The sequence below is a fragment of the Escherichia sp. UTM R2 genome (assembly GCF_048593455.1).
GTDB lineage: Bacteria > Pseudomonadota > Gammaproteobacteria > Enterobacterales > Enterobacteriaceae > Escherichia > Escherichia coli.
This window is the reverse complement of the sequence record NZ_JBFWDY010000002.1, coordinates 1,727,680-1,843,022: the sequence shown is the minus strand read 5'-3', so window position 1 is coordinate 1,843,022 and position 115,343 is coordinate 1,727,680. Positions and strand designations below refer to the sequence as shown.

At 47.5% G+C, this 115,343-nt stretch carries 95 protein-coding genes, 5 tRNA genes, 18 pseudogenes and 1 other annotated feature (2 of these 119 only partly in view); of the genes and pseudogenes, 41 read left to right on the top strand and 77 right to left on the bottom strand.

Annotated features, from left to right (window positions below; translation table 11 throughout):
• A protein-coding gene (locus AB4H76_RS09665; protein ID WP_000491496.1) for a mannosyl-3-phosphoglycerate phosphatase-related protein crosses the window boundary here: on the top strand, positions 1-710 show its 3' portion. 106 nt of this gene lie to the left of the window's left edge; only the last 710 of its 816 coding nucleotides appear in the window; the start codon falls outside the window, past its left edge; its stop codon occupies positions 708-710.
• On the opposite strand, the gene dgcQ is transcribed toward AB4H76_RS09665, so the two are convergent.
• The 3 genes from dgcQ to AB4H76_RS09650 form a co-directional block, all read right to left on the bottom strand.
• Positions 707-2,401, bottom strand: coding sequence for a cellulose biosynthesis regulator diguanylate cyclase DgcQ (dgcQ, locus tag AB4H76_RS09660; RefSeq protein ID WP_077249978.1), 1,695 nt, complete (start codon positions 2,399-2,401; stop codon positions 707-709). The two genes, AB4H76_RS09665 and dgcQ, sit on opposite strands and share 4 nt — an antisense overlap.
• A gap of 170 nt (positions 2,402-2,571) precedes the next feature.
• Positions 2,572-2,754, bottom strand: coding sequence for a YodC family protein (locus AB4H76_RS09655; RefSeq protein WP_000009307.1), 183 nt, complete (start codon positions 2,752-2,754; stop codon positions 2,572-2,574).
• Between the two features lie 78 nt (positions 2,755-2,832).
• The gene (locus AB4H76_RS09650; RefSeq protein ID WP_000922682.1) at positions 2,833-3,750 is read right to left on the bottom strand and encodes a DUF808 domain-containing protein; all 918 of its coding nucleotides are present in this window, start codon (positions 3,748-3,750) and stop codon (positions 2,833-2,835) included.
• Between the two features lie 172 nt (positions 3,751-3,922).
• On the opposite strand from AB4H76_RS09650, the gene yedA reads away from it, so the two are divergent.
• A complete protein-coding gene (gene yedA, locus AB4H76_RS09645) occupies positions 3,923-4,843 on the top strand; it encodes a drug/metabolite exporter YedA (protein ID WP_001212226.1) in 921 nt (306 codons plus the stop codon).
• On the opposite strand, the gene vsr is transcribed toward yedA, so the two are convergent.
• The 4 genes from vsr to drpB all read right to left on the bottom strand — a co-directional run bounded on the left by vsr (position 4,832) and on the right by drpB (position 7,784).
• Complete coding sequence (gene vsr, locus AB4H76_RS09640; protein WP_000786008.1) at positions 4,832-5,302, bottom strand: VSPR family DNA mismatch endonuclease; 471 nt, start codon at positions 5,300-5,302, stop codon at positions 4,832-4,834. The two genes, yedA and vsr, sit on opposite strands and share 12 nt — an antisense overlap.
• Positions 5,283-6,701, bottom strand: coding sequence for a DNA-cytosine methyltransferase (dcm, locus tag AB4H76_RS09635; protein WP_001157239.1), 1,419 nt, complete (start codon positions 6,699-6,701; stop codon positions 5,283-5,285). The genes vsr and dcm overlap by 20 nt, the downstream gene beginning before the upstream one ends.
• Positions 6,702-6,767: 66 nt before the next feature.
• On the bottom strand, positions 6,768-7,463 hold the full coding sequence (locus tag AB4H76_RS09630) for a phosphohydrolase (protein WP_000365561.1): 696 nt from the start codon (positions 7,461-7,463) through the stop codon (positions 6,768-6,770).
• A 39-nt stretch (positions 7,464-7,502) separates the two neighbouring features.
• Positions 7,503-7,784, bottom strand: a complete 282-nt coding sequence (gene drpB / locus AB4H76_RS09625; protein ID WP_001372217.1) for a cell division protein DrpB — start codon at positions 7,782-7,784, stop codon at positions 7,503-7,505.
• Positions 7,785-8,433: 649 nt separating this feature from the next.
• Between drpB and AB4H76_RS09620 the strand changes: the two genes are divergently transcribed.
• Together AB4H76_RS09620 and hchA are read left to right on the top strand one after the other, a co-directional pair.
• The gene (locus AB4H76_RS09620; RefSeq protein ID WP_032256236.1) at positions 8,434-9,507 is read left to right on the top strand and encodes a porin; all 1,074 of its coding nucleotides are present in this window, start codon (positions 8,434-8,436) and stop codon (positions 9,505-9,507) included.
• A gap of 592 nt (positions 9,508-10,099) precedes the next feature.
• On the top strand, positions 10,100-10,951 hold the full coding sequence (hchA, locus tag AB4H76_RS09615) for a glyoxalase III HchA (RefSeq protein ID WP_088568504.1): 852 nt from the start codon (positions 10,100-10,102) through the stop codon (positions 10,949-10,951).
• Positions 10,952-11,058: 107 nt separating this feature from the next.
• Here the strand turns inward: hchA and hprS are convergent, their stop codons facing one another.
• Together hprS and hprR are read right to left on the bottom strand one after the other, a co-directional pair.
• Entirely contained in the window at positions 11,059-12,417 is a 1,359-nt protein-coding gene (gene hprS, locus AB4H76_RS09610; protein ID WP_000826755.1) for a two-component system sensor histidine kinase HprS, read from the bottom strand.
• Complete coding sequence (gene hprR / locus AB4H76_RS09605; RefSeq protein WP_001339045.1) at positions 12,417-13,088, bottom strand: response regulator transcription factor HprR; 672 nt, start codon at positions 13,086-13,088, stop codon at positions 12,417-12,419. Before hprR ends, hprS begins: the two co-directional genes overlap by 1 nt.
• A gap of 132 nt (positions 13,089-13,220) precedes the next feature.
• Here hprR and hiuH point away from each other — a divergent pair, with 132 nt between their 5' ends.
• The 5 genes from hiuH (at position 13,221) to AB4H76_RS09580 (ending at position 17,163) form a co-directional block, all read left to right on the top strand.
• Positions 13,221-13,634, top strand: a complete 414-nt coding sequence (gene hiuH / locus AB4H76_RS09600) for a hydroxyisourate hydrolase (protein ID WP_000920127.1) — start codon at positions 13,221-13,223, stop codon at positions 13,632-13,634.
• Positions 13,635-13,742: 108 nt separating this feature from the next.
• Positions 13,743-14,747: a protein-methionine-sulfoxide reductase catalytic subunit MsrP gene (gene msrP, locus AB4H76_RS09595; protein ID WP_000740100.1), complete on the top strand. Its 1,005-nt coding sequence runs from the start codon at positions 13,743-13,745 to the stop codon at positions 14,745-14,747.
• A complete protein-coding gene (gene msrQ / locus AB4H76_RS09590) occupies positions 14,748-15,383 on the top strand; it encodes a protein-methionine-sulfoxide reductase heme-binding subunit MsrQ (protein ID WP_001240105.1) in 636 nt (211 codons plus the stop codon).
• Positions 15,384-15,639: 256 nt separating this feature from the next.
• Entirely contained in the window at positions 15,640-16,290 is a 651-nt protein-coding gene (gene zinT / locus AB4H76_RS09585) for a metal-binding protein ZinT (protein ID WP_001007759.1), read from the top strand.
• Positions 16,291-16,632: 342 nt separating this feature from the next.
• A complete protein-coding gene (locus AB4H76_RS09580) occupies positions 16,633-17,163 on the top strand; it encodes a cytochrome b (RefSeq protein ID WP_001079074.1) in 531 nt (176 codons plus the stop codon).
• 569 nt (positions 17,164-17,732) lie between these two features.
• Here the strand turns inward: AB4H76_RS09580 and AB4H76_RS09575 are convergent.
• Positions 17,733-17,822, bottom strand: a tRNA-Ser gene (locus tag AB4H76_RS09575).
• Between the two features lie 93 nt (positions 17,823-17,915).
• On the opposite strand from AB4H76_RS09575, the gene mtfA reads away from it, so the two are divergent.
• The 3 genes from mtfA to yeeJ all read left to right on the top strand — a co-directional run bounded on the left by mtfA (position 17,916) and on the right by yeeJ (position 26,279).
• Positions 17,916-18,713: a DgsA anti-repressor MtfA gene (gene mtfA, locus AB4H76_RS09570; protein WP_001302302.1), complete on the top strand. Its 798-nt coding sequence runs from the start codon at positions 17,916-17,918 to the stop codon at positions 18,711-18,713.
• Positions 18,714-18,813: 100 nt separating this feature from the next.
• Positions 18,814-18,889, top strand: a tRNA-Asn gene (locus tag AB4H76_RS09565).
• Positions 18,890-19,202: 313 nt separating this feature from the next.
• Complete coding sequence (gene yeeJ, locus AB4H76_RS09560; RefSeq protein ID WP_124061940.1) at positions 19,203-26,279, top strand: inverse autotransporter adhesin YeeJ; 7,077 nt, start codon at positions 19,203-19,205, stop codon at positions 26,277-26,279.
• 261 nt (positions 26,280-26,540) lie between these two features.
• Here the strand turns inward: yeeJ and AB4H76_RS09555 are convergent.
• A pseudogene (locus AB4H76_RS09555) lies at positions 26,541-27,593 on the bottom strand (glycosyltransferase family 9 protein).
• Positions 27,594-27,907: 314 nt separating this feature from the next.
• Between AB4H76_RS09555 and shiA the strand changes: the two are divergent.
• From shiA to AB4H76_RS09540, 3 genes are all read left to right on the top strand, one after another.
• Positions 27,908-29,224, top strand: coding sequence for a shikimate transporter (gene shiA / locus AB4H76_RS09550; RefSeq protein ID WP_000378575.1), 1,317 nt, complete (start codon positions 27,908-27,910; stop codon positions 29,222-29,224).
• A gap of 101 nt (positions 29,225-29,325) precedes the next feature.
• Positions 29,326-30,780, top strand: coding sequence for an AMP nucleosidase (gene amn, locus AB4H76_RS09545; RefSeq protein ID WP_001060244.1), 1,455 nt, complete (start codon positions 29,326-29,328; stop codon positions 30,778-30,780).
• A gap of 342 nt (positions 30,781-31,122) precedes the next feature.
• Positions 31,123-31,839 carry a YebC/PmpR family DNA-binding transcriptional regulator gene (locus AB4H76_RS09540; RefSeq protein ID WP_000532923.1) on the top strand — a complete coding sequence of 239 codons (717 nt, stop codon included), beginning with the start codon at positions 31,123-31,125 and terminating at the stop codon, positions 31,837-31,839.
• 452 nt (positions 31,840-32,291) lie between these two features.
• Here AB4H76_RS09540 and AB4H76_RS09535 read toward each other — a convergent pair.
• Both AB4H76_RS09535 and yeeO read right to left on the bottom strand, forming a co-directional pair.
• A tRNA-Asn gene (locus tag AB4H76_RS09535) sits at positions 32,292-32,367 on the bottom strand.
• A gap of 100 nt (positions 32,368-32,467) precedes the next feature.
• Positions 32,468-33,956, bottom strand: a pseudogene (gene yeeO / locus AB4H76_RS09530) (toxic metabolite efflux MATE transporter YeeO).
• Positions 33,957-34,116: 160 nt separating this feature from the next.
• On the opposite strand from yeeO, the gene AB4H76_RS09525 reads away from it, so the two are divergent.
• Positions 34,117-34,192, top strand: a tRNA-Asn gene (locus AB4H76_RS09525).
• A 37-nt stretch (positions 34,193-34,229) separates the two neighbouring features.
• On the opposite strand, the gene cbl is transcribed toward AB4H76_RS09525, so the two are convergent.
• Together cbl and nac are read right to left on the bottom strand one after the other, a co-directional pair.
• On the bottom strand, positions 34,230-35,180 hold the full coding sequence (gene cbl / locus AB4H76_RS09520; RefSeq protein WP_001011008.1) for an HTH-type transcriptional regulator Cbl: 951 nt from the start codon (positions 35,178-35,180) through the stop codon (positions 34,230-34,232).
• 101 nt (positions 35,181-35,281) lie between these two features.
• Complete coding sequence (gene nac / locus AB4H76_RS09515) at positions 35,282-36,199, bottom strand: nitrogen assimilation transcriptional regulator NAC (protein ID WP_001011462.1); 918 nt, start codon at positions 36,197-36,199, stop codon at positions 35,282-35,284.
• Between the two features lie 326 nt (positions 36,200-36,525).
• Here nac and AB4H76_RS09510 point away from each other — a divergent pair.
• Positions 36,526-36,601: transfer RNA gene (locus AB4H76_RS09510), tRNA-Asn, on the top strand.
• Between the two features lie 54 nt (positions 36,602-36,655).
• Here AB4H76_RS09510 and ldtA read toward each other — a convergent pair.
• The 6 genes and pseudogenes from ldtA to AB4H76_RS09480 all read right to left on the bottom strand — a co-directional run.
• Complete coding sequence (ldtA, locus tag AB4H76_RS09505) at positions 36,656-37,591, bottom strand: L,D-transpeptidase (protein ID WP_000986321.1); 936 nt, start codon at positions 37,589-37,591, stop codon at positions 36,656-36,658.
• A gap of 61 nt (positions 37,592-37,652) precedes the next feature.
• On the bottom strand, positions 37,653-38,732 hold the full coding sequence (gene cobT / locus AB4H76_RS09500) for a nicotinate-nucleotide--dimethylbenzimidazole phosphoribosyltransferase (RefSeq protein ID WP_001166160.1): 1,080 nt from the start codon (positions 38,730-38,732) through the stop codon (positions 37,653-37,655).
• Between the two features lie 11 nt (positions 38,733-38,743).
• The gene (gene cobS, locus AB4H76_RS09495) at positions 38,744-39,487 is read right to left on the bottom strand and encodes an adenosylcobinamide-GDP ribazoletransferase (RefSeq protein ID WP_001326708.1); all 744 of its coding nucleotides are present in this window, start codon (positions 39,485-39,487) and stop codon (positions 38,744-38,746) included.
• The gene (gene cobU / locus AB4H76_RS09490; protein WP_000973176.1) at positions 39,484-40,029 is read right to left on the bottom strand and encodes a bifunctional adenosylcobinamide kinase/adenosylcobinamide-phosphate guanylyltransferase; all 546 of its coding nucleotides are present in this window, start codon (positions 40,027-40,029) and stop codon (positions 39,484-39,486) included. Before cobU ends, cobS begins: the two co-directional genes overlap by 4 nt.
• Before the next feature lie 151 nt (positions 40,030-40,180).
• Positions 40,181-40,324 (bottom strand): annotated as a pseudogene (locus tag AB4H76_RS09485) (cobalamin biosynthesis protein); the annotation flags it as partial.
• An 8-nt stretch (positions 40,325-40,332) separates the two neighbouring features.
• A pseudogene (locus AB4H76_RS09480) lies at positions 40,333-40,521 on the bottom strand (IS4 family transposase); the annotation flags it as partial.
• 1,179 nt (positions 40,522-41,700) lie between these two features.
• Here AB4H76_RS09480 and AB4H76_RS09475 point away from each other — a divergent pair.
• A pseudogene (locus tag AB4H76_RS09475) lies at positions 41,701-42,201 on the top strand (TonB-dependent receptor plug domain-containing protein); the annotation flags it as partial.
• Between the two features lie 187 nt (positions 42,202-42,388).
• Here AB4H76_RS09475 and AB4H76_RS09470 read toward each other — a convergent pair.
• Positions 42,389-43,079 (bottom strand): annotated as a pseudogene (locus AB4H76_RS09470) (transposase); the annotation flags it as partial.
• Between the two features lie 61 nt (positions 43,080-43,140).
• Here AB4H76_RS09470 and AB4H76_RS09465 point away from each other — a divergent pair.
• The 5 genes and pseudogenes from AB4H76_RS09465 to AB4H76_RS09445 all read left to right on the top strand — a co-directional run.
• A pseudogene (locus AB4H76_RS09465) lies at positions 43,141-43,501 on the top strand (IS66 family transposase); the annotation flags it as partial.
• Between the two features lie 195 nt (positions 43,502-43,696).
• Positions 43,697-44,911: pseudogene (locus AB4H76_RS09460) on the top strand (PfkB family carbohydrate kinase).
• 13 nt (positions 44,912-44,924) lie between these two features.
• Positions 44,925-45,683: pseudogene (locus AB4H76_RS09455) on the top strand (glutamine amidotransferase).
• A 56-nt stretch (positions 45,684-45,739) separates the two neighbouring features.
• Positions 45,740-46,705, top strand: a complete 966-nt coding sequence (locus tag AB4H76_RS09450; protein ID WP_000739825.1) for a DMT family transporter — start codon at positions 45,740-45,742, stop codon at positions 46,703-46,705.
• 2 nt (positions 46,706-46,707) lie between these two features.
• On the top strand, positions 46,708-47,742 hold the full coding sequence (locus AB4H76_RS09445; RefSeq protein WP_000656344.1) for a phosphotriesterase-related protein: 1,035 nt from the start codon (positions 46,708-46,710) through the stop codon (positions 47,740-47,742).
• Positions 47,743-47,781: 39 nt separating this feature from the next.
• Here AB4H76_RS09445 and AB4H76_RS09440 read toward each other — a convergent pair.
• The 4 genes and pseudogenes from AB4H76_RS09440 to AB4H76_RS09425 form a co-directional block, all read right to left on the bottom strand.
• Positions 47,782-48,074, bottom strand: a pseudogene (locus tag AB4H76_RS09440) (gamma-glutamyltransferase); the annotation flags it as partial.
• A gap of 79 nt (positions 48,075-48,153) precedes the next feature.
• Positions 48,154-49,773: pseudogene (locus tag AB4H76_RS09435) on the bottom strand (ISL3 family transposase).
• 306 nt (positions 49,774-50,079) lie between these two features.
• A pseudogene (locus tag AB4H76_RS09430) lies at positions 50,080-50,463 on the bottom strand (zinc-ribbon domain-containing protein); the annotation flags it as partial.
• The gene (locus AB4H76_RS09425) at positions 50,451-50,852 is read right to left on the bottom strand and encodes a putative zinc ribbon protein (protein WP_000270974.1); all 402 of its coding nucleotides are present in this window, start codon (positions 50,850-50,852) and stop codon (positions 50,451-50,453) included. The gene AB4H76_RS09425 and the pseudogene AB4H76_RS09430, both read right to left, overlap by 13 nt.
• 240 nt (positions 50,853-51,092) lie before the next feature.
• Here AB4H76_RS09425 and AB4H76_RS09420 point away from each other — a divergent pair.
• The 5 genes and pseudogenes from AB4H76_RS09420 to AB4H76_RS09400 all read left to right on the top strand — a co-directional run.
• Positions 51,093-51,179: pseudogene (locus AB4H76_RS09420) on the top strand (DUF987 family protein); the annotation flags it as partial.
• 73 nt (positions 51,180-51,252) lie between these two features.
• The gene (gene cbeA, locus AB4H76_RS09415; RefSeq protein WP_001285585.1) at positions 51,253-51,621 is read left to right on the top strand and encodes a type IV toxin-antitoxin system cytoskeleton bundling-enhancing antitoxin CbeA; all 369 of its coding nucleotides are present in this window, start codon (positions 51,253-51,255) and stop codon (positions 51,619-51,621) included.
• A gap of 88 nt (positions 51,622-51,709) precedes the next feature.
• Positions 51,710-52,083, top strand: a pseudogene (cbtA, locus tag AB4H76_RS09410) (type IV toxin-antitoxin system cytoskeleton-binding toxin CbtA).
• The gene (locus AB4H76_RS09405; RefSeq protein ID WP_000988599.1) at positions 52,080-52,274 is read left to right on the top strand and encodes a DUF5983 family protein; all 195 of its coding nucleotides are present in this window, start codon (positions 52,080-52,082) and stop codon (positions 52,272-52,274) included. The pseudogene cbtA and the gene AB4H76_RS09405 overlap by 4 nt, the downstream one beginning before the upstream one ends.
• A gap of 33 nt (positions 52,275-52,307) precedes the next feature.
• A pseudogene (locus tag AB4H76_RS09400) lies at positions 52,308-52,400 on the top strand (DUF957 domain-containing protein); the annotation flags it as partial.
• Positions 52,401-52,688: 288 nt separating this feature from the next.
• Here AB4H76_RS09400 and AB4H76_RS09395 read toward each other — a convergent pair.
• Positions 52,689-52,826: pseudogene (locus AB4H76_RS09395) on the bottom strand (transposase domain-containing protein); the annotation flags it as partial.
• Between the two features lie 59 nt (positions 52,827-52,885).
• Between AB4H76_RS09395 and AB4H76_RS09390 the strand changes: the two are divergent.
• Positions 52,886-53,071, top strand: a pseudogene (locus AB4H76_RS09390) (EutP/PduV family microcompartment system protein); the annotation flags it as partial.
• 100 nt (positions 53,072-53,171) lie between these two features.
• Here AB4H76_RS09390 and AB4H76_RS09385 read toward each other — a convergent pair.
• The 4 genes and pseudogenes from AB4H76_RS09385 to dacD form a co-directional block, all read right to left on the bottom strand.
• Complete coding sequence (locus AB4H76_RS09385) at positions 53,172-53,501, bottom strand: DUF496 family protein (RefSeq protein WP_000450409.1); 330 nt, start codon at positions 53,499-53,501, stop codon at positions 53,172-53,174.
• Positions 53,502-53,672: 171 nt separating this feature from the next.
• A complete protein-coding gene (locus AB4H76_RS09380; RefSeq protein WP_001200891.1) occupies positions 53,673-54,731 on the bottom strand; it encodes an FUSC family protein in 1,059 nt (352 codons plus the stop codon).
• Between the two features lie 198 nt (positions 54,732-54,929).
• On the bottom strand, positions 54,930-55,403 hold the full coding sequence (gene sbmC, locus AB4H76_RS09375; protein ID WP_001105414.1) for a DNA gyrase inhibitor SbmC: 474 nt from the start codon (positions 55,401-55,403) through the stop codon (positions 54,930-54,932).
• 118 nt (positions 55,404-55,521) lie between these two features.
• Positions 55,522-56,687, bottom strand: a pseudogene (gene dacD / locus AB4H76_RS09370) (serine-type D-Ala-D-Ala carboxypeptidase DacD).
• Between the two features lie 208 nt (positions 56,688-56,895).
• Between dacD and sbcB the strand changes: the two are divergent.
• A complete protein-coding gene (gene sbcB, locus AB4H76_RS09365) occupies positions 56,896-58,323 on the top strand; it encodes an exodeoxyribonuclease I (protein ID WP_072165052.1) in 1,428 nt (475 codons plus the stop codon).
• Between the two features lie 42 nt (positions 58,324-58,365).
• Here sbcB and tsuB read toward each other — a convergent pair whose 3' ends face one another.
• The 8 genes from tsuB to yefM form a co-directional block, all read right to left on the bottom strand.
• Positions 58,366-58,593, bottom strand: a complete 228-nt coding sequence (gene tsuB, locus AB4H76_RS09360) for a thiosulfate utilization sulfurtransferase TsuB/YeeD (protein ID WP_000985273.1) — start codon at positions 58,591-58,593, stop codon at positions 58,366-58,368.
• Positions 58,594-58,606: 13 nt separating this feature from the next.
• Positions 58,607-59,665: a thiosulfate utilization transporter TsuA/YeeE gene (tsuA, locus tag AB4H76_RS09355; RefSeq protein ID WP_088537866.1), complete on the bottom strand. Its 1,059-nt coding sequence runs from the start codon at positions 59,663-59,665 to the stop codon at positions 58,607-58,609.
• 178 nt (positions 59,666-59,843) lie between these two features.
• Positions 59,844-61,202, bottom strand: coding sequence for a putrescine/proton symporter PlaP (gene plaP, locus AB4H76_RS09350; protein WP_000019197.1), 1,359 nt, complete (start codon positions 61,200-61,202; stop codon positions 59,844-59,846).
• Entirely contained in the window at positions 61,192-61,254 is a 63-nt protein-coding gene (gene yoeI / locus AB4H76_RS09345) for a membrane protein YoeI (RefSeq protein WP_010723108.1), read from the bottom strand. Before yoeI ends, plaP begins: the two co-directional genes overlap by 11 nt.
• Before the next feature lie 214 nt (positions 61,255-61,468).
• Positions 61,469-62,398, bottom strand: a complete 930-nt coding sequence (locus AB4H76_RS09340) for a LysR substrate-binding domain-containing protein (RefSeq protein WP_000803351.1) — start codon at positions 62,396-62,398, stop codon at positions 61,469-61,471.
• 45 nt (positions 62,399-62,443) lie between these two features.
• A complete protein-coding gene (locus AB4H76_RS09335) occupies positions 62,444-63,268 on the bottom strand; it encodes an SDR family oxidoreductase (protein WP_000754758.1) in 825 nt (274 codons plus the stop codon).
• Positions 63,269-63,350: 82 nt separating this feature from the next.
• Positions 63,351-63,605 carry a type II toxin-antitoxin system mRNA interferase toxin YoeB gene (yoeB, locus tag AB4H76_RS09330; RefSeq protein WP_000767829.1) on the bottom strand — a complete coding sequence of 85 codons (255 nt, stop codon included), beginning with the start codon at positions 63,603-63,605 and terminating at the stop codon, positions 63,351-63,353.
• Positions 63,602-63,853: a YoeB-YefM toxin-antitoxin system antitoxin YefM gene (gene yefM / locus AB4H76_RS09325; protein ID WP_001259255.1), complete on the bottom strand. Its 252-nt coding sequence runs from the start codon at positions 63,851-63,853 to the stop codon at positions 63,602-63,604. Before yefM ends, yoeB begins: the two co-directional genes overlap by 4 nt.
• Positions 63,854-64,135: 282 nt before the next feature.
• Here yefM and hisL point away from each other — a divergent pair, with 282 nt between their 5' ends.
• The 9 genes from hisL to hisIE all read left to right on the top strand — a co-directional run bounded on the left by hisL (position 64,136) and on the right by hisIE (position 71,365).
• Positions 64,136-64,186: a his operon leader peptide gene (gene hisL / locus AB4H76_RS09320; RefSeq protein WP_001364200.1), complete on the top strand. Its 51-nt coding sequence runs from the start codon at positions 64,136-64,138 to the stop codon at positions 64,184-64,186.
• Positions 64,162-64,285: a sequence feature (His leader region), on the top strand. (Overlaps the previous gene by 25 nt.)
• Positions 64,286-64,331: 46 nt before the next feature.
• Entirely contained in the window at positions 64,332-65,231 is a 900-nt protein-coding gene (hisG, locus tag AB4H76_RS09315) for an ATP phosphoribosyltransferase (protein ID WP_000131756.1), read from the top strand.
• 5 nt (positions 65,232-65,236) lie between these two features.
• Complete coding sequence (hisD, locus tag AB4H76_RS09310) at positions 65,237-66,541, top strand: histidinol dehydrogenase (protein WP_004991367.1); 1,305 nt, start codon at positions 65,237-65,239, stop codon at positions 66,539-66,541.
• Positions 66,538-67,608: a histidinol-phosphate transaminase gene (gene hisC, locus AB4H76_RS09305; RefSeq protein ID WP_000108941.1), complete on the top strand. Its 1,071-nt coding sequence runs from the start codon at positions 66,538-66,540 to the stop codon at positions 67,606-67,608. Before hisD ends, hisC begins: the two co-directional genes overlap by 4 nt.
• The gene (gene hisB / locus AB4H76_RS09300; RefSeq protein WP_000080085.1) at positions 67,608-68,675 is read left to right on the top strand and encodes a bifunctional histidinol-phosphatase/imidazoleglycerol-phosphate dehydratase HisB; all 1,068 of its coding nucleotides are present in this window, start codon (positions 67,608-67,610) and stop codon (positions 68,673-68,675) included. The genes hisC and hisB overlap by 1 nt, the downstream gene beginning before the upstream one ends.
• Positions 68,675-69,265: an imidazole glycerol phosphate synthase subunit HisH gene (hisH, locus tag AB4H76_RS09295; RefSeq protein WP_032265790.1), complete on the top strand. Its 591-nt coding sequence runs from the start codon at positions 68,675-68,677 to the stop codon at positions 69,263-69,265. The genes hisB and hisH overlap by 1 nt, the downstream gene beginning before the upstream one ends.
• Positions 69,265-70,002, top strand: a complete 738-nt coding sequence (hisA, locus tag AB4H76_RS09290) for a 1-(5-phosphoribosyl)-5-[(5-phosphoribosylamino)methylideneamino]imidazole-4-carboxamide isomerase (protein WP_088537865.1) — start codon at positions 69,265-69,267, stop codon at positions 70,000-70,002. Before hisH ends, hisA begins: the two co-directional genes overlap by 1 nt.
• Entirely contained in the window at positions 69,984-70,760 is a 777-nt protein-coding gene (gene hisF, locus AB4H76_RS09285; protein ID WP_000880182.1) for an imidazole glycerol phosphate synthase subunit HisF, read from the top strand. Before hisA ends, hisF begins: the two co-directional genes overlap by 19 nt.
• Positions 70,754-71,365, top strand: a complete 612-nt coding sequence (hisIE, locus tag AB4H76_RS09280) for a bifunctional phosphoribosyl-AMP cyclohydrolase/phosphoribosyl-ATP diphosphatase HisIE (RefSeq protein ID WP_088537864.1) — start codon at positions 70,754-70,756, stop codon at positions 71,363-71,365. The genes hisF and hisIE overlap by 7 nt, the downstream gene beginning before the upstream one ends.
• 96 nt (positions 71,366-71,461) lie before the next feature.
• Here hisIE and wzzB read toward each other — a convergent pair whose 3' ends face one another.
• The 37 genes from wzzB to wza all read right to left on the bottom strand — a co-directional run bounded on the left by wzzB (position 71,462) and on the right by wza (position 112,270).
• Positions 71,462-72,439: an LPS O-antigen chain length determinant protein WzzB gene (gene wzzB, locus AB4H76_RS09275; protein ID WP_001358505.1), complete on the bottom strand. Its 978-nt coding sequence runs from the start codon at positions 72,437-72,439 to the stop codon at positions 71,462-71,464.
• Positions 72,440-72,585: 146 nt separating this feature from the next.
• A complete protein-coding gene (ugd, locus tag AB4H76_RS09270) occupies positions 72,586-73,752 on the bottom strand; it encodes a UDP-glucose 6-dehydrogenase (protein ID WP_000704798.1) in 1,167 nt (388 codons plus the stop codon).
• 248 nt (positions 73,753-74,000) lie between these two features.
• Entirely contained in the window at positions 74,001-75,407 is a 1,407-nt protein-coding gene (gndA, locus tag AB4H76_RS09265; RefSeq protein WP_088537862.1) for an NADP-dependent phosphogluconate dehydrogenase, read from the bottom strand.
• Between the two features lie 196 nt (positions 75,408-75,603).
• Complete coding sequence (locus AB4H76_RS09260) at positions 75,604-77,028, bottom strand: phosphomannomutase (protein WP_088537861.1); 1,425 nt, start codon at positions 77,026-77,028, stop codon at positions 75,604-75,606.
• A 5-nt stretch (positions 77,029-77,033) separates the two neighbouring features.
• On the bottom strand, positions 77,034-77,780 hold the full coding sequence (locus AB4H76_RS09255; protein ID WP_088537860.1) for a glycosyltransferase family 2 protein: 747 nt from the start codon (positions 77,778-77,780) through the stop codon (positions 77,034-77,036).
• A complete protein-coding gene (locus AB4H76_RS09250) occupies positions 77,780-79,186 on the bottom strand; it encodes a mannose-1-phosphate guanylyltransferase/mannose-6-phosphate isomerase (RefSeq protein WP_088537859.1) in 1,407 nt (468 codons plus the stop codon). Before AB4H76_RS09250 ends, AB4H76_RS09255 begins: the two co-directional genes overlap by 1 nt.
• Positions 79,187-79,191: 5 nt before the next feature.
• Entirely contained in the window at positions 79,192-79,653 is a 462-nt protein-coding gene (locus tag AB4H76_RS09245; RefSeq protein WP_029392106.1) for a GDP-mannose mannosyl hydrolase, read from the bottom strand.
• A gap of 2 nt (positions 79,654-79,655) precedes the next feature.
• Positions 79,656-80,621, bottom strand: coding sequence for a GDP-L-fucose synthase (gene fcl / locus AB4H76_RS09240; RefSeq protein WP_088537858.1), 966 nt, complete (start codon positions 80,619-80,621; stop codon positions 79,656-79,658).
• A 3-nt stretch (positions 80,622-80,624) separates the two neighbouring features.
• Positions 80,625-81,743, bottom strand: a complete 1,119-nt coding sequence (gene gmd / locus AB4H76_RS09235; protein ID WP_088537857.1) for a GDP-mannose 4,6-dehydratase — start codon at positions 81,741-81,743, stop codon at positions 80,625-80,627.
• A gap of 10 nt (positions 81,744-81,753) precedes the next feature.
• Positions 81,754-82,305, bottom strand: a complete 552-nt coding sequence (locus tag AB4H76_RS09230; protein WP_021565305.1) for a CatB-related O-acetyltransferase — start codon at positions 82,303-82,305, stop codon at positions 81,754-81,756.
• Entirely contained in the window at positions 82,295-83,431 is a 1,137-nt protein-coding gene (locus AB4H76_RS09225; protein WP_021565306.1) for a glycosyltransferase family 4 protein, read from the bottom strand. Before AB4H76_RS09225 ends, AB4H76_RS09230 begins: the two co-directional genes overlap by 11 nt.
• A gap of 9 nt (positions 83,432-83,440) precedes the next feature.
• Positions 83,441-84,325 (bottom strand): hypothetical protein, encoded by an 885-nt coding sequence (locus AB4H76_RS09220; protein ID WP_021565307.1) that lies wholly within the window; start codon positions 84,323-84,325, stop codon positions 83,441-83,443.
• A gap of 9 nt (positions 84,326-84,334) precedes the next feature.
• Positions 84,335-85,072 carry a glycosyltransferase gene (locus AB4H76_RS09215; protein WP_021565308.1) on the bottom strand — a complete coding sequence of 246 codons (738 nt, stop codon included), beginning with the start codon at positions 85,070-85,072 and terminating at the stop codon, positions 84,335-84,337.
• Complete coding sequence (locus tag AB4H76_RS09210) at positions 85,050-86,237, bottom strand: O-antigen ligase family protein (RefSeq protein ID WP_021565309.1); 1,188 nt, start codon at positions 86,235-86,237, stop codon at positions 85,050-85,052. The genes AB4H76_RS09215 and AB4H76_RS09210 overlap by 23 nt, the downstream gene beginning before the upstream one ends.
• Positions 86,230-87,450 carry a hypothetical protein gene (locus AB4H76_RS09205; protein WP_021565310.1) on the bottom strand — a complete coding sequence of 407 codons (1,221 nt, stop codon included), beginning with the start codon at positions 87,448-87,450 and terminating at the stop codon, positions 86,230-86,232. Before AB4H76_RS09205 ends, AB4H76_RS09210 begins: the two co-directional genes overlap by 8 nt.
• Positions 87,443-88,045: a CatB-related O-acetyltransferase gene (locus tag AB4H76_RS09200; protein ID WP_088537856.1), complete on the bottom strand. Its 603-nt coding sequence runs from the start codon at positions 88,043-88,045 to the stop codon at positions 87,443-87,445. Before AB4H76_RS09200 ends, AB4H76_RS09205 begins: the two co-directional genes overlap by 8 nt.
• A 327-nt stretch (positions 88,046-88,372) precedes the next feature.
• Positions 88,373-89,266, bottom strand: coding sequence for a UTP--glucose-1-phosphate uridylyltransferase GalF (galF, locus tag AB4H76_RS09195; RefSeq protein WP_000183060.1), 894 nt, complete (start codon positions 89,264-89,266; stop codon positions 88,373-88,375).
• Positions 89,267-89,440: 174 nt separating this feature from the next.
• Positions 89,441-90,835: a colanic acid biosynthesis protein WcaM gene (wcaM, locus tag AB4H76_RS09190; RefSeq protein WP_088537855.1), complete on the bottom strand. Its 1,395-nt coding sequence runs from the start codon at positions 90,833-90,835 to the stop codon at positions 89,441-89,443.
• A gap of 10 nt (positions 90,836-90,845) precedes the next feature.
• On the bottom strand, positions 90,846-92,066 hold the full coding sequence (wcaL, locus tag AB4H76_RS09185) for a colanic acid biosynthesis glycosyltransferase WcaL (protein WP_088537854.1): 1,221 nt from the start codon (positions 92,064-92,066) through the stop codon (positions 90,846-90,848).
• Positions 92,063-93,343, bottom strand: coding sequence for a colanic acid biosynthesis pyruvyl transferase WcaK (gene wcaK, locus AB4H76_RS09180; protein WP_088537944.1), 1,281 nt, complete (start codon positions 93,341-93,343; stop codon positions 92,063-92,065). The genes wcaL and wcaK overlap by 4 nt, the downstream gene beginning before the upstream one ends.
• 274 nt (positions 93,344-93,617) lie before the next feature.
• The gene (gene wzxC / locus AB4H76_RS09175) at positions 93,618-95,096 is read right to left on the bottom strand and encodes a colanic acid undecaprenyl disphosphate flippase WzxC (protein WP_088537853.1); all 1,479 of its coding nucleotides are present in this window, start codon (positions 95,094-95,096) and stop codon (positions 93,618-93,620) included.
• A 1-nt stretch (position 95,097) separates the two neighbouring features.
• Positions 95,098-96,492 carry an undecaprenyl-phosphate glucose phosphotransferase gene (gene wcaJ / locus AB4H76_RS09170; RefSeq protein ID WP_032171526.1) on the bottom strand — a complete coding sequence of 465 codons (1,395 nt, stop codon included), beginning with the start codon at positions 96,490-96,492 and terminating at the stop codon, positions 95,098-95,100.
• Between the two features lie 54 nt (positions 96,493-96,546).
• Positions 96,547-97,917 carry a colanic acid biosynthesis phosphomannomutase CpsG gene (cpsG, locus tag AB4H76_RS09165; RefSeq protein WP_088537852.1) on the bottom strand — a complete coding sequence of 457 codons (1,371 nt, stop codon included), beginning with the start codon at positions 97,915-97,917 and terminating at the stop codon, positions 96,547-96,549.
• A gap of 192 nt (positions 97,918-98,109) precedes the next feature.
• Positions 98,110-99,546 carry a mannose-1-phosphate guanyltransferase gene (gene cpsB / locus AB4H76_RS09160; RefSeq protein ID WP_032195612.1) on the bottom strand — a complete coding sequence of 479 codons (1,437 nt, stop codon included), beginning with the start codon at positions 99,544-99,546 and terminating at the stop codon, positions 98,110-98,112.
• Between the two features lie 2 nt (positions 99,547-99,548).
• Complete coding sequence (gene wcaI, locus AB4H76_RS09155) at positions 99,549-100,772, bottom strand: colanic acid biosynthesis fucosyltransferase WcaI (RefSeq protein ID WP_088537851.1); 1,224 nt, start codon at positions 100,770-100,772, stop codon at positions 99,549-99,551.
• Entirely contained in the window at positions 100,769-101,248 is a 480-nt protein-coding gene (gene gmm / locus AB4H76_RS09150) for a GDP-mannose mannosyl hydrolase (protein ID WP_000479841.1), read from the bottom strand. The genes wcaI and gmm overlap by 4 nt, the downstream gene beginning before the upstream one ends.
• 2 nt (positions 101,249-101,250) lie before the next feature.
• Positions 101,251-102,216 (bottom strand): GDP-L-fucose synthase, encoded by a 966-nt coding sequence (fcl, locus tag AB4H76_RS09145; RefSeq protein WP_000043615.1) that lies wholly within the window; start codon positions 102,214-102,216, stop codon positions 101,251-101,253.
• 2 nt (positions 102,217-102,218) lie between these two features.
• Complete coding sequence (gene gmd / locus AB4H76_RS09140; protein WP_000048190.1) at positions 102,219-103,340, bottom strand: GDP-mannose 4,6-dehydratase; 1,122 nt, start codon at positions 103,338-103,340, stop codon at positions 102,219-102,221.
• Between the two features lie 26 nt (positions 103,341-103,366).
• Positions 103,367-103,915, bottom strand: a complete 549-nt coding sequence (wcaF, locus tag AB4H76_RS09135; RefSeq protein ID WP_001153550.1) for a colanic acid biosynthesis acetyltransferase WcaF — start codon at positions 103,913-103,915, stop codon at positions 103,367-103,369.
• A gap of 15 nt (positions 103,916-103,930) precedes the next feature.
• Positions 103,931-104,677 carry a colanic acid biosynthesis glycosyltransferase WcaE gene (gene wcaE, locus AB4H76_RS09130; RefSeq protein ID WP_021562645.1) on the bottom strand — a complete coding sequence of 249 codons (747 nt, stop codon included), beginning with the start codon at positions 104,675-104,677 and terminating at the stop codon, positions 103,931-103,933.
• A 10-nt stretch (positions 104,678-104,687) separates the two neighbouring features.
• Positions 104,688-105,905, bottom strand: a complete 1,218-nt coding sequence (gene wcaD, locus AB4H76_RS09125) for a colanic acid polymerase WcaD (RefSeq protein WP_000107816.1) — start codon at positions 105,903-105,905, stop codon at positions 104,688-104,690.
• Positions 105,880-107,097 carry a colanic acid biosynthesis glycosyltransferase WcaC gene (gene wcaC, locus AB4H76_RS09120; RefSeq protein WP_023565418.1) on the bottom strand — a complete coding sequence of 406 codons (1,218 nt, stop codon included), beginning with the start codon at positions 107,095-107,097 and terminating at the stop codon, positions 105,880-105,882. Before wcaC ends, wcaD begins: the two co-directional genes overlap by 26 nt.
• On the bottom strand, positions 107,094-107,582 hold the full coding sequence (gene wcaB, locus AB4H76_RS09115; protein WP_000888740.1) for a colanic acid biosynthesis acetyltransferase WcaB: 489 nt from the start codon (positions 107,580-107,582) through the stop codon (positions 107,094-107,096). Before wcaB ends, wcaC begins: the two co-directional genes overlap by 4 nt.
• A 2-nt stretch (positions 107,583-107,584) precedes the next feature.
• Complete coding sequence (gene wcaA / locus AB4H76_RS09110) at positions 107,585-108,424, bottom strand: colanic acid biosynthesis glycosyltransferase WcaA (protein WP_000654494.1); 840 nt, start codon at positions 108,422-108,424, stop codon at positions 107,585-107,587.
• Positions 108,425-108,516: 92 nt separating this feature from the next.
• Positions 108,517-110,679 carry a tyrosine-protein kinase Wzc gene (wzc, locus tag AB4H76_RS09105; protein ID WP_420062588.1) on the bottom strand — a complete coding sequence of 721 codons (2,163 nt, stop codon included), beginning with the start codon at positions 110,677-110,679 and terminating at the stop codon, positions 108,517-108,519.
• Positions 110,680-110,681: 2 nt separating this feature from the next.
• On the bottom strand, positions 110,682-111,125 hold the full coding sequence (wzb, locus tag AB4H76_RS09100) for a low molecular weight protein-tyrosine-phosphatase Wzb (protein WP_000482901.1): 444 nt from the start codon (positions 111,123-111,125) through the stop codon (positions 110,682-110,684).
• A gap of 5 nt (positions 111,126-111,130) precedes the next feature.
• Positions 111,131-112,270, bottom strand: coding sequence for a polysaccharide export protein Wza (gene wza / locus AB4H76_RS09095; protein ID WP_000978094.1), 1,140 nt, complete (start codon positions 112,268-112,270; stop codon positions 111,131-111,133).
• Positions 112,271-112,578: 308 nt separating this feature from the next.
• On the opposite strand from wza, the gene AB4H76_RS09090 reads away from it, so the two are divergent.
• Together AB4H76_RS09090 and AB4H76_RS09085 are read left to right on the top strand one after the other, a co-directional pair.
• Positions 112,579-112,728, top strand: coding sequence for a hypothetical protein (locus AB4H76_RS09090; RefSeq protein ID WP_162829205.1), 150 nt, complete (start codon positions 112,579-112,581; stop codon positions 112,726-112,728).
• 200 nt (positions 112,729-112,928) lie between these two features.
• The gene (locus tag AB4H76_RS09085; protein WP_001300971.1) at positions 112,929-114,512 is read left to right on the top strand and encodes a TerC family protein; all 1,584 of its coding nucleotides are present in this window, start codon (positions 112,929-112,931) and stop codon (positions 114,510-114,512) included.
• Between the two features lie 273 nt (positions 114,513-114,785).
• Here the strand turns inward: AB4H76_RS09085 and asmA are convergent, their stop codons facing one another.
• A protein-coding gene (gene asmA / locus AB4H76_RS09080) for an outer membrane assembly protein AsmA (protein ID WP_001252331.1) crosses the window boundary here: on the bottom strand, positions 114,786-115,343 show its final stretch. The gene runs 1,296 nt beyond the window's last position; only the last 558 of its 1,854 coding nucleotides appear in the window; its start codon lies off the right edge, out of view; the stop codon is at positions 114,786-114,788.

Here is a 115,343-nt window from a genome sequence, read left to right as displayed (position 1 = left end):
TACGCGAAGCGAATGTTCCCGTCATTCTCTGTAGCAGTAAAACTTCAGCGGAAATGCTGTACTTGCAAAAAACGTTGGGGCTACAAGGGTTACCGCTGATTGCCGAAAATGGCGCAGTGATCCAGCTTGCTGAACAATGGCAGGATATAGACGGTTTTCCACGCATCATCTCAGGTATTAGCCATGGCGAAATCAGCCAGGTTTTAAATACGCTACGCGAGAAAGAACATTTTAAATTCACAACTTTTGATGATGTCGACGATGCAACCATCGCCGAATGGACGGGATTAAGCCGTAGCCAGGCGGCGCTGACGCAGCTGCATGAGGCGTCGGTAACGCTAATCTGGCGCGACAGTGACGAGCGTATGGCACAATTTACCGCTCGTCTGAACGAACTGGGCTTACAGTTTATGCAGGGTGCGCGCTTCTGGCACGTCCTGGATGCCTCTGCCGGAAAAGATCAGGCTGCCAACTGGATTATCGCGACCTATCAACAATTGTCAGGCAAACGCCCAACCACACTTGGCCTGGGCGATGGGCCAAACGATGCGCCCTTACTGGAGGTAATGGATTACGCGGTGATTGTGAAAGGGCTAAACCGTGAAGGGGGGCATCTGCATGATGAGGATCCGGCCCACGTCTGGCGAACGCAGCGTGAAGGACCGGAAGGATGGCGTGAAGGGCTGGACCATTTTTTCTCCGCCCGTTAAGCGTTATCGCTCGCGAATACCCGATTACGCCCAGCCTGTTTAGCGAGATAAAGCCGACGGTCGGCCAGTGACTGGAGTTGTTCAAAATCATAATCACCGGTTTCCTCGCTGCTACTTACCCCCAACGAGGCACTGATGCGTATCGTCGTACTCTTGGCAATCAACATCTCTTTTTCATTTAACTTCAGGCGAATACGTTCTGCGACTTCCGCAGCCTCCGTCAGACTCGCGCCTGGCAGAATCACACAAAACTCCTCACCACCGACCCGCCCGGCAACGTCCTGCGCACGCAAGGAACTGCTAATTAATCCGGCAGCATGAGAAAGAACACGGTCGCCCGCCTGATGACCAAAGCGGTCATTAATCGCTTTAAAATGGTCAAGATCGACCTGAATGACAGAAAAAGGATATTGGTGCGTCTGACACAATTTAGCGAGCGGACGGGCTTTTTCGAACAGTGCGCCACGATTATATAAACGGGTTAAGGTGTCGTGCCACGCCTGCCACTGCAACGAGCTTTGCAGAACATACATGTTGCTGACCATCCGGCGAATCACATACCAGGAGATGAGTAACATGGTGGTAAAGAGCGCCCACAGCAGGGTTAATGCAATGCTGATACTGCCGAAATCGCCGCGCACGCCTTCGCTTAACGTATGGACGCGCACCAGCACACCGTCGAAATGGTTCAGACGTTCCCAGCTAACATAGCGACTGTCCATACGAATGCCGCCCCGCGTGTCATGTTCCATTGCCTGCGCCAGCAAGGCCAGTTCACGAGGGTCAAAAATATTCCCTGTTGGATGGTCAGGATTGGAAGAGGTCAAAAATCTCAGCTTACTGTCATAGAGCTGATACTCACCATCGAGGTTTTTATCGATGGCGTTTCTTAAAAATTGCTGCATGGTACGCACGGGAATACTCATCCCCAGCACGCCATACCAGTAGTTATTACTGTCTACCGGAACACTGACGGTAACCTGCGGTTCAGTATTGCTGGCGTGTTCCGGTTGCGAAGTGAACCAGCGTACCGCGCGGTGACGATTTTCTCGTTGCGAATGGCCGATAAACCAGGGTTGGGTGACATAGCCGTAATAACGCGTTGGTACATTGCGCGTAAACAAGGTCGGCTGCGTCGAAACGTAAAATCCGGCACGCGAGACATACATCGCCTGTTCAACCATCGACGAGGTGTTGTGCGCCAGTCGCAGCAAGTAACCAACTTCCAGTGCAGCGGTAATTTCATTGTCGAGGCTTTCATTTTCGCGAGACAGGAGATTCCCCTCGCTGACTAATGCATCCGATACGCCATTGACTGACAGGGTGCGTCGTCGGTTGAGTTCGATTTGCCAGGCGTGCTCGTCGCGATGCTGTTCGAACTCGGTTACAGCATCACGCAGAGAGGTGAAATCCAGTGGCGCTACGAGAGCTTCGCGCATGCCATTACGCAAAAAGATCAGTTTGTCGACGTTATACTGCAAATGCTTATCGAGCGCGTTGGCTACGTTTTCCAGATGATTACGCTGGCTGGAGATATAGGCATCTTCCAGCACTACCACTTCACGCCAGGTCAGCAAGGTGGAAAAAAGCAATACCACGATAAAGCAGAGATTAACGACATGACCAGGCCCCAGGCGGCGTGCGAGTTTTTTCAACCAGCTCTGGTTTTCCATTTTTGTCTCGTGCTGCACCCTGACGACTCCCAACCTGCTTTTTTATGATTCTGGCATAACCTGGCGATAGCGTACCGCAAAACAGCGATAATTTTATAATGGTGGCATGATAAGACGCGACTATCATTCATTGCAGGCATTGGCACACCAGGCCGGATGTGATCCGGCCTGGTGTTAATGATACCCTTTCAAACTTCTTCCGCAGAACGACTCCCCTCCCCCGGAACAAGCTCGGTTTCATGAAAAGCTTCCCGCTTGACCCCGTAACCGTCATACCAACGACACTCAACCATACCGCTGGAGTATCCAGTGACAATCATCCGCGGGCCGCCCTCTTTAACCGTAACTTCCTCACTAACCATAAAGCTCATACTCGCCTCCTTTTTTCGAGTGAAACTTGTTCACCTTAGTTGAAGATGGCGAATTTTGCATAATAGCCTGTGCGAGTATTAATGTGCCTGACCGCGTATTTTCGCTACGGCTTTCACTCCCAGCACCACGATGCCGCCGATGATAAATCCAAGAATCAGATTTAAAACAGTCGGTAATATCATCGCCACCACTGCACTTTGCTGCCCGGCGAAATGTTCAATGGCGTGATGCAGCGGCGCAATACCATGTACCACAATCCCGCCGCCGACGAGGAACATCGCCAGCGTGCCGACAATCGATAATGCTTTCATCAACCAGGGCGCAATGATCAATAACCCTTTACCTAATGCCTGCATCAGCGCGCTGGATTTTTCCGCCAGCCAATACCCCAGGTCATCAATCTTAACGATAACCCCTACCAGACCGTAGACGCCCACGGTCACTACCAGCGCGATGCCTGAAAGCACCAGCACCTGATTAAGCAACGGCGCTTCGGCCACAATCCCCAGCGTGATGGCGACGATTTCCGCAGACAATATAAAATCGGTACGAATCGCCCCTTTTATTTTGTCCTTTTCAAACTTCAGCGGATCCTGCGCCGCCAGCTTCTCCAGACGCTGCTGGCTCTGCGCCGGATCTTCTTTATGTTTACGCGCCTCCAGCATATGCAGCACTTTCTCTACTCCTTCAAAGCAGAGAAACGCGCCACCAATCATCAACAGAGGCGTAATCGCCCACGGGATAAACGCACTGATGATCAGCGCCAGCGGCACCAGAATCACTTTATTAATCAGCGATCCTTTCGCCACGCCCCAGACCACGGGAAGTTCCCGGTTGGCCCGCACGCCTGAAACTTGTTGCGCATTGAGCGATAAGTCATCCCCTAATACACCGGCGGTTTTCTTCGCCGCCAGTTTGCCCATCACGGAGATATCGTCCAGCAGTGTGGCGATATCATCGAGCAACGTCAGTAAACTACTCCCGGCCAAAAGCATTCCCTCTCATTTTTATTGTTGAAGGGTGTAAGTATGAAGCAAAAACGGCAGCTCTGATACTTGCTTCACAGGTCAACATTTTTTTAACAATCAAGTGCAATTATATCTCTCGCCAGCAGAATGATTTTCACGTTTACTATGACCCACCTTTTTATTTCCACCGTGAGGGATTATGCGTTTCCGCCAGTTGTTACCGCTTTTTGGCGCGCTGTTTGCGTTGTATATCATTTGGGGCTCAACCTATTTTGTCATTCGGATTGGCGTGGAAAGCTGGCCTCCGTTAATGATGGCAGGCGTGCGATTCCTGGCAGCCGGTATTTTATTGCTGGCATTTTTGCTACTGCGCGGACACAAACTCCCCCCGCTACGTCCGCTGCTTAATGCCGCGCTGATTGGCCTCTTATTGCTGGCTGTCGGTAATGGCATGGTGACGGTTGCCGAACATCAAAATGTTCCTTCCGGCATCGCCGCCGTAGTGGTTGCAACCGTGCCCCTCTTTACCCTGTGCTTCAGCCGCCTGTTTGGCATTAAAACGCGCAAACTGGAATGGGTGGGTATTGCCATTGGGCTTGCCGGAATCATCATGCTCAATAGCGGTGGAAATTTAAGCGGCAATCCGTGGGGCGCGATTCTGATTTTAATCGGCTCGATTAGCTGGGCGTTTGGCTCGGTTTATGGCTCGCGCATTACCTTACCTGTAGGGATGATGGCGGGTGCGATTGAGATGCTGGCGGCAGGCGTGGTGTTAATGATCGCGTCGATGATTGCAGGTGAAAAACTGACGGCGCTCCCTTCCCTTTCAGGCTTCCTTGCGGTCGGCTATCTGGCGCTGTTTGGTTCGATTATCGCCATCAACGCTTATATGTATTTAATCCGTAATGTCAGTCCGGCTCTCGCCACCAGCTACGCCTACGTTAACCCGGTGGTCGCGGTCTTGCTGGGTACGGGACTGGGCGGAGAGACGCTGTCGAAGATTGAATGGCTGGCGCTCGGCGTAATTGTCTTCGCGGTGGTACTGGTCACGTTGGGAAAATATCTCTTCCCGGCAAAACCCGTAGTTGCGCCAGTTATTCAGGACGCATCAAGCGAGTAAATGAATCCCCTGCGTGTCGATCTGCGCGCTGGCACCTTCGCCGCAGATCCACTCTTCCAGACGCTCGGTAAGCGCTTCATCCGTCAGCTTCTCGCGCCCACGTAATGCACACTCCCAGACAATCAGTACGCGCCAGCCGAGTTCCTGCAAACGACTGATATCGCGGCGATCGCGTTCAACATTTTTACCTATCTTCTCCAGCCAGAACTCGGTTCGAGTCGCAGGCACTTTAAACAGATAGCAGTGATGATGATGCCAGAAGCAGCCATGGGTAAATATCACGCAGCGATATTCATCAACGACAAAATCCGGGCTTCCGGGCAGACTGGCGTCCTGAACGCGAAACGCCAGGCCCTGCCCGGTTAACAGACTGGCGAGGCGCTTCTCAATCGCCGTATCACGCGTGGCAATCGCGCGCATATTTTTGCTGCGAGTGGCCTTATCGTGAACGTCGGCCATGTTGTGCCTCTTGCTGACGCAACGCCACCGCCTGTTTGATTTTTGGCTCAAGCAGTTTTGCCACCGCGGCAAAGACCGGCACGACCACCGAGTTACCGAACTGGCGATAGGCCTGAGTGTCCGAAACCGGAATGCGGAATTTCGCTTCTCCCGGCGCTTCAAAACCCATTAAGCGCGCGCATTCCCGAGGCGTTAACCGACGTGGACGATGTTGCTGATTCAGCGGATCGTCAAAATCTTTCTCACCCGTGGCCATATCCCAGCCGCGATCGATTAAAATTTCCGCGCCATCTTTGTAATAACGCGCAGACAGCGTACGCGTGACGCTTTGCGGATTGTTCGGATAAACCATTCCATAACCGAAGCCGTTACCGCGCGCCTGATGTTTTTTCGCATATCGATAGAGGTACTTCCACAGCACCGGCGTCAGGATATATTTCGCCTCGACCATCGGGTCCAACAGCTGCGCCAGCGTCACTCGCTGTGCAGGGAAACATTCGCTGATATCACGCAGAGTAAAATCGGCTTTCAGATTAAGATCGCGACGAAAACCCACCAGCACGATGCGTTCACGGTGCTGCGGCAGAAAATGTTTACCATCGATGATTTTCGGATCGTCCGGCCCGTTATCTTCTGCATCAGCCACGTCATAGCCCAGTTCGTCCAGCGTCTGCATGATGATGCGGAACGTTTTACCCTGGTCGTGACTTTTCAGGTTTTTGACGTTTTCGAGCACAAACATCGCCGGACGACGCGCGTCGATAATGCGTACCACATCAAAAAACAGCGTGCCCTGGGTATCGCAGGCAAAACCGTGCGCCCGCCCGAGCGAGTTCTTTTTCGATACGCCAGCCAGCGAAAATGGCTGACAAGGGAAACCGGCCAGTAAAACATCGTGTTCAGGAATGTGTTGACGAATATGTTCCGCCGCCGCCTCATCACTCACGCCTTCTTTATGGCTGAGGGTGATATCGCGGATATCTTCATTAAAATGATGCGTCGCCGGATCGCAATAATGGTTGGCTTTATAAGTGCGTACCGCATGTTTGTTCCATTCGCTGGTAAACACGCATTGTCCGCCAATCGATTCAAAACCGCGACGGATGCCGCCAATTCCGGCAAATAGATCGATAAAGCGAAACGCATAATGCGGATGATGTGCCGGTGGTTTGGGTAACAACGTTTGCAGATGGGCGAACTCTTTCTCACTTAAACGGTGCCATGCCGAGTCATTCGCCAGCGCACGTTTTAAAATTGCCGCGCTCCAGTGATTCTCACCCACACCATTAAGCTGCGCCACCAGCGTTTTAACATCATAAATTTGCAGCAGTTTCTCCAGCATTGCCTGTGCGGCATTCCCGGTGCTGTATGAATCGGTTACTGATATATTTTCCTGCATAGATTTAACCGGCCATCTGAGATGGCCGACAGGTTAACATAATTACAGCCATTTAGGGCCACGCGCTTATCCCGCGGGTGAAAACGCATCTATCACCTTGTGATCGACACCTTCATTCTCCCCCGCCAGTTCGGCACTGAGCTTCGCCATAAACTCGACTAAAAAATGCGCGTTGTGCTGCGCCAGCTGCTTGCCTCTTGCGGTTTGCATGGTTTGCGGTAGCTTCAGCAACTTAGTCTGGAAATGATCCAGCGCGTAGCGTTTATCATCAAGCGGGCGATGCTGTGCGAACGGATCTTCACCATCAAACAGCGCCACGCCCAATGCCCCTGAAACGGCAAACACGCGCGCCAGGCCAATCGCCCCCAGGGCTTCCAGCCGATCCGCATCCTGGACGATTTTAGCTTCCGTTGTTAAGGGGGCGATTTGCGCGCTGAAACTGTGAGCGGCAATGGCATGACAAACGGCCTCGATTTTCTCCGCCGGAAATTGCTCGAACTCTTCACGGAGCAGGCGACGCGTCTCTTCTGCCGCCAGGATTGAAGAACGCTGCCTTTGCGGATGATTTTTCGCCAGGCTCACAATATCGTGAAAATAACAGGCGGTTAAAATCACCAGCATATCGACATCGTCATCTGCCGCCAGCTTCTGTGCCGTAGCCCAGACGCGGCGAAAATGACACACGTCATGGGCCGCGTCCTGGTGCTGATGATGGTTTTTCAACCAGTTTTCGAACTGTGCCTGCCAGTGTTGTAAGTCCATACGCGCTCCGTTGCCAAAGAGTCGCCACCTTAGCAGTTTTTATTCATAGCGTCTGCTACGTGCGGGACGAGGTCGGGTGTACCAGGCAATGCTGCCTAACAATGCCCCGACCAGAGCCATAAATAAAAATCCGACCAGTGCCCCTAACCACTTTCCCGCGGTAGAGCCTAAATCGCTTTCAAATCCCGACACGGGGGCATCGGGGATCCGGCTCATCACCCAGATGTAACGCGCCATTGCCCAGACGAAATAGCCACACCATGTATAGAAAGCCCACAAAGCCGGTTTGCCGCCAGGGCTGCGAGAGAGTCTCTCTTCCATCTTTGTCGAACCGTATTCCATTTTGAGATAACCCGGAAAATTCAGACTTAGTACTATTATGTGATAAAAGTCACATTTTTCCACATTGGATGAGCCAGTCAAGACTCAATCATTTTTTGAACAAATAGATAAATTTTGCGCAACGGCAGTGAATACAGGAAAAATCGTTTTGAGCGATTTTATTTATCTTTGATATCGGCTTTATTAATTCATTTAATCAATATATTAGCACTGATTACAATTATACCTTTTTATTATTCTGTGTCATGATGCTTCCGTTATTAGCCTTTTATCGTCTTGTTTATATTTTTTGGGCCGGCATGATGCCGGCTTTTTTTTATGCCTTCATTAATGTGCGCCAGATCACACCAGCCGTTTGGCGCAACAATCATTGATACCCCCTATGTTTCCGCTCAACTCATAACATATTGATATACATTTATAATTTCATGAATATTTATATTTAGAATTCATAATTCTGAATTATATTAAATAGATTAGAAACATTTTGAAATCTTTTAAATACATTTGTTGCATGTAATCCTTAAAATAAAATGAACTTCATAGAATAGTATCCAAATGTGCTTTTTTTTGGATAACGGCACTTATTGATATATTCATGAAGATTATAATCACAAGGGAATACATAATGAAAAGAAAAGTTCTGGCAATGCTGGTCCCGGCGTTATTAGTTGCTGGCGCAGCAAATGCGGCTGAAATTTACAATAAAGATGGCAATAAAGTTGATTTCTACGGCAAGATGGTTGGCGAATGCATCTGGTCAAATACTGATGATAATAACAGCGAAAACGAAGATACCTCCTATGCTCGTTTCGGTGTTAAAGGTGAAACCCAAATCACCAGCGAACTGACTGGTTTTGGTCAGTTTGAATACAACCTCGACGCCAGCAAGCCCGAAGGCTCTAATCAGGAAAAAACCCGTTTAACCTTCGCAGGTTTGAAATATAACGAGTTAGGATCTTTCGACTATGGTCGTAACTACGGTGTTGCTTATGATGCCGCAGCTTATACCGATATGTTAGTTGAATGGGGTGGTGATTCCTGGGCTTCCGCTGACAACCTCATGAACGGTCGTACCAACGGTGTTGCAACCTACCGTAACTCTGATTTCTTTGGTCTGGTTGATGGTCTGAATTTTGCTGTGCAATATCAAGGTAAGAACAGCAATCGTGGCGTTACTAAACAAAACGGTGATGGCTATGCGTTGTCTGTAGACTACAACATCGAAGGTTTTGGTTTTGTAGGTGCATATAGCAAATCTGATCGTACTAATGAACAAGCTGGTGACGGCTACGGTGATAACGCTGAAGTGTGGTCATTAGCAGCCAAGTATGATGCAAATAATATCTATGCAGCAATGATGTACGGTGAAACCCGCAACATGACTGTTTTGGCTAATGATCATTTTGCAAATAAAACCCAAAACTTTGAAGCTGTTGTACAGTATCAGTTCGACTTCGGTTTACGTCCGTCTTTAGGCTACGTATATTCCAAAGGCAAAGATCTTTATGCTCGTGATGGACATAAAGGTGTTGATGCTGACCGCGTAAATTATATCGAAGTTGGTACCTGGTACTACTTCAATAAGAACATGAACGTCTACACAGCATACAAATTTAACCTGCTGGATAAAGACGATGCAGCGATTACCGATGCCGCAACTGATGACCAGTTTGCAGTTGGTATCGTCTACCAGTTCTAATCAGCCAACGCGCCGCGGCGTGTTACTGTAAAACATAACACTAGCCTGAGTTCGTCCCTCATCGAACTCAGGCTTTTTTATTGGCATTTCATCTCCATCTGCGGCACACGCAATTGCCAAAGCATATCGATACAGCACCTTACCCTGCCCCTCCTGCCACAATAACATCTACCAGCGACTCTTCCAGCCAACACCCCAAATGCACATTCTGATGAATTACCCCGTAACAAACACGCTTCCCAAATAGAAATCTTTGCAAAAATAGTGCATGAAATAAGCTTTTTCTCTACCAATCCGCGATATAAATATTTATCAGCACCACAATATTCCACATCACTAAATCTCTCCCCACCGCCCCGCATCTCTGATAATGGTCTAAAATCATTGAGGCCACTTGCGACGACGTTGCTCAATAAGGAAAATTTGGCGTGAATAATATTCAACACCAGTGCAGCATCATCATTACATACTTACACCCGCCGACTACCGCTTTCGATATATTGACTCAATTTTCCAGCCTGGTTAAAAATAGCGACCAGCTCAGTCGCAAATATAGTGACTACCCTAACTAAGCAACAATAAGGAATACACTATGACTGTTCAAACAAGTAAAAATCCGCAGGTCGATATTGCTGAAGATAATGCGTTCTTCCCTTCAGAATATTCGCTTAGCCAATATACCAGTCCCGTCTCTGATCTTGATGGCGTGGACTATCCAAAACCGTATCGCGGTAAGCATAAAATTCTGGTGATCGCCGCGGACGAACGTTATTTGCCAACCGATAACGGAAAACTGTTCTCGACCGGTAACCATCCGATTGAAACGTTGCTGCCGTTGTATCATCTCCATGCTGCAGGTTTCGAATTCGAAGTGGCGACCATTTCCGGTCTGATGACCAAGTTTGAATACTGGGCTATGCCGCACAAAGATGAAAAAGTAATGCCATTCTTTGAGCAGCATAAATCGTTGTTCCGCAATCCGAAGAAACTCGCGGATGTTGTCGCCAGCCTCAACGCTGATAGCGAATATGCAGCAATCTTTGTTCCTGGTGGTCATGGCGTACTTATTGGTTTACCTGAAAGCCAGGACGTAGCTGCCGCTTTACAGTGGGCAATCAAAAATGACCGTTTTGTTATCTCCCTTTGCCACGGCCCGGCGGCTTTTCTGGCGCTTCGCCACGGCGATAACCCACTGAATGGTTATTCCATTTGCGCATTCCCAGACGCCGCAGACAAACAAACGCCAGATATTGGCTATATGCCAGGTCATCTCACCTGGTACTTCGGCGAAGAGCTGAAGAAAATGGGCATGAACATCATTAATGACGACATCACCGGGCGAGTACATAAGGACCGTAAACTTCTCACCGGCGACAGTCCTTTCGCAGCGAATGCGTTGGGTAAACTGGCGGCGCAGGAAATGCTGGCAGCTTACGCGGGTTAATCCCTGTTACGTTTGAATGTAAGCGCATAATTAATCGCAGCCGCGTTAGTACTCACGACGTGGCTGCGTTTTTTCACGGTTAATTTATGGCGTACTGAAGCCCTATGTTAATTTCTTTGCGGTAACGTAATTCGGAACACATTATGCTTATTGAGATAGTGATATGAAGCACTTCCCCCATGCAATTCGGCAATCGCTTTGACTAAAGAAAGACCAAGTCCCTGACCTACGGAATGACGCGAATTATCTCCCCGCCAAAATCTACGGAAGAGTTTTTCAGGCTCATGTATTTTCGTTCCAGGACTGGCGATATCAATATTAAGATAGCCGTTGGTATCAAGAAAACTGGTTATATGAATACGCGATTTTTCTGGTGAATATCTAATGGCATTAACAATAAGATTCGATAACATTCGTTGCAGTAAAATTTTATCCGCAAAGATTTGCTGATTGCACTCGACCTTAAAGCAAATCTCTTTCTCGTCTGAAAGATATTCAAGATAATCCAACAAATTTTCGACTTCCTTATTGAGAGAAAGCGAGTCCAGTTTCACCAAAACATTGTTTTTATCTGCCCGGGCAAGAAACAGTATGTTCTCTGTTAACCGCGAAATATTTTCCAACTCTTCAATGTTACCGGCAATTGTTTTTTGATATTCAGCGATACTTCTGGTTTGACTGAGCGTAACCTGATTCTGACCCAGTAATGCATTAATGGGCGTTCTAAGTTCATGAGCGAGATCGTCAGCAAATTGACTTAGGCGTTCAAAATCTTTGACTAAGGCTTGATGCATTTTATTCAACGCCTGCCCAAGAGGTTTTAGTTCTCTCGGTAATGCGCTAACCTCAACAGGCTCTCGGCTATAGTTATAATTCAGCGCTTCCGTTACACCACTCAACTTTTTGATCTCTCGTAATCCCGTTCTGATTAACAGCGGACTTAATACTGAGCAAAGTACAATGGCGACAATGCAAATTATAATGCTATTAATTTTATACTGTTCAAGCATGTTATGTCTGGCTGAAGCCAATTTAGCCACAGTAACCGTTAATGATGGCGAAACTTCATCAATATTAATTCGTAAAGCATCAATCTCAGTATCATTAATAATGCTTCTGTAAATGCCAGCTGCGCTGATTGTCTCACTAGCAGGTATGTTATTTAACATGTCATCACTGACATTTGTCCGGTTAACAATTTTATTGATGCCATCACCATGAATGATCAAGATATCCTGACTAACATCCATCATCCGGTTAAAGTATACAGGTAACGTATCTGGATTTACCCCATCAATTAACAACTGCTTGATCTGTGCTGTCCGGTTAATGAGTGTTGTATCATCGCGCCATTTCAACTCACTTGCCAGGCCATTATAGAGAGTCCAGACAATTCCAGCGCCAGCAACAGACAGCAGCAATATAAAAAGCAAGGTTAAACGGACGGTTATAGACAATCTTTTCATTATTTTTTTACCGCTACGAATGAATAGCCCATCCCCCGGATTGTGGCGATTAGCTTTTCAGGAAAAGGATCATCAACTTTTGCGCGGAGCCTGCGAATGGCGACATCCACCGTATTGGTATCACTATCAAAGTTGATTCCCCAAATTTCACTCGCAATAACCGTTCTGGGTATAATTTCGCCAGCTCTGGAGGCCAGTAGCCAAAGTAACTGAAACTCCTTGCGCGTCAGTGTAATACTGATATTGTCCCTGCTCACACTTTGACTTACAGAGTCCATTCTTAAGCCACTGATTTCTAATGTTGAATTCAAAGCGTGATGTTGCCTTAATTGTGCCCGAACCCTTGCCAGCAACTCAGAAAATGAAAAAGGTTTTACCAGATAATCATTTGCTCCACTGTCCAGCCCTCTGACTCTGTCATCGACAGAATCCCTTGCAGTAAGGCAAATAACAGGGGTTTGCTTTGCTGTTCTTAACGTTTGTAAGATCTGCCAGCCATCCATACCCGGAAGCATAATATCCAGAATTATCAATGCATAATCATCCTTCAGCGCAAGATAAAGCCCATCTCTGCCATCAGAAACGGCATCAATGACATAACCCGCTTCGGAAAGCCCCTGCGTTACCCACTCCTGGGTCCTTTGATTATCTTCAATAAGTAAAATCTTCATGAAAATAATATGCCATAAATCATATGTTATAGAAACAGCCTGGTTCATTACAAAATTGTAATGCTGCTGTAAGGTTACCCTGGCCGCTTTTTCGCTATCCTCAAAACTCATTCACATGACAAGGATATAAACATGTTAAAGCGTTATTTAGTACTCTCGGTAGCAACGGCAGCATTTTCATTACCTTCTTTGGTTTATGCCGCACAACAAAACATTCTTAGCGTGCACATTTTGAACCAGCAAACCGGAAAACCCGCTGCTGACGTGACAGTCACTCTTGAAAAGAAGGCGGATAACGGCTGGTTACAACTTAATACCGCCAAAACAGATAAGGATGGACGAATTAAGGCACTGTGGCCCGAGCAAACTGCAACTACGGGCGATTACCGTGTCGTATTTAAAACCGGGGACTATTTCAAGAAACAAAATCTTGAAAGTTTCTTCCCTGAGATCCCCGTTGAATTTCATATTAATAAAGTGAACGAGCATTATCATGTGCCTTTATTACTTAGCCAATATGGGTATTCAACCTATCGTGGCAGTTAATGCATAAATATGTAAAAGCAGATCTCTGCTACTGTTAGGGAGGACACTCCCTGACAGATTAACAGTAAACGGCTCTTGCTGGCTAACGACAAAAAAGTGTGATGGCTTATGAAAAAGAATCAATTTTTAAAAGAATCAGATGTTACGGCCGAGTCGGTATTCTTTATGAAGCGTCGGCAGGTGTTAAAAGCACTGGGCATCAGTGCAGCTGCACTTTCTTTGCCTCACGCTGCGCATGCCGATCTGCTTAGCTGGTTTAAAGGGAACGATCGCCCGCCCGCCCCCGCCGGAAAACCGCTGGAGTTCAGCAAGCCTGCCGCCTGGCAAAATAACCTGCCACTGACGCCAGTAGATAAAGTCTCCGGTTATAACAACTTCTATGAATTCGGGCTGGATAAAGCCGATCCCGCCGCTAATGCTGGTAGCCTGAAAACCGATCCATGGACACTGAAAATCAGCGGCGAAGTGGCAAAACCATTGACCCTCGATCACGATGATTTAACCCGTCGCTTCCCGCTGGAAGAGCGTATTTATCGTATGCGCTGCGTGGAGGCATGGTCGATGGTGGTGCCGTGGATTGGTTTTCCGCTGCACAAATTGCTGGCGCTTGCCGAACCCACCAGCAATGCGAAGTATGTCGCTTTCGAAACAATTTATGCACCGGAACAAATGCCAGGCCAGCAGGACCGCTTTATCGGCGGCGGGCTGAAATATCCTTATGTCGAAGGATTGCGTCTCGACGAAGCAATGCATCCGCTCACACTGATGACCGTGGGTGTTTATGGCAAGGCGTTACCGCCACAAAATGGCGCGCCGGTACGACTGATTGTGCCGTGGAAATATGGCTTTAAAGGGATTAAATCGATAGTCAGTATTAAGCTGACCCGCGAGCGTCCGCCAACCACCTGGAATCTGGCAGCGCCTGACGAATACGGTTTTTACGCCAACGTTAATCCGCATGTTGATCACCCGCGCTGGTCACAGGCTACCGAACGATTTATTGGTTCAGGCGGCATCCTCGATGTTCAGCGCCAGCCAACGCTACTGTTTAATGGTTACGCCGACCAGGTGGCATCGCTGTATCGTGGCCTGGATTTGCGGGAGAATTTCTGAATGCGTCTGACAGCAAAACAGGTGACATGGCTGAAAGTTAGCCTGCATCTTGCCGGATTGTTGCCGTTTCTCTGGCTGGTCTGGGCGATCAATCACGGTGGACTGGGTGCCGATCCGGTGAAAGATATTCAGCATTTTACCGGTCGCACTGCACTGAAATTTTTGCTGGCGACCTTGTTAATCACACCTCTGGCACGCTACGCAAAACAGCCGTTATTGATACGCACTCGCCGCCTGTTAGGCTTATGGTGCTTTGCCTGGGCGACACTGCATTTAACCAGTTACGCATTGCTGGAGCTGGGCGTGAATAATCTGGCGTTATTAGGCAAGGAGTTAATTACCCGGCCTTATTTAACGTTAGGAATTATCAGCTGGGTTATTTTGCTTGCTTTAGCGTTTACTTCAACCCAGGCGATGCAGCGAAAACTCGGCAAGCACTGGCAACAGTTGCATAATTTCGTCTATCTTGTCGCGATCCTGGCCCCAATACATTATCTGTGGTCAGTGAAGATTATTTCACCGCAGCCGCTCATCTACGCTGGGCTGGCTGTACTGCTTTTAGCCTTACGGTATAAGAAGTTGCGTTCCCTTTTTAACCGGTTACGCAAGCAGGTTCACAACAAATTATCTGTATAACTTCATATTGCCGACAAAGTACGCGTTATCCCTGCCGGATGCGGCGCGAGCGCCCTATCCGGCCTACGCAGATCACATCAGATTATGTTTCGTTTGTCATCAACCTCAAATTATCAATATAATTCATTTTATTTCAATAAGATAGATAAGTACACCTGAGAAAACTATGCTCTCATCTCCTAAGAGTTGTTGCATTTTGCCATATGTTACAATATAACATTACACATCATATACAATGACTCTGGAGGAAACTGTTTTGGCGATTCGTCTTCACAAACTGGCTGTTGCTTTAGGTGTCTTTATTGTTAGCGCTCCTGCCTTTTCGCATGGTCATCACTCACACGGCAAACCCTTAACAGAGGTCGAACAAAAAGCTGCTAATGGTGTTTTTGATGATGCCAATGTACAAAACCGAACGCTCAGTGACTGGGATGGAGTCTGGCAATCCGTTTATCCTTTACTGCAAAGTGGCAAACTTGACCCCGTCTTTCAGAAGAAAGCGGATGCAGATAAAACTAAAACATTTGCTGAAATTAAAGATTATTATCACAAAGGTTATGCAACAGATATCGAGATGATTGGCATTGAGGACGGCATTGTTGAATTCCATAGAAATAATGAAACAACATCCTGTAAATATGATTACGATGGATACAAAATACTCACCTATAAATCAGGCAAGAAAGGCGTTCGTTACTTATTCGAATGTAAAGATCCTGAAAGCAAAGCCCCTAAATATATACAATTTAGCGATCATATAATTGCACCACGAAAATCATCTCATTTTCACATTTTTATGGGTAATGATTCACAGCAATCTTTATTAAATGAAATGGAAAACTGGCCAACGTATTATCCATATCAGTTGAGTAGCGAAGAAGTGGTCGAGGAAATGATGTCTCATTGAGTATTCTCATGATAACGCCTCGATGCCGCTTTAGTAAGTCATCATAACTGCCACTGGTCCATCCACAAACGCCACTGAACGCAAGCTAGCTACAGACACGCTCATCACTATGACGTGTCTGTATATTAATAAGCTAACCCGCATTGAGTTAACCAATAACGGATTCCATACACAATACGGCCAACAGAGAAAGATACCTGTGCTCACGCCATTGCTTATATTGGCTGGTTACAATGTGCACTATCAATTTTTTAAATAACAAATTCTTAAAACCACATCTGTATAAGGAATTTTTAAGGTTCGTGGGATAGCTTGACTGTAAAAATTACAGGAGCTACAAAAATGAACCGATTCTCAAAAACTCAAATTTATTTACATTGGATAACGCTGCTTTTCGTTGCAATAACCTATGCCGCGATGGAACTCCGTGGCTGGTTTCCTAAAGGTAGTAGTACTTATCTGCTGATGCGAGAAACACATTACAATGCGGGTATATTCGTTTGGGTGTTAATGTTTTCACGCCTGATTATAAAACACCGTTATAGTGATCCTTCTATTGTGCCACCGCCACCTGCCTGGCAAATGAAAGCGGCTTCGCTAATGCACATCATGCTTTATATAACCTTCCTTGCACTTCCTCTGCTGGGGATTGCTTTGATGGCTTACAGTGGAAAATCGTGGAGTTTCCTTGGTTTCAATGTGTCTCCCTTTGTTACCCCAAACAGCGAAATTAAAGCACTGATAAAAAATATTCACGAAACCTGGGCAAATATAGGTTACTTTTTAATCGCAGCTCACGCTGGCGCAGCACTCTTTCATCACTACATTCAGAAAGATAATACTCTGTTACGAATGATGCCTCGCCGCAAATAAGTCGATCCCCTGACAAGGAAATGTGAACCATGGACATCAACGCGTCATAAATGTTTACGCAAGTGCACAATGCACCCTTTCCACTATCAACAAGGAGGAGCAGAAACTGTGTAAATCGTACAATGGTAAGACTTATCAAAAATACAGGTTAATTTTGGTATTTAAACCTTTTTTACTTGTTAGTATGATACAAAGGCTTTCAAAAAAGCTGGGAAATTCAACAACTCTTGGAAATTATGGACTTTGTCCCGCGGCTTTAATCTGACGGCCGCGTTCCTTTTTTGACTCAATTATTGAACCCTTCTCTACGCAACTTCAGTTCCCACCACCAACTTTGCGGCAGTTTCATAGGATGAATATCTAAAAGAATAATGGTGAGCGATAAGAAAACGACTGAATAACTGCACATTTTCGCTCGAAAGCTTCCTGTCAGATCCATAGCGAATCAAGTGCTGAATGTCACAGTATCGAACAGAAAACAGTGACGATCTAACCCTTCAAGAATATTCTACGATTGTTCTGTTTAGGAAAAGCAAGGCGGGAAGTCGGGAGATAAGTCATTGATAAAGTGGCGGAGAGAGGGGGATTTGAACCCCCGGTAGAGTTGCCCCTACTCCGGTTTTCGAGACCGGTCCGTTCAGCCGCTCCGGCATCTCTCCGTTCAGATGGTTGCCATGATGCCAGGAAATTTGGCATTTTAACAGTCCCTGTCCGTGCAATTTTGTTCAAGTGACGAGTTTGCGAGCAAAACGATGATTAAGTGGCCCTGGAAAGTACAAGAATCAGCACATCAAACTGCCCTTCCCTGGCAGGAAGCACTATCGATCCCCCTTTTAACGTGTCTGACGGAACAGGAACAAAGCAAATTAGTCACTCTTGCCGAACGTTTTTTACAGCAAAAGCGGCTTGTTCCTTTACAGGGCTTTGAACTGGATTCATTAAGAAGCTGCCGGATAGCACTTCTATTTTGCCTACCCGTTCTGGAGTTAGGACTGGAATGGCTGGATGGTTTTCATGAAGTCTTAATTTATCCTGCGCCATTTGTGGTCGATGATGAATGGGAAGACGATATCGGTCTGGTGCATAACCAACGTATTGTTCAGTCAGGTCAGAGCTGGCAGCAAGGGCCTATCGTTTTGAACTGGTTGGATATACAAGATTCTTTTGATGCTTCTGGTTTTAACCTGATTATTCATGAAGTCGCTCATAAGCTGGACACCCGTAACGGCGATCGCGCCAGCGGAGTTCCCTTTATTCCGTTGCGTGAGGTTGCTGGCTGGGAACACGATCTTCATGCTGCAATGAACAACATTCAGGAAGAAATCGAATTGGTTGGCGAGAATGCGGCGAGCATTGATGCTTATGCAGCCAGCGATCCTGCTGAATGTTTTGCCGTACTTTCTGAATATTTCTTTAGCGCCCCAGAACTTTTTGCTCCTCGTTTCCCTTCATTGTGGCAACGTTTCTGCCAATTTTATCAACAAGATCCTTTGCAGAGACTGCATCACGCTAATGATACAGACTCGTTTTCGGCGACGAATGTTCATTAATTAACAACTTTGCAGATTAATTAACCAATTGAAATGACTTATGAAATTTAGTGTTGACAGACAAGGTACCGCTAAGTAATATTCGCCCCGTTCACACGATTCCTCTGTAGTTCAGTCGGTAGAACGGCGGACTGTTAATCCGTATGTCACTGGTTCGAGTCCAGTCAGAGGAGCCAAATTCTAAAAATTCGCTTTTTTAGCGCAATGTCACTGACCTTAGTTGAACATTGTTTTTTAACGGATAGCGGGTTTTTAACATCTTAAGCGCCCTCGACCTTTATGGTTGAGGGCGTTTTGCTATGAACGCCATCACCATTTTCCCCTCGATTATAAAACTTGAGTTATTCAGTAGTCTCCCCTCTTGCAACTCACACCCAAAACTGCCTAACGAAAAGTTATTAATTTTCAATCATATTGCTATCAGTATTTACATTTTTTCGCTGTGCTAGAAAGGGCGCATTTATGTTAGCTCGTTCAGGGAAGGTAAGCATGGCTACGAAGAAGAGAAGTGGAGAAGAAATAAATGACCGACAAATATTATGCGGGATGGGAATTAAACTACGCCGCTTAACTGCGGGTATCTGTCTGATAACTCAACTTGCGTTCCCTATGGCTGCGGCAGCACAAGGTGTGGTAAACGCCGCAACCCAACAACCAGTTCCTGCACAAATTGCCATTGCAAATGCCAATACGGTGCCCTACACCCTTGGAGCGTTGGAATCGGCCCAAAGCGTTGCCGAACGTTTCGGTATTTCGGTGGCTGAGTTACGCAAACTCAACCAGTTTCGTACGTTTGCTCGAGGTTTTGATAATGTCCGCCAGGGTGATGAACTGGATGTCCCGGCACAAGTTAGTGAAAAAAAATTAACCCCGCCGCCGGGTAATAGCAGTGACAACCTCGAGCAACAGATAGCCAGTACTTCACAGCAAATCGGGTCTCTGCTCGCCGAAGATATGAACAGCGAGCAAGCGGCAAATATGGCGCGTGGATGGGCCTCTTCTCAGGCTTCAGGCGCAATGACAGACTGGTTAAGCCGCTTCGGTACCGCAAGAATCACGCTGGGCGTGGATGAAGATTTTAGCCTGAAGAACTCCCAGTTCGATTTTCTCCATCCGTGGTATAAAACGCCTGATAATCTCTTTTTCAGTCAGCATACTCTCCATCGTACTGACGAGCGTACGCAGATTAACAACGGCTTAGGTTGGCGTCATTTCACTCCCACATGGATGTCGGGCATCAACTTCTTTTTCGACCACGATCTTAGCCGTTACCACTCCCGCGCCGGCATTGGCGCGGAGTACTGGCGCGACTATCTAAAATTAAGCAGTAACGGCTATTTGCGACTGACCAACTGGCGCAGCGCACCTGAACTGGACAACGATTATGAAGCACGCCCGGCCAATGGCTGGGATGTACGCGCAGAAAGCTGGCTACCCGCCTGGCCGCACCTTGGCGGTAAACTGGTCTATGAACAGTATTATGGCGATGAAGTGGCCCTGTTCGATAAAGACGATCGGCAAAGTAATCCTCATGCCATAACCGCTGGACTTAACTATACCCCCTTCCCGCTGATGACCTTCAGCGCGGAGCAACGCCAGGGTAAACAGGGCGAAAATGACACCCGTTTTGCCGTCGATTTTACCTGGCAACCTGGCAGCGCAATGCAGAAACAGCTTGACCCGAATGAAGTCGCTGCACGGCGTAGCCTTGCAGGCAGCCGTTATGATCTGGTGGATCGCAACAACAATATCGTTCTGGAATATCGCAAAAAAGAACTGGTTCGCCTGACCCTGACAGACCCCGTGACAGGGAAGTCAGGAGAAGTGAAATCACTGGTTTCGTCGCTACAAACCAAATATGCCCTGAAAGGCTATAACGTCGAAGCCACCGCACTGGAAGCTGCCGGTGGCAAAGTGGTCACAACGGGTAAAGATATTCTGGTTACCCTGCCGGCTTACCGGTTCACCAGTACGCCAGAAACCGATAACACCTGGCCGATTGAAGTCACCGCCGAAGATGTCAAAGGCAATTTGTCGAATCGTGAACAGAGCATGGTGGTCGTTCAGGCACCTACGCTAAGCCAGAAAGATTCCTCGGTATCGTTAAGTACCCAAACATTGAACGCGGATTCCCATTCAACCGCCACACTGACTTTTATTGCGCATGATGCAGCAGGTAATCCTGTTGTCGGGCTGGTGCTCTCGACGCGTCACGAAGGTGTTCAGGACATCACCCTTTCTGACTGGAAAGATAATGGTGACGGAAGCTATACCCAGATCCTGACCACAGGAGCGATGTCTGGCACGCTGACGCTGATGCCACAGCTGAATGGTGTGGATGCGGCTAAAGCCCCCGCCGTGGTGAATATCATTTCTGTTTCGTCATCCCGAACTCACTCGTCAATTAAGATTGATAAGGACCGTTATCTCTCCGGCAATCCTATCGAGGTGACGGTAGAACTGAGAGATGAAAATGACAAACCTGTTAAGGAACAAAAACAGCAACTGAATAACGCAGTCAGCATCGACAACGTGAAACCAGGAGTCACTACAGACTGGAAAGAAACCGCAGATGGCGTCTATAAGGCGACCTATACCGCCTATACCAAAGGCAGTGGACTTACTGCGAAGCTATTAATGCAAAACTGGAATGAAGATTTGCATACCGCTGGATTTATCATCGACGCCAACCCGCAGTCAGCGAAAATTGCGACATTATCTGCCAGCAATAATGGTGTGCTCGCCAATGAGAATGCAGCAAACACCGTCTCGGTCAATGTCGCTGATGAAGGAAGCAACCCAATCAATGATCATACCGTCACGTTTGCGGTATTAAGCGGATCGGCAACTTCCTTCAACAATCAAAACACCGCAAAAACGGATGTTAATGGTCTGGCGACTTTTGATCTGAAAAGTAGTAAGCAGGAAGACAACACGGTTGAAGTCACCCTTGAAAATGGCGTGAAACAAACGTTAATCGTCAGTTTTGTCGGCGACTCGAGTACCGCGCAGGTTGATCTGCAGAAGTCGAAAAATGAAGTGGTTGCTGACGGCAATGACAGCGTCACAATGACCGCGACCGTCCGGGATGCAAAAGGCAACCTGCTCAATGACGTCATGGTCACTTTCAATGTTAATTCAGCAGAGGCGAAACTGAGCCAAACCGAAGTGAATAGCCACGACGGGATCGCCACAGCTACGCTGACCAGTTTGAAAAATGGTGATTATAGGGTTACGGCCTCTGTGAGCTCTGGTTCCCAGGCTAATCAACAGGTGAATTTTATCGGTGATCAAAGTACTGCTGCCCTGACCCTCAGTGTGCCTTCAGGTGATATCACCGTCACCAACACAGCTCCGCAATATATGACTGCAACCTTGCAGGATAAAAATGGCAACCCACTAAAAGATAAAGAAATCACCTTCTCTGTGCCAAACGACGTCGCAAGTAAGTTCTCGATTAGCAACGGAGGAAAAGGCATGACGGATAGTAACGGGGTTGCAATCGCCTCCCTGACCGGCACGTTAGCGGGCACGCATATGATCATGGCTCGTCTGGCTAACAGCAATGTCAGCGATGCACAGCCAATGACGTTTGTGGCGGATAAAGACAGAGCGGTTGTCGTTTTGCAAACATCGAAAGCGGAAATCATTGGGAATGGCGTGGATGAGACAACTCTGACAGCAACAGTGAAAGATCCGTCGAATCATCCGGTGGCGGGGATAACGGTAAACTTCACCATGCCACAGGACGTTGCGGCAAACTTTACCCTTGAAAATAACGGTATTGCCATCACTCAGGCCAATGGGGAAGCGCATGTCACGCTGAAAGGTAAAAAAGCGGGCACGCATACGGTTACCGCAACGCTGGGTAATAACAATACCAGTGATTCGCAGCCGGTAACATTTGTGGCGGACAAAGCCTCGGCTCAGGTTGTCCTGCAGATATCAAAAGATGAGATCACAGGTAATGGCGTCGATAGCGCAACGCTAACTGCAACGGTTAAAGATCAGTTCGACAATGAGGTGAATAATCTTCCGGTAACATTCAGCTCAGCCTCTTCAGGACTCACCCTGACCCCGGGAGTAAGTAATACCAACGAGTCTGGCATCGCGCAGGCCACTCTCGCAGGCGTTGCCTTTGGTGAGAAGACGGTTACTGCATCACTGGCTAATAATGGTGCCAGCGACAACAAAACTGTGCATTTTATTGGCGACACAGCGGCGGCAAAAATTATCGAGTTGACGCCTGTCCCAGACAGCATAATCGCCGGTACCCCGCAGAACAGCTCCGGCAGCGTCATCACCGCCACAGTCGTTGATAATAATGGCTTTCCGGTGAAAGGTGTGACTGTGAACTTCACCAGCAACGCAGCGACAGCCGAAATGACGAACGGCGGTCAAGCCGTGACGAACGAACAGGGTAAGACTACCGTCACTTATACCAATACCCGCTCCTCGATAGAATCAGGAGCGAGACCGGATACCGTTGAGGCCAGTCTGGAAAATGGTAGCTCCACGCTTAGCACATCAATTAATGTCAACGCTGATGCGTCTACGGCACATCTCACCTTGCTACAGGCACTTTTTGATACAGTCTCCGCAGGCGAGACAACCAGTCTGTATATTGAGGTGAAGGATAATTACGGCAACGGTGTCCCCCAGCAGGAGGTAACCCTCAGCGTTTCACCAAGTGAAGGCGTGACCCCCAGTAATAACGCTATATATACTACCAACCACGACGGCAATTTTTACGCAAGCTTTACCGCTACAAAAGCCGGGGTTTATCAATTGACGGCAACCCTCGAAAATGGCTATTCGATGCAACAAACAGTGACCTATGTGCCGAACGTCGCGAATGCTGAAATCACGCTGGCAGCCTCGAAGGATCCGGTGATTGCCGACAATAACGATCTCACGACACTAACAGCAACAGTCGCTGATACAGAGGGCAATGCGATAGCCAACACTGAGGTAACATTTACTCTGCCGGAAGATGTGAAGGCGAACTTCACGCTGAGCGATGGCGGTAAAGTGATTACTGATGCTGAAGGCAAAGCGAAAGTCACGCTGAAAGGTACAAAAGCAGGCGCTCATACTGTTACAGCATCGATGACTGGCGGTAAGAGTGAGCAGTTGGTGGTGAACTTTATTGCGGATACGCTCACTGCGCAGGTTAATCTTAACGTTACCGAGGACAATTTTATCGCTAATAACGTCGGGATGACCAGGCTGCAGGCAACAGTGACTGATGGAAACGGCAACCCGTTAGCCAATGAGGCGGTGACATTCACGCTACCGGCAGATGTGAGCGCAAGCTTTACTCTCGGACAAGGCGGTTCCGCCATTACTGATATCAACGGCAAGGCTGAAGTTACACTGAGCGGTACAAAATCCGGCACCTACCCCGTGACAGTTAGCGTGAACAATTATGGTGTCAGTGATACGAAACAGGTGACTTTGATTGCCGATGCTGGTACCGCAAAACTAGCCTCCTTAACCTCTGTATACTCATTCGTCGTCAGCACGACCGAGGGCGCAACCATGACGGCAAGCGTCACTGACGCTAACGGCAACCCGGTAGAAGGCATAAAAGTTAATTTCCGCGGAACCTCCGTCACGCTAAGCAGCACCAGCGTTGAAACGGATGATCGGGGTTTCGCTGAAATTCTTGTGACAAGCACCGAGGTCGGACTGAAAACAGTTTCAGCCTCTCTGGCAGATAAACCTACTGAAGTCATCTCGCGATTACTGAATGCCAGTGCAGATGTTAATTCTGCGACGATTACCAGTCTGGAGATACCGGAAGGTCAGGTAATGGTCGCACAAGACGTAGCAGTTAAAGCTCACGTTAACGACCAGTTTGGCAACCCGGTTGCGCATCAACCCGTGACATTCAGTGCAGAGCCATCCTCGCAAATGATCATCAGCCAGAATACGGTCTCTACTAATACGCAGGGTGTAGCCGAGGTCACCATGACGCCCGAAAGAAACGGTTCGTATATGGTGAAAGCATCCCTGCCGAATGGAGCCTCACTTGAGAAACAACTGGAGGCTATTGATGAAAAACTGACACTCACGGCGTCCAGTCCGCTTATCGGTGTCTATGCCCCTACAGGCGCTACTCTGACGGCAACGCTAACCTCTGCAAATGGCACTCCAGTGGAGGGTCAGGTCATCAACTTTAGCGTAACGCCAGAAGGGGCGACGTTAAGTGGCGGAAAAGTGAGAACTAACTCTTCAGGTCAGGCTCCAGTCGTTTTGACCAGCAATAAAGTCGGTACATATACGGTGACTGCATCTTTCCATAACGGCGTAACAATACAGACACAGACAACCGTGAAAGTCACTGGCAACTCAAGCACCGCCCATGTTGCTAGCTTTATCGCTGATCCATCGACTATCGCCGCCACCAACACTGATTTAAGTACCTTAAAGGCAACGGTTGAGGATGGCAGTGGTAACCTGATCGAAGGTCTCACTGTGTACTTCGCCTTAAAAAGCGGCTCTGCCACATTAACGTCATTAACAGCGGTGACCGATCAAAACGGAATCGCGACAACAAGCGTGAAAGGAGCGATGACAGGTAGCGTCACGGTAAGCGCAGTCACGACCGCTGGTGGAATGCAAACAGTAGATATAACGCTGGTGGCTGGCCCGGCAGACACCTCGCAGTCCGTCCTTAAGAGCAATCGGTCATCACTGAAAGGGGACTATACCGATAGTGCTGAATTACGTCTTGTTCTGCACGATATATCAGGCAATCCGATCAAAGTTTCTGAAGGGATGGAATTTGTGCAATCAGGTACTAACGTGCCCTATATAAAAATTAGCGCAATTGATTACAGTCTAAATATCAACGGTGATTACAAAGCCACTGTTACAGGAGGCGGAGAGGGTATCGCAACGCTGATCCCTGTATTGAATGGTGTTCATCAAGCTGGTCTGAGTACCACAATACAATTCACTCGCGCAGAAGACAAAATAATGAGCGGTACAGTATCAGTCAATGGTACTGACCTACCGACAACTACATTCCCTTCGCAGGGGTTCACCGGGGCGTATTATCAGTTGAATAATGACAACTTTGCCCCAGGAAAAACGGCGGCTGATTATGAGTTTTCAAGCTCTGCCTCCTGGGTCGATGTTGATGCTACCGGTAAAGTGACATTTAAAAATGTCGGCAGCAATTCGGAAAGGATTACGGCGACGCCAAAATCAGGAGGCCCTAGCTATGTATACGAAATCCGTGTGAAGAGTTGGTGGGTGAACGCCGGCGAGGCTTTCATGATATACAGCCTTGCTGAAAATTTTTGCAGCAGCAATGGCTACACGCTCCCCAGAGCAAACTATTTAAACCACTGTAGTTCCCGAGGCATCGGGTCACTGTACAGTGAATGGGGAGATATGGGGCATTACACGACTGACGCTGGTTTTCAATCAAATATGTATTGGTCATCTAGTCCCGCAAACTCAAGCGAACAATACGTAGTTTCCCTGGCAACAGGTGATCAAAGCGTATTTGAAAAGCTTGGGTTTTCTTATGCGACATGTTATAAAAACCTGTGATTTTCCGTTATAATTTCTTAAAGAGTGTTCCATTCGGGGCACTCTTTTTTACATTCCCTCTACAGAACTAGCCCTTCTCTCACAGAAAATGAATAAATAAAAATGCGGCACCGCCAGAATCGCGTTCGATGTGACTATGATCATTTTCGGTGAGTACTGCTTTGATCTAAAGGCTGGTTTTCTGTGATGATTGACCAGCCTCAGAGTATTGATGACACCACCGTTCATAACAGATCGGCATTACTATGCATAAGTACTGTCTCATATTCTCGCCAAAACACTTTTTAATGCCTTTGCGAATTCATCCAGACTTATATTGTCAATTTTTTGCCCAACGACGACTGACTCCGAGACATCGGCCATTGCGGGCCATCGCGTTTTGTAATCAGCATAAATTGCAACAACAGGGGTATTATAGGCACTTGCCATATGTAATATTGAGGTGTCAGGAGTTATTGCGATATAAGCATCTTTTATGATTGCTGCTGAACGTTTAATCGAGGGTGGTAAGGATAAACGGTAGACATTATTATAACAATCCACTAATGCCCTGGCTTTATCTTCACCTTTGGGTCCATGAACGATCACTATTGGTATATCTGTTTCACTTTAAATTTTTGCTATTAGATTTTCTGCAATCGATAATGAAAATGTACGTTCCTGCGAGCTACCTTCTAAATTGAACGCAATGTAAGATCCTAACGATCGCATTTCCTCGCGCATCTCATCGAGTACATCCTCACTTAGTGGCAATTCATATATTGGCCTGACTGCTGGAAAACCCGCCTCACGCATCATAAATGCCCATGTCATAGGTACGGGAGCCCGGAGTTTCTGATCCATACGGGACGCGTTCTTGCACAAAGGGGAGAAGCAATTCATGGTTATACCAACAACCTGAAAATTCGTTTTTGCTTTCAACTGACTGATAAATAACATCGTTTTCAGGTTCTTTTTACGCATCCCCTCAATGCAAAGATCCGGCGTACCGTATTGCTGTGTTATGTTCTTTGCTAAATCTTTTATTTCTTTTAATGTTGCGTGATCCTGCATAGTCATTGTGACTAATGTTAATTTAGTCTGTTCAAGTTTAAGCGCATTAAAGACTTCTAAATTAATTGTCGACGTTACAATTAAAAGATGCTTAATTTTATGCAATTCAAGCGCCCGAATAACAGGAAAGATGGCCATAGCATCGCCAATCTGATCGGGAATATGGATGACAACAAAGTCTGTTTTTTCAATATTGAAATTATAAGCTTTATAATCGTAGTAACTAAATGCAATACGTCTCAACAATGATGCTAAAAACATACCTAACCTCGCCTCCCTACTGGTTATAATGCAATGCAGTCTATCAGACTCATCAGGGTGCCATTTTGTGCATATGCGGACTTTTATGTTTCATATCTCTAACCTGTGGGTCCTCTGCTTAATCCTTAAACAACACCAGCAACTCCTGCGCTTTCATCTTCCATCGAATTTTTCATGTTGCCGCTAATCAGCCATAAAATCATTTGCAGATGCGCTCTGTCGAGGTAGTCTCATAAGGTTCGTTTATAGATCGACGGCAATGTGAGTTACCTTTTCCATACTAATTATAAAAAGACAGTACAAACAGGATCATTATGGACTCCACGCTCATCTCCACTCGTCCCGATGAAGGGACGCTTTCGTTAAGTCGCGCCCGACGAGCTGCGTTAGGCAGCTTCGCTGGTGCCGTCGTCGACTGGTATGATTTTTTACTCTATGGCATCACCGCCGCACTGGTGTTTAATCGCGAGTTTTTCCCGCAAGTAAGCCCGGCGATGGGAACGCTCGCCGCATTTGCTACCTTTGGCGTCGGATTTCTTTTCCGTCCGCTCGGCGGTGTCATTTTCGGTCACTTTGGCGACCGACTGGGACGTAAGCGCATGTTAATGCTGACCGTCTGGATGATGGGCATCGCGACAGCCTTGATTGGTATTCTTCCTTCATTCTCGACCATTGGGTGGTGGGCACCTATTTTGCTGGTGACACTGCGTGCCATTCAGGGATTTGCAGTCGGCGGCGAATGGGGAGGCGCGGCGTTGCTTTCCGTTGAAAGTGCACCGAAAAATAAAAAAGCCTTTTACAGTAGCGGTGTACAAGTTGGCTACGGTGTAGGTTTACTGCTTTCAACCGGACTGGTTTCATTGATCAGTATGATGACGACTGACGAACAGTTTTTAAGCTGGGGCTGGCGCATTCCTTTCCTGTTTAGCATCGTACTGGTACTGGGAGCATTGTGGGTGCGCAATGGCATGGAGGAGTCCGCGGAATTTGAACAACAGCAACATTATCAAGCTGCCGCGAAAAAACGCATCCCGGTTATCGAAGCGCTGTTACGACATCCCGGTGCTTTCCTGAAGATTATTGCGCTACGACTGTGCGAATTGCTGACGATGTACATCGTTACTGCCTTTGCACTTAATTATTCAACCCAGAATATGGGGCTACCGCGCGAACTTTTCCTTAATATTGGTTTGCTGGTAGGTGGATTAAGCTGCCTGACAATTCCCTGTTTTGCCTGGCTTGCCGATCGTTTTGGTCGCCGTAGGGTTTATATCACAGGTACGTTAATCGGAACGTTGAGCGCATTTCCTTTCTTTATGGCGCTTGAAGCACAATCTATTTTCTGGATAGTTTTCTTCTCCATAATGCTGGCAAACATTGCGCATGACATGGTGGTGTGTGTGCAACAACCGATGTTTACCGAAATGTTTGGTGCCAGTTATCGCTATAGTGGCGCTGGAGTCGGTTATCAGGTTGCCAGTGTGGTTGGCGGTGGATTTACACCTTTTATTGCCGCTGCACTCATCACTTACTTTGCCGGGAACTGGCATAGCGTCGCCATTTATTTGCTGGCTGGATGCCTGATTTCCGCAATGACCGCTTTGTTGATGAAAGACAGTCAACGCGCTTGATAGCCTGGCGAAGATCATCCGATCTTCGCCTTACACTTTTGTTTCACATTTCTGTGACATACTATCGGATGTGCGGTAATTGTATGGAACAGGAGACACACATGAATAATAAGGGCTCCGGTCTGACCCCAGCTCAGGCACTGGATAAACTCGACGCGCTGTATGAGCAATCTGTAGTCGCATTACGCAACGCCATTGGCAACTATATTACAAGTGGCGAATTACCTGATGAAAACGCCCGCAAACAAGGTCTTTTTGTCTATCCATCACTGACCGTAACCTGGGACGGTAGCACAACCAATCCCCCCAAAACGCGCGCATTTGGTCGCTTTACCCACGCAGGCAGCTACACCACCACGATTACTCGCCCTACTCTCTTTCGTTCGTATCTTAATGAACAACTTACGTTGCTGTATCAGGATTATGGTGCGCATATCTCAGTGCAACCCTCGCAGCATGAAATCCCTTATCCTTATGTCATCGATGGCTCTGAATTGACACTTGATCGCTCAATGAGCGCTGGGTTAACTCGCTACTTCCCGACAACAGAACTGGCGCAAATTGGCGATGAAACTGCAGACGGCATTTATCATCCAACTGAATTCTCCCCGCTATCGCATTTTGATGCGCGCCGCGTCGATTTTTCCCTCGCACGGTTGCGCCATTATACCGGTACGCCAGTTGAACATTTTCAGCCGTTCGTCTTGTTTACCAACTACACACGTTATGTGGATGAATTCGTTCGTTGGGGATGCAGCCAGATCCTCGATCCTGATAGTCCCTACATTGCCCTTTCTTGTGCTGGCGGGAACTGGATCACCGCCGAAACCGAAGCGCCAGAAGAAGCCATTTCCGACCTTGCATGGAAAAAACATCAGATGCCAGCATGGCATTTAATTACCGCCGATGGTCAGGGTATTACTCTGGTGAATATTGGCGTGGGACCGTCAAATGCTAAAACCATCTGCGATCATCTGGCAGTGCTACGCCCGGATGTCTGGTTGATGATTGGTCACTGTGGCGGATTACGTGAAAGTCAGGCCATTGGCGATTATGTACTTGCACACGCTTATTTACGCGATGACCACGTTCTTGATGCGGTTCTGCCGCCCGATATTCCTATTCCGAGCATTGCTGAAGTGCAACGTGCGCTTTATGACGCCACCAAGCTGGTGAGCGGCAGGCCCGGTGAGGAAGTCAAACAGCGGCTACGTACTGGTACTGTGGTAACCACAGATGACAGGAACTGGGAATTACGTTACTCAGCTTCTGCACTTCGTTTTAACTTAAGCCGGGCCGTAGCAATTGATATGGAAAGTGCAACCATTGCCGCGCAAGGATATCGTTTCCGCGTGCCATACGGGACACTACTGTGTGTTTCAGATAAACCGTTGCATGGCGAGATTAAACTTCCCGGCCAGGCTAACCGTTTTTATGAAGGCGCTATTTCCGAACATCTGCAAATTGGCATTCGGGCGATCGATTTGCTGCGCGCAGAAGGCGACCGACTGCATTCGCGTAAATTACGAACCTTTAATGAGCCGCCGTTCCGATAATAAGTTCTGAACCTTCTTATCAGAAATAGATGTGAAGGAGTAAGTAAGACACCTGGCAAATAGCCTGCAATAATCGTGGGCTGTTTGCTTCCTTGGGCGGATACGAGTTTTATTATCGTCTTAATGATTTCCACATATTAAAAGCAAGTATGCTTTCAAAACACAATTATAAAAAATCCCGCCAACAATATAAGTTTTTATAAAATTAAATATAAGATTATGGCTTTAGAATATTTTTATTTCTAATAGACGAGATTTTTCCTGTTATGATATAATATGCTGAATTAACACATGTTAACGATTTACCAGTAATGTAAATAAATTTTCGAGGAGATCATTCCAGTGGGACGTAAATGGGCCAATATTGTTGCTAAAAAAACGGCTAAAGACGGTGCAACGTCTAAAATTTATGCAAAATTCGGTGTAGAAATCTATGCTGCTGCTAAACAAGGTGAACCCGATCCAGAATTAAACACATCTTTAAAATTCGTTATTGAACGTGCAAAGCAGGCACAAGTTCCAAAGCACGTTATTGATAAAGCAATTGATAAAGCCAAAGGCGGCGGAGATGAAACGTTCGTGCAGGGACGTTATGAAGGCTTTGGTCCTAATGGCTCAATGATTATCGCCGAGACATTGACTTCAAATGTTAACCGTACGATTGCTAACGTTCGCACAATTTTCAATAAAAAAGGCGGCAATATCGGAGCGGCAGGTTCTGTCAGCTATATGTTTGACAATACGGGTGTGATTGTATTTAAAGGGACAGACCCTGACCATATTTTTGAAATTTTACTTGAAGCTGAAGTTGATGTTCGTGATGTGACTGAAGAAGAAGGTAACATTGTTATTTATACTGAACCTACTGACCTTCATAAAGGAATCGCGGCTCTAAAAGCAGCTGGAATCACTGAGTTCTCAACAACAGAATTAGAAATGATTGCTCAATCTGAAGTTGAGCTTTCCCCAGAAGATTTAGAAATCTTTGAAGGGCTTGTTGATGCCCTTGAAGATGACGACGATGTACAAAAAGTTTATCATAACGTCGCAAATCTCTAATTATCTTTTAAAGAAATCTGTCTTTACGGCAGATTTCTTTAATCTCATATAATTCTTATAAAAAATATAATATTCAACTCGTCATATTGATTATACCCCCCCGTTCCCAGAGAAATAATATTTATTAAAATTCCAGTTCTTCTTTTTCTGATTACAGAAGGCAAAGTGGCAATTACGCATAGTTTCCCGATAAAGACGCGATAGCGACATCCCGCATAAGGCATTTTTCTCTTTATCTTTGTACGGTACTTCATGGAACAGAGTTTTTGACCTTGCGAATCGTGATGTCTGTTGGGGAGGGACAATTTGCTCACTGAAGCGTGAGACTCGATTAAGCACACGAAACACAGAAATCAAAAAACCCGGTCACTTTTTTACAAGGTAACCGGGTAAAAATAATTTTTATTTTTTAACTGTTTTGAGACTCATAGAGATGTCTCAAAACTAAAATTTGGCTCCTCTGACTGGACTCGAACCAGTGACATACGGATTAACAGTCCGCCGTTCTACCGACTGAACTACAGAGGAATCGTGAGAACGAGGCGAATATTAGCGATGCCCACCCACAATGTCAAAGCCTGTTTTTTAAATTTGAAATCGTTTGCTGAAATAATCTGCATTTTGTCGTTTATTCCGACACAACTGGCTTTTTTTCACACTTTTGCGGCTCGGGTCGAGGGTATTTCCATAGCCAACGTCCAGTAACCATTCGCCAGTAAAACAGCACGGCCCGCACAGCCCAGTCGGCAAACATTCCCATCCAGACACCAACCACACCCCAGCCAAGCATGATTCCCAGCACATAACCGACTACAACCCGACAACCCCACATGCTCAACATCGAAACCCACATGGCGTAACGGGCATCACGAGCACCTTTAAATCCAGCGGGTAGCACCCATGAGGCGGACCAAATAGGCATAAATAAAGCATTTAGCCGAAATCAGAATCACAACGACATGTTTAACCTGTGGATCCTGGGTGTAAAACGATGCCATAACCCCGGCAAAGGGAGCCGTTAGCCAGGCGATGGCCGTTAATCCAAGAGTGGAAAGCCAGAACACATGCCGCAACTGAATCTCTGCTTGCGCTATCTGCCCTACCCCCAACCTTCGGCCTGTAATGATCGTAGAAGCAGAGCCGAGCGCACTTCCGGGTAAGTTGATAAGAGCCGCAATTGAAAACGCGATAAAATTTCCGGCAATAACACTGGTCCCCATCCCGGCAACGAACATTTGGGTTAATAACCGACCACTGGTAAATAACACTGATTCGACACTCGCGGGAATACCAATCCCCATGACTTCCCAGATAATGCTAAAATTCAGCGGTTTAAAATAGCTCTTTAACGAAATCCTTAGCGCAGGATTAAAACCAATCGCCAGCACCCACAAAATTGCAACTGCGCCAATATAACGAGAAATGGTTAAACCCAGCCCTGCCCCGACAAATCCCAGTCCCGGCCAGGAGAAAAGGCCGTAAATCAATATGCCGCTAATAATAATATTAAGAATATTCAGGCTACCGTTAATCAATAGCGGTATTTTCGTATTCCCTGCACCACGAAGTGCCCCGCTACCAATAAGAGTGATGGCAGCTGCTGGATAACTGAGTACCGTCAGCTCCAGATAAGTCAACGCCAGTGCTTTAACTTCTGTCGTGGCATCACCCGCGACGAAATCAATAATTTGTTCGCCAAAATGATGAATAAGCGTTGCCAACAGTACGGCAAACAACGTCATGATCACCAATGACTGCCGCGTCGCCACCCTCGCTCGTCGTCGATCCCGCTTACCGAGACTAAATGCCACAACGACAGTAGTACCAAGATCGATAGCAGCAAAAAAAGCCATAATGACCATATTGAAGCTGTCCGCCAATCCCACGCCGGCCATCGCATCTTTTCCCAGCCAGCTGACCAGAAAAGTGCTCAGAACCCCCATCAACAGGACACAGGCATTCTCCATGAAGATAGGAACAGCAAGCGGGGTTATCTCGCGCCAGAACAACACTTTGTAGCTCTTGCGTTTAGCGTGCCAGCGAGTGCCGTGAACAACCTGGCGTAAAGCAGAGGAGATATTCAAAGCCGACCTTAATTGCAGAAAGTGAAACCACATTTCAAATAATGAGGGAGAATCAGCAAAGCTGCAAAGATTTTCGCCAACAAATTGTCTGCAAATGCAACAAACTGTTGATAGAAACGGCAAACAGTTGGGGAATTTAAAAATCGGGTTTGACAAAAGATTTTTCGCCGTTAAGATGTGCCTCAACAACGATTCCTCTGTAGTTCAGTCGGTAGAACGGCGGACTGTTAATCCGTATGTCACTGGTTCGAGTCCAGTCAGAGGAGCCAAATTCCTGAAAAGCCCGCTTTTATAGCGGGATTTTTGCTATATCTGATAATCAATTTCCTCTTCACTGCTTTCCATCACCTGCCGCTTGATATCCTCAACTGACAGTCCTGCATTACAAAGTTCCAGAAAGCGCCAGACATAGTTACGCTGAAGTTGTCCTCGCTTCAGTCCCAACCAGACAGTATTAGCATCAAAAAGATGCCGCGTATCCAGGCGGATTAAATTCTCTTCCTCTTGTTCGCCACTGGATTGCTCGGCAACTAATCCGATCCCAAGCCCAAGAGCAACATAGGTTTTAATGACATCAGAATCCTGCGCACTTAATACAATATCTGCCAGCAAACCTTTGCGGGCAAATGCGTCATCAATACGTGAGCGCCCCGTAATCCCCTGTCGGTAAGTGATTAACGGCCACTTCGCTATTGATTCCAGCGTCAATGGTGAAATTTGCGTCAAGGGATGATCGTGTGGAACAAGCAAACTATGGTGCCAACGAAACCACGGGAAGGCGACGAGCTGCGGGTCATTACTCAAACGCTCGCTGGCGATACCAATATCAGCTTCGCCATTTTGCAACAATGTCGCAATTTCCTGTGGCGTCCCCTGGATTAGCTCGAGCCGAACCTCCGGGAAAAGTTCGCGAAAAGCTTTAATGACCTCTGGCAAGCTATAACGTGCCTGAGTATGCGTCGTTGCAATAGTGAGAACGCCAGACGTATCGTTGGTAAACAGGTCTGCAAGCCGACGAACATTACTGGCTTCATTCAGAATACGTTCTGCAATGACCAGTAATGCTTTGCCCGGTTCAGTCATGCCCAGCAGTCGCTTACCTCGTCGAACAAATATTTCGATGCCAAGTTCATCCTCCAGTTCCCGAATATGACGGCTGACGCCTGACTGTGAGGTAAAAAGCATATTCGCAACCTCTGTCAGGTTGTAATCCTGACGTGCAGCCTCGCGGATTATCTTTAGTTGTTGGAAATTCACGGTAAACTCCGGGCAGTTCAGATTTCCCGTTATTGTTAAAGTCTAATGCCCGGCATAACAAATAATAAAAACCCGCATCTTATTCCATCCCGATATAACACTTAGCTCACCAATTGCCACTGCCTTTTTTCCATCACTGGAGAACTAATCACTGACATTAACAACTCTTTCACTGCCTGTGCCTGTGGCGATAAGTTCGCTCTGGCGGGTAAATTTAATGACAAAGAGAGACTCATGGAAGGAGTGGTAATGCGTGACATCCACCCATTTACTGCGCCACATAACGAACGCGCGGCCGATTCGGGTAATACTGCAACGCCCATGCCGCTGGCAATCGCTGCGGTAAGCGTGGCAATAGACTCAATTTCACCAATAACTTTTGCCGTGAGTCGCCGTAGGGAAAAAGCCTCATCAACACGAAGTCTAATAGCACTGTAATCACTGGGGAGAAAGAGGTTCATTTGCGCAATAGCATTCACATCAACGCTTTGCCCCGGGCAATCTTGAGTTCCTACCAGAAAAAGATCTTCTTTCAGCAAAGCCTGACTGGATACACCAGCCACAGGGGAATGCTCATAAATCACCGCCATATCGAGTTGGTGATTTATCAATTTTTCGTTAAGCACTGCACCACTATTTTCATGAAGATAGATAACGATCTCCGGAAATTCAGCGCGAACCGCCTGTAATAAGGGCATGGTGATGGATGACGCAGCGGTTCCTGGTGCAAAGCCAATCGAGACTTGCCCCGATAATGCCTGACCAACGTTATGCACCGCCAGTTGGGCCTGTTCACACTGACGTAAAATGGCCCGCGCATGGGTATAGAGAATTTTTCCGGCGTCTGTTGGTGTAACGCCCCGCTTTGTACGGATCAAAAGTTGTTGATTTAACTCACCTTCCAGTGTGGCAACCTGCTGGCTGAGCGCTGGTTGTGCGATATGCAATACTTCAGCAGCCTGGGTCAGGCTACCAATATCTACAATTTTTACGAAGTATTTCAGGCGTCTGAAGTTCATGTTGCCTCCGGTTTTTAAGAATCGGCCCAAGTGCCGCCATTACTTACAACCAGATTGCAAGATGCTTGCCAGTTTTATTTTGGTGTTGATGTACAAGCTAACCAACTGTCAAATAAGAGATTATGATAGATTCGTCATTTGCTCCTTTAATCAGCTGTCGCGTTCCCCTGCCCTATAAAAGGAGGGTATGCACCACGATGGTTCATTACCCAATAAGATTGAAAGCTCACCACTTTGTTGAAATTGACAGCAAACAAACAAAAAAATGCATTTCACCCTTTGACATCACCATGCACTGCCATTAATATGCGCCCCGTTCACACGATTCCTCTGTAGTTCAGTCGGTAGAACGGCGGACTGTTAATCCGTATGTCACTGGTTCGAGTCCAGTCAGAGGAGCCAAATTCAAAAAGCCTGCTTTCTAGCAGGCTTTTTGCTTTCTAATTACCAACGCTCTTAAAACATCTGTCTTGAACCAGAACTAATTTGCACAGGCATTCCCGATCGACGTTGCAACGCAGCATTTGCGCGATTTACATCAACTTCTTGCCCGTTGATAAACGCCCGCAAAGATGGGGTTACCGGCAATGGCACTTTTCGGTCAGACTCATATTCTGCACGATTGCGCGACAACGGCTCATGAACTTCCAGCCAGTTCGAGCCATCTGGTTCAGTGGTGTATTTTACTGGCTGGTCGATAATTTGCACACGCGTCCCAACAGGAACATTATCAAACAGATATTTGATATCGTCATTGCGCAGACGAATACAGCCCTGACTTACCCGGAGCCCAATACCAAAATTGGCATTGGTACCATGGATGGCATACAACCTGCCAATATAAATCGCGTACAGCCCCATGGGATTATCGGGGCCCGCAGGAACAAATGCGGGCAAACTCTCCCCTCGTTTCGCATATTCGCGCCGAGTGTTCGGCGTTGGCGTCCAGGTTGGAGCTTCTTGTTTACGTTCAACGGTAGTCACCCAGTTACGCGGGGTTTCTCGCCCAGCCTGGCCGATACCAATAGGAAAGACTTCCACAGTATTACTGTCTGGTGGGTAGTAATAAAGACGCATCTCAGCGACGTTAACAACAATCCCTTTACGAACAGTGTCGGGCAAAATCAGTTGCTGCGGAATGGTGAGTTGCGAGCCAGACTTCGGCAAAAAAACATCAGCGCCCGGGTTCGCTTCCAGCATGTTACTTAACCCTTGCCCGTATTGTGCGGCAAAAGTCTCCAGCGGCTGGGTATTGTGATCAGGAACAGTTACAGTAAACGACTGCCCCACTAAACGGCTACCCTCTGGAGGTAATGGATAAGTTACCGCCAGGCTAGTATGGCTGGCAAAAAGCAGAGCAAATGAGCAAAGAATATTTACACGACGCATCATGTCCCTTTCCTATGTCGCGAAAGCTATCCGTTAAGTATAGCTTTTATCAGACTTTTCGTTTTTAACTGTTCAAATCAGAAGTCGTATTCCCCGGTAGAACAATATTACTGGCAGCAAGTTCGCCCATGTTGTTGTATATCGCACAGGCAGCTTCGATGATGGGCATCGCCAGAGCTGCGCCACTCCCCTCACCTAAACGCATCTCCATATTGAGATAAGGCTCCAGCCCCAAATGCGAGAGCGCTATACGCGCGCCTTTTTCTGCCGACAGGTGAGAAGGAATGAGATACGGTTTGATCGCAGGAGACATCTGGCAGGCTGCGAGCGCAGCAGCATAAGAAAGAAATCCATCCAGCAACACGGGTAAACCGCAGGAAGCAGCACCTAACATCACTCCAGCTATTCCGACCAAATCAAATCCACCCACTTTTGCCAGGACATCAACACCATCCTGAGGATTTGGTTGATTCAACGTAATCGCCCGACGCACAACATCAATTTTATTAGCCAGTTTATCTGTCGGCAGGTTTGCGCCAATCCCAACCACTTCTTCAGGATCCCGGCCAGTGATTGTGCTGACTATTGCTGCTGCCGGTGTCGTGTTTGCCATCCCCAGTTCACCTACACCAAACAGCGTGACACCGTTTTTTGCCAGCTCCTGCGTATAACATATGACGTCCAAAAGCAACTTTTCAGCCTGACGGCGACTCATTGCCGGAGCTGAAGCAATATTGCCGCTACCTCGTGCGACACGCATGTTGATAAGCCCGGGGATAGGCTCAGCAGTATCAATACCAACATCAATTACGTGGACGTTAGCGCCCGCTTGTTCTGCCAGCACACACACGCCGGTTGTTCCACGGGTCATATTTTCAGCCTGTATGGCTGTCACTTCTTTTGGAGAAATAGCGACCCCTTCCTCCCAGACGCCGTGATCGGCACACATAACCAGTACCGCTTTTTTGCCCACATGCGGTATGCCATTCAACCCCGGCATTCCTGCCAGTTGTATGGCAAGCACCTCCAGCTTTCCCAGGCTACCAACAGGTTTGAGTAACCCGTCAATATGCCGTTGTGCACGCGACATAGCGGTAGAATCGATGGCTGGGATCGTATTCAGTAAATCGGCAAGTATTTGCATCTCACGTCTCTTTATAGCAGTGCCAGCAGGAAGACCAGTTCACCAAGCTCTATGGCTGCTCCCAGCGTATCGCCCGTTTGCCCGCCCAGCGTACGTTTGAGAAGCTGACCGAGGATGAAAATCGCCACCATCGTCACCACCATAGCAGCCACACCATGCATACCCGGCAATAATACGGCAGCAAAAATAGCGGCTAAGCCGAGTGTGACGCAGGTTTGTCGCCCATCAATTTTGCCAATGAACACATTGCCAAGCCCTTCTTCCCGCGCATAACGATGACGATACATCAATAATGCGGCAGTCCCGCGGCTGACCGCACATGCTGCCGCCAGCGATGCAAGGATCGATTCGCCACGCAGAGCCAACTCGCTTAACACCAGAATCTTTGCCAGTACCACAAAAATCAATGCCAGACCGCCGTGGGTGCCTAAACGGCTATCACGCATGATTTCCAACATGCGATCGCGGCTACGTGCAGAAAATACGCCATCACAGGTATCAGCGAGGCCGTCCAGATGGAATCCCCCGGTCATCAGCACCAGCACAAGTACGCTAAACAGTGCCGCCAGTGGTGCGCCACACCATGCCTGCAGCACCATGAAGACCAGCCCGCTAATCGCGCCAAGCAATAATCCAATCAAAGGAAAAGTAATAATACCGCGAGAATAATGCTCGAAATCCAGTCCCTGGGACCAGCGACGCGGTACAGGCAGACGCGTAATAAATGAGAGCATCGCCCAAAATAATTTACTCATTTGATTTTTACTCCAATACCCGAAACCACCAGCCATACTTCATTTGCCGCAGCGGCCAACTGCTGATTTACCCGCCCGGCAATATCACGAAAATGTCGTGCCAGACGACTCTCCGGCACAATCCCCATTCCCACTTCGTTAGTCACTAATACAACCTTTGCGGGGCAACGTTGGCAGGCAGCAATCAACGACTGAATCTCAGCATTAATCGCCTGTTCCATCGCCTGATAATCCCATTCATCAGGGTCTTTATCGCCGCCATAATCAAACAACAGATTAGTCACCATTGTGGTAACGCATTCAAGCAACACAACCTCATTCGGGTTAATGTCTGCATGAATTAATTCATCAAGATGTTGCCAGCGCTCCACTGTGCGCCAGTGCTCCGGGCGGCCTTGCCGATGATGTTCTATCCGTGCAGCCATCTCATCATCAAGGATTTGCGAGGTAGCGATATACAGAACCTGTGAAGAGTCCCCAATAAGCGCCTCTGCGTGGCGACTCTTCCCGCTCCGTGCGCCCCCCGTCACCAAAATCATCATACCGACTCCTGATTCAAATGTATGATGGTATTCATTGAACAGAACAATGGATCCCCCACCGTTGCTGACCGCAAAACATTTACGCGATTAATACTGCGCGTAATATAATTAAAAATCCAGCATTCTCAATCCATTACGAAATAAGATGGCATTACGGAATAGCCAGACTTTCTCGTGTTAACGTCCGACAAAATGCGTCATTGACAGCGGTTTCTGTGGATTGACACATTTCATTCAGATAATGAATTAATGCTACTGCCGGAACAACCAGCAAACGGGCATTGTGTTCTGAAATCCAGGCTATTGATTCAACGTCAGCGACAGATCTGCGCTGTAAAAGAACTTGTAAAACAACGTAATAGAATTATCCGGAATGGTGGCGACTATGCACTAGAACACCACAATTTCGCTCTCTCGGTAAGGCACTGTCACAGCATTCAACAGAATGTGACTTGCCAGATTTATTAGCGCCACCAGATGTTTAACCGGGTAACCACGACCCAGTCGGGGATATATTCCATCTTCTCGCTGACATCATCAAGAATAAAAAGGTTTATCACACTCAGAGCAACGTTCTTCAGCAGGCGGGATAATTCTTCAACATTTAGAAGATGTGTTATTAAAGGCATACAAACTGGACGTATTGTATTTTCTTTTGGTGGTTGACCTAAGGTAGCAGTTTATCCTGATGCGCTGAGATTTCTGTAATATCTACGTCAACATTCTCCTCGAATAGAAAATGCAGCCCCGGCAAGTGATTCACATTTTTTAACAAAACGTTGTTAGCGTGCCATTTTCAGAAGCTCTCCAAGAAAGCGAATTCTTTTCTCAAATTCTGCATTCTCAGACACAGCTTTCTACTCCATGGTAATGGCCCAAATACGAAGTTGCTCAGGATCATTAGTGGTGCTGAGAAGTTAAATAACCATGCGGAGTACCACTCGTCATCACGTATTTATATATCATGAAGCTATTGTTGTGTTTTGTACATCAGTAGATATATTCTGATATACTCCTTTTGCTAGACATAACCTTTCACCTGCTTGCAAAGCTTCTGTGTTCTGACATTGCCAAATTGTTGCAATTCTGTATCCAGCCTTCTTTCAGTCATAGCTTCGGGCCGCGATAAGACTCACTGATCTGACCCTGATTCCTCTTGCAGACTTTATAGACCAATTAAAATGCAGTTTCTGCAGGTCAACGTCTGACCATCATTGTCATCACTCTGGCCATTAGAGTAACCTTCTGCATTCATCCTTTTGTAAAAAGTTTATATTAGTATCAGCAATTAACCGGACCTGATACTGATATGAGTCTTACCGCATATACGGTCAATTTCAGCAATTAATTACATTATCCACGCCAAAGTATTTGTCATCACAATGATGGTACCTTCTTTCAGACACCATTTTTTCAACTCCGTTTTCCACGGACCGCACTCTTATGTCAAGAGTGCGGTCCGTGGATACAACCAGAGACCGACTGACACGAGTCAGAGGAAACGACGGATATGTTCAGTCGTAAAATATCTATCAAAAAACATGATTAAGGTCAAAAATGTTTGATATTTACAATTTATGAAGATGACAATAATTATAGATATATGAGAACATAAATGAAAATAATTATCATTACAGCAATCATTTGTACTTTGTATTAATGAGGGATGAAATGTTATATAATATACCTTGTCGAATTTATATCCTTTCCACTCTGTCATTATGCATTTCTGGGATAGTTTCTACTGCAACCGCAACTTCTTCAGAAACAAAAATCAGCAACGAAGAGACGCTCGTCGTGACCACGAATCGTTCGGCAAGCAACCTTTGGGAAAGCCCGGCGACTATACAGGTTATTGACCAACAAACATTGCAGAACTCCACCAATGCCTCCATAGCCGATAATTTGCAGGACATCCCCGGAGTAGAGATAACAGACAACTCCTTGGCAGGCCGTAAACAAATCCGCATTCGTGGCGAAGCATCCTCCCGTGTTTTAATTCTCATTGATGGTCAGGAGGTAACTTATCAGCGCGCCGGAGATAATTATGGTGTGGGACTGTTGATAGATGAGTCTGCGCTGGAGCGTGTTGAGGTAGTGAAAGGTCCATATTCCGTACTGTACGGTTCACAGGCAATTGGCGGTATTGTTAACTTCATCACCAAAAAGGGTGAATCTCCGGACTCCCTATATCACTTAAATTGATACAACTTTTTAGAGTAGTCATTAGTGAACAGATAATTGATAACTCAGAACCAGTAAAATGCAAAAGACGCACCACGCTGGGAAAATCGCTGCTATTCAGCAGAGTTTTGTATCGAGAATGGTGGCCAGCCACTTATTGCTCTCGCGTAAGCGGGTATCCCCATCGTTTACCAGTCCAGATATAGGTCACGTCACCATACTTGATTTAGCTGTGTCACAGCTAAGCGCCCTTCAAGTTCTTAGGATAGCTACAAGTTCATGACTGCCATGCCTGTACCGGAGGGTCAACGGCTGACAGCTGACCAGCCCCTGTTCTTTCATGAGACTGCCAGCAAGCTTGCGTCCCATCTGGTAGTCTCTCCGGGTTGCAATTGTGGCGATGTTCCTTGCTCCGCCATTAAGCTCAATTACCTGACTACGTAATACAGCCCGTCTACCGTCTTTTTTTCAGGACGGTTTTTCCAATCTCTGTAGCTGCTTCGATGAATCCTGCACACATGGCAGAGTGCTATCACCAGATAATGCGCTCTGAGCTTCTCGATTATCGAGAACTGTTTAGGGAGTCTGACATCAAGAGCGCCGTAGCCTTTTCTAATATTTCATTCTCTATTTCAATACGTTGCCGCTTTTTCCTCAGCTCACGTATTTCGATTTGTTCTGGTGTCATCAGAGAGGCTTTTGGTGTTTTGCTCTGATGCTCATTACGCAGTTGTTTGACTTATCTTGTCATTGTGGAAAGACCGACATCCATAGCTTTGGATGGTACCTGCCACCGTAAAGTTCTGGTTAACAACTAGTTGAGTGGATTCGCGTTTAAACTCTGCGCTGAAATTTCCTTTTTTCATTGGAGCATCTGTGTTGTTCTAAGGTGAGCATATTACCTATGCTCAGGTGGCCAAATTCAGTATGCCAGAACCAGAACATCTTGTGGTCAGGCAGAGGAAGAGCAAACTGTTACTGGACTCACTGCATGCGTGGATGGTGGAGAAAAATGCCACGCTGTCCAAAAATCCAGACTGGGAGAATGGTTCAGCTGTGTACTGAATCAGTGGGGCGCACTCTGTTATTACAGTGTTGACGGTCAGGCGGAGGCAGACATAATGCCGCGGAAAAAGCCCTTTGTGCCATCTGTCTCGGAAATAAAAACTTTATGTTCTTCGACGGCGAGCGCAGTGCACTGTTGTATGGGCTTATCGGCACTTGCCTTCTGAACGACATTGATCCGGAAGAGTATCTGCGCCATATCCTGAGCGTACTGCCGGAATAACCTTCCAACCGTATTGATGAACTCCTGCCATGGAACGTAGTTCTCACCAATAAATAAGCATCAATATGATTCTCCATTAACGCTTACCTTTTCTCCGGCTATTTTTGATTTTTTTTGCTTTTCCCCACCACTTTATGGTGATTATCACATCAATATACATCGACAGATATTAACGTAACTGAAGTGAGGTGAAGCATGAAATTTGAACGCCATCATGAAATATTGAAACGACTCAGTAAATTCGGTTCTGTAAAAGTATCCGATCTGTCCAATAGCCTCAATGTAACGAAAGAAACTATTCGATCAGATCTTAATGAACTTGCCAGACTTGGCTATCTGACTCGATATCATGGCGGTGCTTTTATCGTCCTAGACTCGCTTGATACTATTGCGAAAAATGAAATCGCTTATGCGCTTGAAAATTATGATACAGCCTAGGGAATAAAAAAAGGCCACTCAACTATGAAAAGTCAAGTATGCGTTATTGGTTCGTTTAATGTTGATATCATCAGTTATTTGCCGAGGCTTCCCACTATCGGAGAATCGCTTCTGGCAAGTAATTTTATATTTTCACCGGGGGGAAAAGGTTGTAACCAGGCGCTGGCAGCAAGCTTTGCCGATACTGATGTTTATTTCATAACAAAAGTAGGTACAGATCACTTTAGTGATTATGCGATCAACTTTATGAATTCGTCTAAGATTTATAAAAGTATAATTTATCAAACGAAAGAAACGCAAACCGGAACTGCCACGATCCTTGTTAATGAAGGTACTGGCGATAATGTTATTGCGATCTATCCCGGTGCCAACATGACAATGTCGTCCGATGAAATAACTATTCAGAAAGAAGCGATTATTAATTCTGATGTCATACTTCTGCAGCTCGAAACAAATTATACCGCTCTGCAACAAGCGATCACATTGGCGCAAAAAAACAGTATCCCGGTCATTATTAACCCGGCACCCTATAATGATATCGTCAACGAACTTATTCAGGATGTTGATTATATCACCCCCAATGAAACAGAAGCTGGTTTACTGTCCGGCATAGACGTACACGATCTTGAATCAGCTAAACGAGCTGCAGAAGCTATCCACAATAAAGGGGTAAAAAACACCGTTATCACGCTCGGTAGCAAGGGCTCGCTCGCATTTGATGGCAAAAAATTCATTCATTCGCCAGCGTTTCCAGCGGTCGTTAAAAATACGGCAGGAGCCGGGGATGCTTTTAACGGCGCTCTGGCATCAGGACTTGCGAAAGGAAAATCACTGGAATCAGCACTGTGTTATGCCAGCGCCTTTGCATCCCTGGCGGTGGAGACAAGCAATGCTTCCGACATGCCTGAACATGAATCTGTGATACATCGAATTCAGAGTATACATTATCAGCAAACTATTTTTACGCATTAAGAAGGGACAGAGAATGAATAACACCAAAAAATCACTAAAGGTGCTCTTTATTGGAGAATCCTGGCATATTCATATGATTCATTCAAAAGGATATGACAGTTTTACCTCAAGTAAATATGAAGAAGGTGCGACCTGGTTACTCCAATGTCTGAAAAATAGTCAGGTAGATGTCACCTATATGCCGGCACATACGGTACAAATTGCCTTCCCTGAAGATGTGGCACAGTTAGAACAATATGATGCCATCGTTATTAGTGATATTGGTAGTAATACTTTCCTGCTACAAAATGATACTTTTTATCAGCTTCGCATAAAACCAAACGCTCTCGAACTGATTAAATAATATGTGAATAACGGTGGTGGGTTATTGATGATTGGCGGCTATCTCTCATTCATGGGAATTGAAGCAAAAGCCAATTATAAAAATACAGTTCTGGCTGATGTGCTCCCGGTTACGATGTTAGATGGTGACGATCGTGTCGAAAAACCAGAGGGTGTTATTGCACAGCCATCACAACCTGACCATCCGGTTATTAAAGGGTTCTCTGAATATCCTTTTTTCCTAGGTTATAACCGGGCGATCGCTAAAGAAAATGCTGAGGTGGTATTAACAATAAACAACGATCCATTACTGGTCTTTGGTAACTATCACAACGGGAAAATAGCCTGCTTTATGAGTGACTGTTCACCGCACTGGGGTACACAGCAGTTTATGTCCTGGCCGTTCTATACCGCGTTGTGGGTAAATATACTGACTCATATTGCAAGATAATAATAATAATGGGGTAACACCAGTTACTCCATTTACTATAATAGAAGGATTGATGTATGAAAAAGAATAAGTACTCAACTCCCTTATGGGTGCTTGCCACGATTCTTGCGGGTATGCTCTCCCCTATGCAATCAGCGGTGAATGGTCAATTAGGTCACTGGTTACAGGACGGTAATGCATGCGCAGTTATCTCCTTTGCCAGTGGTTTAGTCGTGATGTTTTTTATTATTATGGCGCGAAAAGAAATCCGGCAACAATTTGCGGCAATTCCTTCTCTGATTAAAAACCGAAAAGTTCCTCTCTGGAACTGGTTTGCCGGTCTCTGTGGAGCGATGGTGGTATTTTCTGAAGGCGCATCAGCCAGCGCACTCGGGGTCGCAACGTTTCAGACCGCACTGATCTCCGCGCTATTGCTGTCTGGTTTACTTTGCGATCGCTTTGGTATCGGTGTCGACGAGAAAAAATACTTTACCCCTTATCGCATCATCGGTGCATTATTTGCGGTTATTGCTACGATTTTTGTTGTGTCACCGCAGTGGCATTCTACCTCTTTCATTTTACTTGCCATTCTTCCGTTCTTAGCTGGTTTGCTTGCAGGATGGCAGCCCGCTGGAAATGCAAAAGTAGCTGAAGCTACGGGATCCATGCTGGTTTCAATCACCTGGAATTTCATCGTTGGATTTTGTGTTTTAGGCACAGCGCTAGCTATTCGTGTCGCATTAGGGCACGTCACTGTTCAATTACCAGATGTCTGGTGGATGTATCTTGGCGGCCCGCTTGGACTAATGTCTATCGGTTTAATGGCCATTTTGGTCAGGGGTCTGGGGTTACTGATGCTGGGGGTTGCTTCAACGGCGGGCCAGTTACTGGGATCAGTATTGATTGACGTATTAATTCCATCGCTGGGCAATACCGTTTATCTGGTCACGATCATCGGAACACTGTTTGCACTGGTCGGTGCAATTGTTACCACTATTCCGGAATACAGAGCCTCGAAAACAATGAAGAAAATGGAGGTATAATCATGAAAGATTATCTACAAACTGTGACGGGCCCCGTCGCCCGTGAAGATATGGGGCTAACACTTCCTCATGAACATCTGTTCAACGATCTTTCCTCTGTTGTGGATGCTCCTTGCTATCCTTTTTCACAACAGCTTGTTGATAAAAAAGTCACGGCAGAAATCCAGTGGGCATTAAAACACGATCCTTATTGCTGCGCTGATAATATGGACCGCAAACCTATTGAAGATGTGATCTTCGAAATTAATAACTTTATCTCGCTCGGTGGTCGCACCATTGTTGATGCCACAGGGTCTGAGTCTATCGGACGAGATGCGCAGGCATTACGAGAAGTCGCATTAAAAACAGGTCTGAATATTGTTGCTTCCTCCGGTCCCTACCTGGAAAAATTTGAAAGCCAGAGAATTCATAAAACGGTTGATGAACTAGCGACAACGATCGATAAAGAATTGAATCAAGGGATTGGCGATACGGATATTCGTGCCGGAATGATCGGTGAAATAGGTGTCTCACCGACATTTACCGAAGCCGAGCATAACAGCTTGCGGGCTGCCTCGCTGGCACAGATTAACAATCCTCATGTGGCGATGAATATTCACATGCCGGGCTGGCTTCGTCGCGGTGATGAAGTACTCGACATTGTGTTAGGTGAAATGGGCGTCTCGCCAAATAAAGTCTCTCTCGCACACTCGGATCCGTCAGGAAAAGACGTGGCGTATCAGCGGAAAATGCTTGATAAAGGTGTCTGGCTGGAATTCGACATGATTGGCCTAGACATTACCTTCCCGAAAGAGGGAATAGCGCCAGGGGTGCAGGAGACTGCCGATGCCGTCGCTCATCTCATTGAGTTGGGATACGCCGATCAGCTTGTTCTCAGCCACGATGTCTTCCTTAAACAAATGTGGGCTAAAAATGGCGGTAATGGCTGGGGATTTGTTCCAGATGTTTTTCTGGCCTATCTGGCGGAGCGCGGCGTCGATAAAACGATCCTCAAAAAACTCTGTATCGATAATCCCGGACGATTATTGACCGCATAAAACCATTATCCCCCGGCACATTGCGCCGGGGGATGTCAATTAATACCCCGCCGTTAAATCATCCACCAAGCGCGAGTCGGATGCGCCGTACAACTCACCATCCGACCCAACCATAATGCTTTGCGTGCTGCCCATCGCCTCATTCAGCGCCACTTTCTGACCTTTTGCTTCCAGCAGCTTGAGCGTATCCGGACTAAACCCTTTTCAACACGCAGCTCGTCCGGCAACCACTGATGGTGGAAACGAGGCGCATTGGTCGCTTCGGCAACATTCATTCCACAATTGATGCTGTTCACCACCATTTGCGGCACGGTAGTGATGATCCAGCTACCGGTAACAAAGTGAGTACATAAAGGCCATACTGTCACGAACAGTGCAAAAGTGGCTCTTCCTCAACCTAGGTGAAGATTTTCATGCCAGTGGACTCATTACCCTCCGCCTAAGTAGTTCAAGTCCGGCTCGACCATACATCTGGCGTATCAGCACCTTCAGGCGATTTACATGACCTTCGACAACACCAGTACTCCAGCGACTGCTGATTGCCTCACATATAGCCGCAGCATCAGCTTCCATCCCCGCAGCTACGCACCGAAGTTCTGCTGAGCCGCTTTCGTGGACCCGAGTGAACCAGCTGCTTAGCTGTGATTTATTTTAGGTTTTCAGAATACGGTAGAACTCGAGTACCAGTTGCTGCGCTATTTTCAACTCCGGTTCTTTTTCACACATCAGACTAATAAATCGGAAAGCATAATTTTCTTCACCCCTGATTATTCTCCAGGGCATCAACCAGCGGCTTACCCGGGACACTGAAGGAAGTCTTGCGGCAGTAGTAACCGGTGGGATCCAGCCTTTATGCCATTTGGCAACAGCATCCCTGACGATGGTTTCACTGCCTGTAACCCCCCTGGCCACCATTTCCCGCCATATCCGGCCGGAGTTATAATTACCACATTCTCGTTGCTCTTTTAACCACTCCCTCCATGGGTCCAGAAGCCCTCGCTTTGGAGGCCTAGTTGACATTTCAGGGAATGTTCCTGAACCCACCCAGCGACTGACTGTCACTCGCGACAGGCCTGTAATACGGGATATTTCCCTGAAACTACATCCCTTGTTATGCAGGGCCATAACCTCTGTCCAACGCTGATGCCGTTTTTTGCGGATGTGCTGTTTAAGGCGTTCCAGACGACGGAGCGATGCTACAGGCACAGATATTTCTGGCTCAGGTGATTTCTTCAGTGATAACTCTCGGACAACAAGACGTATCAGAGGCATATATCTGTACATCATTCGTTCAGGCTCATCACCAATATTTTTTAGCAGGTGCCATCGATCGGCCACCTGTCTGGCCTGAGGTGCACCTTCACGTGCTGCTGTCGCATAGACTCCACTGCGATCACGCGAGACAACCTGTATTTCCGGATATTTTCTGAACCAGGTCGCCAGCGTACGCTGATCACGGCCGGGAAGCAGGACGAGGGGACGGTGAGTATCAGGATTGACTATTAACATACCGCAGCAGTGGCCCCGATGCCACGCCCACTCATCAATACCGACATGAGGCGCGCCTGACTGTTTCGTCTCCGGGGTATTGATAAGCCTGCGAAGAAGAGTATCAGCACTGAAACGGAGACCCACTGCCGTTGCAGCCCGTTTTCCAGCCTCACCTCCAGCTATTAATCCCAGTTGACGTTGTTAATTTTGTAACGCCTGTGAAGACTGCTGGTGTGAACTGGCGAAGGGAGCAAGCGACTCGGCAAAAATTTTACGTGAACAAGCCGGGTTACGGCAGTACCAGTGGCGGACGGAAAATACAAGCCATAGCGTCTGCCCTGAGCAGGGTAGATGCTGTATCCGGCGCCGACGACAACTATGAACAGAGTCGCTACGCTTAAAGCATTCAGGACATTGTGCTGTTTTGCGTTTTCCGTGGAGATGGAGGGTTATACCGTCAGAGCTAATAATTTGTCGACTGCATCGCCATCCGCAAGGTAACTGTAGAAGTGTCTTAAGAGAGTGCATTGCGTTGCCCATAACTTAAAACAGCTTAGATCCTTGTTCGCCAGAAAGTTTCATCCATTTTCTTCCACCCAGGTTGCGGAAGAACCACTTTTCATCCGTCGTTGACAGATGTGAAGTATGCGGGAGAAAAAGTGAATATCTAACTGTAATAACTCAGACCGGTACGAGTACTCGGGACGTCTACAATCATTCAGGGCAAAGTGCTAAAATTTCTCTATCCCGGGATGCCCCTACCAACGCAGCACTCCCGGAGATATCATTACAGCTCTGCAACTGATTTCCGCGACTGAACCGCTCAGTTCCTATCCTTCCAGTTGCCCTCCTGCCCCCCTCCCTGCTGTATACCCCGGTACCACAACTCGGGCAGCACTTTTCCCCCTCATAATTTTCGTCACACATCACACAAAACCACTTTCTCACCTTCACCGTATAATCCGGAACCGTCATACCCTGCAGATGCAAACGACGGGCCTCTTTCTCTGCCGGGTCAAGCCAGGTGCATCGCAGCAGGATTTTCTCAGCGACAGTCATCTGATCATGTTCAAACCACGGTGGTTGTCCGTCATTGCCCCGCTGAAGTGTTAACGGGCATCCACAGGACACACAGCACAAAACGTCCTGGCGGTTGTGCTTCGCTGCTTCTTTCGCCGTAACAAAATGGCCTTTGCTGTCATTCGCCATATAACAGTTCAGAATTCGCATATTTCCTCCTGAGTTGTCCGGGGAATACTGAATCCTCCGGTCTGGCAGTGTGTGCAGTACCGCTCCCCATAATAATCGTGGTGACATTGTCTGCAGTGCCAGCTGGCTTTACGCACCACGGGTAAGGCATCCGGTACGAATTGCTGCAGACGTTTAATCAACTGTATTTCTCTGCGCTCCGGCCTGACATAAGGGCACTGTTGACCGTGCTCTGTCAGCCTGTCGTCAGTGTGTTCAAACCAGGGAAGTTCAGTGTCGTATTGCGGATGGTATCTGAGTGCACTGCCACACAAGTGGCAGGTGTAGTTAGCATAAGGTGCGGCCTGTGCAGTACGGGCGCCCGTCAGACGTCCGTTGCCATCAAGAGCGATAAAGGATTTTGCGTACATAGTCATATTCCTCAGCCGCCAGACGACACGCAGGCAACAGCCGTCCCGGTACGGGCAGCGTGGTCAGGGTGTGAATGGCGGTTCAGTTAAAATCTGGACTGGAGTTTGGGTAAAGCAGGCTGGTTGCTGTTACAGCACTGTGGTTGTCACACAATGGAACACTGACGTAAAAAACAGTCAGTGGGCGAGTGGATACATCGTTGCCGCCAGACAACAACCCATACTTTTGGTTTGCCGGGTATTCCCGGTGTGCTGGCCGTGTTTGCTGAACGCCGTAAGGACAGTTTTGGTCCGTATGTCCGGCTGATGAGCGTCACCCTGAACTGAGTGGGAATTCTGATGAGCAGAATTATCGCCACTACCGGACCATTCTTAGCCGATTTTCTGTAAGGATTTTATCGTGTCAGACACACTCCCCGGGACAACACTTCCCGACGACAATCACGACCGCCCCTGGTGGGGGCTGCCCTGCACCGTGACGCCCTGTTTCGGGGCACGTCTGGTGCAGGAGGGTAACCGGTTGCATTACCTTGCCGACCGCGCCGGTATCAGAGGCCTGTTCAGCGATGCAGATGCGTACCACCTGGACCAGGCCTTTCCGCTGCTGATGAAACAACTGGAACTCATGCTCACCAGCGGTGAACTGAATCCCCGCCATCAGCATACCGTCACGCTGTATGCAAAAGGGCTGACCTGCAAAGCCGATACCCTCAGCAGTTGTGGTTACGTTTATCTGGCTGTTTATCCGACGCCCGAAATGAAAAATTAACTCTCCAGAATAGCCTTCTGCTACGGCCTGGTGTTTTCACCACGCCACTTTTCCATTTTTATATCTGCATATCAGGAAAATCTTCAGTATGAAAACATTACCTGTATTACCCGGGCAGGCGACCAGTTCTCGCCCGTCTCCTGTTGAAATCTGGCAGATACTGCTGTCCCGACTGCTGGACCAGCACTATGGCCTCACACTGAATGACACACCTTTTGCCGATGAACGTGTGATTGAGCAGCATATTGAGGCAGGCATTTCACTGTGTGATGCGGTGAACTTTCTCGTGGAAAAATACGCGCTGGTGCTACCGACCAGCCGGGATTCAGCGCCTGTACCCGCTCTCAGTTAATAAACAGCATCGATATCCTCCGGGCTCGCAGGGCGACCGGCCTGATGACCCGCGACAATTACAGAACGGTAAATAACATTACCCTGGGTAAGTATCCGGAGGCGAAATGATGACACTGGAAGCCGACAGCGTTAACGTACAGGCGCTGGATATGGGGCACATTGTCGTTGACATTGATGGTGTTAATATCACTGAACTGATTAATAAGGCCGCTGAAAAAGGTTATTCACTCCGCGTGGTGGATGACCGTGACTCTACCGAAACACCGGCAACTTATGCCAGCCCTCACCAGTTGCTGTAAGACAATGCAGTGATGCAGGGTATAGTGCCATTAACCACAGAAACAGCACTGTTGTCCTGTATTAAGCAGGCAAGAGAAGATGTCCTTACCCTGCGCCATCTGCAGCTTCTGCACCAGAACCGGTGAATCTCACTCAACAGGCTTCATTTCCCCTGACGCCAGCCTGAATACAGCTGGCGTTTTCATTTATAAACAGAAAGGAAAACCGATAATAATGGAATGGACGCCCCGACCATGAAGCAACGGTAGGATATTACTGATAAACCTTCCAGTGGAGGTGCGTTATGGCCGTTTTAACGATTAGCATTGACCTGACAAAAAATGAATTCCAAATCCACGGTCTGGGTAGGAACAGAAAAATCTAAGCTCAGAAAACGGATTAAAGTAAGCGTCAACGGAGCACCGTATTGACGCTTATTTATTGGTGAGAACTACGTTCCATGGCAGGAGTTCGTCAACACGGTTGGAGGGCCATTCCGGCAGTATGCTCAGAATATGGCGCAGATACGCTTCCGGATCGATACCGTTCAGACGGCAGGTGCCTGCTTTTCCGGCAACAAGCAGGAATCTCAGCGCTGAAGCAGGAATTAGAGGTAAAAACGCCCTACCGGGCCATGAATCACCCGGTCATTGGAGTAGTAACCAAAGCAGATTTAGCCAGCATGGAACAAATATCTTTGGTGAAAAGTTGGTTACGGGAAGCCGGAGCGCACAACGTGTTAGTAACCAATGCGGTTAATAACCATGGAGTTACAGAACTTTTTGCCTTGCTGCATACAGAAGATGTCTGTCGCTAATTTCGACAGGTTCTCAGATGAGAATGATGACGGTGATACACAGAAAAGAATCAATGAGCAATGAGGGTTGCCGGGCAACCCTCATTGAATAAAACAGGAATTACTTCGCTTCGCCGTTTTTCATTTCGCCCATAGCTTTCAGCTTTTTGGAGATATCGCGGCGTTCTTTGGAGAGCTCGGCATTTTTGATGATGTAATCGTCAACACGATCTTCATAGTCACCTTTCATGCTGGCGATGATGCCCTGGATTGCTTCAACGCTCATCCCCGGCTTGATGTAATCGCTCAGGTTGTCCAGCAGCAGGACGCGCTTCTGGTTGTCACGGATCTTTTTCTCAACGTCCTGAATTTCACGTTGCAGTTTGTTCTTACGACGGAACAGACGAACAAATTCCAGTACGTCCTGGAATGAAGGCTTGGTAGTTTCCATTTTTATACCCCTGATAATGTGAGAGTCGGATTCGTTTAAGCAACCGCTATTCGTTAGGGCCAACATTACTCATAGCTGCCGCAGATGACAATGCTTTTATCCCTTTTCACTATCATACCCTTTATCCTTGCTGAATCGAAGCAGCAGCAAGATGATTCTGAAGTTCAGGAATTATTTGCGCAAGGCCCGGCAAATCAGATTCGATAGCAACTCAAGCTGATGTGCCGTCTCCATGTTCAGCCACACATAACCATAGATTGGTGTTTCCACAACCTTCAGGTCATGGTGGTTATTGAGCAACTGACGCAGCTCTTCCACAGCATCGTTCAATTTTTCCGTATTGGCAAAAACCGGCTGCGGATTACCTTCGTACAGCGCATGAACAAGGCTCAGCAGTATTTGCTGCATCATATGCTGGGTATCACGAAGTTTTTGCGCGTTCAATAACACGAAATGGCTGGGGCGCGTGGCCCAGTACGCATTGATTTGCAACTCCAGCATACAAACCAGATTGCGATTAATGGTCTGGATACCTTCATATATCGATTTTGGAATACGAGTTTCTTTGCTGGCGGGCGCAATCAGCCCACGCATTTTCACAGCATCGGTCAAGAGTTTTTGTAGATGGCTTTCCAGACGTGGGCGTTCGAGTAAGTTCGGTGAGAATGCAGATTGATAGACCCGATTATACTCGGTCAGACTTTTCGCCAGTTGAATGCGCCAGTGGATGAACGCCCGTTGTGGCCAGATACCGGTAAACAACATTGCCAGTAAAGAGCCGAGGATCACATCGCCGCTTCGCCATAACGCCGTATCAATTTCACCTGTCGGGGAACCAACAACAATTGCCAGCGTCACCCCAATCAATAATCCTTGATACGGTTTCTTGCCCAGCGCCAGCCAACCGCAAAGAAACATCGCCGCCGCGCACCAGACTAACATCAGCGGTAACGAAATTAACTCCAGCTGCAGAGCGATAAGACCTAAAATCGAACCCAACACCGTACCGCCAATACGTTCGAAGGCGCGAGGGACAACGTTACCCCAGAACGAGATTGGCCCCATAATCACCACCATGGTGACCAGCGGCCAGGTGCTTTCCGGGATAGTAAACAGGCGGATAATGAGAAAAGTGAGCAGGAATGCCAGCGCGACCCGAGTACCATGCACAATGCGGTAATGGCGGTATACCCGGATTTCAAACGGGCTTAATGACTTATCGGCACGCACGCAGAAACTCCGTAATGAAGATTAAAAGCGCTCATAACTCATCTGTCGGCCAGAAGGCGCGCCTCTGAATTATCCGACGGACAAACCGGGAACAGTGTAATTTCCCGGCAGGAGCGAAAAAATTGAAAGGCGCATCTTACTCTTTTCGCTTTCAAAAAAAAGAGTGGTCATCGCGTCAACACACCGCCCTGAGATGAATTAGTGATGTTTTGGCTGCACCGCAACATACATTTCGATATCCCAGTACCCATCTTCCGCGCCATTGTTCAAATAAACCTCGAAGCAGGGCTTTGGTAACATTTCATAAGCACTGTCCTGCAAGAGGCTATTAAAGAACTGATACCAGGGTTTAGCAAAATCATCACCGACTACACGAGCTACCGCCACCGCATACTGACCACCTGAAATTTCTGTCAAAATGACGCCCTCACTGTTTTCGGGAAGCGTAAAGTAACCCGGCACCGTCACGACGGTGTCGCAGCGTAATTTTTCGGCGGGTGTTTCATCTGGATTGTCGTAATAGACAGCAACCCACTCCTTCGGCACAATATTTTTGCTATCTACCCACATCATCAACTGCTCAAAGCCTTTCTTTACCGTCTGTTCCCACGGGCCAACGAGATGGAAACCTGCAACGGTACGTTTCTCTTCCTGCTTAATCTCGTAGTTCATGACGCCTCCATTGATACTGTTTTTATATACAGTATAGTTGCAATATTAAAACCACAAGGAATGAGTGTTGATTATGCAAGCAGACTCGCACTCCTGCCAGTCTGCTGCAAAAGAAAGGTCAGGCCTTATGGTGGAAATAATCACTCAGGCGAGAAAACATGCTGCCTTCTCCGACAGATTCCAGGGTAACCAGCGGCCAGTGCGCCACCTGTTTATCACCGTCGTAAGTTCAATTTCCCCTACCCGCTGATGGGCGCTAATTGGCGCGGTGAACTCTTTACCATCAAGGGTATATTTGGCTTTGATATGTGGAATTTCGGCTTTCGGTAGCACCATCCAGAACTCTTGTTCCGTTCCCAGGGCGATATTTTCTTTATCGCCATACCAGATGCGTTCCGTACCGACCTTTTTCCCACGGTGCAAAATTTGCACCGTAGTAAAGTTTTGTTGCCCCCAACGCAGTAATTTTCTTGCCTCTTCCTCACGACCTTTTGCACTGTCAGCCCCCATTACCACTGCAATGAGACGACGCTGCCCATCTACAGCCGAAGCAATGAGGTTAAAACCGGCACCAGAAGTATGACCCGTTTTCAGGCCGTCAACATTCATGGTTTTATCCCACAATAACCCGTTACGGTTTTGCTGGGTGATACCGTTCCAGGTGAGGCTTTTCTCACTGTACATATGATAAAACTCGGGCTCGCCGTGGATGATAGCGCGAGAAAGCACAGCTAAATCATAAGCCGAGCTATGTTGGCCTGGTGCATCCAGACCATGCACTGTTTCAAAATGTGTATCCTTGAGATGCAGCTTCTCGGCATAGTTGTTCATCATTGCAACAAACTGCCGTTGCCCACCGGCAATATAGTCAGCCAGTGCAACACAAGCATCATTTCCGGAATCCACAATTAAACCACGGCTTAAATCACGTACCGATACGCGATCGCCCTCTTTCAAAAACATCAGTGAAGAACTGACAAACACTGGATTATCTTTCGCCCACGCATCGCGCCCTACGGTGACAATATCGTCTGGCGTAATTCGATGACTATCGATAGCGCGATCCACGACATAACCCGTCATCAGCTTTGTCAGGCTGGCGGGATTGCGCTGTTGATGCTCATTACCCGCGGTGAGGATCTGTCCGGTGGTGTAATCCATCAGTACCCAGGACCCGGCATGAATCTCTGGAGGCTGAGGTGAAAAAGGAATGTTTTCCGCCGCAAAACCAGACGATAAGTTAAAAACGAACAAAGAAGCAGCAATAATAAGACGGCGTTTCAACAGCAAACCCTCAGGAGTTTCAAATAGCTGTTCTTTTTACGGAAATACTTATGAATTGGCTGGAATAAAGTGCAAGAAAATGTGACTACCCTCGCATTTTTATCTGACATGATCTGTTGCCACTCGCTGTCAAATTGTTGCGCTAAAGCTGATTAGCACGGTGATATTTGATACTCTGGCAGACAGCAGAAATAACGGATTTAACCTAATGATGAATGACGGTAAGCAACAATCTACCTTTTTGTTTCACGATTACGAAACCTTTGGCACGCACCCCGCGTTAGATCGCCCTGCACAGTTCGCAGCCATTCGCACCGATAGCGAATTCAATGTCATCGGCGAACCCGAAGTCTTTTACTGCAAGCCCGCGGATGACTATTTACCCCAGCCTGGAGCAGTATTAATTACCGGTATTACCCCGCAGGAAGCACGGGCGAAAGGAGAAAACGAAGCCGCGTTTGCCGCCCGTATTCACTCACTTTTTACCGTACCGAAGACCTGTATTCTGGGCTACAACAATGTGCGTTTCGACGACGAAGTCACACGCAACGTTTTTTATCGTAATTTCTACGATCCTTACGCCTGGAGCTGGCAGCATGATAACTCGCGCTGGGATTTGCTGGATGTTATGCGTGCCTGTTATGCCCTGCGCCCGGAAGGAATAAACTGGCCTGAAAATGATGACGGTCTACCGAGCTTTCGCCTTGAGCATTTAACCAAAGCGAATGGAATTGAACATAGCAACGCCCACGATGCGATGGCTGATGTGTACGCCACTATTGCGATGGCGAAACTGGTAAAAACGCGTCAGCCACGTCTGTTTGATTATCTCTTTACCCATCGTAATAAACACAAACTGATGGCGTTGATTGATGTTCCGCAGATGAAACCCCTGGTTCACGTTTCCGGAATGTTTGGAGCATGGCGCGGCAATACCAGCTGGGTGGCACCGCTGGCGTGGCATCCAGAAAATCGCAATGCCGTAATTATGGTGGATTTGGCAGGAGACATTTCGCCATTACTGGAACTGGATAGCGACACATTGCGCGAGCGTTTATATACTGCAAAAGCCGATCTTGGCGATAACGCCGCCGTTCCGGTTAAGCTGGTGCATATCAATAAATGTCCGGTGCTGGCCCAGGCGAATACGCTACGCCCGGAAGATGCCGACCGACTGGGAATTAATCGTCAGCATTGCCTCGATAACCTGAAAATTCTGCGTGAAAATCCGCAAGTGCGTGAAAAAGTGGTGGCGATATTCGCGGAAGCCGAACCGTTTACGCCTTCAGATAACGTGGATGCACAGCTTTATAACGGCTTTTTCAGTGACGCAGATCGTGCAGCAATGAAAATTGTGCTGGAAACCGAGCCGCGTAATTTACCGGCACTGGATATCACTTTTGTTGATAAACGAATTGAAAAACTGTTGTTCAATTATCGGGCACGCAACTTCCCGGGGACGCTGGATTATGCCGAGCAGCAACGCTGGCTGGAGCACCGCCGCCAGGTCTTCACGCCAGAGTTTTTGCAGGGTTATGCTGATGAATTGCAGATGCTGGTACAACAATATGCCGATGACAAAGAGAAAGTGGCGCTGTTAAAAGCACTTTGGCAGTACGCGGAAGAGATTGTCTAATTTGAAGCCTCCGCCGCTGGTACGGCGGAGGACAATGTTGAGTCAGGCTTTTTGAACGGTGATGCTCCACGCTGCATCGCCAATCTGCTGATAATCGGTGATGGCATGTCCTTCTTCTGCCGCCCACTGTGGGATTGCTTCAGTTGCCTGGGTGCAATCAAACTCAATTACCAACTCATCGCCGCTGGCCATTTCTGCCAGTGCTGCTTTTGCTTCTATGAGTGGAAACGGACAGACCTGCGTCACCACATCCAGCTTTTTAATCGCCATCTTTACACCTTACTTAATTTGCCGCAGCAGTTGCCAGTCGCGCCTTACGCTGCGGTCGAACATACACAATCCAGGACGCAGTCCAGACTCCGAGAATCATAAATACAAGGCCAACCCAGCCCTGCCAGGTCATCATTGCAGTCATAACCAGTCCATTACCGATAGAGCAACCACCTGCAATACTGGCACTGAAGCCCATCAGTACACCACCTAACCCGCTACGTAATGTTGTTTGTGCATCAGCTGCGCGAACGCGGAACTCACGGCTCGCTTTGGCAGCAATAAATGACCCCACGAAGATCCCTAACACCAGGAAAACGCCCCAGTTAATGTATTTCACGTCACCCGCGACCAGAAATTGCAGAATATTGGCCGTTGGGGAAGTGATTCCTAACCCAAACATGCGTCCGGTTGCTTCACTCAGGGGCCAGGCTAAAAGCGCAATCAAACCGATGAGTACAGCAGTGACAAAGGGATGCCAGCGTTTTTCAAACAGAATATGAGCGATCCCGGTTCGGCGCGGCGGTAAGGTCGCGACTTTGAGTTTTGGCTTCTTCAACTCTTTCATCACCACCCAGAGCGTTATCACCAGCAAAACGGCAACCAACGGCCACACAGACAAATTAAAAGTATCAGCAATAGAGTTATGTTCAGTACTGTAGTGCTGCAAGGTTTGATTTAAACCACTGGCGTGTGGAGAACGCATCACCGCACTCATCACCATATAAGTGAAAAGCGCGATCCAACTGCCGATCAATCCCTCACCCGCGCGATACCAGGTCCCGGTGGCACATCCACCCGCCAGAACAATTCCCAGCCCGAAGATATACCCACCTATAACAGTACCAAGCCACGGGAACGCCCCGGCTTCGTAAGTCAGTAGGCCCGCCTGAATTAACGCAAAAACCCCCACGCTTTGTACCGAAATTGCAATCAGCAAGGCGTAAAACATGCGATTATTTTTCACGATATACATATCGCGAAAACCACCTGTCAGGCAAAAACGCCCACGCTGCATGACAAATCCCAGCAGAGCACCACAAATTAGCCCGCTTAATATCATTGAAAACATAAATTAATTAACCAGATGAATGTTAATAGGGAAATTATTCATGACTGGTGGAATGCAGACCAATAACCAAATTCTCTAAATTAGAACAAATGGTTATTAATGAGGATGTCGATAAAAAAGAATAAAAAAACCGGAGCCAAATATTCATTCGACTCCGGTTTATTATTACAAAAGATGATTACGCTACGTCTTCGTACTGCGGAACCGGGTTACGGAAACTCTTGGTGACGCAAGCCAGGTAAATCAGACCGATAGCCGCCCAGATCAGACCCAGAACCATTGAGCTTTCTTCCAGGTTAACCCACAGCGCACCAACGGTCAGCGCACCACACATCGGCAGGAACAGATACTGGAAGTGATCTTTCAGCGTCTTATTACGCTTCTCACGGATCCAGAACTGCGAGATGACCGACAGGTTAACGAAGGTGAACGCCACCAACGCACCAAAGTTAATCAGCGCTGTAGCCATTACCAGGTCGAAGTTGATTGCCAGCAGGGCAATCGCGCCAACCAGGATGATGTTCATCGCCGGAGTACGCCATTTCGGGTGTACATAACCGAAGAAGCTTTTCGGGAATACGCCGTCACGACCCATTACGTACATCAGACGCGCTACGCCTGCATGCGCCGCCATACCGGACGCCAGTACGGTAATGGTGGAGAAGATCAGCGCGCCAACCTGGAACGCTTTACCCGCAACGTACAGCATGATTTCAGGCTGTGACGCATCCGGATCTTTAAAGCGAGAGATATCCGGGAAGTACAGCTGCAGGAAGTAAGTTGCAAAGATGAAGATCATGCCGCCAATCAGCGCGGTCAGGAAAATCGCACGCGGGATCACGCGCTCTGCATCTTTGGTTTCTTCCGACAGGTTGCTGATGCCGTCAAAGCCGGTAAAGGAGAAGCACAGGATTGTCGCCCCGGTAATCATCGGGATAACATGCGCATCGCCAGACCAGAACGGACGAGTGCTCGCCAGCGTACCAGCGCCTTCACCTTCAAATACGCCATAAACAACCATGCCCAGAATCACCGCGATCAGCACTACCTGCAACACGACGATTACAGTGTTGAAGTTCGCTACGGATTTCAGACTACGCAGGTTAAAAGCGGTCATAAAGGCCACCAGCGCCACCACAAACATCCACGATGGGATGGAAGGCACCAGAGCTTCAAAATAAATTTTCGCCAGCAGAATGTTGATCATCGGCGCGAACAGATAGTCGAGCAGAGAAGACCAACCCACCATAAAGCCGACAGTTGGGCTAATGGATTTCTGGGCGTAAGTGTATGCAGAGCCAGCAGAAGGATAGCGGCGAACCAGCTTCCCGTAGCTCAGAGCCGTAAACAGGATCGCAATCAATGCGAACGCATAGGCTGTCGGCACATGACCATCCGTGAGGCCTGAAACGATACCAAATGTATCAAACAGCGTCATCGGCTGCATATAGGCAAGACCCATCATTACAACCGGAACTAACGTAAGCGTTTTACGCAATTCCACGCGAGAGGTGTTTGGAGTAACGTTATGCGACATGGTCATTCTCCTTTACGGTGATAACCGTCGCGTAAGCAAAAAATTGCCCCATTTTTTTGGATTCCTCAGCGACAACAACTGTCGATTTTTAGTAAATATCTATCCGGTACGAAGCCCGGCCTCTTGGTATGAATGATTGGTTTGAAGCAAAAAATAACCGACGCTGATGAAACGTCGGTTTTTAGTCATTTTTTGACAGCGGCGCATTGTGCCTAAATGGGGGGGAAATGACAAGAGAATGAGAGGCTTGTCATAATAATTTTTCTTTAAATGGCTGATTTTCCGTCATCAGATTTTGCATAAACACCGGCGATCGCACTATTTGCTAAAATTTCATCCCGCCACCAGCCGCTGGCAAGCCCTGCGGTCTGTTCATTCCAGCCAATCCAGACGGGTTCAAAGAGAGTTTGGGCGACCACTTTCTTCTCGATTAACGCGCCACTATCGAGAAAACGTTGCGCCAGATAACGGGGTAAATAGCCGCAGCCGAGGCCGCTAATTTGCAGCTCCAGCTTGGTTTTAAAATCGAAAACGGTAATGGCTTCTTGTTCGTCGAGAAGTTGTGAGGCCGTAGAAGCGCCTGCCTGCGCAGTATCCCCCACCACAATCGCCCGATATCGCTTAATAATACGACGATTTAACGGCTCTTCTTCCAGGGCTAACGGATGATGAGGCGCGACCGCAAAGACTTGTTCCAGATCGCCCAACCGTGAAAAACCAAACTCACTGGAAGATGGTGGCTCATGCATCGCGCCAACAATAATATCCGCTCGCCCCTGAGTCAGGGCATCCCAGGAACCACCGAGTACGCCATTGATAAACTTCAGGCGCGTCACGCTATGATGTTGATAAAAAGCTTCAATCAGTGGCGCAAGCAGAGAAAAAGGAAACGTGTCGTCCACGCCAATCACCAGCTCGTTTTCCCAGCCTTCATGCAGTTTGATCGCCTGCTTTTCCAGTTCTCGCACGGTATGCAGAACTTCCCGCCCTTTCTCTAATAACATTTTTCCGGTACGGGTGAATTTAGCGCGGTGACCGCTACGATCAAGCAATTGAATATTAAGGTCGCTTTCCAGCTTGTGAACGGTGTAACTCAGAGCGGACGGCGTCTTATAGAGTTTGGCCGACGCCGCCGCAAAACTGCCTTCTTTTTCTAAGGCATCGAGGATCATCAACACATCCAGCAGTGGTTTCATACACGCCCCCTTGCAGTGCATGCGGCGTCCTGCTGGCGTGATCGTTTACTCCAGCGGCATTACCAGCGGATCGGGATACTGGTATTCAAATCCCAGTTCATTACAAATCCGACTGCCATCAATAATCTTACCTTTGCCGCTGTCCAGACTATTTCTGAACTGCGGAGGCTCCAGCCCCAGTAAACGGGCCATCTGCGGATAGAAAACATTACGCGCAGGGTGAGCTGGCGCACATATATTATAGATGTGTCCGCCTTTAGGTGCCTGTAACAACAGAGTGATAGCGCCAATAACATCTTCTAAATGGACTAAATTAACACCATGTTCACCATCAGGCGCGGTTTTTCCGGCAAAGAAGCGTCCGGGATGACGTCCCGGTCCGACCAGCCCCGCAAGACGCAGAATATCGACCGAAGTACCGGGTAAATTGTGCAGCCAGTCTTCGAGTTCTTCTAATACTCGTCCACTGTTGGTTACCGGATTACGCGGGGTAGTTTCTTTCACCGTGCCTTGCGCGTCGCCATAGACAGATGTTGAGCTGGTAAAAATAATGCGGGGAATACGATGGGCCAGCGCGCTATCCACTAACTCTTGTACCGCTTGTAAATAGAACTCATCGCCGGGGCCGCTACGACGTGCCGGAAGCGTAATGACCAGCGCATCGACATCCATCAGGGCATCCAGATCGTCAGAATCGCAAACTAACTCAGGCTCCATGCGAAGCAGATAGCTATCAATGCCACTCATTCGGGCCGCTTCGACACCATCTTGTGTGGTTTTACTCCCGGTGACTTGCCAGCCTCGCGCTGAAAGTGACATCGCCAGCGGCATGCCTAACCACCCTAACCCGACAATTGCGACCTTTTTCATCCGTTATCTCCTGATACACCTTAGATCTATAAGGCTACGCTAGCGTATCAAAACTGACAATTCATTCTATGAATGAATCTGTTCAATAATGATAACGACATGCTGCAATGAGCAGTGAATCGTCGGTAACCGCGTATACCAGACGGTGCTCCTCTGTAATGCGTCGGGACCAGAAACCTGACAAATTATGTTTCAGGGGTTCTGGCTTCCCCTTACCTTCAAATGGCGTTCTGCGGGTATCTTTGATAAGTTCATTGATCTTTTTAACAATTCGCTTATCTGTTTCCTGCCAGTACAGATAATCATCCCATGATTCCTCAGACCAGATTAGTTTCACTCAATAATGTCCTTTTCTGTTCCTTTGCCTGATTTCAGGCTATCGATTGAGTCCATCAATCTCCGGGCGTTAGCGGGGGAACGCAGTAGATAAGCCGTCTCTTCCAGCGAGTTGTATTCTTCGAGTGACATCAGAACACAAGCCTCTCCATTCTGACGAGTAATAAGGATCGGGGCATGATCTTCAACGGCTTTCATCATTGTTGCCGACAAATTCTGACGCGCTTCGCTGTAGCTAATTGTACGCATGTCAATCTCCTCTTTTGTACAGTTCATTGTACAATGATGGGCGTTAATTAACTATTTATTAATTAGTTTGTAGATCAAGGTATTGTCAGTGAGACGAAAATCCAGGCTTCGCTATTTTTGGTGCCGTCAGCTTAGAGGACAGTCCTCTTAGCCCCCTCCTTTCCCCGCTCATTCATTAAACAAATCCATCGCCATAAAATATATAAAAAAGCCCTTGCTTTCTAACGTGAAAGTGGTTTAGGTTAAAAGACATCAGTTGAATAAACATTCACAGAGACTTTTATGACACGCGTTCAATTTAAACACCACCATCATCACCATCATCCTGACTAGTCTTTCAGGCGATGTGTGCTGGAAGACATTCAGATCTTCCAGTGGTGCATGAACGCATGAGAAAGCCCCCGGAAGATCACCTTCCGGGGGCTTTTTTATTGCGCGGTTGATAACGGTTCAGACAGGTTTAAAGAGGAATAACAAAATGACAGACAACTCTCGTTTACGCATAGCTATGCAGAAATCCGGCCGTTTAAGTGATGACTCACGCGAATTACTGGCGCGCTGTGGTATTAAAATCAATCTTCACACCCAGCGCCTGATCGCGATGGCAGAAAACATGCCGATTGATATTCTACGCGTACGTGACGACGACATTCCCGGTCTGGTAATGGATGGCGTAGTAGACCTTGGGATTATCGGCGAAAACGTGCTGGAAGAAGAGCTGCTTAACCGCCGCGCCCAGGGTGAGGATCCACGCTACTTTACCCTGCGTCGTCTGGATTTCGGCGGTTGTCGCCTTTCGCTGGCAACGCCGGTTGATGAAGCCTGGGACGGCCCGCTCTCCTTAAACGGTAAACGTATCGCCACCTCTTATCCTCACCTGCTCAAGCGATATCTCGACCAGAAAGGCATCTCTTTTAAATCCTGCTTACTGAACGGTTCTGTTGAAGTCGCCCCGCGCGCCGGACTGGCGGATGCGATTTGCGATCTGGTTTCCACCGGTGCCACGCTGGAAGCAAACGGCCTGCGCGAAGTCGAAGTTATCTACCGCTCGAAAGCCTGCCTGATCCAGCGCGATGGCGAAATGGAAGAATCCAAACAGCAACTGATCGACAAACTGCTGACCCGTATTCAGGGTGTGATCCAGGCGCGCGAATCAAAATACATCATGATGCACGCACCGACCGAACGTCTGGATGAAGTCATCGCCCTGCTGCCAGGTGCCGAACGCCCAACCATTCTGCCGCTGGCGGGTGACCAACAACGCGTAGCGATGCACATGGTCAGTAGCGAAACCCTGTTCTGGGAAACGATGGAAAAACTGAAAGCGCTGGGTGCCAGTTCGATTCTGGTCCTGCCGATTGAGAAGATGATGGAGTGATCGCCATGAGCTTTAACACAATCATTGACTGGAATAGCTGTACTGCGGAGCAACAACGCCAGCTGTTAATGCGCCCGGCGATCTCCGCTTCTGAAAGCATTACCCGCACTGTTAACGATATTCTCGATAACGTGAAAGCACGCGGCGATGAGGCCCTGCGGGAATACAGCGCGAAGTTTGATAAAACCACGGTTACCGCACTGAAGGTGTCTGCTGAGGAAATTGCCGCCGCTAGCGAACGCCTGAGCGACGAGCTAAAACAGGCGATGGCGGTGGCAGTAAAGAATATTGAAACCTTCCACACTGCGCAAAAACTGCCGCCGGTAGATGTAGAAACGCAGCCAGGCGTGCGTTGCCAGCAGGTCACGCGCCCGGTCGCTTCAGTTGGGTTGTATATTCCTGGCGGCTCCGCCCCGCTCTTCTCAACGGTATTAATGCTGGCGACTCCGGCGCGTATTGCGAGCTGTAAAAAAGTGGTGCTGTGCTCACCGCCGCCGATTGCCGATGAGATCCTTTATGCGGCGCAGCTGTGCGGTGTGAAGGACGTGTTTAACGTCGGCGGCGCACAGGCCATTGCCGCGCTGGCGTTTGGTACGGAATCTGTGCCGAAAGTGGACAAAATCTTCGGGCCAGGAAACGCCTTTGTCACCGAGGCAAAACGTCAGGTGAGCCAGCGTCTGGACGGTGCGGCGATCGATATGCCCGCAGGCCCGTCGGAAGTGCTGGTGATTGCTGACAGCGGCGCTACGCCGGATTTCGTGGCTTCTGATTTGCTTTCCCAGGCTGAACACGGCCCGGACTCTCAGGTGATTTTACTGACGCCCGATGCTGATATGGCGCGTCGCGTAGCCGAAGCTGTCGAACGCCAACTGGCAGAACTGCCGCGTGCCGAAACCGCCCGTCAGGCACTGAGCGCCAGCCGCCTGATCGTGACCAACGATTTAGCGCAGTGCGTAGAGATCTCCAACCAGTACGGCCCGGAGCACCTGATCATTCAGACCCGCAACGCCCGCGAACTGGTCGATGGCATTACCAGTGCCGGTTCGGTATTTCTTGGTGACTGGTCACCGGAATCGGCAGGTGATTACGCCTCCGGCACCAACCACGTTCTGCCGACTTACGGTTACACCGCCACCTGTTCCAGCCTCGGGCTGGCAGATTTCCAGAAGCGGATGACCGTGCAGGAACTGTCGAAAGAAGGCTTTTCTGCGCTGGCTTCAACCATAGAAACACTGGCCGCCGCCGAGCGCCTGACCGCCCATAAAAATGCCGTTACTTTGCGTGTTAACGCCCTTAAGGAGCAAGCATGAGCACCGTGACTATTACCGATTTAGCGCGTGAAAACGTCCGCAACCTGACGCCGTATCAGTCAGCGCGTCGTCTGGGCGGTAACGGCGATGTCTGGCTGAACGCCAACGAATACCCCACTGCCGTGGAGTTTCAGCTTACTCAGCAAACGCTCAACCGCTACCCGGAATGCCAGCCGAAAGCGGTGATTGAAAATTACGCGCAATATGCAGGCGTAAAACCGGAGCAGGTGCTGGTCAGCCGTGGCGCGGACGAAGGTATTGAACTGCTGATTCGCGCTTTTTGCGAACCGGGTAAAGACGCCATCCTCTACTGCCCGCCAACGTACGGCATGTACAGCGTCAGCGCCGAAACGATTGGCGTCGAGTGCCGCACAGTGCCGACGCTGGACAACTGGCAACTGGACTTACAGGGCATTTCCGACAAGCTGGACGGCGTAAAAGTGGTCTATGTTTGCAGCCCCAACAACCCGACCGGGCAACTGATCAACCCGCAGGATTTTCGCACCCTGCTGGAGTTAACGCGCGGTAAGGCGATTGTGGTTGCCGATGAAGCCTATATAGAGTTTTGTCCACAGGCATCGCTGGCTGGCTGGCTGGCGGAATATCCGCACCTGGCTATTTTGCGCACACTGTCGAAAGCTTTTGCTCTGGCGGGGCTTCGTTGCGGATTTACGCTGGCAAACGAAGAGGTCATCAACCTGTTAATGAAAGTGATCGCCCCCTACCCGCTCTCGACGCCGGTTGCCGACATTGCGGCCCAGGCGTTAAGCCCGCAGGGGATCGTCGCCATGCGCGAACGGGTAGCACAAATTATTGCAGAACGCGAATACCTGATTGCCGCACTGAAAGAGATCCCCTGCGTGGAGCAGGTTTTTGACTCTGAAACCAACTACATTCTGGCGCGCTTTAAAGCCTCCAGTGCAGTGTTTAAATCTTTGTGGGATCAGGGCATTATCTTACGTGATCAGAATAAACAACCCTCTTTAAGCGGCTGCCTGCGAATTACCGTCGGAACCCGTGAAGAAAGCCAGCGCGTCATTGACGCCTTACGTGCGGAGCAAGTTTGATGAGTCAGAAGTATCTTTTTATCGATCGCGATGGAACCCTGATTAGCGAACCGCCGAGTGATTTTCAGGTGGACCGTTTTGATAAACTCGCCTTTGAACCGGGCGTGATCCCGGAACTGCTGAAGCTGCAAAAAGCGGGCTACAAGCTGGTGATGATCACTAATCAGGATGGTCTGGGAACACAAAGTTTCCCACAGGCGGATTTCGATGGCCCGCACAACCTGATGATGCAGATCTTCACCTCGCAAGGCGTACAGTTTGATGAAGTGCTGATTTGTCCGCACCTGCCCGCCGATGAGTGCGACTGCCGTAAGCCGAAAGTAAAACTGGTGGAACGTTATCTGGCTGAGCAAGCGATGGATCGCGCTAACAGTTATGTGATTGGCGATCGCGCGACCGACATTCAACTGGCGGAAAACATGGGCATTAATGGTTTACGCTACGACCGCGAAATCCTGAACTGGCCGATGATTGGCGAGCAACTCACTAAACGAGACCGTTACGCCCATGTAGTGCGCAACACCAAAGAGACGCAAATTGACGTCCAGGTATGGCTGGATCGCGAAGGTGGCAGCAAGATTAACACCGGCGTTGGCTTCTTTGATCATATGCTGGATCAGATCGCCACCCACGGCGGTTTCCGCATGGAAATCAACGTCAAAGGCGACCTCTATATCGACGATCACCACACTGTCGAAGATACCGGCCTGGCGCTGGGCGAAGCATTAAAAATTGCTCTTGGCGACAAACGCGGTATTTGCCGCTTTGGTTTTGTACTGCCGATGGACGAATGCCTTGCCCGCTGCGCGCTGGATATCTCTGGTCGCCCGCACCTGGAATATAAAGCCGAGTTTACCTACCAGCGCGTGGGCGATCTCAGCACCGAAATGATCGAGCACTTCTTCCGTTCGCTCTCATACACCATGGGCGTGACGCTACACCTGAAAACCAAAGGTAAAAACGATCACCACCGTGTTGAGAGTCTCTTTAAAGCCTTTGGTCGCACCCTGCGCCAGGCCATCCGCGTGGAAGGCGACACCCTGCCCTCGTCGAAAGGAGTGCTGTAATGAACGTGGTGATCCTTGATACTGGCTGCGCCAACCTGAACTCGGTGAAGTCTGCCATTGCGCGCCACGGTTATGAACCCAAAGTCAGCCGTGACCCGGACGTTGTGTTGCTGGCCGATAAACTGTTTTTACCCGGCGTCGGCACCGCACAAGCAGCGATGGATCAGGTGCGTGAGCGCGAGCTGTTTGATCTCATCAAAGCCTGTACCCAACCGGTGCTGGGCATCTGCTTAGGGATGCAACTTCTGGGGCGGCGCAGCGAAGAGAGCAACGGCATCGACTTGCTGGGCATCATCGACGAAGACGTGCCGAAAATGACCGACTTTGGTCTGCCACTGCCACATATGGGCTGGAACCGCGTTTACCCGCAGGCAGGCAACCGCCTGTTTCAGGGGATTGAAGACGGCGCGTACTTTTACTTTGTTCACAGCTACGCAATGCCGGTCAATCCGTGGACCATCGCCCAGTGTAATTACGGCGAACCGTTCACCGCGGCGGTACAAAAAGATAACTTCTACGGCGTGCAGTTCCACCCGGAGCGTTCTGGTGCCGCTGGTGCTAATTTGCTGAAAAACTTCCTGGAGATGTGATGATTATTCCGGCATTAGATTTAATCGACGGCACTGTGGTGCGTCTCCATCAGGGCGATTACGGCAAACAGCGCGATTACGGTAACGACCCGCTGCCGCGATTGCAGGATTACGCCGCGCAGGGTGCCGAAGTGCTGCACCTGGTGGATCTGACCGGGGCAAAAGATCCGGCTAAACGTCAAATCCCGCTGATTAAAACCCTGGTCGCGGGCGTTAACGTTCCGGTGCAGGTTGGCGGCGGCGTGCGTAGCGAAGAAGATGTGGCGGCGTTACTGGAAGCGGGCGTTGCGCGCGTAGTGGTCGGCTCCACCGCGGTGAAATCACAAGATATGGTGAAAGGCTGGTTTGAACGCTTCGGTGCCGATGCCTTAGTGCTGGCGCTGGATGTCCGTATTGACGAGCAAGGCAACAAGCAGGTGGCGGTCAGCGGCTGGCAAGAGAACTCGGGCGTTTCACTGGAACAACTGGTGGAAACCTATCTGCCCGTCGGCCTGAAACATGTGCTGTGTACCGATATCTCGCGCGACGGCACGCTGGCAGGCTCTAACGTCTCTTTATATGAAGAAGTGTGCGCCAGATACCCGCAGGTGGCATTTCAGTCCTCCGGCGGTATTGGCGAAATTGATGATGTGGCGGCCCTGCGTGGTACTGGCGTTCGCGGCGTAATAGTTGGTCGGGCATTACTGGAAGGTAAATTCACCGTGAAGGAGGCCATCGCATGCTGGCAAAACGCATAATTCCGTGTCTTGACGTTCGTGATGGTCAGGTGGTGAAAGGCGTACAGTTTCGCAACCATGAAATCATTGGAGATATCGTGCCGCTGGCAAAACGCTACGCCGAAGAAGGTGCAGACGAACTGGTGTTCTACGATATCACCGCTTCCAGCGATGGCCGTGTGGTAGATAAAAGCTGGGTATCTCGCGTGGCGGAAGTGATCGACATTCCGTTTTGTGTGGCGGGTGGGATTAAGTCTCTGGAAGATGCCGCGAAAATTCTTTCCTTTGGCGCGGATAAAATTTCCATAAACTCGCCTGCGCTGGCGGATCCGACATTAATCACTCGCCTGGCGGATCGCTTTGGCGTGCAGTGTATTGTGGTCGGTATTGATACCTGGTACGACGCTGAAACCGGTAAATATCATGTGAATCAATATACCGGCGACGAAAGCCGCACCCGCGTCACTCAGTGGGAAACGCTCGACTGGGTACAGGAAGTGCAAAAACGCGGTGCCGGAGAAATCGTCCTCAACATGATGAATCAGGACGGCGTGCGTAACGGTTACGACCTCGAGCAGCTGAAAAAAGTACGTGAAGTTTGCCACGTCCCGCTGATTGCCTCCGGTGGCGCGGGCACCATGGAACACTTCCTCGAAGCCTTCCGCGATGCCGACGTTGACGGCGCGCTGGCAGCTTCTGTATTCCACAAACAAATTATCAATATTGGTGAATTAAAAGCGTACCTGGCAACACAGGGCGTGGAGATCAGGATATGTTAACAGAACAACAACGTCGCAAACTGGACTGGGAAAAAACCGACGGACTGATGCCGGTGATTGTGCAACACGCGGTATCCGGCGAAGTGTTAATGCTGGGCTACATGAACCCGGAAGCCTTAGACAAAACCATCGAAAGCGGCAAAGTCACCTTCTTCTCGCGCACTAAACAGCGACTGTGGACCAAAGGCGAAACGTCGGGCAATTTCCTCAACGTAGTAAATATTACGCCGGACTGCGACAACGACACGTTACTGTTGCTGGCGAATCCCATCGGCCCGACCTGCCACAAAGGCACCAGCAGCTGCTTCGGCGACACCGCTCACCAGTGGCTGTTCCTGTATCAACTGGAACAACTGCTCGCCGAACGCAAATTTGCCGACCCGGAAACCTCTTACACTGCCAAACTGTATGCCAGCGGCACCAAACGCATTGCGCAGAAAGTGGGCGAAGAAGGCGTGGAAACCGCACTGGCCGCGACTGTACATGACCGCTTTGAGCTGACCAACGAGGCATCTGATTTGATGTATCACCTGTTGGTGCTGTTGCAGGATCAGGATCTGGATTTAACGACAGTAATTGAGAACCTGCGTAAACGGCATCAGTGAGTTGCGGGGTAAGCGGATGCGATGTTGTTGTCGCATCCGGCAAAAAAAACGGGCAAGGTGTCACCACCCTGCCCGTTTTCTTTAAAGCTGCAAAGATTACTTCGCGTTGTAATTACGCAGAGCATTACGCCCCAACACAATCCCCGCGCCAACCATGCCACCCAGCAGCACTGCCAGAATCAAGGTAATTGCCTTTTTCGGACTATCGCGACGAATAGGTAACGTCGGTTTCATTACATAGCGGTAAGCATGAATATCAAGATCATCAACTTTTAAGCTTTCGATATCCAGCAGGTTTTGACGTGTCTGATAGTAGTTTGGTGAGAACACCAACGGACGGGTCGCCTCATGCTTAATCATCGACTCCAGCGCTTCGCTCCCCAAAAGGAACAACGTATCTTGCGTCACATCTTCAGTCTGCTGAACCTGTGGCTTTGTCACCTGCGCCTGATTCGCATACTGCAACGCTTCCTGAATCTGACGGATACGCAGATCTTTCTGCTCCTGCGCGACTACTTCCTGAGTTTTCAGAGAATCCTGCAAGTTTTTCATACGCAGCGCGATGTTGTCTTTCAGGTCTTTTTCCAGTTCTTCATTTACCTGATCGTCAACTTGCTGGATATACTTCGCCAGCTGCTTCTGCGCACCTTCAGGTGTTTCACCAACATAAGACACCGCTAAAGGTAATGACTGATTTTTAACGGTAGGCTCAATGGTCAGCTTTTCTGCTTCTTCCTGGTTATCCAGCGTTTCCGCTAATGCTGAGAATGCAGTGCTGTAACGTCCGATAAGTGAAGCCTGAATGTCGGAGACTTTCGGTACAGCCGATCCGTAGATCACATTCATCGCGTTGGTATAACCAGCGATTTGCCCCACATCAGGTTGAGTAACGATAGCTGTGGAAGTCCACTTTTCTTTGGCAACGGCCAGATACCCTATAGCCAGGGCAATAGCAACAATGACAGAGATGATAATTGTCATCTTGCCACGCCACAACTGCACCAGTAAATCAATCAAATCAATCTGTTCCGGGTCATGGTTTTGCCCAGAAACATTATTATTTTCTACTCTCATCATTACCCTAACGGACGAAATAATTTTAAGTCGCCATAGTTTAGCGATAATCGCCATGAATGCTATAGGATAAATGATAAAAATAATGAATTATTACAAAGGGAACATAAGAGAATCAGGGCGAAAATCGCCCTGATAACATGATGTTAGTCGCTGCCAAAGAGATCGCGGGTGTATACCTTATCTGCCACATCCTTAAGCTCTTCTGCCATACGGTTGGAGATAATGACGTCGGCTTGTTGTTTGAAGGTGGCGAGATCACGTTCCAGGCGAGAGTTGAAGAATGAGTCTTCTTTCATCACTGGCTCGTATATGATCACTTCAACGCCTTTCGCCTTGATACGCTTCATAATCCCCTGAATGGAAGACGCGCGGAAGTTATCTGAACCGCTCTTCATAATCAGACGATAAATACCCACCACTTGCGGCTTGCGTGACAAAATGGCATCGGCAATAAAATCTTTACGCGTTCGGTTTGCATCGACAATTGCCGAAATCAGGTTATTCGGCACAGACTGGTAGTTCGCCAGTAACTGCTTGGTATCTTTCGGCAGACAATAACCACCATAACCAAACGACGGATTGTTGTAATGGTTGCCAATACGCGGATCGAGACAAACGCCTTCGATAATCTGGCGAGTATTCAGACCTAAACTTTCTGCATAGCTATCCAGTTCATTAAAGTATGCTACGCGCATCGCCAGATAGGTATTAGCAAACAGTTTTATCGCTTCTGCTTCAGTGGAGTCGGTAAACAGGGTCGGGATATTTTGCTTAATCGCGCCTTCCTGTAACAACGCAGCAAAACGTTCTGCGCGTTCTGAACGCTCACCAATGACAATACGTGAAGGATGGAGATTATCGTAAAGGGCTTTACCTTCGCGGAGGAATTCCGGAGAGAAAATAAGGTTATCGATACCCAGACGTTCTTTAATTGATTTGGTGAAACCTACCGGAATTGTAGATTTAATCACCATGACAGCATTAGGATTAATTTCTGTCACATCGCGAATGACCGCTTCCACGCTTGAGGTATTAAAATAATTTGTTTTCGGGTCATAATCGGTAGGTGTGGCAATAATAACGTAATCGGCATTTTTATACGCGTCATACTTATCTGTCGTAGCGCGGAAATTGAGATCTTTAGTCGCCAGATACTCTTCAATCTCCTTATCAACAATCGGTGACTGCTTCTTGTTAAGCATGTCCACTTTGGCCTGAACGATATCCAGTGCAACCACTTCGTGGTTTTGCGCAATCAGAATACCATTTGAAAGACCAACATAACCTGTTCCTGAAATTGTTATTTTCATTAGCTCTGACTTCTTCCGGTTAAACATTTAGAGTGGTCATTAGTCCACCACCACAACTTCATCTACTGCGGGATTTTTAACGCTGATGCGGTTGAACTGTCAAGACAGCGATCCTGCTGTGCAGCTCTGTATTATATCGCTTTTTTAATCATAAATTATAAAAAAAGGCCATAACCTGCCGCTTTGTATAATAAAAAAGCCCGGAGGGTTTCTCCGGGCCTTGTGTTGGTTAATTGATTTAAATCAGATTAATCCAGCCATTCAGTATGGAACACACCTTCTTTATCAATGCGCTTATAAGTATGCGCACCGAAATAGTCACGCTGTGCCTGGATCAGGTTCGCAGGTAGAACAGCGGCACGGTAGCTGTCATAATAGGCAACCGCAGCGGCGAAGGTCGGAACCGGGATACCGTTCTGTACTGCGTAAGCGACGACATCGCGCAGCGCCTGCTGGTAGTCATCGGCGATTTGCTTGAAGTACGGGGCCAGCAGCAGGTTAGCGATCTGCGGATTTTCGGCATATGCATCGGTGATTTTCTGCAGGAACTGCGCACGGATGATGCAGCCAGCACGGAAAATCTTCGCGATTTCGCCGTAGTTCAGATCCCAGTTGTACTCTTCAGACGCCGCACGCAGTTGAGAGAACCCCTGAGCGTAAGAAACGATTTTGCCCAGATACAGTGCACGGCGAACTTTTTCGATGAACTCAGCCTTGTTGCCAGCTGGCTGCGCTTGTGGGCCAGAGAGAACTTTAGACGCAGCAACGCGCTGATCTTTCAGAGAAGAGATGTATCGTGCAAACACAGACTCGGTAATCAGCGACAGCGGTTCGCCGAGATCCAGTGCGCTCTGGCTGGTCCATTTGCCCGTACCTTTGTTTGCCGCTTCATCCAGGATCACATCAACCAGGTAGTTACCGTCTTCATCTTTTTTAGTGAAGATGTCTTTGGTAATGTCGATCAGGTAGCTGCTCAGTTCACCGTTATTCCACTCGGTAAAGGTCTGCGCCAGTTCTTCGTTGGTGAGGTTCAGACCACCTTTAAGCAGAGAATAGGCTTCAGCAATCAGCTGCATATCGCCGTATTCAATACCGTTGTGAACCATCTTCACATAGTGACCTGCGCCATCGGCACCAATATAGGTAACGCATGGCTCACCGTCTTCAGCCACTGCGGCGATTTTGGTCAGGATCGGCGCAATCAGTTCATAGGCTTCTTTCTGCCCACCAGGCATAATGGAAGGACCTTTTAGTGCGCCCTCCTCACCACCGGAAACACCGGTACCGATAAAGTTAAAGCCTTCTGCAGAAAGCTCACGGTTACGACGAATGGTGTCCTGGAAGAAGGTGTTACCACCATCAATGATGATGTCGCCTTTATCGAGGTATGGCTTGAGAGAATCAATAGCAGCATCCGTGCCTGCACCTGCTTTCACCATTAACAGGATGCGACGAGGCGTTTCCAGAGATTCAACAAACTCTTTCACCGTATAGTAAGGAACCAGTTTCTTGCCTGGATTTTCAGCAATTACTTCTTCCGTCTTTTCACGGGAACGGTTGAAAATAGAGACGGTATAACCACGGCTTTCGATGTTGAGCGCAAGGTTGCGCCCCATCACTGCCATACCGACGACGCCGATCTGTTGCTTTGACATTGTTTACTCCTGTCAGGGGATGTTCACCGCGATGTATGCGCGACTTGAATATGATTGAGATGTTATCTCAAGTTGCACGAATGTGTGTAGTGCTGAATTTCATTAATGCAACAAATACCGTTCTTCAATTCTGTATACCGGCATCTACGTGTAATCAAACCTACGCACACATATAAGCGTAGATAAACCTATAACATCAAGAAATCAAAGAGGTAATATTTCCCAGCACATTCGTAACATATTGCTTAGCCTGATTTTCATCACTGGCCTCAGCATAACAACGGAGTTCTGGAGCATTACCGGAAGGACGGAGATGTATAATATCACCATTATTTAAAGTAAATCTTGCACCATCCGTTTCATCAATAGCGGAACAGGATAATGATTCATAACCTAAACTATTAAAGAAACTATTGGGTGACAATATGGCATTTTTTATAATTTGTTGACTTGAATCTGAAGCGAAGTTTTTAACTCTATCTGACCAAGTGAATCGCTGAGGAAGATTATTAATCAGTTGAGAAATAGTACTATTGCGAGAAGCTATTAAGAGCATTAATGCTGGTAACACAGCATCTCGTGTAGGTAACGATTTTAATTCCTTGCCATTAATTTGTAAATCGGAGGCAAGGAGAAAACCACCATTAGCTTCAAAACCAGCGACTGAATCAAATTGCTTAGCAAGATCTGCAAATGCTGCAATTACATAAGGAGAACCTATTTTCGTTCGTTGTATACTTGCAAATTTATTAGACTCTTCAATTGCTGTATTACAACTCACTGGAATAGCCAACGCCTTGATATTAAGTTCAATAGCAGTAAGTAGTCCCAGAATATCGCCTCTTAACCATTCACCATTTTCATCGGCAACTAAAGGACGATCACCATCGCCATCTGTTGAGAAAATAGCGTCGAGATTATATTTTTTAGACCACTCTCTTGCAATTATACGATCTTCATCGCTTACTGCTTCCGTATCAATCGGAACGAACTCATCACTCCTACCGAGGGAAATGACCTCTGCACCCATTTGATTAAAAAGAGGAGCATATAAATCGCGTCCCGCACTAGAATGTTCATATACCCCTATTCTTTTCCCCTTTAAAATCTCGGGATTAAAAAGAGAAACATAACGCTCGAGGTAGTAGTCTGCACCTTGAGTGCTTGTTTCAAGATGAGGTAATACACCTACAGGCGAAAATGTATACTCACTATTTATAATTGCGAGCTCATCCTCTTTAGTGATTTCACCATCAGGTCTGTAGAATTTTAAGCCATTACGATCAAAAGGGATATGACTCCCTGTGACCATTATGCAGGGAATGTTTTTCTGCATCGAATAATGAGCTAATGCAGGAGTCGGAATTACACCATGATATTCAACCTCGAATCCATGTTGTTTTATAGCATACGCGCATGCCTGAGCAATTTCGTAACTACTTGGGCGGTTATCAATGGCTAAGGCAACTTTATTAAAATTGTATTTGTCATCAATAACAGAAAGAAACGCATGAGTGAACGCAGCACAAACATCATGGGAAAAATCGATCACTAAACCGCGAGCACCACTAGTACCGAACGCAATATTACTATCGTTAATGATTTTTTTAACATTTAACATGATGATTACTTTTTAATAAATTGAGGAAGTTTGGATATATTTTTATACGCTAAAGCAAGTGGCCAGATAATACCATTCTGTTTCATAATACGAATGTCTTCCATTGACTTCTTGACCATTGAAGATACTGAACGATTGCTAATTCCACCAACACGCATCTTCACTAAGACTTTTGGTAAATATGCTATCGAAATACGTTGTTTTAAAATATATCGTAATAATGAGTCATAATCAGCAGATATTCGATAATCTAAAGAAAAACTACCAAACTGACTATAACATTCGCGTTTCATATAAAATGATGGGTGTGGCGGCATCCAACCCACTTTCATCTTGAAACGACTAAATGAACCACTTTTCCATAATCTAATACGTTTAGTCGTATCATTTTGGGCAACATACTCCAAATCGCCATAAATAGCATCACACCCTGTACTTTTAAATTTTTTTGCTATATCTGCAATAGCATCATCATAAGCTAGTAAATCATCAGAATGTAAAAAACCAATAACATCACCCGAAGCTGCTTGAATACCTTTATTCAGAGCATCATAAATGCCCTTATCGGGTTCGCAAATGATTTTTGAAACTTTTGTACAATTCCTCTTGATCAGCTTAATTGTATTATCTTTCGATGCTCCATCTACAACTATATATTCGATATCTGGATGCGTTTGTTTTTCTAGAGAAAGTAATGTATCAAGGAGAGTTTTTTCACTATTATAAGTGGCTGTGATAATAGAAATTCGCATTAGTATCCTACTCCAGAAGAAGAAACTCTTATAACATCATCCTCTTCCAAGTAGACTCCTGATCTAACCTCAATTATTTCAAGCGGGATCTTGCCAGGATTTTCAATGGCATGTGGAACACCAACAGGTATATATGTTGATTCATTTTCAGAAACAAGGTAAGTCTTATCTTCAAGATGAACTTTAGCTGTCCCCGAGACAACAATCCAATGTTCAGTACGGTGGTAATGAATCTGCTTAGCGGTAATGTGACCAGGTAATACAATCACATGTTTCACTTGAAAGCGCGGCCCTTCAGCTATAGTATCATGACTGCCCCAAGGCCGAAATATTTCCCGATGCTGTAAATATTCTGTGCGATTATTCTTTTTAAGTTGAGCGACGATGTTTTTAACTTGCTGAACTTTATCTTTATGAGCAACTAATACGGCATCTTTCGTTTCAACAACAACCAAATCCTTTACGCCCACGGCACCAATAAGTCTATGCTGCGAATAAAGATAACTATCTGTAGCATCTTCAACCAATACATCACCACGAATGGCATTACCACTTTGATCTTTTGAACTTATTTCCCACAATGCAGACCATGACCCAACATCACTCCATTGTGCATTTAATGGAACGACGACAGCTTCTGCTGTTTTTTCCATAACTGCATAGTCAATAGACTCTTCAGGACAGCAAGAAAATGAAGCATTATCCAGACGGATAAAATCTAAATCTTGTATCGAAGAGGACAAGGAGCGTTGGCAACTGGCTAAAATATCTGGTCGGAATTTTTTCAGTTCATCGATAAATACAGATGCTCTGAACATAAACATCCCGCTATTCCAAAGATAACCGCCATCTGATATGTACCGCTGAGCTACGTGAAGATCTGGTTTTTCAACAAAAGCCGCAACTTTGTAACCTTGTCCATCCAGAGATTCACCTGACTTAATGTAACCGTAGCCAGTCTCTGGGGATGTTGGAACAATACCAAACGTAACAAGCTTACCCTGCTCTGCAAAATTCTTTGCAGCGAGAACTGCAGCAATGAAATTATCCTCATCCTGGATTTCATGATCAGCAGCAAGAACCAAAAGAATAGGATCGTCTCCAGTTACCATAGCCTGAAGTGCTGCAAGTGCTACAGCAGGCGCAGTATTACGACCAACAGGCTCAAGCAAAATACCGCTATGCTTTAAACTCTCTTTACGCAATTGTTCAGCAACAATAAAGCGATGTGATTCGTTACAAATGACCAAAGCAGGTTTATGTTCGACCTTGTCAAGCCGCCGCAATGTCTCTTGCAACATGGTTAAACGACTATTTAAAGACAGAAATTGTTTCGGATAAAGTGTACGTGAAAGAGGCCATAATCTGGTACCAGAACCACCGGCCATGACAACGGGAAGTAGCATATCTATTACCTTGGTATAAAATAATTTTTGGTATATTGATGAACTATAGTGCTATTAAGCAACGTTACTACATCAAACCACTTGTAGGAATTATGCTGGACCGTTGGTAGGTGAAGTTGCTGAGGTTTAAGTTGGATTTCATATCCATGCACTATATAGTGTGTAGAAAATTCTGCTTCAAAAAAATTATCATTGTAAAAATGTTCATACACCCCAAGAAATAAGGCATCATTAAGACTAATTTGAACGCCCAACTCTTCAAGTGTTATCCGCTTAAATGCAATCTCGAATGACTCATCCTTATAAATTCGTCCTCCTGGCACAAACCAATAATTTTGTGCTGGGCGATTCAGGCGCTGCCCCAGCAGCGCCTCTCCTTTATCGTTTCTAATTATGAGATCAATCGAGATTAGAGGAGTATGCTCAACTATTGTTTTAAATAGCTCACGTTCCAATCTCTTGTTCATAACTATCCCCGAAAAGAATTAATATTCTCAATAAACCATTTATATGTTAATGATAAGCCTTCATGTAAATTATAGCGATATTGCCAGCCCAAGTTTTTGAGCCGGGTAACGTCCATAAGTTTACGCGGAGTGCCATCAGGTTTAGTAACATCAAAAACAATTTTACCTTGATAACCCACCACAGAGGCCATTGTTTCAGCCATTTCACGTATAGAACAATCTACACCCGTACCAACATTAATATGGGATAACATAGGCTGTGTATTTTGTTGATAAATTGCTTCGTCAAGCTCCATTACATGGACGGATGCGGCAGCCATATCATCAACATATAAAAACTCACGCATCGGTGTTCCGGTTCCCCAGACAATAACCTCTGGCGCACCACTCTCTTTTGCTTCATGGAATCTACGCATGAGTGCCGGAATAACATGAGAGTTTTCAGGATGGAAATTATCATTTATGCCATAAAGATTAGTAGGCATTACACTGCGATAATCACGGCCATATTGACGGTTATAAGATTCACATAATTTTATGCCCGCAATTTTAGCAATTGCGTATGGTTCATTAGTTGGCTCAAGTATGCCCGTTAAAAGCGCTGACTCGTTCATCGGCTGCTCTGCGAATTTAGGATAAATACAGCTTGAGCCTAAAAAAAGTAATTTTTGAATTCCGGCCTTGTGAGCTGAATGAATAATATTACTCTCAATCATGAGATTCTTATAGATGAATTCTGCCGGAAAAGTATTGTTGGCATAAATGCCACCAACTTTAGCCGCAGCAAGATAAACCTGATCAATTTTCTCTTGCGCAAAAAATGCATCAACATCCTTCTGTACGGTTAGATCGAGTTCTTTGTGTGTTTTGACCACTAATTCGATATCATCACGCAGTGATAATTGACGGCAAATAGCAGAGCCAACCATACCTCGGTGACCAGCAACGTAGATACGTTTTTTTGTCATACCTTACCGCTCCAGAGAAACTGCAACATCGTAACCATGGCTTTTCAGAAGTGCATGCTGTTTTGCTTTCGCCAGATCACTGGCAACCATTTCTGCACACATCTCTTCAACTGTAATCTCTGGTTCCCAACCCAATACTTTTTTCGCTTTTGCTGGATCACCAAGAAGAGTTTCAACTTCTGCAGGACGGAAATAACGAGGATCAACACGAACGATCACATCCCCAATACTAACACCAATAGCACAGTCAGATGTTTTATTCACAACAGTTGCTATTTCATCAACACCTTGTCCGGAGAATTCTAATTCCAGACCGACTTCTTTAGCTGACATACGAACAAATTCACGTACGGAAATTTGTTTGCCTGTTGCAATTACAAAATCCTCTGGGTGATCTTGCTGCAACATCATCCACTGCATACGCACGTAATCTTTCGCATGCCCCCAGTCGCGCAGTGAATCCATATTGCCAAGATAGAGACATTTTTCGATTCCCTGCGAAATATTTGCAATAGCACGCGTGATTTTACGTGTTACGAATGTTTCGCCACGACGCGGGGATTCATGGTTAAAGAGAATGCCGTTACAGGCGTACATTCCATAGGATTCACGATAGTTTACAGTAATCCAGTATGCATACATCTTCGCAACAGCATAAGGCGAACGAGGGTAGAATGGTGTTGTTTCTCGCTGCGGGATTTCCTGAACTAAGCCGAAGAGTTCAGAAGTTGATGCCTGATAGAAACGTGTTTTTTTCTCTAGCCCACAAATACGAATCGCTTCCAGCAGACGTAAAGTCCCCATCGCATCCACGTCAGCAGTGTATTCAGGTGATTCGAATGAAACCGCTACATGAGATTGAGCGCCAAGGTTATAAACTTCGTCTGGTTGGATTTCTTTAATGAGGCGAACCAAGTTTGAAGTATCTGTCAAATCACCGTAATGAAGAAAGAAATTTGGATTTTGATTGTGGCGATCTTGATAAATGTGATCAACACGCTCTGTATTAAATGAAGATGCTCGACGTTTAATGCCATGCACTTCATACCCTTTATCAAGAAGGAATTCAGCCAAGTAGGAACCATCTTGACCTGTAATACCTGTAATTAATGCTTTTTTCATATTCATCCTTTTATTTACAGTAATTTCTGATAATTTTTGTCTCATCAGATATTTTTTCACTATGTTTTAAGGCTTGAGATTCATTAAATCTCATTTTAATTAATCGCGCTGGATTACCTGCCACAATTGCATATGCTGGGACATCTTTCACTACTACACTTCCCATCCCTACAATCGCACCCTCACCTATACAAACACCAGCTTTTATACATGAGTTAGCTCCAATCCATACATCATTACCAATAATAGTGGTCGGTATATTTTGTCTTCCTGAAAAATACATTGGTTGTCCAACAAGATCAAAAGCATGGTCTCCACCAGCAATTGTCACGTAAGGTCCAAACATTACGAAGTTACCACAAACAACTTTAGAACCTATATAGCATCCTTTATTGATAAAAGAGTAACAGCCTAATGAAAAATCCTTTGAAATATATAAGGGTTTTAACACTCTAGCACTTGAGTGAATGTATGGTGTCCCATACTTTATTTTAAAAAAAAACGTGTAAATCTTACGTACAACTTCATATATATATTTTATTTCTTTAATTTTATTTAACATTTTTTGTTATGCACTCCCAAATCAATTGTGCTTGATTTTTAGGATTATACTTTAAGAGTATGGGCTTCCTACATTCATTGCGTAATAAACCACGATCCGTGGTTAGAATTTTGTTACTCCATTCTTCGATTTTCTGAGCTAGAGACTCAATGTTATTAGCCTCAAAAAAGCCACCATTTTTTTCTTCATCTATTGCTTCATACTCCGGCATCTGGTGGCAAAAATCATTATTTGTTATAACTGGAGTGCCATACACTAATGAATGCATTGCGGTTAGACCGACATTTCCTGGTGATATACAAATATCGCTATTGTATATAAGCCAAGAAAGAATTGATTCATCATGTATCTCCCCCATAAAAGTAACCATCGATATAAGATTAAGTTTTTTAACAGCTTGTTTTAAATGTGTCTCTTCTGGACCATTACCTATGATTATTAATTTATAATTTCTATTGCCTAACTTTGCTAATGCTTCAAATATTAAATCTATTTTTTTTACTTTTGTTAACCGTCCCACAAAGACAATATTAGTTTTTGTTTTATCAAAATGGTAATCAAGTAAGTTATCAACCGAAAGATTATCAAGCTTTTCGTAAAATTGTTCTTGCTGTTTAACATTTAGACTATTATATATAACAGAAATACTTGATTCTTTGATCCCTGATAATACCATTAATTCTTTCGCATGTTCTCCATAAGTCATGTAAATATGAGGCAGTCGATTAAATATATCCCTAACTATTCTTTTTAGTCCTTTTTCACTCCCATATACCCCATGCCCCCAGAATAATATCCGTTTCCCCATCAATCTGAATAAAATAGCAGAAATCCAAGTAGAAATAAAATTAAACTGCCCTAAAAATATAATTGTATCAGGTGAGTCTCTAAATAATTTAGATATCAAATTACTTTGCCACAAAAACTTGCCAAACCAGATATTATTAACTCTTGTAAACTTATCTTTATGATTGTCAAACTTATATGTATTTAAATTTGGTTCATTTGAATGAATATCTCCATAAAATTGAATCGTAGATTCTTTCTCGTTGACAATACGAATCAACTCCTCAAAAACATGCTCCCTATAATGTGCAAAATAGTGATAGACTACAGCAACCTTCATTTTTAAACCTCAATATATCAATCTCTGAACTCTACGAATTATATTAAGTAACGATATGAGAAAAAAAAGTTTTTTGAATTTTTTACTTTCTGCATATTTCATTAATTTTTTAGTCCTGCCTTGCATGTGCAGAAACAATACTTTTTTTTCTTCACTATTTTTCTTGTAATAAAATAGCTCGTTGTGTATTTTTTTATACTGGTGATTAAAAATAATATCCTTACGCTTGCAGCCTGTGGATTCATTTGTTGCCACGTTAAAGTTCATATAAAATTTGTGATGATTAAAGATATTAAATATATCCTTACGTTGTTTAGAGAATAAATATAATAAAGTCATATCACAAATACCACCAGGTATTTTTTCTTTTAGGTGATATTTATATTTTTCTTTTAAGATAGATGCCCCTGTTTCATACTCTGTAATAAAATATTCAATAAATTCTTTTAATACATTAATCTTCCAGTAGCAGAAATGTGGTGATGCAGTCATACGAAAATTAGTCTGATCGTCGGGTATAAAATATGCAGCCCCAAACATTGATAATTCATCCAGCAATGGAGTACAATCGTCCAATAAAATAATATCAGAGTCACAGTGTACAAATTCAGTAATATTTTTATTTATAGCAAATTCGTACATTGCAATATATCTATAAAAACAATTTTTTTCGAAAACTTCACTATTGGATGACATATGTACATAACATTTATCAAACCTATTATAATATTCGCTATTAAATGAGTTTATATCATACCATTCTTTTATTATACTTTTATTTTCTTCGTTACCAAGTAAAATAGTTGAATGATATTTTTTAAGCGAGAATATGCACGATTTAAGATAATTTTGATTACCCTTGTGAACAACGATAAATGGTATTTTCTTGAGCATAAAATTTTGTCAGCTATGTTTTTTTAAAAAGAATGTATGTTTAATCCCAAAAATCTTAGATAATTTAACACATAGAAACCTAAAGAAAATCACAAATCCAAACTGTCTATACAATATATAGTATATTTCTTTTTTTGTTTTCCATTGATGGATACTAGACATACCACCATCTTCATAAATAGAGATGGGTATATTAACATATTGAAACTTGGAATTATTAATGTAATATTTAATAGTAAAATCTAAATCTGAAAAAAGCTTATATCTTAAATCAAAAGCTATATCCTTTTCCTTCTTATATAAGATACACTGATGGCAAGCATTTATAATCCCATATTGCATACTATCAGGATAGTATGCTTTGATCAATTCTCCACATTTATTAATTTTATCACCGTAATAAACAGAGATATTTGATTCTGAATACATGATTATTTTATTCAATTTTGATAAAACTGACGAGTGTACAAATGCATCTCCTGAATTCAAAAACAGAAAATAATCAGCGTTATTAACATATGATATACCTTTATTCATTGCGTCATAAACTCCACTATCTTTCTCTATAACGAGTTTATCAATGAAATCATAATGTCTTTTTAATAACTCTACACTACCATCTGTAGACATACCATCAACAACTATTAACTTCCATTTATCTCGTGATAAGTCTTGTGAACGTAGCGATGATAATGTTTTCTCTAATCCATTAACATTATTTAAGTTAACAGTGATTATATTTATCATATTTATAATCCAGTTTTATTTTTGAAATAATTACAATTACAAAATAAAGTAAACCAATTCCAGCCAGTGATGAGGTAAACATATAAGATACGAAAAGTAGAAAAAACACATGTATAAAACAAATTGGTATTTTATTTCTCAAAGCATTTATGATTTCAACAAGGAAAGCGCTAAACACCAGAAAATAAAGTAGAAATAAAACAATCCCACCTGTTATGAGTATCTCAAGAACTATATTATGGGGGTAAAAAAAAGCAAATTTTTCGACTAAACTTCCACCAAGATATGGATTATTTGAGAAAATTTCAATGGCCGATTTATACTGCTCTTCTCTTATATTAACTGATAAACTACCTTCTGTTGTAGCAAGATTAAACCTTGAGATTATGGGGATATAATCTACTAGATTGTCGTAAAATACGATTATAGTAAAGAATAAAACTGCTGTTGTAAATACAGCATATATTTTTTTAATAAATTTTATTCTAAAGAAAATCGAACTGCATGTAACCAAAAATAGTGCTAATAATGGCCCCCTAGAACCACTCAATACCATTATGAATAGTAATAGAATTATTACGCAAATTGATATTGTTTTATTTCTGAAGGACCAATTGCAAAACAAAATACAAATAGCCGCATATAAGCTTAATGAAATAGGATTTATTTTTTCGAAAGATAATCGATACGGGTCGCTTAAACCTAGAGTATAAGCGATAAAAGTTAATGCAATGAACATCAAAATAAAGAACTTAAACTGTTTTTTTAAAACAATTAGAGTGTCTGATGTGATTTTTTTATTTAGCAACAAAACAGGAATTAGTGAAAATAAAATAGCATTGTTTACGTAAAAGGATAGATCTAGGTTTTCATTCCTATATCCATTAGAGAAATAATACAATACCCATGATAGATAGATCAGATGAAGAGATATTACAAGAATTTGCACCATTGAATATGATGCATAAAAACCAAATTTCTTAGATGGTATTACCATAGCCAATAAGCCAATGAAAATACATATACCTCTGTAAAAAATCGTTAACACATCTTGATCAAAAATTGTTGCTAATATGGAAAAGATAGGGTATCCAAAAAATAGTAGAGAAATAAATATGCCATAAATCAACTCATCTAGATCAAACCCATTCTCTACTTTATACATATTTACATGTTCTCTTGATAATTTTGGAAATAAAATAATTTATAAACAAAGATGTGATAGTCATCACTATGAAAATCATATTTAACTTTAGCCCCATTAATGCAACAAATAATACGCATATTATATTAACGATTGATTCTACAATCAAAATCCTCGAAATTTTATTAAATAGTTCCAAACCATAATATAGCACTGAGTTTATATATGAAAACACAATCGAAACTAAATATATTGAGAATGCTATAATATCAGGATAAGAAATAACAATGCCTCCAGCCCACATCTTTAAAAAAAATGGAATGCATAGCACTGAAATAATTACTAGCAATGGTGCAGTATAGAAATAAACTCTTAATACTTTTCTATAGTTCACTATTATTAAATCACTATTGCCTTTGTATTGCATTTTTGCAATGACACCCCATAAAGGATTACGTATCATTACAACCATCCCCATCACAATTAATATTATTTTTTGCAGAATGATAAACTCTGTAAGTTTAGTATAATTTAACCAGTTTAGAACTGTTATTAATCCTGCTGTATTAAAATAATAAGCAACAGACAGAAAGACAAAACCTGTTGCTTTATCTAGCATTCCTTTGCAACTATCAAATGTTATATATTTCAGAGAAAAGTATCGCATTAATGGTAACAAATTCAGCAATTTAAAAAAAGTAATACTGCCAAACATGACAATTATAACCATTTGAAGATTTGTTTTAATTTCAAAATATGCGAGACCTAATATTATAACCAGCGATAATAAATTTGAACATCCATTATAAATCGCATTTTTGTAATTCTCACCTAATCCTTGCCGAACATTCTCAGCCGTAGAAAATAACAATATCAGAATGGAAAATATTAATAGTAGATTTCTTTCATTATCCATCACACCAAAGAAAAAGATATAGCCAATCATTACAGTAATAATAAAAATCACCATCACTGTGAGTGCTGACGATATCTTTTCAGAAATCATAATATCATTATGATCTTCTTTAGCTCTTGAAATATCCCCTACCAAAGATGGAAGTAAGCATCCTCCAACTGTGATTAACCATGCAATGCCAGCCGTTATTACATTAAAACGTGTAAATTCATTTATTCCAATTATTGCAATAGTTAATGGAACAGATAAAACTTGGTTTACGAACGTTATTACTCTCGAAAGGGTACCAAATATAAGTGATAACTTAAGATCATTCATTATGTTTTTTTATCAAATAGCTTAGTTCATGATCATCAAGTTCCCACCATTCGGAGGGAATACTGTCCAGGTTAACATAAGAGCATTCTCTTTTTCTAATTAGTTTAGCAGGTACGCCAGCATAGATGCCATATGACTCCAAATCTCTCGTAACAATACTTCCTGCTCCAATAATTACACCATCATTTATTGTACAACCTCCACATATCAAAACATTATCACCGATCCAAACATCGTTTCCTACGACCGTATTTCTATAATCTTCTTCTAAAAACATATCTTTATTAGAAAAGCCTTTCATACCAAGAAATGAACGTCTATAAAGATAAGGACTTGTTGATATATAATTCGTAGGATGAAAGCCAAGTCCAATTTTTACATTTCTGCCGATTGAGCAAAATGCACCAATCTTGCAATTTCTAATCCTTGAGTCATCTGATATATAAGTATATTTACCTAATGAACTTTTTGTTAAGCTAACATTGCAGCCCAGCCAATTACTATCTGAGTATTCACTGTCGATAATACTTGTGCCATAACCTATTTTCTTATTTTGCAATTTTCGCAAAACGTACTTAACAGCTTTCTTAAGCATTTTATTTCACTGACCGTCTATTTATTAATGCACGCTACCGCCCCTGGCTTTACAGCTACCAGAGCACTGCATGCATGCCTACGATGTGACGAGCGTTACCCACTCGCGCTTAACCCGAAAAATTCAAACGCTAATTGTCTTACCAATCCGCCCTGGAAACAAGGAAAATCCTGGAAAACTTTGACTAAAATCCTATTGCTAACTCGTTGTTATTCTGATTGTTTATATAAAACAACGGCAGGAATATTCGCAACAAATTACTTTCGCCACGAATCTTCACTGCCGTTATAATTTTCTTATCAACCGTTACATCCGGTCAGATTTTCATTATTCGCTTAACAGCTTCTCAATCCCTTTACGGAACTTCGCCCCTTCTTTCAGGTTGCGTAGTCCATACTTCACAAATGCCTGCATATAACCCATTTTTTTACCGCAGTCATAGCTGTCACCTGTCATCAGCATGGCATCAACAGACTGTTTTTTCGCCAGTTCGGCAATGGCATCAGTCAGCTGAATACGTCCCCATGCACCTGGCTGAGTGCGTTCAAGTTCCGGCCAAATATCTGCAGAAAGCACATAGCGACCAACGGCCATGATGTCTGAGTCCAGCGTCTGCGGCTGATCCGGTTTTTCGATAAATTCAACAATGCGGCTGACTTTGCCTTCGCGATCCAGCGGTTCTTTGGTCTGAATGACGGAGTATTCAGAGAGGTCACCCGGCATACGTTTTGCCAGCACCTGGCTGCGGCCCGTTTCGTTGAAGCGCGCAATCATGGCAGCAAGGTTGTAACGCAGCGGATCGGCACTGGCGTCGTCGATCACAACGTCTGGCAGCACCACGACAAATGGGTTGTCACCAATGGCGGGTCGTGCACACAAAATGGAGTGGCCTAAACCTAAAGGTTCGCCCTGACGCACGTTCATAATGGTCACGCCCGGTGGACAGATGGACTGCACTTCCGCAAGCAGTTGACGCTTCACGCGCTGCTCAAGGAGAGATTCTAATTCATATGAGGTGTCGAAGTGGTTTTCGACCGCGTTCTTGGACGCGTGAGTTACCAGGAGGATTTCTTTGATCCCTGCAGCCACAATCTCGTCAACAATGTACTGAATCATTGGCTTGTCGACGATCGGTAGCATCTCTTTGGGAATCGCCTTAGTGGCAGGCAACATATGCATCCCAAGACCCGCTACAGGAATAACTGCTTTTAAATTCGTCATTATTTCATCCACCTGTAAAATGGTTGCTGAATTATAGCTTGTTCGATTTTTTTCGCCAGCATCAATTACCCTGAATTGATTACTGAATTACTTGTGATGTTACGCCGCTTCGTTGTGGATTGCAGTAGCATTGTTCCTAAGTATGGCTCCATTTTTCCAGGAATGGTCGCAAATCTACTCTCTCCGTTCCGGCAATCTAAAGTTAATCTTTTCCACATTAACAATATGGTGATTAATCCTGTCGATATCGACGGAGCTTTGCCCTCTTTCATTCACCGCATGAACATTTGCAAGAGACAGCAGTGTTTCTTTTTTCGCCATAAAGACGCCGCGAACGTCTTTGCGCATGTCGAAGTTCATGCTCAATGCGGGTCCAACTGAGGATTCCTGCATCACCTTGATATTACGCATAAAAAGATGTTGCGGTTTGTTGTGTAACTCCAGCGACGCACGCTTCATCTCAATGTTAGTCAGCGCCACAAAGGAGACAGCATTCCCGGCAGAGATTTGGATGCCGCGCAATTTATAAGCAAGGTGGGTGTTATCCAGTTGAATATTATTCACTCGGAAATTTTGCGGTATCGAGAGATATTTGCCTTTAATTACCCCATAGCCGATTAACATCCCGGCGCTATTAATCATTTCAATATTATCAATCACGAAATTGTCACAACCGTAAATAGCGACCGTGGCGTTATCAATACCTGCTTTCTTACTGAAATCCGGCGTGATATTGCGGGCTTTGATATTACGAATAACAAAATGTTTACCATTTTCAACATGGATCAACTGTCGACAATCCGATCCCGTGATATTCGCCACGACAAAGTTTTTCACTGCCTGGTCTTCCGGGTAGTTATTATCATAAGTACTCCCCGCAAGGCCTATGCCGATGCCCCAGTTGATTTTGCCGTTGGTACAGTTGATGCGCTCAATGACATGGTCAGATATCAAAATATCACTGTCGTTAATTGCCACGTTCCATTCAATGGCGTCGCCTTGTAAGTCGCTGAACTTACAGTTGGTGATGTTGGCACCGATAATCTGGTTATGAAATCCCTGGCGTAAGATGGCGTAATTAGCGTGGCTAACGGTCAGGTTATCGATGGTCAGGTTGTGCATGAGCCGTTTGTTTTTGCCGCCGATATAAATCTGCGTTACCGGGCCAAAGCCGCTCATCGCCAGCCCTTTGATGGTGCAGTCAGAGCCGCGCACATCCAGGGTGATGTTATGCATACTGCCGCCCTCCTCCCCTGTCACCTGGCTGCCGTCCTGTAAGACAAATCGCCCTCTGCCATTGCCGCGCAGGCTTCCAAGGATGTGTAACGTTTTACCTGCAGGAATGAAGATGCCGGTGTTGATATTGTCACAAACCAATCCGGCAGGCACGACGACCGTTTGCCCTTCACTAAAAGCCTGTTTAAATGAGGCGATCCAGTCGTGCGGATTGTAATCGTTGATATTAACGCTTGATCGGGCAGGAAGTGCGCGGGCGACGGGGGTATGGAGGAAAGCAAGCGCCGAGCTTGCCGTCAGGAAGGTGCGTCGGGAGAGTTTTTTAAATGGCATGCGTTCTCCTCTATAAAGCTTGCAGCAAGCTGGCGAGTTCTCGATTAATCACCTGCTGGTTAAAATCGTGTTCGACTTTTTCGCGCGCACGTTTGATAACCGGAGCCAGTTCGTCGGTGTCCAGTTGGCTAAATGCCGCCAGACGTTGTGCCAGTGCGCGAGCATCGTTCTCAGGCACCAGCCAGCCGGATTTGTCAGCCTCCACCAGTTCCGGTATTCCGCTATGCAGAGTAGAAACCACCGGAATGCCGACCGCCATCGCTTCCATCAGCGCCACCGGAATGCCTTCCATATCGCCGTCCGCACCTGTAACCGATGGCAACAGGAAGACATCCGCGTCGTCGAGCATCGCCTTCACTTCATGGCTCGGTTTAAAGCCCGGCATCTCTATCACATCTTCCAGTTGATATTGTTCGATGAGGGTGCGCAGGCGTCGTTCCCACGGGCCAATGCCGAGGATGCGGTAGCGAAATGCCACGCCCTGCTCTTTCAACTGACGGCAGGCTTCAATCGCCACATGCAGACCTTTTTTCTCGGTTAAGCGTGCGACGGAGATGATTTCCAGCGGTATTGCGGGCGCTTTCACCGGACGCGGGCTAAAGCGCGTCATGTCCACGCCCATGCGCGATACAGCGATTTTTTCCCTCGGGCAGCCCATTTTTTGCAGCCTCCCGGCCCACAGATCGCTTATCGGTAGCATCAGGTCGCCACGGCGGAACAGTTGCTGATATTCGGGAGTGTAGTGGTTGAGCACTTCCCGACTGGAGATATCAATACCGTGGAAGATAGTGGCAATTTTGCCGCGAATGACACCCAGTTCCCGTAGTTTTGCTGCGGTTACCCCCGCAGGGCCAAAATGAGCGATAAAGACATCGGCATGAAACGGTGTTGCGACCTGGCCGCAAATGGCAGACAAAATCAGGTTCCGCGACTCGGCACCATAGCGTTTGAAGTTGAGCGCCTGCCAGGTATTTTTGCGATGAATGCCGCGTAAGGTCTGGCTGGCACGGTGGCGCAGCTTCGCCACTTTGCCCGTAGGTTCGTCCTGTAACCAGCGGGTTCTGGCGGCAAGGTTGTATTTCGTCCAGGCCGCGTGGGTGTTTTGTGTGTCGCCTTTTTGCAGCGCGACAATCTCCACCTCAAATCCCATATCAATAAACGCAGTGATTTGGTTAAGGACGAAGGTTTCTGACGACAGCGGAAATTTCAGTAAAAAGAAGCCGACCTTCATTTCGCCTCCCCGATGCGCTCAAGCATAGACTGCACCATCTGCATTCCTGTCTGACGCTCGCGACTGACGGCTTCGTTAAGTCGTGCGTTCAGCGCCGGAAGCTGACCTAAGGTATCCGCAACCATCGCTTGCAGGCTGCCGTCCAGTAAATGACGGATATCAATCGCCATCTCTGGCAGTCCCAGCTGCTGCATAATCCCGGCGGATTTATGTTCATAGTTAATGGCAATCGCCGGAGTGGCAAAGTTCATTGAGATAATGGCGGAGTGCAGGCGCGTACCGACGGTGAGTTCACAGGCCCCCAGAATTTTGCCCATTTCCAGATCGTTAAGTTCATCCATCACTACGTGGTAACGGGCAGGATCGCTGATGTGCTGACGCAAGTTGAGCGCCACCATGCGGTCGTCTTTGTTATAGCTGTCGATGCCCGTACAGGTGGAGAGCGCAATGACCTGATAGCCTTCGTCGAGAATGCGATTGACCACCCCGGCAAAGGCTTTTTCATACGCTTGTTGAGTGGTGCCGAGACGTTTGTCGAACGGTGCCAGTTCGCGCAGGGTAATTGCCACCGTTTTCTGTTGTGCGGCAACGTTCAGCCAGTGTTGAACGGCATAGCTGGCGGTGAAATCTTCTGTGTGGTGATCGACCAGCCACGCGGTATCGACGCCATGCTCCACTTTTGCAGTGGTGATATTGCTGCGTTTCATTAGATCGAGGCTAACCGACTCGCGCAGGATCAGCGCGTCACAGTGACCGAAAACGTAGTTCGCCAGTTGGTTAAATTGCTCATCCTGGAAGGGGCCGACGCTGTGACCAATCATAAACAGCGGCTTTTTCGCCATAAATGTGCAAAGCGCATGTTCAAACTGCGGCACGCCATAGAGATCTACAAAAAACGATCCGCCGACCTGAATAATGGCGTCGTAATCTGACAGCAGGCGCACGAAGTCGGTGAATCCCTGGGCGATGGCGATATTACGCAGCTTGCCAGTGTCGGTGACGCGTGAGAGCAATACCTGATGCTGGTAGCGGCGACGGAGGACTTTTTTAACGCGCCCGACAACGCCCGCCGCGCTATTGTGTTGTTTCATTTGCAGGAACAGCGGATCGCCCATTACCGGGCGGTTGAGCAGCCAGGAAGAACTGACCGGATAGCGGCTCATCACGTCCACTTCGGCATGTGGATTGAGGATGTTGATGGCATCAAGTAAGCCGCGCAAGATGGCGCTGTCGCCACGATTGCCGCAAGTGTGGTTGCCCAGAATAAGTAATTTCATTTTTTCCTCATAAATTTGATGCCAGGTGAAGCTGTGTTTGTTGTTTTCGTTGCCGCTTTTGCCTGATGCGACGCTGGCGCGTCTTATCAGGCCTACAAGACCCGAGCACAGAACCGTAGGCCGGATAAGGCGTTCACGCCGCATCCGGCATTCAGTGCCTGATGCGACGCTGACGCGTCTTATCAGGCCTACAGGTCCCGAGCACAGAACCGTAGGACGGATAAGGCGTTTTACACCGCATCCGGCAACCGTTGCCGGAACCGAAAACAACAACTCACCCCGCCCGTAAAAGCATTTTCATTTTTTCGCTGCGACAAAACTGACGCTTCATTTCCACCACCAGCGGATGGCGCGACAGCACAATCATCACTACAAACGCCAGCACGCCCGCGGCTATTTGCACCGCCAGCAGCATCCCCAGCGCCAGTTGCCCTTTCAGCACAATGCCCAGCGCATAACTGACCACCAGCGTCGGCAGCGAGAGATAAAACGGTAGCCATAAACTCAGGATGTACTGGCGATAACTGGAACCGAGCACCGGTTTAATCATCACGAAGTAACTCAGAATGGTGTTGATAATCTGCACCAGCAGGAAACCGAGCGTGACGCCGATTGCGCCCGCCATCTGCCCACCTATAACAATCGCCGGAATAAACAGAAAGGTTTTGAATATGTTGAATTTAAAGCTGATATCGACCCGCGCTTTCGCCATCAGCAGCGAACCAATCGGGTTCCCCACTGAGCGCAGCAGCCCCACCACACACAGCAATTGCAGCACCGGAATAATGCTGCTCCACTTCTCACCAAAGACCAGCGGTACAAAGTTATTCGACACCACCATCAGCCCGAGCAGCGCCGGAAAGTTGATAATGCCCACCACCGACAGCAGCTTGTAGAAGTTGACGCGCAGCTTTTCGGTGTCGTCCTGAATTTTGGCAAATGCCGGAAACAACACGCGGGTGATGATTGGGTTCAGCTTCATCGGCGGCACAACGGCCACGTTGTACGCCAGGTTGTATCCCCCTGCCACGCCCGCGCCGAGAATACGCGCCAGCACCAGCGTTGAAAGGTTGGTGTTGAGATAGTTGATTATGCTGTCCGCCGTCAGCCAGGCACCAAAGCGTAAGTTCGGTGCCACCGACGCCAGCGAGAAATGCAGACCAGGGCGATAAATTTTGCGGCCAAAGTAGCCAAACAGCAGCGTTCTTACCGCACTATTGACCAGATAACCGAGGATCGCGGTCATCGCCAGCGGCCAGAAATGGGCGCTAACCACCGTAAAAGTGAAACCCGCCAGCACCGCGCTGGTTTCGATCATGCCGATTTTGTTGAACTCCAGCTCTTTTTGCATCAACGCGCGGAACTGTTGCCCGTGGGGGATCACCACAAACGCCAGCGACAATGTTTTAATCAACGGTGCCAGGTCCGGGTTATTCAGCACGTCGCCGATGAGATCACTCAACAAAAACACCGCCACACACACCACAAGCCCCAGCCCGACGTTCAGCCAGTACAGCGTGGTGAGTTCAAGGTGGCTGATTTCTTTTCGCTGAATAATCGAGTTAGCGATACCGAAGTCAGAAAGCGTATCTGCCAGCGCGATGATCACCAGCGACACGGTAAGCAAACCGAACTGGTGGTTGTCGATAATCCGCGCCAGCACGGTCATCTGTACCAGCCCGAGGCCGATGATGATCACCGTAGCAATCGCCGACCACTTCGCGCCGCTGATGGTTTTTTCACGTAAGCTCATATCAATATGCCGCTTTGTTAACGAAGCCTTTGAATACCGTCAGGAAAACGATTTTGATATCGAACCAGACGCTCCATTCGCGGATGTACTCAAGGTCGAACTCGACGCGTTTTTCCATTTTCTCCAGTGTGTCGGTTTCGCCGCGCCAGCCATTAATCTGCGCCCAGCCGGTAATGCCCGGTTTCACTTTATGGCGCAGCATGTAGCCTTCAATGAGCTGGCGATACTGTTCGTTATGCGCCACCGCGTGCGGACGTGGCCCCACAATCGACATCCCGCCGGTCAGCACATTGATAAACTGCGGCAATTCATCCAGCGAGGTGCGGCGCAGAAAATTCCCCACTTTGGTGACGCGCGGATCGTTCTGCGTCGCCTGAGTCACCACTTTGTCGTTCTCCATCACTTTCATCGAACGGAACTTCCACACTTTGATCGGCTTGCCATCCATGCCGTAGCGAGTCTGGCGGAAAATAACCGGCCCTGGTGAACTGAGTTTTACCGCCAGCGCAATGCAACACAGCACCGGGGAGATCAGCAGCAGGATAAGCGTCGCCAGCACAATGTCTTCCGCACGTTTGAGCAGGCGGTTAACCCCGGAAAGCGGCGTGTCATACAGCGGCACCACCGGTACGCCGTTCATCTCTTCGATACGTGAATGGAGAATGTTGAAGGTAAAGACGTCGGGGATCAGCAGCACCGAACAGGTGGTGTCCGCCAATTGATGGACCAGTTTTTTCACTCGCGCGCCGTCGCACATTTGCATCGCGATATAGACGTTATGAATCTTGCCCGCTTTCGCATCCTCGACCAGCTGTTGCAGATTGCCCGCCCAGTCGTTAGAAACGCCACCCGGTTTCGGGTCGTGGTAAACGCCCACCACTTCAAACCCTAACCACGGCTGATTACGGAAGCTCTCAAGCAGCATTTGTCCGGCGGCTAAATCCCCCGCCACCGCGACCATCCGCTTGTTATAGCCATGATTACGCAGCCAGCCCGCGCCAATGCGAATACATGAACGGCAAACCACCAGTCCGATGCTGGTCAGCCCATACCACGCCAGCCAGATTTTCAGTTGCGTATCGAAATCATTGTTGAACGCCACCAGTCCGGCGCTGAAAATCACGCTTAAGGTCCAGTTTTGTAGCAGCAGGGCAAATTCTGTCGCTGCCCGAACACCGCGCCATGAGCGATAAAAATCGGTGATGCCGCCCAGCATCTGGAACACCACCAGCGTAATCAACGCCACCAACAGGTGCATGTAGAGGAATGACAGTCCGCTGACTTCGCAAACCAGCCATAGTCCGGCAAACATGATGGTGATATCTGAAAAGCGTTGCACCATAGAGATTAACGATGCATTGGTTTTCGCTCGCTCGCGCTTTTTTAGATTTGTCATCGTTGTTCCTGTTATTAGCCCCTTACCCGCAATGGGGTAAGGGAAGATCCGACATTACTCGTTCAGCAACGCCAGCAGAGTTCGCGTTCGCGCTTCCATCAGCGGCACATCACCGCGCGATTCCACATTCAGGCGCACCACCGGTTCGGTGTTGGAGGTGCGCAGGTTAAAGCGCCAGTCGGCAAAGGTCATGCTGATGCCATCGGTGCGATCCACCGCCAGCGCCTCACGGCTAAAATGCTGTTCCACGCGGTTAATCGCCTCAACGGGTTGCGCCAGTTTGCTGTTGATCTCACCGCTTGCCGGAAACGCCGCCATCCGGTCGCGTACCAGTTCGCCCAGCGTTTTCTCTTTCAGGCACACCAGTTCGGCGACCAGCAGCCACGGGATCATGCCGCTGTCGCAGTAAGCGAAATCACGGAAGTAATGGTGGGCGCTCATTTCGCCACCGTAGATGGCGTCTTCCTTGCGCATCCGTTCTTTAATAAAGGCGTGTCCGGTTTTCGACATTACCGGAGTGCCGCCCGCGGCGGTCACCACATCAACGGTGTTCCAGGAGAGACGTGGATCGTGGATGATCTTCGCGCCGGGATTTTTTTCGAGGAACGCTTCTGCCAGCAGGCCGACAATGTAGTAGCCCTCGATAAACTGCCCTTTTTCGTCAAACAGAAAACAGCGGTCAAAATCGCCATCAAAGGCAATGCCCATATCCGCGCCGTGTTTGATGACCGCATTGCGGGTATCGTCGCGACATTCTGGCAGCAGCGGGTTAGGAATACCGTTGGGGAAATTGCCGTCGGGCGTGTTGTGCACTTTGATGAATTCCACGGGCGCGCCGAGGGCTTTAAAGCGGGCTTCGATGGCGTCCACCACCGGACCTGCTGCGCCGTTTCCGGAGTTGATCACAAGTTTCAGCGGAGTAAGGTTTTTGACATTGATATAACCGAACAGGTGATCAACGTAAGCGTCACGCAGATTGATTTGCTGATAGCGACCGCGTTTGGTTTCATCAACGGGAGGGAAGTCGTTGGCTTCTGCCAGAAGCTGGACATCGCGCAGTCCGGTATCACCGCTGATCGGGCGAGCCCCTTCGCGCACGAGTTTCATGCCGTTGTAATCCATCGGGTTATGGCTGGCGGTAACTTCAATGCCGCCATCCACGCCGAGATGGAACGTGGCGAAATAGATCTCTTCGGTGCCGGACATACCAATATCCAGCACATCGACGCCCGCATCCTGTAAACCTTTCGCCAGCGCCAGTTTTAAGGTTTCGCTGGTGAGGCGGACATCACCGCCTAATACAATGGTTTTCGGTTTGAGAAATTCGCCATAGGCACGCCCAATGCGCCAGGCAATATCTTCATTCAGTTCTTCGCCTAATTTCCCGCGAATATCATAGGCTTTAAAGCAGGTTAATTTTTTCATATCGTTACCCTTTTTCAGGCAATAGTTGGCCCTGACCGAAGCGGCCAATTTTATTTTTGTCGTTATTTACACCGCGGTTTCGCATTCATTGCCTGATGCGACGCTGCCGCGTCTTATCAGGCCTACAAAACCGAACCGTAGGTTGGATAAGGCGTTCACGCCGCATCCGACAAACAGCGCCTGATGCGACGTTTACACCCGTCCGTAGCGATCCGCGAAGCGCACCACATCATCCTCTTCGAGATAAGAGCCGGAGCGCACTTCAATTAAATCGAGCGGAATTTTCCCCGGGTTTTCCAGGCAGTGCGTCGCCCCCAGCGGAATATAAATGGACTCGTTTTCACCAAGCAGTTTGATATCACCGTCAATAGTGACTTTTGCCGTTCCCGCGACAACCACCCAGTGTTCCGCGCGGTGATGATGCATCTGTACCGACAAGCCTTCGCCCGGTTTCACGGTGATGCGTTTCACCTGGTAGCGGTCGCCCGCGTCGATAGAGTCATATTTGCCCCACGGACGATAGACTTCGCGATGCACCCGATGCTCATGGCGACCATCGGCTTTGATCTGCTCGACCACTTTTTTCACATCCTGCACCGCGTTACGGTCAGCAATCAGCACCGCATCTTTGGTCTGCACTACCACCAAATCTTTCACCCCGACGGTGGTGACCAGGCCAGATTCGGCGTACACATAGCTGTTTTCAGTTTTGTGATTAATCACATCGCCGTGGCAAACATTGCCCTCGGCGGTGTGGGCGCTGATCTCCCATAAAGAGGACCAGGAACCGACATCACTCCAGCCCGCATCCATCGGCACCACAACGGCATCTGCCGTACGTTCCATGACCGCGTAATCCACCGACTCTTCCGGGCAGGCGAGAAACGCTTCTTCATCCACACGAATAAAATCGAGATCCGGATCGACGGCGCTCATCGCTTTTTCACAGGCATCGAGAATATCCGGACGATATTTTTTCAGTTCTTCGAGATAGCGTCCGGCGCGGAACAGGAACATACCGCTGTTCCAGTAATATTCGCCGCTTGCCACATAGGCCTGCGCGGTTTCCAGATTTGGTTTTTCGACAAACTGCGCCACTTCAAAGGCCACCGTATCCTGCTCACCCGCAGACACTTCACCGCGACGAATATAGCCATATCCGGTTTCAGGTAGATCCGGCACAATGCCGAAGGTCACCAGCTTGCCTGCTTCGGCATACGGCATGGCGTTACGCACGGCGGTGCGGAACGCGTCTTCGTCGGCAATCACATGATCCGCTGCCAGCACCAGCATTAATGGGTCGTTCTCCGGGCTATGACGTTTTGCCGCCAGCGCCGCCAGCGCAATGGCCGGTGCAGTGTTACGCCCTGCCGGTTCGAGAATAATGTTCTCGGTGAGTTTGTTCAGTTGACGCAGCTGTTCCGCGACAATAAAGCGGTGCTGCTCATTGCAAATCACCACCGGGCTTTCGCACTCCACGCCGTTCAGGCGGCAGATGGTGGTTTGCAGCATGGTGAGATCGCCTTTCAGGCATAAAAACTGCTTGGGGTAAAGTACGCGGGAAAGCGGCCATAAGCGGCTACCGGAGCCACCTGCCATCACAACTGGATAGAGTTTCGACTGCGCCATAATTATCCCCGAATATCATTTATAAATTGACGTAACACGTTCTCTTTATCGAGCGTGCGTTCGGCATATTCACGTGCCACCGTGTTGTGTTTGGGCAGCAGGAGCGCCTGACGAATCCCCGCCACCAGCGCCTCGACCGATTCCGGTTCTACGCAAACCGCAATGCCCGGAAAGGTTTCGCAAAGCTGCCCCAGTTCTGTGTGGGCTTCTGCGGTAATCACCGCGTTACCGCCTACCGCCAGAATATTGGTCAGTTTCGACGGCAATACGGCATCTGCCGCGCCGCGTTTTTGCACCACCAGATGGCAATCGCCCATCTTCAGCAGTGCGGGTAAAGCGTCATACGATTGCAGCGGGAAAAATTGCATGTTGCGCAGTCCACGCTGCTGCGCCATTTTTTCCAGCCGCGCTTTGCCGCCGCCCTGCCCGACAATGGCAAAAATCAGCGGTTCATCGCGCAGGCGATCGGCAGCTTCAATAACGTTTTCCAGCCCCTGCTTTTCACCAATATTGCCGGAGTAAAGAATGATTTTTTTGTTATCCGGCAGGCCAAGCTGGTTACGAAGGGCATCAACATCGGCGTCTGCAACATGCTGAAAACTGGCGATTTCCGACCAGTTGGGGAAGAAAATGATGTTATCCGCCGCCACGCCTTTTTCGATGGCTTTATTCATCATCGAACGCGAAATCGTGGAGACGTTATCGACGTTATGCAGTCCGCTACGTTCGAACGCCGTTGCCAGCTGTGCCACTTTGCCGCCTTTGCCTTTTCCGGCAAGGCCCAGCCCCAGCATGGCGTCCACTTCGTAATCCTGAATATGCAGCACGGTACGCGCGCCAGAGAGTTTCGCCAGCAGACGCATTCCCGGCGTGCAAAACAGCGTTGGCACTACGCCGATAATGCGCTCCGGCTTCCAGCGACGTTGCGCCATCAGCGGGAAAAAACTGCTGACGGCAAAACTGCCGAGATGCAACAGGCGTTTCAGGGTGCTCGGCTGTTTTGGCACATACAGCGGGCAGCGCCACACCGTGGCGGCCCCCTCTTCTCGTTTGTAGCGCCAGGCGGAATAGTTCTCGCCCACCTGCCATTGCGGGTAGTAAGGCGGTGCGGTAATGACCCGCACCTCATGACCTTGTGCCGCCAGCCATTCCACCATCTCGCCGGTGTATTTGCCGATGCCGGTTAACTCCGGCGAGTAGTTAATGCCGTAGACCAGTATTTTCATAATCCGGGTACTCCGGTACGCTTCTCAGCGAGAAAATAGGCGCGGCTGTTAGCATGAACATTATCACTGGCGAGCAGCGCGTCCGACGTCAGCCAGCGGTAATCGTCATGCTGCTCATCCGGCAGTAACAGCTCTTCTTCCGCTACCGTGAAGCGAAAACCGAGCACCACATAGTGAGTGGTGAAATCCGTGCCAGAGAAGTTATCGTCATAAAAGTGCTGCCAGACACCGTAAAACTGGCCTGCTGTTATCGGCAGACGCAGCCCCAGTTCCGCCATCGTCAGCCGCTCAAATGCGGCCTCCAGCGTTTCGTCTTTCTGCACGCGCCCTCCCGGCACAAACCAGTAACCCTGCGCCGGGCGGTTGGTTCTTTTGCCAAGCAGAAACTCGCCGCGACTGTTCTCGACAATAAAGTCGAGAGAGACAAGCGGGGTGGAGCGCACTACCGTGGCAAAGTCTTCCTGACGTAAAAACATCATTACCCCCGAAAGCGGTCTTGATTCTCAAGGAACCACTGGTAAGTGCTGGCAAGCCCCGCTTCCAGTGAGATTTCGTGATACCAGCCAAGCTGATGCAGGCGCGTCACATCAAGCAGTTTGCGCGGCGTACCATCCGGTTTGCTGGCATCAAAAACCACCCGACCTTTGTAACCCACCACTTTGGCGATGGTTTGCGCCAGCTCGCGGATAGTGCAGTCAACGCCCGTACCGACGTTAATGTGCGACAGCATCGGCTGGGTGTTCTCCAGCCAGACTTCGTGCGCCAGCTCCATGACATGAATGCTCGCCGCCGCCATATCATCGACGTGCAGGAATTCACGCATCGGTGTACCGCTGCCCCATACCACCACGTCCGGTGCATTCTGTGCCGTCGCCTCGTGGAAGCGACGCAGCAATGCTGGGATCACATGCGAGTTACTCGGGTGGAAATTGTCATGCGGGCCATACAGGTTGGTCGGCATGACTGAGCGGTAATCGCGTCCATACTGGCGGTTGTAAGATTCGCACAGTTTGATCCCGGCGATTTTGGCAATGGCGTAAGGCTCGTTGGTCGGCTCCAGCGTGCCCTGCAATAACTCGCTTTCTGCCATCGGCTGTTTTGCCAGTTTCGGGTAGATACAGGACGATCCGAGAAACAGCAGTTTGTTCACGTCGTTCTGATGCGCGGCGTGAATGATGTTGCTCTCAATCATCATGTTCTGATAGATGAAATCCGCCGGATAGGTATTGTTGGCAACAATGCCGCCCACTTTCGCCGCCGCCAGATAGACCTGGTCAATGCTTTCGCTGGCAAAGAAATCATGCACCGCGCGGCTGTCCAGCAGGTTCAGTTCATCGCGGGTGCGTAATACCAGCTCCACATCACCGCGCTGTTCGAGCTGCCGCCTGATGGCGGAACCGACCATCCCGCGATGGCCAGCAATAAAAATGCGTTGTTTACTCATGCTTATGACTCCAGCGCGATCGCCACGTCGTAGCCGTGAGATTTCAGCAGAGAGTGTTTTTTCGCCGCTTCGAGGTCATTAGCCACCATTTCAGATACCATCTCTCTGAGGGTGATTTCCGGTTTCCAGCCCAGTTTTTCGTGCGCTTTGGTCGGGTCGCCGAGCAGCGTTTCAACTTCTGCCGGACGGAAGTAACGCGGGTCAACGGCGATAATCACATCACCCGGTTTAACGCCCGGCGCGTCATGCCCGGTGACGGAAACCACAATGCCCTTCTCTTCAACACCCGTGCCTTCAAAGCGCAGTTTGATGCCCAACTGTGCTGCCGCCATTTCCACGAACTGACGTACGGAGTACTGAACGCCGGTAGCAATAACGAAATCTTCCGGCTGTTCCTGTTGCAGCATCATCCACTGCATTTTTACGTAGTCTTTGGCATGGCCCCAGTCACGCAGGGAATCCATATTGCCGAGGTACAGGCACGACTCCAGCCCCTGGGCGATATTGGCGATTGCGCGGGTGATTTTGCGGGTAACGAAGGTTTCACCGCGGCGCGGGGATTCATGGTTGAAGAGAATACCGTTACAGGCGTACATGCCGTAGGATTCGCGGTAGTTAACGGTGATCCAGTAGGCGTACAGTTTGGCGACCGCATACGGAGATCGCGGGTAGAACGGCGTGGTTTCTTTCTGCGGAATTTCCTGCACCAGACCGTACAGTTCAGAGGTGGAAGCCTGATAAAAACGGGTTTTCTTTTCCAGACCGAGGAAGCGGATCGCCTCGAGCAGGCGCAGCGTACCCATCGCATCAACGTCTGCGGTATATTCCGGTGACTCAAAAGAGACCGCAACGTGGCTCATTGCGCCCAGGTTATACACTTCATCCGGCTGCACTTCACGCAAAATGCGTGTCAGGTTGGAGGTATCACTCAGGTCGCCATAATGCAGATGGAATTTCGGGTTGCAGGTGTGCGGATCCTGATAAATGTGATCCACGCGCTCGGTGTTGAATGACGATGCACGACGCTTAATACCATGCACCTCGTAACCTTTTTCCAGCAGAAACTCTGCCAGGTAAGAACCGTCTTGTCCGGTTACACCGGTGATGAGAGCGACTTTTGACATGTCTTATTCCTCTGTATTTTTTGAATTTATTCAGTTTCAACGCGTTCGCGTATCACCACTGCGGGATTCCCCCGGCAAACCACATTTGCCGGAAGCGTTTTAAAAACACTGCTTCGTGCACCCACGACGGTGCCGTCGCCAATCGTGACGCCAGGGGCAACAAAAACATCGGTTGCCAGCCAGCATTTCTCGCCAATCACAATAGGCGTAGCATTAATGGTGAAATGTTGACTTGCATGGTCGTGGCTACCGGTGCATAAATAACTTTTTTGCGATATCACCGAATGTGCGCCAATGGTTATTTCACCGAGGGTATATAAATTGACGTCATCGCCGACCCACGCGTAATCACCTAAGGTTAATTTCCACGGATAGGTAATTTTTACTGACGGACGAATAACTACGTTTTTTCCTATTTTTGCGCCGAATAAACGTAATAAAAATGCCCGCCAGCGATACAATACTTGTGGCGACCAGGCAAATATTGTTGCCTGTACTGCCCACCATAATTGCACTTTAATAGCGTTGCCGCCCCGGAACCCTTTCGGCACCGAGAAACCGCTTAAATCTTGCATTGGTTCTCCTTATATTCAGACTTTGTTATATAAGGCTTTCGTCTTTGAGGTAGTACGTTGGCGTAAATGCCAGGATAATTCAGCCCAAAAGCCAGGTACATGTAATATTTGTCGTTGGACTTTTTTGGCGTCAGCACACAATTCCATATTATTGGTGGTAGATACCCCACCCATGGAAAATTCAGACACCAGGCCATTGAGTTTTTTAAATGCATAACCGGCTTTATACATTTTGGCTGCCAGCGCGTAGTCGGAAGAAACTTTATACTCCAGGTCATAACGCCATTTTTTCAAGCCGGATACAGGGAAAAATATCGCCTGATGACTGGCGGGCAGGCTGTGATAAATATACCAGCCCGGTTTGGCGCTACGTTTAATTTTATGCCCGTCGCCAAAATCCAGCAGCGCATCGCCGGTGATCATCATGTTATCTTTTTGCATTTTTAACTTACGGACAAAATTTGCGGCATCCTGATGAAAAATATCGCCCGAATTGAGAAACAACGCGAACTTGCCTTGTGCCATCGTAATGCCTTTGTTCATGGCGTCGTAGATACCGTTATCTGGCTCGCTGACAAAGCGTAGGTTATAGATACCATTGAGATTTTCCAGATACTCACGGGTGCCGTCATTGGAACCGCCATCGACAACAATCCATTCGAAGCTGATATCTTCCGCCAGCGCCAGATGCGCCAGCGAGGCATGTGTTTTGACTATCCCTTCGAGGTTACGAAACGCGACAGTGATTATGCTAAGCAACATGTTCTTATTCTTACCTCGTAATATTTAACGCTTTTCGCAAAATAAACGGACAGACGATTAAAAATGCATATTCCGGGCTAAATATCGAACCGGTAAAAAACAGCGACACCGGAGTAAAAAGATATAATTGCACGCGAAAATTGCGGTTATCACCAAAAGCGTTGATCATCATTTTTATCACTTTCCCCATGTACCACAGCGATAAAAACACTGCGAACCAGGAAAAATAAATAATCAGCAGATACAAACCATTGTCTATGGTTTTTCCGACATCCGCACCGTTAAATATTCCGAATGATGCGACATATTCATAAAGTGAGCCAAATCTGACTACACCGTCAATATGGGTCAAAGAATAACCGACCATCACCAGCGGACCGACAATACGATAATATGATGACGATCCTTCCGTACCTAAATCGCCCAGACGGGTGGAAATATAAGGAAACGCGATTACCACACCAACCAGGAATACAGCCAGAGAAATCAATGCTAACGGTAACTTTTTCTTAATCGCCTCTTTATTCAGATATTGAAATGCCCACTCCAGCAAATAAAACAGGATAAAGGTCATAACCCCTGAAAACGATCCGGATAATATTATCCCTGCGAGAATCATAGCATCTGTTTTAGGCGTTTTGATACCAAACTGTTTGATGCTGAGCCAAATTGAGATTAATGCCAGAGCGAAAAATGCCGGTTCGAAATAAAGTGCTGTCGTGCGCTTGCCGCCGAATTTAATGAAATTCAGCACATAGCTGTTGCTGTAAATCAGATATTTCGAAATCGACTCCATAATACTGCTGCCACCGGTGAGGATAATTTGTGCCATCTCCACCGCCGCCAGCGCCACCACCAGCCCGACCACCAGATAAAAGAAACGTAATATCTTGCGATGGTTGTGTGGCGAAATTGTTTTAAAACGAATACTCCACACCATGCCAATAATGATCACAATATAGACAAACAGCATAGTTGAAGTGACGTATTTACTGGCATCCAGCGACTGACCAAACAGATAGTTAAACGCCGTGAGTCCCGCGCCAATCCCTAAGGCAATCATCAATTTTTTAACGCTGATGCGTTCTAAAAACAGCAGTAACAAGACAGGTAAAAAAGTGACGATGGTGATGGGGAAACTTTCGCCAAGCTGGGCGATTTTGACGTTAACCAGCAGATAAATCAGCGGCAGCAACAGGTAGCTACAGATTCTGATAGAAGTTGACATACTCCTCCAGCATCTGTTGTCCACTGTAGGCGGCGCGGCTGCGTTGGCTGAACTCAGCCAGCGTGGTACCAAATATCGCCTGCGCGATTTCCGGTTTGCTTAACTGCACCAGTTGCAGCACCTCTTCTTCGCTGACGGTTTTACCGCCGGATTTTTGCAACACTTCCCGCGCCGCATCGCTATGGGTGGCAATCACCGGCACGCCAATCGATAGCGCCTCACACAAAATCAGCGGGTAGTTATCGACGCGAGAACTGAATACCAGCGCATCCATCTGATTGAGCGCGCTCATCAGCTTACGTTTGTCGGTTTCAAAGCCGTGATTAACCACGTTGCCAGCGGTGAACGGCGAGAACTTACCAAAGGTATGCAGTTCAATTTTGTCGCCCAGCGCCATCATCTCGCGTACCAGTTGCTGGTTAGTTTTGCCGTCGTAACGCAGATCATGCGCCACCACCGCGATTTTCGGCTTGCCCTGGGTTTCGCGCACCGGAGGCAAGTCCGCCAGAATCGCTTCAGTTGCCATATCAATGCCATTATTGATAATCCGGCAACGCCCTGGACCGTACAGGCTATTGAAAGCGTCAGCCACATGCTGGCTGGGGGAAATAAACTGACAGCCCAGCGCCAGCATCTCACGGAATAACTGGCGTTTGCCCGCCACCAGTTGGTGTGCGCGATCAATCTTCACCGGCGGATAGTTATTTAAGGTCGGGCATTTCTGGCAGCCTGTTTTCCAGCCTTCGCAACCGTCGGTAAAGGCGCAGCGTCCGGTAACGCTCCAGTGATCGTGCAGCGTCCAGACCAGAGTGGCGTCCGGTTTATGGTTTTTCACCTTTTCGCAAAAGCGCACCACGCTCTTAAGATTTAGCCAGTAGCTGTGCAGCACATGAAAATGCAGGACCACCGGACCCGGTGTGCGAGTAATGGTGCGATATAACTCATTGAAATTGCCAAACAGATCGCGATTAAACAGACGAAACAGGGCAATATTCGCCATTGCGGTCATCCGCGGCGTATGTTTGATGACCTGCGGATAGTTCTGATGGCTGACGCTCTCTTTGCCGCCTTTGCCGTAACCGTAGACAAAATGTGACGCCAGCCCCTGTTGCAGCGCGCGCTGGTGGAGATCTAACGCCACACCTGCTGCCCCGCCTTCCGCCAGTCGCACATTAAATTGCAGAATATTCATTTAATTACCTTCACTCGCGCTTTTTCTCCCACCACCAGCGCGTTGTCCGGGACAGAGTCGAGCACCACACTGCCCGCGCCCACGGTGACGTTGTTACCAAGCGTGATATCACCAAGAATAATGACGTTGGCACCGAGTTCGACGCCGTTGCCAATGTGTGGACATGCCATGTTATCGGCACCACGATTGCCGATAGTGACGCCGTGACGAATGGTGAAATCATCCCCCGCTACCACGTTTTTATTGATCACTACGGCGTAACCGTGATGGATAGTAAAGCGGCGGCCAATGGTCGCGGCGGCCTGGATTTCATAACCGAAAAAGCATTCGGTGATAATGCGATACAGCACCAGCAGCGGGGCCGCCCAAAGATTGTTGAGGACGTTCTTTTTGCGCCACACCGAACAAAAATGAGCAACACGATAGGCAAGTACCATGCAGCACGGGCGTAAACTCCAGCTGTTGGCACGCAGATCTTCCAGCATCTTTAGCGCCCCCGAATACCATCAGCCAGACGTTTGCCGTTACGCACCGACAGCAGCGTCAGCAAAGTGCGCCAGGTCATGCGTTTATTGCGGATCTGGTAGAGGGTAAACAGCTGATATTTTTTGCTGGCGCGGTCGAATTTGTCTTTGTGCTTGCGGTAAAAGTGGAAGTATCCGGAGAATTTTTTCGGTGACGAGGTGATCTGCATTTCACCGTGATTGATATGCAGGATCTGCGTCGCCTCTTCCACTTTCCACGGTTCACCATACTCCACCACCATCCGCAGGAAGATGTCGTAATCCTGTGCCGCTTTCAGTTCGGTATCGAACAAACACTCTTTGAAACGCCACGCCCAGGTAAAGACCTGATTGCCAATGATATTGCGTTTATAGAACAGGCGGCGTGAATACGGCGATTTGGGATACAGCGGCAAGCTTGCCGGTTGGGAATAGACTTCGCCCTGGCAAACGTAGTCGTTAGCGTACAAAAAGGCGTGTGTGACCAGTTGCTGTTTATGGGCGAGGAAGACGCTCAGACGGTTGGGCGTCCATTCATCATCGTCATCGATCCCGGTAATGTATTCCCCTTGCGCCAGCATAATCGCCTGGTTACGTACCGCGCACGCCCCGCTGTTAATGTCGTTGTGAATGTAGGTGATACGCGGATCGTTGAGGGCGCTGACGTACTGTTGCAGTTGTTCCCAGGAGGTGGAGCAATCATCCACGATGATCATCTCCCAGTTACTGTAGTCCTGGCGCAGGACCGATTTTATCGCCCGAATCGCCAGTTGTTGGCGGTTCCAGGTCGGCATATAGATTGAGATCAGCGGATTGTCTTTCATAGGTTGTTCTCCCGGCTTATGAGCTGGTTTGCTTGCCGGATGCGGCGTGAACGCCTTATCCGGCCTACGGGGCGGTGCGAATGCAGGCGTCGTTATTTCGCATCCGACTTATATTCGTATTCGTAATAGCCATAATCCTGATACGCGCTGGCGCGGCGGAAGATGGAGTTCAGAATCACCCCTTTCACCGGAATACCGTTTTGCTCAAAGCGGCTCAGACTGGTTTCCACTTCTTTCAATGTGTTGACCGCATAACGCGCCACCATTAATGTGGTTCCGACATGACGACCAACAATTGCCGCATCGGTCACTGCCAGAATCGGCGGCGTATCAATCAACACCAGGTCATAGTTTTTACTCGCCCAGTTCACCAGTTCGGCAAAGCGTTCGCTCATCAACAGTTCAGAAGGATTTGGCGGCACCTGACCGCGCGGGATCAGGTCAAATTTGGCAATAGAGGTCGGTTTAGCAGCGGTAGTAATATCGCCCTGACCAATCAGAATTTCCGACAGGCCATTAACGTTATTAGTGCCCAACAGCTCGTGGGTGTAGCCTTTGCGCATATCGCAGTCGATCAACAACACGCGTTTATTGGTCTGGCTGATCACCGCCGCCAGGTTGGCGCAGACAAAGGTTTTACCAATTGACGGGCTAACCCCGGTCATCATCAACACATTGTTCTGTGCCTGCATCATCGCGAAGTGCAGACTGGTACGCAGACTGCGGATGGCTTCAATCGCCAGATCGGTTGGATTCCCCACCGCCAGTAGCTGGCTCTGTTTATAGCGTTTAATCCCTTTGATGGTTTTGACGCTATCACGCGCTTTCTGCCATTCCGACAGCGGGATGCTGGCATAGACGCTAATACCGTGTTCTTCCAGTACTTGCGGGCTTTCAATGCCGCGATTAAACAACGAGCGCAGCAGCACACCCACGATAGAAAGCATCAGGCCAAGGATAATCGCGCCGAGGATAATCAGCCCTTTCTTCGGTTTCAGCACGCCAGGCTGAGTGATTGCCGGGTCAACAATGCGCACATCGCCGACGGTGCTGGCCTCGGTGATTTTCAGCTCCTGCTCTTTATTCAGCAGTTGCATATAGACCTGCTGACCAGACTCGACATCGCGGGTCAGGCGCACAATCTCCTGCTGGGTTTTCGGCATCGCCGTTACGCGACCGTTAAGTTTGGCTTTCTCTTCTTCCAGCGCCTGACGTTTCTCCAGCAGCGTGCGGTACGCCGGGTGAACTTTGGTGTACAGCTTGGAGATTTCCGCCTCTTTAAAGGTCAGTTCGTTCAACTGCGCATCGATGTTCACCATCGAATCGAGCACCGCTTTTGCTTCCAGCGGCAGATCAACAGAATCTTTATCCTGACGGAAGGCATTCAGTTTGTTTTCGGCAACATCCAAGCGGCTACGTACTTCCGGTAACTGTTGCGCGAGGAAGGCGAGGCTTTTCGACGCTTCCGCCGATTTGCGCTCAATATTTTGTTCCTGATAGTTACGGGCGATGCTATTAAGAATGTCGCGGATCTGTTCGCGATCTTCACCGGTATAAGTCAGGCTCAGTACGCCTGCGTCTTTGCCGTTCTCCGTTACCGTCAGGCTGTTTTGCAGTTGATTGATCATCCCCAGCGTGGAGTATTTGGTGACGGTAAACTCACTGCCCGGGCGGGCGTGAATGGCTTCAACCATCAGCGTGACGCCTTCTTTTTTCAGCATCTGGCCCGCTTGTCCACGGGCGCTAAAGCCGCCATCACTGCTCAGGGTGTAGTTTTTATCGTCCAGCACATTAAGCGTAAACACCTGATCCGCCATCTCTTTCGGGCGGTTAAAGGTGGTCACTTTCACCGTCTCGTTCTGACGTCCCATCAAACGATCCCAGCCCGCACCGAAAATCGGTAACGTGTTTTTGCTCACTGCAATATCGAGGTCGAGATCGTCCACCGTTTTACCAAGCACCAGACGCGAACGAATCAACTGGATCTCGGCGTCCGATGCAGGCGGTTTGTTGGCTAATGCCGAGCCGATATCCTGCACCAGCGAATTGCCGCTGCTTTGCTCGATTTGTACCAGTGCGTCGGCACTATAAATCGGCGTGGCGAAGAAGGTGTAAACCACGGCACAGAGGGCAAATACGGCGGTGATGCCAATCACCCACCAGCGCGCTTCAATGACGGTGCCGATCAGGCGACCAATATCGATTTCATCACTGCCCGTTACCGGAGCGGCATGTTGTTTTACTTTTTCTGTCATTCTTATACCTGCTCTGCGTTCAATGCCTGCGCCCACTGGCGGGCAGACCGTTCAAGTAATGTGTACACCGCTGCAAACGTTTCCCGGCTTTTGCGATACGGATCGGGGATTTCACATTCGTTATCCCAGTGACCAAACAGCATCACTTTGCCGCGCATCTCAGGTGCCATCTCGCATAAGCGTTCGATATGGCGCTTTTCCATGGTCAAAATCAGGTCATAGTTGCGACACAGACGGCGGCTGATTTGCCGTGCACAGTGACCTTCCAGAGACAGTTGATGTTCTGCGGCGACGCTGATAGCGGTAGGATCAGCGCCCTTACCGACCAGCGCGCCGAGTCCAGCGGACTCCACTTTCAGTTCCGGGTGATAACGTTGCAGTAAGCGTTCCGCCGTCGGGGAACGGCAAATATTGCCGACACAGACAACTAAGATGTTGTTAAACATGACGATTACCAGTTATGAATGTCGCTGGCTGTATCCGTCATGTAACGGACACCGCTAATAGTTGGCAGCAACTGATTGATCAGACGGTTCCAGCGGGAAACCGGGGCGGTGGTGACATACACCACGTCATAAGGTTGCAGGCGGAATTCTGTCGCCATCACCAGCGACGTCGCATCGGACATATCCAGCTGGTAGATATTGGCAATCTTGCCATTACGCCCGCCCTCGCCTTTCAGCGGACGAATGACAAAGATGCCGCTGGCGTTGGAGGTGGTCATGTCGATGCCTTCAGCATTACCCAGGGCTTCAGTCAGGGTCATGCCGCTAAAGTCCATTTTCAGGGTGCTCTGTTTCTTCACTTCACCCATCACAAATACTTTCAGATCATCATTACGTGGCACGTAGAGAATATCGCCGGGGTAAAGCAGGCGATTCTGGTTGAGGTCGCCGTTTTGCATCAGCGCCTGCAAAGAAATGCGCTCTTCACGACCATTGTGTGTTAGCACCACGTTGCGCCAGTCAGCGGTGTCGGTCAGGCCACCTGCGGCGTTGATGGCGTCGAGAATAGTCAGTGGCACGTTGGTGATCGCCTGTTGACCGGATTTATTCACCTGACCGGAGATATAGGCCTTTTGTGAGCGGAAGGCGGCGATATTAACGTCCACCTGCGGGTCAGCGATGTACGTCGCTAAGCGCCCGGTAATATCACTGCGGATTTCAGCGAGCGTTTTCCCGACTACGTGGACCTTGCCGATATACGGGTAAAACATAGTGCCGTCAGGCTGTACCCAGTTGCCGGTGTCGCTGGAGCTGCGGTACTGACCGGCTGGCGTGGTGAGTTCCGGGTGATCCCAGACGGTGACATTAAGAACGTCCCCCGGCCCGACGCGATACTGGTAATTCGCGATCTCACTTTCCAGCGTCATATTGGGGCGCGCTACATTCGGGCGTGGGCGTAATTGGTCAATCAGGCGCGGGGTCAGCGGATAAACATTCACCATTTTGTCGAGATCGAAATCAGCGTCCTGCTGTTTGATGACGTCTTTGCCCATCGTCGACATATTGCTGCCCGGAAGTACTGTGCAACCGCTTATCAAGGTTACTGACACCAATAATGGCATCAATTTCATTTTGGATTTCATCATTGTTTATTTATCACTTTGGCAGAGTAATTATCCTGTGCACTATTAATAGCAATGTCGCCATGCACATTTACCTTGCAGTTAATTGAATAAAAATTTAACTGGCATCAGTCCTAAAAAAATTGATTTCATCCGCAGGCTATTGACAGAATAATTCAGACTGGTCTTTCAGGCATCCAGACACGCTACCGCCCCTGGCTTTTTAGCTACCAATACACTGATTTAGTTTAATTTTTCACACCCTCTCAGCATGCAGTCGTTGATGAGAAAGGGTTATTGCGGAAATTAACTTCCGAATATAAGGTGACATTATGGTAATTGAATATTGGCTCTCCAATAATGCAGGAGGAAGTGTTACAGCTAACGGAATAGCAGGCAAGGTAACAATTCGGCAATTGGCTATTTTTAAGAATTATATTAAGTGTCATTCAATATGGTTTTTAGGAGTTTCTTTAGGTTGACAATATTTAATATTGCGCCTCCACATGCGATATTTCTTAAATAATGTTTTATTATTACCACTTTTAATTCAGGGATAATGTGAGGTTATTACCCTCAAATAATATGAGATAAATAGTGCTGCAACATTGCATTTTTGCCCCGATTTATCCATGATCGAATTGTGACATTTGTCATACAACGAATAGGTTTTGTACTTACTATGGAATGGATTGCCGATCCGTCTATCTGGGCCGGGTTAATCACGCTGATTGTGATCGAACTGGTCCTCGGCATTGATAACCTGGTCTTTATTGCCATCCTCGCCGAAAAACTACCGCCGAAGCAGCGCGACCGCGCACGGGTTACCGGGCTGCTGCTGGCGATGTTAATGCGCCTGTTACTGCTGGCGTCAATCTCCTGGCTGGTCACCCTGACTCAACCGCTGTTCAGCTTCCGCTCGTTTACCTTTAGCGCCCGCGACTTAATCATGCTGTTTGGTGGTTTCTTCCTGTTGTTCAAAGCCACGATGGAGCTGAACGAACGGCTGGAAGGGAAAGACAGCAATAATCCCACACAACGCAAAGGTGCGAAGTTCTGGGGCGTGGTGACGCAAATTGTGGTACTGGACGCCATCTTCTCACTCGACTCAGTGATTACCGCCGTCGGGATGGTCGACCATTTACTGGTCATGATGGCCGCCGTGGTTATCGCTATCAGCCTGATGTTGATGGCCAGCAAGCCGTTAACGCAATTTGTTAACAGTCACCCGACCATCGTTATTCTCTGCTTAAGCTTCCTGTTGATGATTGGCTTTAGCCTGGTGGCAGAAGGTTTCGGCTTCGTCATTCCGAAAGGCTACCTGTACGCTGCCATTGGTTTCTCGGTGATGATCGAGGCGCTCAATCAGTTGGCTATCTTTAACCGGCGACGTTTTCTTTCCGCTAACCAGACGCTACGCCAGCGGACTACCGAAGCGGTAATGCGCCTGCTTAGCGGGCAAAAAGAAGATGCGGAACTGGACGCCGAAACCGCGTCCATGCTGGTGGATCATGGTAACCAGCAGATCTTTAATCCGCAGGAACGGCGGATGATTGAGCGGGTACTTAATCTTAACCAGCGTACTGTCAGCAGCATTATGACGTCGCGCCACGATATTGAGCATATCGATCTCAACGCGCCGGAAGACGAGATCCGCCAGTTGCTGGAGCGAAATCAGCATACGCGGCTGGTGGTTACCGACGGTGATGACGCAGAAGATTTGCTCGGTGTTGTTCACGTTATCGACCTGCTACAACAGTCACTGCGTGGCGAACCGCTCAACCTGCGGGTGTTGATTCGCCAGCCGCTGGTGTTCCCGGAAACCTTGCCGTTGTTACCTGCCCTGGAGCAGTTCCGTAATGCCCGCACGCACTTTGCTTTTGTGGTGGATGAGTTTGGCTCGGTGGAAGGGATTGTGACATTAAGTGACGTCACTGAAACCATTGCCGGTAACTTACCGAACGAAGTGGAAGAGATCGACGCCCGCCATGATATTCAGAAGAATGCGGACGGTTCCTGGACGGCGAATGGTCATATGCCGCTGGAAGATCTGGTGCAATATGTGCCGCTGCCGCTGGATGAAAAACGTGAATATCACACCATTGCCGGGCTGTTGATGGAATATTTACAGCGTATTCCAAAACCTGGCGAAGAAGTTCAGGTGGGGGATTATTTGCTTAAAACGTTGCAGGTAGAAAGCCATCGCGTGCAGAAGGTGCAGATTATTCCGCTGCATAAGGATGGCGAGTTGGAGTACGAGGTGTGATGGTATCGGTCATTTTACCCGATAGCCGAAAGGAATAAGATGAGGGAACCGCGCCAGCGGCGATTTACCGCCGGGAGCCCGGGTTGCCAGGGTGGTGGCGATTGAGCCACCCTGGCACGTTCACCGGCTTGAGCGTTCCATAGTAGTGAGGAACATCAAGTGAACGGAACAGCCTTCGATCTTACATATTCAGAATATAATGGTGCCGCCGCGAACGCCTGATGCGACGCTTTACGCGTCTTATCAGGCCTACAGGACAGGTCACCTGGTAACCTACATCTTCTCCAGCAACTTCTTCACATCTTTGCCATTGCGGGAATCTTTATTCCGCTCGGCCCAGTCATTCAGGCGACGTTTCGCTTCGTCCTGTAGATGTTTGCGCAGTAACTGATCCACTTGCAGACTGTAATTGAGTTGCTGCCAGTTGCCATAAACCCGCAGCGGTACTGGCGTTTCTTTGAGGAAATCAATCAGTTTGCTTTCCCCGTTCCAGCCACCCACGACCCGAATATCAAACTGGGTGTCGCAGGTTTGATCTGCCAGATTCAACATGCCTTCCCCTGTCAGCGCCAGCACAGGCGATTGACCTTGCATGTCGTTTAACGTCACGACGCCATCCTTCAACGTCAAATCGGTGGTAAAGCGGTCAAGCCGCGTCACGTTATCAAAGTTTTCAGCGGCCTTCACATCACCGCCATTACGCTCTACCGCTTGCTGAATCATCTGCTGGAAGTTCATCCCTTCCATGCGCGTGTCGGTCATTTCGACATGTGCCTGTCCTTGCCAGTTGTGGCGGAATGCGTCGGCATCTATGTCAGCACCGGAGAAATC

Coding starts and splice junctions, on each gene's coding strand:
- hisG (WP_000131756.1), top strand. CDS start 64,332: ATGACAGACAACTCTCGTTTACGCATAGCTATGCAGAAATCCGGCCGT.
- AB4H76_RS09220 (WP_021565307.1), bottom strand. CDS start 84,325: ATGCTCAAGAAAATACCATTTATCGTTGTTCACAAGGGTAATCAAAAT.
- tsuA (WP_088537866.1), bottom strand. CDS start 59,665: ATGTTTTCAATGATATTAAGCGGGCTAATTTGTGGTGCTCTGCTGGGA.
- wcaC (WP_023565418.1), bottom strand. CDS start 107,097: ATGAATATTCTGCAATTTAATGTGCGACTGGCGGAAGGCGGGGCAGCA.
- wza (WP_000978094.1), bottom strand. CDS start 112,270: ATGATGAAATCCAAAATGAAATTGATGCCATTATTGGTGTCAGTAACC.
- yedA (WP_001212226.1), top strand. CDS start 3,923: ATGCGTTTCCGCCAGTTGTTACCGCTTTTTGGCGCGCTGTTTGCGTTG.
- vsr (WP_000786008.1), bottom strand. CDS start 5,302: ATGGCCGACGTTCACGATAAGGCCACTCGCAGCAAAAATATGCGCGCG.
- AB4H76_RS09205 (WP_021565310.1), bottom strand. CDS start 87,450: ATGAATGATCTTAAGTTATCACTTATATTTGGTACCCTTTCGAGAGTA.
- sbcB (WP_072165052.1), top strand. CDS start 56,896: ATGATGAATGACGGTAAGCAACAATCTACCTTTTTGTTTCACGATTAC.
- hisD (WP_004991367.1), top strand. CDS start 65,237: ATGAGCTTTAACACAATCATTGACTGGAATAGCTGTACTGCGGAGCAA.
- wcaK (WP_088537944.1), bottom strand. CDS start 93,343: ATGAAATTACTTATTCTGGGCAACCACACTTGCGGCAATCGTGGCGAC.
- hisF (WP_000880182.1), top strand. CDS start 69,984: ATGCTGGCAAAACGCATAATTCCGTGTCTTGACGTTCGTGATGGTCAG.
- cpsB (WP_032195612.1), bottom strand. CDS start 99,546: ATGGCGCAGTCGAAACTCTATCCAGTTGTGATGGCAGGTGGCTCCGGT.
- hisIE (WP_088537864.1), top strand. CDS start 70,754: ATGTTAACAGAACAACAACGTCGCAAACTGGACTGGGAAAAAACCGAC.
- sbmC (WP_001105414.1), bottom strand. CDS start 55,403: ATGAACTACGAGATTAAGCAGGAAGAGAAACGTACCGTTGCAGGTTTC.
- AB4H76_RS09445 (WP_000656344.1), top strand. CDS start 46,708: ATGAAAGATTATCTACAAACTGTGACGGGCCCCGTCGCCCGTGAAGAT.
- fcl (WP_000043615.1), bottom strand. CDS start 102,216: ATGAGTAAACAACGCATTTTTATTGCTGGCCATCGCGGGATGGTCGGT.
- nac (WP_001011462.1), bottom strand. CDS start 36,199: ATGAACTTCAGACGCCTGAAATACTTCGTAAAAATTGTAGATATTGGT.
- wzb (WP_000482901.1), bottom strand. CDS start 111,125: ATGTTTAACAACATCTTAGTTGTCTGTGTCGGCAATATTTGCCGTTCC.
- tsuB (WP_000985273.1), bottom strand. CDS start 58,593: ATGGCGATTAAAAAGCTGGATGTGGTGACGCAGGTCTGTCCGTTTCCA.
- drpB (WP_001372217.1), bottom strand. CDS start 7,784: ATGGAAGAGAGACTCTCTCGCAGCCCTGGCGGCAAACCGGCTTTGTGG.
- wzc (WP_420062588.1), bottom strand. CDS start 110,679: ATGACAGAAAAAGTAAAACAACATGCCGCTCCGGTAACGGGCAGTGAT.
- hisH (WP_032265790.1), top strand. CDS start 68,675: ATGAACGTGGTGATCCTTGATACTGGCTGCGCCAACCTGAACTCGGTG.
- wcaB (WP_000888740.1), bottom strand. CDS start 107,582: ATGCTGGAAGATCTGCGTGCCAACAGCTGGAGTTTACGCCCGTGCTGC.
- galF (WP_000183060.1), bottom strand. CDS start 89,266: ATGACGAATTTAAAAGCAGTTATTCCTGTAGCGGGTCTTGGGATGCAT.
- AB4H76_RS09090 (WP_162829205.1), top strand. CDS start 112,579: ATGGTAATTGAATATTGGCTCTCCAATAATGCAGGAGGAAGTGTTACA.
- wcaI (WP_088537851.1), bottom strand. CDS start 100,772: ATGAAAATACTGGTCTACGGCATTAACTACTCGCCGGAGTTAACCGGC.
- hisB (WP_000080085.1), top strand. CDS start 67,608: ATGAGTCAGAAGTATCTTTTTATCGATCGCGATGGAACCCTGATTAGC.
- plaP (WP_000019197.1), bottom strand. CDS start 61,202: ATGTCGCATAACGTTACTCCAAACACCTCTCGCGTGGAATTGCGTAAA.
- cobT (WP_001166160.1), bottom strand. CDS start 38,732: ATGCAAATACTTGCCGATTTACTGAATACGATCCCAGCCATCGATTCT.
- AB4H76_RS09650 (WP_000922682.1), bottom strand. CDS start 3,750: ATGCTTTTGGCCGGGAGTAGTTTACTGACGTTGCTCGATGATATCGCC.
- wcaD (WP_000107816.1), bottom strand. CDS start 105,905: ATGTCAACTTCTATCAGAATCTGTAGCTACCTGTTGCTGCCGCTGATT.
- fcl (WP_088537858.1), bottom strand. CDS start 80,621: ATGACAAAAAAACGTATCTACGTTGCTGGTCACCGAGGTATGGTTGGC.
- AB4H76_RS09580 (WP_001079074.1), top strand. CDS start 16,633: ATGAACCGATTCTCAAAAACTCAAATTTATTTACATTGGATAACGCTG.
- wzxC (WP_088537853.1), bottom strand. CDS start 95,096: ATGAGCTTACGTGAAAAAACCATCAGCGGCGCGAAGTGGTCGGCGATT.
- cobU (WP_000973176.1), bottom strand. CDS start 40,029: ATGATGATTTTGGTGACGGGGGGCGCACGGAGCGGGAAGAGTCGCCAC.
- AB4H76_RS09425 (WP_000270974.1), bottom strand. CDS start 50,852: ATGTACGCAAAATCCTTTATCGCTCTTGATGGCAACGGACGTCTGACG.
- hprS (WP_000826755.1), bottom strand. CDS start 12,417: ATGAAAAGATTGTCTATAACCGTCCGTTTAACCTTGCTTTTTATATTG.
- AB4H76_RS09450 (WP_000739825.1), top strand. CDS start 45,740: ATGAAAAAGAATAAGTACTCAACTCCCTTATGGGTGCTTGCCACGATT.
- gmm (WP_000479841.1), bottom strand. CDS start 101,248: ATGTTTTTACGTCAGGAAGACTTTGCCACGGTAGTGCGCTCCACCCCG.
- amn (WP_001060244.1), top strand. CDS start 29,326: ATGAATAATAAGGGCTCCGGTCTGACCCCAGCTCAGGCACTGGATAAA.
- AB4H76_RS09630 (WP_000365561.1), bottom strand. CDS start 7,463: ATGGACTTACAACACTGGCAGGCACAGTTCGAAAACTGGTTGAAAAAC.
- shiA (WP_000378575.1), top strand. CDS start 27,908: ATGGACTCCACGCTCATCTCCACTCGTCCCGATGAAGGGACGCTTTCG.
- AB4H76_RS09200 (WP_088537856.1), bottom strand. CDS start 88,045: ATGCTTAAGAAAGCTGTTAAGTACGTTTTGCGAAAATTGCAAAATAAG.
- AB4H76_RS09255 (WP_088537860.1), bottom strand. CDS start 77,780: ATGCGAATTTCTATTATCACAGCCACTTATAATAGTGAAAAAACTCTC.
- ldtA (WP_000986321.1), bottom strand. CDS start 37,591: ATGATGCGTCGTGTAAATATTCTTTGCTCATTTGCTCTGCTTTTTGCC.
- wcaL (WP_088537854.1), bottom strand. CDS start 92,066: ATGAAGGTCGGCTTCTTTTTACTGAAATTTCCGCTGTCGTCAGAAACC.
- gndA (WP_088537862.1), bottom strand. CDS start 75,407: ATGTCAAAGCAACAGATCGGCGTCGTCGGTATGGCAGTGATGGGGCGC.
- AB4H76_RS09340 (WP_000803351.1), bottom strand. CDS start 62,398: ATGAAACCACTGCTGGATGTGTTGATGATCCTCGATGCCTTAGAAAAA.
- hchA (WP_088568504.1), top strand. CDS start 10,100: ATGACTGTTCAAACAAGTAAAAATCCGCAGGTCGATATTGCTGAAGAT.
- AB4H76_RS09335 (WP_000754758.1), bottom strand. CDS start 63,268: ATGAAAAAGGTCGCAATTGTCGGGTTAGGGTGGTTAGGCATGCCGCTG.
- AB4H76_RS09620 (WP_032256236.1), top strand. CDS start 8,434: ATGAAAAGAAAAGTTCTGGCAATGCTGGTCCCGGCGTTATTAGTTGCT.
- ugd (WP_000704798.1), bottom strand. CDS start 73,752: ATGAAAATAACAATTTCAGGAACAGGTTATGTTGGTCTTTCAAATGGT.
- msrP (WP_000740100.1), top strand. CDS start 13,743: ATGAAAAAGAATCAATTTTTAAAAGAATCAGATGTTACGGCCGAGTCG.
- AB4H76_RS09385 (WP_000450409.1), bottom strand. CDS start 53,501: ATGGAAACTACCAAGCCTTCATTCCAGGACGTACTGGAATTTGTTCGT.
- hisA (WP_088537865.1), top strand. CDS start 69,265: ATGATTATTCCGGCATTAGATTTAATCGACGGCACTGTGGTGCGTCTC.
- mtfA (WP_001302302.1), top strand. CDS start 17,916: ATGATTAAGTGGCCCTGGAAAGTACAAGAATCAGCACATCAAACTGCC.
- AB4H76_RS09215 (WP_021565308.1), bottom strand. CDS start 85,072: ATGATAAATATAATCACTGTTAACTTAAATAATGTTAATGGATTAGAG.
- wcaJ (WP_032171526.1), bottom strand. CDS start 96,492: ATGACAAATCTAAAAAAGCGCGAGCGAGCGAAAACCAATGCATCGTTA.
- AB4H76_RS09260 (WP_088537861.1), bottom strand. CDS start 77,028: ATGTTAAATGTTAAAAAAATCATTAACGATAGTAATATTGCGTTCGGT.
- dcm (WP_001157239.1), bottom strand. CDS start 6,701: ATGCAGGAAAATATATCAGTAACCGATTCATACAGCACCGGGAATGCC.
- wcaF (WP_001153550.1), bottom strand. CDS start 103,915: ATGCAAGATTTAAGCGGTTTCTCGGTGCCGAAAGGGTTCCGGGGCGGC.
- wcaM (WP_088537855.1), bottom strand. CDS start 90,835: ATGCCATTTAAAAAACTCTCCCGACGCACCTTCCTGACGGCAAGCTCG.
- hisC (WP_000108941.1), top strand. CDS start 66,538: ATGAGCACCGTGACTATTACCGATTTAGCGCGTGAAAACGTCCGCAAC.
- gmd (WP_088537857.1), bottom strand. CDS start 81,743: ATGAAAAAAGCATTAATTACAGGTATTACAGGTCAAGATGGTTCCTAC.
- cobS (WP_001326708.1), bottom strand. CDS start 39,487: ATGAGTAAATTATTTTGGGCGATGCTCTCATTTATTACGCGTCTGCCT.
- AB4H76_RS09225 (WP_021565306.1), bottom strand. CDS start 83,431: ATGAAGGTTGCTGTAGTCTATCACTATTTTGCACATTATAGGGAGCAT.
- wcaA (WP_000654494.1), bottom strand. CDS start 108,424: ATGAAAGACAATCCGCTGATCTCAATCTATATGCCGACCTGGAACCGC.
- hiuH (WP_000920127.1), top strand. CDS start 13,221: ATGTTAAAGCGTTATTTAGTACTCTCGGTAGCAACGGCAGCATTTTCA.
- AB4H76_RS09210 (WP_021565309.1), bottom strand. CDS start 86,237: ATGTATAAAGTAGAGAATGGGTTTGATCTAGATGAGTTGATTTATGGC.
- AB4H76_RS09655 (WP_000009307.1), bottom strand. CDS start 2,754: ATGAGCTTTATGGTTAGTGAGGAAGTTACGGTTAAAGAGGGCGGCCCG.
- hprR (WP_001339045.1), bottom strand. CDS start 13,088: ATGAAGATTTTACTTATTGAAGATAATCAAAGGACCCAGGAGTGGGTA.
- AB4H76_RS09250 (WP_088537859.1), bottom strand. CDS start 79,186: ATGCTACTTCCCGTTGTCATGGCCGGTGGTTCTGGTACCAGATTATGG.
- AB4H76_RS09405 (WP_000988599.1), top strand. CDS start 52,080: ATGATGACACTGGAAGCCGACAGCGTTAACGTACAGGCGCTGGATATG.
- wzzB (WP_001358505.1), bottom strand. CDS start 72,439: ATGAGAGTAGAAAATAATAATGTTTCTGGGCAAAACCATGACCCGGAA.
- cpsG (WP_088537852.1), bottom strand. CDS start 97,917: ATGAAAAAATTAACCTGCTTTAAAGCCTATGATATTCGCGGGAAATTA.
- gmd (WP_000048190.1), bottom strand. CDS start 103,340: ATGTCAAAAGTCGCTCTCATCACCGGTGTAACCGGACAAGACGGTTCT.
- AB4H76_RS09085 (WP_001300971.1), top strand. CDS start 112,929: ATGGAATGGATTGCCGATCCGTCTATCTGGGCCGGGTTAATCACGCTG.
- wcaE (WP_021562645.1), bottom strand. CDS start 104,677: ATGTTGCTTAGCATAATCACTGTCGCGTTTCGTAACCTCGAAGGGATA.
- yeeJ (WP_124061940.1), top strand. CDS start 19,203: ATGGCTACGAAGAAGAGAAGTGGAGAAGAAATAAATGACCGACAAATA.
- AB4H76_RS09245 (WP_029392106.1), bottom strand. CDS start 79,653: ATGAACAAGAGATTGGAACGTGAGCTATTTAAAACAATAGTTGAGCAT.
- yefM (WP_001259255.1), bottom strand. CDS start 63,853: ATGCGTACAATTAGCTACAGCGAAGCGCGTCAGAATTTGTCGGCAACA.
- AB4H76_RS09230 (WP_021565305.1), bottom strand. CDS start 82,305: ATGTTAAATAAAATTAAAGAAATAAAATATATATATGAAGTTGTACGT.
- msrQ (WP_001240105.1), top strand. CDS start 14,748: ATGCGTCTGACAGCAAAACAGGTGACATGGCTGAAAGTTAGCCTGCAT.